At 60.0% G+C, this 115,343-nt stretch carries 94 protein-coding genes, 3 rRNA genes and 2 pseudogenes (2 of these 99 running past the window's edge); 62 read left to right on the top strand and 37 right to left on the bottom strand.

Annotated elements, in window-relative coordinates:
- The 5 genes from AK829_RS10060 to AK829_RS10080 all read right to left on the bottom strand — a co-directional run.
- Positions 1-896 carry the 5' portion of a carbohydrate ABC transporter permease gene (locus AK829_RS10060; RefSeq protein WP_052205711.1) on the bottom strand. 19 nt of this gene lie to the left of the window's left edge, so only the first 896 of its 915 coding nucleotides appear in the window; the start codon lies at positions 894-896; its stop codon lies beyond the left edge, outside the window.
- A gap of 3 nt (positions 897-899) precedes the next feature.
- Positions 900-1,745, bottom strand: coding sequence for a carbohydrate ABC transporter permease (locus AK829_RS10065; RefSeq protein WP_052205712.1), 846 nt, complete (start codon positions 1,743-1,745; stop codon positions 900-902).
- A gap of 105 nt (positions 1,746-1,850) precedes the next feature.
- Complete coding sequence (locus AK829_RS10070) at positions 1,851-3,179, bottom strand: ABC transporter substrate-binding protein (RefSeq protein WP_052205713.1); 1,329 nt, start codon at positions 3,177-3,179, stop codon at positions 1,851-1,853.
- Between the two features lie 53 nt (positions 3,180-3,232).
- Positions 3,233-4,444 carry a DUF4032 domain-containing protein gene (locus AK829_RS10075; RefSeq protein WP_052206506.1) on the bottom strand — a complete coding sequence of 404 codons (1,212 nt, stop codon included), beginning with the start codon at positions 4,442-4,444 and terminating at the stop codon, positions 3,233-3,235.
- Between the two features lie 84 nt (positions 4,445-4,528).
- A complete protein-coding gene (locus AK829_RS10080) occupies positions 4,529-5,665 on the bottom strand; it encodes an ABC transporter ATP-binding protein (RefSeq protein ID WP_052205714.1) in 1,137 nt (378 codons plus the stop codon).
- A gap of 152 nt (positions 5,666-5,817) precedes the next feature.
- On the opposite strand from AK829_RS10080, the gene AK829_RS10085 reads away from it, so the two are divergent.
- Entirely contained in the window at positions 5,818-7,275 is a 1,458-nt protein-coding gene (locus AK829_RS10085) for a DUF5129 domain-containing protein (RefSeq protein WP_083439925.1), read from the top strand.
- Positions 7,276-7,672: 397 nt separating this feature from the next.
- On the opposite strand, the gene AK829_RS10090 is transcribed toward AK829_RS10085, so the two are convergent.
- A complete protein-coding gene (locus AK829_RS10090; RefSeq protein WP_052205715.1) occupies positions 7,673-8,011 on the bottom strand; it encodes a hypothetical protein in 339 nt (112 codons plus the stop codon).
- Positions 8,012-8,241: 230 nt separating this feature from the next.
- On the opposite strand from AK829_RS10090, the gene AK829_RS10095 reads away from it, so the two are divergent.
- The 4 genes from AK829_RS10095 (at position 8,242) to AK829_RS10110 (ending at position 16,734) form a co-directional block, all read left to right on the top strand.
- Complete coding sequence (locus tag AK829_RS10095) at positions 8,242-11,103, top strand: DEAD/DEAH box helicase (RefSeq protein ID WP_052205716.1); 2,862 nt, start codon at positions 8,242-8,244, stop codon at positions 11,101-11,103.
- Positions 11,104-11,108: 5 nt separating this feature from the next.
- On the top strand, positions 11,109-15,698 hold the full coding sequence (locus AK829_RS10100) for a DNA methyltransferase (protein ID WP_052205717.1): 4,590 nt from the start codon (positions 11,109-11,111) through the stop codon (positions 15,696-15,698).
- A 269-nt stretch (positions 15,699-15,967) separates the two neighbouring features.
- A complete protein-coding gene (locus AK829_RS12810) occupies positions 15,968-16,531 on the top strand; it encodes a GTP pyrophosphokinase (protein ID WP_269745063.1) in 564 nt (187 codons plus the stop codon).
- Positions 16,532-16,533: 2 nt separating this feature from the next.
- Entirely contained in the window at positions 16,534-16,734 is a 201-nt protein-coding gene (locus AK829_RS10110) for a hypothetical protein (protein WP_052205719.1), read from the top strand.
- 74 nt (positions 16,735-16,808) lie between these two features.
- Here the strand turns inward: AK829_RS10110 and AK829_RS10115 are convergent, their stop codons facing one another.
- The 3 genes and pseudogenes from AK829_RS10115 to AK829_RS12820 all read right to left on the bottom strand — a co-directional run.
- Entirely contained in the window at positions 16,809-17,756 is a 948-nt protein-coding gene (locus AK829_RS10115; RefSeq protein WP_052205720.1) for a restriction endonuclease, read from the bottom strand.
- A 235-nt stretch (positions 17,757-17,991) separates the two neighbouring features.
- On the bottom strand, positions 17,992-18,201 hold the full coding sequence (locus tag AK829_RS12815; protein WP_232305727.1) for an ATP-binding protein: 210 nt from the start codon (positions 18,199-18,201) through the stop codon (positions 17,992-17,994).
- A gap of 44 nt (positions 18,202-18,245) precedes the next feature.
- Positions 18,246-18,371: pseudogene (locus tag AK829_RS12820) on the bottom strand (ATP-binding protein); the annotation flags it as partial.
- A 63-nt stretch (positions 18,372-18,434) separates the two neighbouring features.
- Here AK829_RS12820 and AK829_RS12565 point away from each other — a divergent pair.
- The 9 genes and pseudogenes from AK829_RS12565 to AK829_RS12575 form a co-directional block, all read left to right on the top strand.
- Entirely contained in the window at positions 18,435-18,572 is a 138-nt protein-coding gene (locus tag AK829_RS12565) for a hypothetical protein (RefSeq protein WP_157045350.1), read from the top strand.
- Positions 18,573-18,808: 236 nt separating this feature from the next.
- Entirely contained in the window at positions 18,809-19,489 is a 681-nt protein-coding gene (locus AK829_RS10125) for a metal-dependent transcriptional regulator (RefSeq protein WP_022862719.1), read from the top strand.
- A 146-nt stretch (positions 19,490-19,635) separates the two neighbouring features.
- A complete protein-coding gene (gene nrdI / locus AK829_RS10130) occupies positions 19,636-20,055 on the top strand; it encodes a class Ib ribonucleoside-diphosphate reductase assembly flavoprotein NrdI (protein WP_033399510.1) in 420 nt (139 codons plus the stop codon).
- 67 nt (positions 20,056-20,122) lie between these two features.
- The gene (nrdE, locus tag AK829_RS10135; RefSeq protein WP_052205721.1) at positions 20,123-22,318 is read left to right on the top strand and encodes a class 1b ribonucleoside-diphosphate reductase subunit alpha; all 2,196 of its coding nucleotides are present in this window, start codon (positions 20,123-20,125) and stop codon (positions 22,316-22,318) included.
- 51 nt (positions 22,319-22,369) lie between these two features.
- Positions 22,370-23,395, top strand: a complete 1,026-nt coding sequence (gene nrdF, locus AK829_RS10140; protein ID WP_034666259.1) for a class 1b ribonucleoside-diphosphate reductase subunit beta — start codon at positions 22,370-22,372, stop codon at positions 23,393-23,395.
- Positions 23,379-23,648, top strand: coding sequence for a hypothetical protein (locus AK829_RS12570; protein WP_034666257.1), 270 nt, complete (start codon positions 23,379-23,381; stop codon positions 23,646-23,648). Before nrdF ends, AK829_RS12570 begins: the two co-directional genes overlap by 17 nt.
- A gap of 40 nt (positions 23,649-23,688) precedes the next feature.
- Complete coding sequence (locus AK829_RS10145; RefSeq protein ID WP_022862715.1) at positions 23,689-24,270, top strand: NADPH-dependent FMN reductase; 582 nt, start codon at positions 23,689-23,691, stop codon at positions 24,268-24,270.
- 337 nt (positions 24,271-24,607) lie between these two features.
- The gene (locus AK829_RS10150) at positions 24,608-24,862 is read left to right on the top strand and encodes a transposase (protein WP_232305817.1); all 255 of its coding nucleotides are present in this window, start codon (positions 24,608-24,610) and stop codon (positions 24,860-24,862) included.
- A pseudogene (locus AK829_RS12575) lies at positions 24,856-25,770 on the top strand (IS3 family transposase); the annotation flags it as partial. The gene AK829_RS10150 and the pseudogene AK829_RS12575, both read left to right, overlap by 7 nt.
- A gap of 877 nt (positions 25,771-26,647) precedes the next feature.
- Here the strand turns inward: AK829_RS12575 and AK829_RS10160 are convergent.
- Positions 26,648-27,874 (bottom strand): IS1249 family transposase, encoded by a 1,227-nt coding sequence (locus AK829_RS10160; RefSeq protein ID WP_083439789.1) that lies wholly within the window; start codon positions 27,872-27,874, stop codon positions 26,648-26,650.
- A gap of 285 nt (positions 27,875-28,159) precedes the next feature.
- Here AK829_RS10160 and AK829_RS10165 point away from each other — a divergent pair, with 285 nt between their 5' ends.
- The 5 genes from AK829_RS10165 to AK829_RS10185 all read left to right on the top strand — a co-directional run bounded on the left by AK829_RS10165 (position 28,160) and on the right by AK829_RS10185 (position 40,222).
- The gene (locus tag AK829_RS10165; RefSeq protein WP_232305818.1) at positions 28,160-29,404 is read left to right on the top strand and encodes an Abi family protein; all 1,245 of its coding nucleotides are present in this window, start codon (positions 28,160-28,162) and stop codon (positions 29,402-29,404) included.
- A gap of 63 nt (positions 29,405-29,467) precedes the next feature.
- Positions 29,468-35,815: a DEAD/DEAH box helicase gene (locus AK829_RS10170; protein ID WP_052205724.1), complete on the top strand. Its 6,348-nt coding sequence runs from the start codon at positions 29,468-29,470 to the stop codon at positions 35,813-35,815.
- Between the two features lie 3 nt (positions 35,816-35,818).
- A complete protein-coding gene (locus AK829_RS10175) occupies positions 35,819-38,212 on the top strand; it encodes a 3'-5' exonuclease (RefSeq protein WP_232305728.1) in 2,394 nt (797 codons plus the stop codon).
- 225 nt (positions 38,213-38,437) lie between these two features.
- Positions 38,438-39,544: an FAD-dependent monooxygenase gene (locus AK829_RS10180; RefSeq protein WP_052205725.1), complete on the top strand. Its 1,107-nt coding sequence runs from the start codon at positions 38,438-38,440 to the stop codon at positions 39,542-39,544.
- Between the two features lie 327 nt (positions 39,545-39,871).
- On the top strand, positions 39,872-40,222 hold the full coding sequence (locus tag AK829_RS10185; RefSeq protein ID WP_052205726.1) for a DUF2200 family protein: 351 nt from the start codon (positions 39,872-39,874) through the stop codon (positions 40,220-40,222).
- 8 nt (positions 40,223-40,230) lie between these two features.
- Here the strand turns inward: AK829_RS10185 and AK829_RS10190 are convergent, their stop codons facing one another.
- The 7 genes from AK829_RS10190 to AK829_RS10220 form a co-directional block, all read right to left on the bottom strand.
- A complete protein-coding gene (locus AK829_RS10190) occupies positions 40,231-41,082 on the bottom strand; it encodes a hypothetical protein (protein ID WP_052205727.1) in 852 nt (283 codons plus the stop codon).
- A gap of 10 nt (positions 41,083-41,092) precedes the next feature.
- A complete protein-coding gene (locus AK829_RS12580; protein ID WP_157045352.1) occupies positions 41,093-41,860 on the bottom strand; it encodes a HipA family kinase in 768 nt (255 codons plus the stop codon).
- Between the two features lie 641 nt (positions 41,861-42,501).
- The gene (locus AK829_RS12585) at positions 42,502-42,639 is read right to left on the bottom strand and encodes a hypothetical protein (RefSeq protein WP_157045353.1); all 138 of its coding nucleotides are present in this window, start codon (positions 42,637-42,639) and stop codon (positions 42,502-42,504) included.
- Between the two features lie 471 nt (positions 42,640-43,110).
- On the bottom strand, positions 43,111-44,271 hold the full coding sequence (locus AK829_RS10205; RefSeq protein WP_052205730.1) for a DUF3322 domain-containing protein: 1,161 nt from the start codon (positions 44,269-44,271) through the stop codon (positions 43,111-43,113).
- 18 nt (positions 44,272-44,289) lie between these two features.
- Positions 44,290-47,586, bottom strand: a complete 3,297-nt coding sequence (locus AK829_RS10210; protein WP_052205731.1) for an ATP-binding protein — start codon at positions 47,584-47,586, stop codon at positions 44,290-44,292.
- A complete protein-coding gene (locus AK829_RS10215; protein ID WP_052205732.1) occupies positions 47,583-48,206 on the bottom strand; it encodes a DUF4194 domain-containing protein in 624 nt (207 codons plus the stop codon). The genes AK829_RS10210 and AK829_RS10215 overlap by 4 nt, the downstream gene beginning before the upstream one ends.
- Positions 48,203-49,669, bottom strand: coding sequence for a DUF3375 domain-containing protein (locus tag AK829_RS10220; protein WP_052205733.1), 1,467 nt, complete (start codon positions 49,667-49,669; stop codon positions 48,203-48,205). Before AK829_RS10220 ends, AK829_RS10215 begins: the two co-directional genes overlap by 4 nt.
- 371 nt (positions 49,670-50,040) lie before the next feature.
- On the opposite strand from AK829_RS10220, the gene gltS reads away from it, so the two are divergent.
- From gltS to AK829_RS10250, 6 genes are all read left to right on the top strand, one after another.
- On the top strand, positions 50,041-51,237 hold the full coding sequence (gene gltS, locus AK829_RS10225; protein WP_052205734.1) for a sodium/glutamate symporter: 1,197 nt from the start codon (positions 50,041-50,043) through the stop codon (positions 51,235-51,237).
- Between the two features lie 470 nt (positions 51,238-51,707).
- The gene (locus AK829_RS10230; RefSeq protein ID WP_232305729.1) at positions 51,708-51,989 is read left to right on the top strand and encodes a helix-turn-helix transcriptional regulator; all 282 of its coding nucleotides are present in this window, start codon (positions 51,708-51,710) and stop codon (positions 51,987-51,989) included.
- Positions 51,990-52,370 carry a HipA N-terminal domain-containing protein gene (locus tag AK829_RS12830; RefSeq protein WP_052205736.1) on the top strand — a complete coding sequence of 127 codons (381 nt, stop codon included), beginning with the start codon at positions 51,990-51,992 and terminating at the stop codon, positions 52,368-52,370.
- A gap of 78 nt (positions 52,371-52,448) precedes the next feature.
- Positions 52,449-53,789, top strand: coding sequence for an AAA family ATPase (locus AK829_RS10240; RefSeq protein WP_052205737.1), 1,341 nt, complete (start codon positions 52,449-52,451; stop codon positions 53,787-53,789).
- The gene (locus AK829_RS10245; RefSeq protein WP_052205738.1) at positions 53,782-54,477 is read left to right on the top strand and encodes an RloB family protein; all 696 of its coding nucleotides are present in this window, start codon (positions 53,782-53,784) and stop codon (positions 54,475-54,477) included. The genes AK829_RS10240 and AK829_RS10245 overlap by 8 nt, the downstream gene beginning before the upstream one ends.
- Positions 54,478-54,773: 296 nt before the next feature.
- The gene (locus tag AK829_RS10250) at positions 54,774-55,295 is read left to right on the top strand and encodes a flavodoxin domain-containing protein (protein ID WP_052205739.1); all 522 of its coding nucleotides are present in this window, start codon (positions 54,774-54,776) and stop codon (positions 55,293-55,295) included.
- Here the strand turns inward: AK829_RS10250 and AK829_RS10255 are convergent.
- Positions 55,292-55,576 carry a hypothetical protein gene (locus AK829_RS10255; protein ID WP_052205740.1) on the bottom strand — a complete coding sequence of 95 codons (285 nt, stop codon included), beginning with the start codon at positions 55,574-55,576 and terminating at the stop codon, positions 55,292-55,294. The genes AK829_RS10250 and AK829_RS10255 overlap by 4 nt on opposite strands.
- 42 nt (positions 55,577-55,618) lie before the next feature.
- Here AK829_RS10255 and AK829_RS10260 point away from each other — a divergent pair, with 42 nt between their 5' ends.
- The 6 genes from AK829_RS10260 (at position 55,619) to AK829_RS10285 (ending at position 62,816) form a co-directional block, all read left to right on the top strand.
- Complete coding sequence (locus tag AK829_RS10260) at positions 55,619-55,969, top strand: CrcB family protein (RefSeq protein WP_052205741.1); 351 nt, start codon at positions 55,619-55,621, stop codon at positions 55,967-55,969.
- Positions 55,962-56,333: a FluC/FEX family fluoride channel gene (locus tag AK829_RS10265; RefSeq protein ID WP_052205742.1), complete on the top strand. Its 372-nt coding sequence runs from the start codon at positions 55,962-55,964 to the stop codon at positions 56,331-56,333. The genes AK829_RS10260 and AK829_RS10265 overlap by 8 nt, the downstream gene beginning before the upstream one ends.
- Before the next feature lie 170 nt (positions 56,334-56,503).
- Complete coding sequence (locus AK829_RS10270) at positions 56,504-58,240, top strand: RNA-binding domain-containing protein (protein ID WP_070494501.1); 1,737 nt, start codon at positions 56,504-56,506, stop codon at positions 58,238-58,240.
- A 300-nt stretch (positions 58,241-58,540) separates the two neighbouring features.
- Positions 58,541-61,381, top strand: coding sequence for a leucine--tRNA ligase (leuS, locus tag AK829_RS10275; protein ID WP_052205744.1), 2,841 nt, complete (start codon positions 58,541-58,543; stop codon positions 61,379-61,381).
- Positions 61,382-61,418: 37 nt separating this feature from the next.
- On the top strand, positions 61,419-62,381 hold the full coding sequence (locus tag AK829_RS10280) for a hypothetical protein (RefSeq protein ID WP_052205745.1): 963 nt from the start codon (positions 61,419-61,421) through the stop codon (positions 62,379-62,381).
- A 3-nt stretch (positions 62,382-62,384) separates the two neighbouring features.
- Positions 62,385-62,816 (top strand): VanZ family protein, encoded by a 432-nt coding sequence (locus AK829_RS10285; RefSeq protein WP_083278918.1) that lies wholly within the window; start codon positions 62,385-62,387, stop codon positions 62,814-62,816.
- 7 nt (positions 62,817-62,823) lie between these two features.
- On the opposite strand, the gene AK829_RS10290 is transcribed toward AK829_RS10285, so the two are convergent.
- Together AK829_RS10290 and AK829_RS10295 are read right to left on the bottom strand one after the other, a co-directional pair.
- Positions 62,824-64,191, bottom strand: a complete 1,368-nt coding sequence (locus tag AK829_RS10290; protein ID WP_052205747.1) for an IS1096 element passenger TnpR family protein — start codon at positions 64,189-64,191, stop codon at positions 62,824-62,826.
- Positions 64,192-64,197: 6 nt separating this feature from the next.
- Positions 64,198-64,827, bottom strand: a complete 630-nt coding sequence (locus tag AK829_RS10295) for a pirin family protein (RefSeq protein WP_157045354.1) — start codon at positions 64,825-64,827, stop codon at positions 64,198-64,200.
- 18 nt (positions 64,828-64,845) lie between these two features.
- On the opposite strand from AK829_RS10295, the gene AK829_RS10300 reads away from it, so the two are divergent.
- A complete protein-coding gene (locus AK829_RS10300) occupies positions 64,846-66,018 on the top strand; it encodes a multidrug effflux MFS transporter (protein WP_232305731.1) in 1,173 nt (390 codons plus the stop codon).
- 16 nt (positions 66,019-66,034) lie between these two features.
- On the opposite strand, the gene AK829_RS10305 is transcribed toward AK829_RS10300, so the two are convergent.
- On the bottom strand, positions 66,035-66,634 hold the full coding sequence (locus tag AK829_RS10305) for a response regulator (protein ID WP_052205750.1): 600 nt from the start codon (positions 66,632-66,634) through the stop codon (positions 66,035-66,037).
- Positions 66,631-67,728, bottom strand: a complete 1,098-nt coding sequence (locus tag AK829_RS10310; RefSeq protein WP_052205751.1) for a sensor histidine kinase — start codon at positions 67,726-67,728, stop codon at positions 66,631-66,633. The genes AK829_RS10305 and AK829_RS10310 overlap by 4 nt, the downstream gene beginning before the upstream one ends.
- Before the next feature lie 90 nt (positions 67,729-67,818).
- Here AK829_RS10310 and AK829_RS10315 point away from each other — a divergent pair, with 90 nt between their 5' ends.
- On the top strand, positions 67,819-68,790 hold the full coding sequence (locus AK829_RS10315; RefSeq protein ID WP_052205752.1) for an ABC transporter permease: 972 nt from the start codon (positions 67,819-67,821) through the stop codon (positions 68,788-68,790).
- A complete protein-coding gene (locus AK829_RS10320; RefSeq protein ID WP_052205753.1) occupies positions 68,791-69,456 on the top strand; it encodes an ABC transporter ATP-binding protein in 666 nt (221 codons plus the stop codon).
- 32 nt (positions 69,457-69,488) lie between these two features.
- On the opposite strand, the gene AK829_RS10325 is transcribed toward AK829_RS10320, so the two are convergent.
- Positions 69,489-70,601 carry an MFS transporter gene (locus tag AK829_RS10325; protein ID WP_083439926.1) on the bottom strand — a complete coding sequence of 371 codons (1,113 nt, stop codon included), beginning with the start codon at positions 70,599-70,601 and terminating at the stop codon, positions 69,489-69,491.
- A 1,126-nt stretch (positions 70,602-71,727) separates the two neighbouring features.
- Here AK829_RS10325 and AK829_RS10335 point away from each other — a divergent pair.
- Positions 71,728-72,834, top strand: coding sequence for a TMEM164-related integral membrane acyltransferase (locus AK829_RS10335; RefSeq protein ID WP_232305732.1), 1,107 nt, complete (start codon positions 71,728-71,730; stop codon positions 72,832-72,834).
- A 9-nt stretch (positions 72,835-72,843) separates the two neighbouring features.
- On the opposite strand, the gene AK829_RS12325 is transcribed toward AK829_RS10335, so the two are convergent.
- From AK829_RS12325 to AK829_RS10355, 4 genes are all read right to left on the bottom strand, one after another.
- Positions 72,844-74,295 (bottom strand): cytochrome b/b6 domain-containing protein, encoded by a 1,452-nt coding sequence (locus tag AK829_RS12325; protein WP_083439836.1) that lies wholly within the window; start codon positions 74,293-74,295, stop codon positions 72,844-72,846.
- Between the two features lie 2 nt (positions 74,296-74,297).
- Complete coding sequence (locus tag AK829_RS10345) at positions 74,298-75,248, bottom strand: electron transfer flavoprotein subunit alpha/FixB family protein (protein ID WP_052205756.1); 951 nt, start codon at positions 75,246-75,248, stop codon at positions 74,298-74,300.
- 12 nt (positions 75,249-75,260) lie between these two features.
- Entirely contained in the window at positions 75,261-76,031 is a 771-nt protein-coding gene (locus AK829_RS10350) for an electron transfer flavoprotein subunit beta/FixA family protein (RefSeq protein ID WP_052205757.1), read from the bottom strand.
- A gap of 286 nt (positions 76,032-76,317) precedes the next feature.
- Positions 76,318-77,979 carry a bifunctional ADP-dependent NAD(P)H-hydrate dehydratase/NAD(P)H-hydrate epimerase gene (locus tag AK829_RS10355; protein ID WP_052205758.1) on the bottom strand — a complete coding sequence of 554 codons (1,662 nt, stop codon included), beginning with the start codon at positions 77,977-77,979 and terminating at the stop codon, positions 76,318-76,320.
- A 37-nt stretch (positions 77,980-78,016) separates the two neighbouring features.
- Between AK829_RS10355 and AK829_RS10360 the strand changes: the two genes are divergently transcribed.
- From AK829_RS10360 to AK829_RS10370, 3 genes are all read left to right on the top strand, one after another.
- Complete coding sequence (locus AK829_RS10360; protein ID WP_052205759.1) at positions 78,017-79,510, top strand: DUF1846 domain-containing protein; 1,494 nt, start codon at positions 78,017-78,019, stop codon at positions 79,508-79,510.
- Positions 79,511-79,558: 48 nt separating this feature from the next.
- Entirely contained in the window at positions 79,559-80,440 is an 882-nt protein-coding gene (trhO, locus tag AK829_RS10365; protein WP_052205760.1) for an oxygen-dependent tRNA uridine(34) hydroxylase TrhO, read from the top strand.
- A 179-nt stretch (positions 80,441-80,619) separates the two neighbouring features.
- Positions 80,620-83,766, top strand: a complete 3,147-nt coding sequence (locus AK829_RS10370; RefSeq protein ID WP_232305733.1) for a choice-of-anchor M domain-containing protein — start codon at positions 80,620-80,622, stop codon at positions 83,764-83,766.
- Positions 83,767-84,011: 245 nt separating this feature from the next.
- Here the strand turns inward: AK829_RS10370 and AK829_RS10375 are convergent, their stop codons facing one another.
- The 3 genes from AK829_RS10375 to AK829_RS10385 are packed head-to-tail and all read right to left on the bottom strand — an operon-like array spanning position 84,012 to position 85,966.
- Positions 84,012-84,512, bottom strand: coding sequence for a hypothetical protein (locus tag AK829_RS10375; protein WP_198147763.1), 501 nt, complete (start codon positions 84,510-84,512; stop codon positions 84,012-84,014).
- Positions 84,513-84,515: 3 nt separating this feature from the next.
- A complete protein-coding gene (locus AK829_RS10380; protein WP_052205762.1) occupies positions 84,516-85,484 on the bottom strand; it encodes a universal stress protein in 969 nt (322 codons plus the stop codon).
- A gap of 11 nt (positions 85,485-85,495) precedes the next feature.
- Entirely contained in the window at positions 85,496-85,966 is a 471-nt protein-coding gene (locus AK829_RS10385; protein WP_052205763.1) for a MarR family winged helix-turn-helix transcriptional regulator, read from the bottom strand.
- Between the two features lie 26 nt (positions 85,967-85,992).
- Here AK829_RS10385 and AK829_RS10390 point away from each other — a divergent pair, with 26 nt between their 5' ends.
- From AK829_RS10390 to AK829_RS12590, 12 genes are all read left to right on the top strand, one after another.
- Entirely contained in the window at positions 85,993-86,385 is a 393-nt protein-coding gene (locus AK829_RS10390; protein WP_052205764.1) for a DUF5318 family protein, read from the top strand.
- An 11-nt stretch (positions 86,386-86,396) separates the two neighbouring features.
- Entirely contained in the window at positions 86,397-88,559 is a 2,163-nt protein-coding gene (locus AK829_RS10395; RefSeq protein WP_232305734.1) for a transglycosylase domain-containing protein, read from the top strand.
- 9 nt (positions 88,560-88,568) lie between these two features.
- Positions 88,569-90,023: a glycosyltransferase family 87 protein gene (locus AK829_RS10400; protein ID WP_052205766.1), complete on the top strand. Its 1,455-nt coding sequence runs from the start codon at positions 88,569-88,571 to the stop codon at positions 90,021-90,023.
- A complete protein-coding gene (locus AK829_RS10405) occupies positions 90,016-90,210 on the top strand; it encodes a hypothetical protein (RefSeq protein WP_052205767.1) in 195 nt (64 codons plus the stop codon). Before AK829_RS10400 ends, AK829_RS10405 begins: the two co-directional genes overlap by 8 nt.
- A gap of 159 nt (positions 90,211-90,369) precedes the next feature.
- Positions 90,370-90,657 carry a 30S ribosomal protein S6 gene (rpsF, locus tag AK829_RS10410; protein ID WP_180950555.1) on the top strand — a complete coding sequence of 96 codons (288 nt, stop codon included), beginning with the start codon at positions 90,370-90,372 and terminating at the stop codon, positions 90,655-90,657.
- A 17-nt stretch (positions 90,658-90,674) separates the two neighbouring features.
- Positions 90,675-91,247 carry a single-stranded DNA-binding protein gene (locus tag AK829_RS10415; protein ID WP_052205769.1) on the top strand — a complete coding sequence of 191 codons (573 nt, stop codon included), beginning with the start codon at positions 90,675-90,677 and terminating at the stop codon, positions 91,245-91,247.
- 62 nt (positions 91,248-91,309) lie between these two features.
- Positions 91,310-91,762, top strand: coding sequence for a 50S ribosomal protein L9 (rplI, locus tag AK829_RS10420; RefSeq protein WP_052205770.1), 453 nt, complete (start codon positions 91,310-91,312; stop codon positions 91,760-91,762).
- Positions 91,763-91,893: 131 nt separating this feature from the next.
- Positions 91,894-92,664, top strand: a complete 771-nt coding sequence (locus tag AK829_RS10425; RefSeq protein WP_052205771.1) for a chymotrypsin family serine protease — start codon at positions 91,894-91,896, stop codon at positions 92,662-92,664.
- Between the two features lie 16 nt (positions 92,665-92,680).
- Positions 92,681-93,370 carry an AAA family ATPase gene (locus tag AK829_RS10430; protein ID WP_052205772.1) on the top strand — a complete coding sequence of 230 codons (690 nt, stop codon included), beginning with the start codon at positions 92,681-92,683 and terminating at the stop codon, positions 93,368-93,370.
- Between the two features lie 20 nt (positions 93,371-93,390).
- Entirely contained in the window at positions 93,391-94,065 is a 675-nt protein-coding gene (locus tag AK829_RS10435; RefSeq protein ID WP_052205773.1) for an AAA family ATPase, read from the top strand.
- A 345-nt stretch (positions 94,066-94,410) separates the two neighbouring features.
- Positions 94,411-95,913, top strand: coding sequence for a replicative DNA helicase (dnaB, locus tag AK829_RS10440; RefSeq protein WP_083278815.1), 1,503 nt, complete (start codon positions 94,411-94,413; stop codon positions 95,911-95,913).
- Positions 95,914-96,069: 156 nt separating this feature from the next.
- Positions 96,070-97,068 carry a hypothetical protein gene (locus AK829_RS12590; RefSeq protein WP_157045355.1) on the top strand — a complete coding sequence of 333 codons (999 nt, stop codon included), beginning with the start codon at positions 96,070-96,072 and terminating at the stop codon, positions 97,066-97,068.
- Between the two features lie 85 nt (positions 97,069-97,153).
- On the opposite strand, the gene AK829_RS10450 is transcribed toward AK829_RS12590, so the two are convergent.
- Genes AK829_RS10450 through AK829_RS10465 form a run of 4 tightly spaced genes read right to left on the bottom strand, consistent with a single transcriptional unit; the run spans position 97,154 to position 101,001 of the window.
- Positions 97,154-98,452 carry an MFS transporter gene (locus AK829_RS10450; RefSeq protein WP_052205775.1) on the bottom strand — a complete coding sequence of 433 codons (1,299 nt, stop codon included), beginning with the start codon at positions 98,450-98,452 and terminating at the stop codon, positions 97,154-97,156.
- Positions 98,449-100,584 (bottom strand): heavy metal translocating P-type ATPase, encoded by a 2,136-nt coding sequence (locus tag AK829_RS10455; protein WP_052205776.1) that lies wholly within the window; start codon positions 100,582-100,584, stop codon positions 98,449-98,451. The genes AK829_RS10450 and AK829_RS10455 overlap by 4 nt, the downstream gene beginning before the upstream one ends.
- 3 nt (positions 100,585-100,587) lie before the next feature.
- Positions 100,588-100,788, bottom strand: a complete 201-nt coding sequence (locus AK829_RS10460) for a heavy-metal-associated domain-containing protein (RefSeq protein WP_052205777.1) — start codon at positions 100,786-100,788, stop codon at positions 100,588-100,590.
- Between the two features lie 9 nt (positions 100,789-100,797).
- On the bottom strand, positions 100,798-101,001 hold the full coding sequence (locus AK829_RS10465) for a heavy-metal-associated domain-containing protein (protein WP_052205778.1): 204 nt from the start codon (positions 100,999-101,001) through the stop codon (positions 100,798-100,800).
- A gap of 102 nt (positions 101,002-101,103) precedes the next feature.
- Here AK829_RS10465 and AK829_RS10470 point away from each other — a divergent pair, with 102 nt between their 5' ends.
- Positions 101,104-101,469: a thioredoxin family protein gene (locus tag AK829_RS10470; protein ID WP_052205779.1), complete on the top strand. Its 366-nt coding sequence runs from the start codon at positions 101,104-101,106 to the stop codon at positions 101,467-101,469.
- 51 nt (positions 101,470-101,520) lie between these two features.
- A complete protein-coding gene (locus tag AK829_RS10475) occupies positions 101,521-102,384 on the top strand; it encodes a PspA/IM30 family protein (RefSeq protein ID WP_052205780.1) in 864 nt (287 codons plus the stop codon).
- A gap of 96 nt (positions 102,385-102,480) precedes the next feature.
- Here AK829_RS10475 and AK829_RS10480 read toward each other — a convergent pair whose 3' ends face one another.
- Positions 102,481-103,749 (bottom strand): NYN domain-containing protein, encoded by a 1,269-nt coding sequence (locus tag AK829_RS10480; protein ID WP_052205781.1) that lies wholly within the window; start codon positions 103,747-103,749, stop codon positions 102,481-102,483.
- 150 nt (positions 103,750-103,899) lie between these two features.
- On the opposite strand from AK829_RS10480, the gene AK829_RS10485 reads away from it, so the two are divergent.
- The 6 genes from AK829_RS10485 (at position 103,900) to rrf (ending at position 111,872) form a co-directional block, all read left to right on the top strand.
- On the top strand, positions 103,900-104,274 hold the full coding sequence (locus tag AK829_RS10485; protein WP_052205782.1) for a GntR family transcriptional regulator: 375 nt from the start codon (positions 103,900-103,902) through the stop codon (positions 104,272-104,274).
- On the top strand, positions 104,271-105,050 hold the full coding sequence (locus AK829_RS10490; RefSeq protein WP_052205783.1) for an ATP-binding cassette domain-containing protein: 780 nt from the start codon (positions 104,271-104,273) through the stop codon (positions 105,048-105,050). Before AK829_RS10485 ends, AK829_RS10490 begins: the two co-directional genes overlap by 4 nt.
- Positions 105,051-106,067: a hypothetical protein gene (locus AK829_RS10495; RefSeq protein ID WP_052205784.1), complete on the top strand. Its 1,017-nt coding sequence runs from the start codon at positions 105,051-105,053 to the stop codon at positions 106,065-106,067.
- 560 nt (positions 106,068-106,627) lie between these two features.
- Positions 106,628-108,139: ribosomal RNA gene (locus AK829_RS10500) — 16S ribosomal RNA — on the top strand.
- A 414-nt stretch (positions 108,140-108,553) separates the two neighbouring features.
- Positions 108,554-111,638: ribosomal RNA gene (locus tag AK829_RS10505) — 23S ribosomal RNA — on the top strand.
- Between the two features lie 116 nt (positions 111,639-111,754).
- Positions 111,755-111,872: ribosomal RNA gene (gene rrf, locus AK829_RS10510) — 5S ribosomal RNA — on the top strand.
- The 16S, 23S and 5S rRNA genes sit together here, the layout of an rRNA operon.
- Before the next feature lie 251 nt (positions 111,873-112,123).
- Here the strand turns inward: rrf and AK829_RS10515 are convergent.
- On the bottom strand, positions 112,124-113,083 hold the full coding sequence (locus tag AK829_RS10515; protein ID WP_052206514.1) for a pseudouridine synthase: 960 nt from the start codon (positions 113,081-113,083) through the stop codon (positions 112,124-112,126).
- 20 nt (positions 113,084-113,103) lie between these two features.
- Here AK829_RS10515 and AK829_RS12700 point away from each other — a divergent pair, with 20 nt between their 5' ends.
- The 4 genes from AK829_RS12700 (at position 113,104) to AK829_RS10530 (ending at position 115,314) form a co-directional block, all read left to right on the top strand.
- On the top strand, positions 113,104-113,250 hold the full coding sequence (locus AK829_RS12700) for a hypothetical protein (RefSeq protein ID WP_168156370.1): 147 nt from the start codon (positions 113,104-113,106) through the stop codon (positions 113,248-113,250).
- Positions 113,251-113,288: 38 nt separating this feature from the next.
- Positions 113,289-114,197 carry a universal stress protein gene (locus tag AK829_RS10520; protein ID WP_052205785.1) on the top strand — a complete coding sequence of 303 codons (909 nt, stop codon included), beginning with the start codon at positions 113,289-113,291 and terminating at the stop codon, positions 114,195-114,197.
- 63 nt (positions 114,198-114,260) lie between these two features.
- Complete coding sequence (locus AK829_RS10525) at positions 114,261-114,530, top strand: GlsB/YeaQ/YmgE family stress response membrane protein (RefSeq protein ID WP_052205786.1); 270 nt, start codon at positions 114,261-114,263, stop codon at positions 114,528-114,530.
- A gap of 151 nt (positions 114,531-114,681) precedes the next feature.
- On the top strand, positions 114,682-115,314 hold the full coding sequence (locus tag AK829_RS10530; protein WP_052205787.1) for a TetR/AcrR family transcriptional regulator: 633 nt from the start codon (positions 114,682-114,684) through the stop codon (positions 115,312-115,314).
- Here the strand turns inward: AK829_RS10530 and yidC are convergent.
- Positions 115,311-115,343: the end of a membrane protein insertase YidC gene (gene yidC, locus AK829_RS10535; protein WP_052205788.1), read on the bottom strand. Its footprint extends 1,116 nt past the window's final position; the window shows 33 of its 1,149 coding nt (coding positions 1,117-1,149); its start codon lies off the right edge, out of view; the stop codon is at positions 115,311-115,313. The two genes, AK829_RS10530 and yidC, sit on opposite strands and share 4 nt — an antisense overlap.

Raw genomic sequence — 115,343 nt, forward strand, 5'->3', positions numbered from 1 at the left:
GCGGCGACACCTTCAACGATGTGCTTCTGTGCAGACATGTAGAACACGATGATCGGGATGATGGCCAGCACCAGCATCGCCATCATTGCGCCCATGTCGCGGTTGCCCTGGGAGCCCACGAACTGCTGGATCACAACCGGGATCGTGCGGTACGGGGTGGACAGGCCAATGACCAGGTAGGGCAGCAGGTAGTCGTTCCACACCCACATGGCGTTCAGGATGGCCACGGTGATCGCGGTCGGCTTCAGCATGGGAAGCACGACGCGGAAGAAGGTGGTGAGGGGCGAGCAGCCGTCGATAACCGCGGCCTCTTCGATCTCCAGCGGGATGGACTTAACAAAGCCCGCGAACATGAACACGGACAGGCCAGCGCCGAAGCCCATGTACAACACCACCATGCCCAGCGGGTTGTCCAGGCCCAGGCGGTCCGCGATGGCCACGGTTGGGAACATCACCATCTGGAACGGGATGACCATGGAGAACACGAACATGTAGTACAGTGCGGACGTCCACCACGTCTTCACACGGGTGATGTAGTAGGCGGTCATGGCGGAGAAGAACACAATCGCGGCCACGGACAGAATCGTGATCACAAACGACCACACGATGGCCATGCCAAAGCCTTCGCCTTGGATGCCGGTGATGTAGTTCTCAAACCCAGCCCACATGTCCCCCAGCGGCAACGCGAAGGGGTTGTTGGAGATGGAGAACTTCTGCTTGAAACTGTTGAGCAGGATGAAGAAGATCGGGCCCAAAAACACCACGGTGAGGAAGAGCAGCACGGCGTAGATCAGGGTCTTCGCCGGGCCGGAGACGCGCGCCTCCGAGGCCTTAACCGGAGCTTTATCCGTTGCCTTCTTGGCCGAAGCTTCAGGTGCTTGAATGCTGGTAGTCATGGGTTATGCCTCCACTTCCCTGCGACGGGTGGTGCTGAGCTGGAACATTGCAATGACAACGACAACAACCACAAAGATCACTGCCTTTGCCTGGCCAACGCCCTCAACGCCGACGCGGTTGAACATGGTGTTCACAATGTTCAGTGCCACCATCTCGGTCTGGCCGCCAGGCGCACCGTTGGTCAGCGCCAGGTTCTGGTCGAACAGCTTGAACGTGTTGGACAGCGTCAGGAACAGGCAGATGGTGATGGACGGCATGATCATTGGGATGGTCACGTGCCGCAGCATCTCCCACTTGCTTACGCCATCCAGCTCGGCGGCCTCGATCAGCTCCGGCGGCACGTTCTGCAGACCGGCGATGTAGATGATCATCATGTAGCCCACCAGCTGCCAGTTCAGCAGGATGACCAGGCCGGCGAAGCCGAACTTCCAGTCAGACACGATCGTGGTGCCGTACTTGGCCAGCACCGCGTTGATCATGGACTGCCAGGTGTAGCCCAGCACGATGCCGCCGATCAGGTTGGGCATGAAGAAGATCGTGCGGAAGAAGTTAGTTCCTTTAAGTTTGCGGGTGAGCACCCACGCGATGGCAAATGCGAACACGTTCACCGTGATGATGGACACGATGGATACCAGCGCCGTGAACCCGAAGGATCGCACGAACCCTTCTCGGGCGTTGAACGCCTGTACGTAGTTGTCCAACCCCACCCACGTTGCGTTGGTGATGGTTGTGAAGTTGGTGAACGAGAGCAGGAAACCCATCACAAACGGAACCAGGAATGCGATGAGGAATGCCAGCAACGTTGGCAAAACGAAAATTGGGAAATACTTTTTCAAAGACTGTTGCATGCGTAGGTGCCTCTTTCGGGAGGGTTGTGGTGAGGGGGTATCCCCTCACCACGGGCTGTCGCTTATCGACGACAACGTGTGATCCGCTTTTACGCTACCCAGCTTTTAGCTGGTGCGCTTCTCGGCCTTCCAGTCCTCGACGAACTTGGCCACAACGTCAGACCACTCCATGTTGCCGGACGCGTACTGTGCCAGGTTGCCACCGAAGAGATCCTTGAACTGCTGCGACGGGAAGTACTGGAAGTCCCACGGGATGGTGGAAACCTCAGTGTTAGCAATCGCAGCCTGAACCTGCTTTGCCAGCGGGTCAGCCGGGGTGTCCTCCGGGCCGTAGTTCTTAAACGGCGCGATGAAGCCGAGATCATTGATCACGTGCTCCTTGCCCGCATCAGAGGTGAACAGCCAGTCCAGGAAGTCCTTGGACGCCTGCTGGTCCTCCTCAGAAGCCTGGGAGTTCACGGCAAAGTAGTTCTCAGTACCAACGTTGATGCCGGTGGTCTCCTCATTCGGCAGACCCATGTACATCGGCATGAACTTGATCTTGTCTTCCTTGACCACGTTGCCGTTGACCTCAGCGATCTGGCTCCATGCCCAGTTGCCGTTCTGCACCATGGCGGCCTTGCCCTGTGCGAACTCAGCCATGGAGTCGCTCACTGCCTTGGACGGTGCCAGGGACGGCTGGACGGTGGAGTTCTGCAGGTACAGGTCGAAGAGGTTCTTGAACTCCTCGTTGTACTCAAAGGTCACGTCGGCGGTGTTCTGGTCGCCCACGTTCTCAAACTCGTAGTGCATCGGGCCGTTGGCCAGGTGGGTCTGCCAGCGCCAGTCCTCACCAGAGGCAAGGGAGGTGGAGGCAAACGCGCCGTCAATCCCCAGCTCGTCCTTCTTGGCCTGCATGTCCTCAGCCAGAGCCTTCAGGGACTCGAAGTTGGTGACCTCATCCACGGACGTGACTGCCGCACCCGGGAGTGCGAAGTACTGGTCCAGGATCTCCTCGTTGTAGAGGATGCCGAAGCCCTCCACAGCGAACGGGACGCCGCGAACGGTGCCGTCCTCGCCCTCGAGCGGGGTCACGTCCTCGTTCAGCTGCTGTGCAACCTGGGTGTCGCCGAGGTCAGCGGTGTAGTCCTTCCAGGTTTCAAAGCCGGTCGGGCCGTTCATCTGGAACAGGGTCGGGGCGTCAGACTTGGACACCTCGGTGCGCAGGGTCTGCTCGTACTTACCGGAGGCGGCGGTAACCACCTTCACCGGAACGCCGGTCTCTTCGGTGTATTCCTTTGCAATCTGCTGGTAAGCCGCATCCTGCTCCGGCTTGAAGTTGAGGAAGTACACGCTTGGGCCGGCTTCGCCGCCGCTGCCACCGCAGGCAACGAGGCTGGTAGCGGTCAGTGCTGCAGTTGCCGTGGTGGCAAGTACGCGACTGATCTTATTCATGAGTCGTCCTTCTACTAAGGGAAACGTCGTACGTTTACCAGTGTAGTGACATGTCAATACCCATCAAAACAGTTGTGTGATGCGTCACTATCCGGTGCAGACTCCCCGCGGTAGACCATCGCTTCATCACGGTGGGTGGGCAGGACGTGGTCGAAGTAGGACTCGGCGGCCTCTGCAAGCGGGACGAAACGCTTGTCGTTTTGGCTCATGAACCAGCGGTGGTCCAGAATCTCGTGGAAGATCTGGGCGGGTTCGAGTTTCTCGCGCAGTTTGGGCGGGATCAGGCTCACCACCGGCTCGTATTCCTTGACCATCCAGCGATGCGCCACCGCCTCCAAGGGGAGTTTGCCGCCGTAGCGCACGGCGCGGTAGACCTCCATCTCCCCCAGCAGCCGTTGCGCCTGGCGGTCCTGGACGTCCAGGCCGGTCAGGGCTTGCAATTTTCTACGGTTAAAGCCCGTGGAGAACACCGCCGGCTGGACATGGACGCGGCGCATGTCTCCCTCGTTGGAGATCTCCATCTCGCCCACGTCAAAACCAAGCGCGTTGATCTTGGCCACGCGCTCACTGATCGCGTCAAACGCCTGGTTGCCCTGGACGTAGAGGTCACCCGTCATCAGGTCCCACAGCTCCAGGTAGTTGCGTTCGATCTCGTTGCCCACGGCGATCACGTCCATGGATTCGTCGATCATGCCGCCGGCCTGAAGGTCCATTAACTCGCCGATGATGTTGACGCGGGCTACGTCAACGTCGTAAAGCCTGCGGCCCTTGGACAGCGGTTCGTGGAACTCGCCGGTCTCCGCGTCGACCAGGTAGGCGAGGAACTCGTCTGCGTCACGGCGGAACAGCGTGTTCGACAGCGACACATCCCCCCAGTAAAAGTTGACCAGGTGCAGGCGCACCAAGAGCACGGCAAGCGCCCTGATCAGCTTGCTCACGGTGTACGGGGCGAGCTCGCGGGAGAACAGATCGCGGTACGGCAAAGAAAACCGCAGGTGTTCGGTGACCAGGCAGGCCGTCAGCGGCTCACCGTCCGCATCCACGCGGTGGGTGATCACCGCCACCGGCACCACGCACGGCACACCTAATTCCTGCAGGCGGCGCAGCATGCGGTACTCGTGGTACGCCACAGACTCACCGATCTCCTTGACCGCAAACACCAACTCATCGGCGGCGATCAGGCGGACCGTGTGGCGGGAAATACCGCGCGGCAGCGCTGCAAGCAGGTCTGAGTCCCATTCCTCCAGCGGCACCGACCACGGCATGGTGAGCAGCGTCGGCGCATACGCTGGAGAAACTACGTTCAGCTTCTCCAGAGACACAGCTAAACCAGCTAAACCAGCAAGAAGCTAGATGCGCTGACCCGTCGCCTTGGAAAAGACGTGCAGGCCGCCCTCCTTGATGCGAGCGTGGATAACGTCGCCCTTCTTCGCGCCGGACAGCGGCGGGGTGCGCACCACAATCTGGTCGCTCGCAGCACCCTCACGGCCTTCCTCCAGGCCGGCTTCGCGCCAGCCGCCGCCAGCCAGGTGGCCGTAGACGTAGGAGTCAGAGCCCAGCTCCTCCACAAAATCCACCTCAACCGGGATCGTGTGCGGCTCATCCGCGCCAACCAGCTCCAGCGATTCCGGACGGAAGCCAAGGATCACCTGGCCGTTGTCTTCCACGGATAGGGCGTTGAGCGTAGCGTCGTCAAGCGGGATGCTCGCCTGACCAATGCGCGCGGTGCGGGTCTGCGGGTCCACGTCGAAAGTAGAAAGGTTCATGGCGGGCGAGCCGATGAAGCCGGCAACGAAGACGTTATCCGGGTGATCGTAGAGCTCACGCGGGGTGCCTACCTGCTGCAATACGCCGAAGTTCAACACGGCGATGCGGTCGCCCATGGTCAGCGCCTCGGTCTGGTCGTGGGTGACGTACAAGGTGGTCACGCCCATGCGGCGCTGCAGGTTAGCAATCTGGGTACGGGTTTGTACGCGGAGTTTGGCGTCCAGGTTGGACAGCGGCTCGTCCATAAGGAACACCTGCGGCTCACGCACAATCGCACGACCCATGGCCACGCGCTGGCGCTGGCCACCGGACAGGGCCTTCGGCTTGCGGTCCAGGTACTGCGTCAGGTCCAGCGTTGCCGCTGCCTCTTCCACACGGCGGTTGATCTCGCCCTTGTCCATACCCGCAATCTTCAGCGCAAAACCGATGTTCTCGCGCACGGTCATGTGCGGGTAGAGGGCGTAGTTCTGGAACACCATGGCAATGTCGCGCTCTTTGGGGCTGGCGTTGGTCACGTCCTTGTCCCCGATGAGAATGCGGCCCTCATTGGTGTCTTCCAGGCCTGCGAGCATGCGCAGTGCGGTGGATTTGCCGGAGCCGGACGGGCCGACGAGCACGAGGAATTCGCCGTCTGCGATTTCCAGGTTCAGGCGGTCAACGCTGGGCTTGTCCGCGCCGGGGTAAATACGGGTGGCCTGGTCATAGGTCACGGTTGCCATAGTGTTCTCCTCCATCGGCAGGTACGTGCCGAACGATCCGTTGTGGGGTGTACAGCTCAAACGTTACACGTGCGCAGGGGCTTTTTGCTTGTCGACGCCTAACGCTGCCCTCCCACCCTGCCCAGCCCGCATCCGCGCGTACCATGGCCGCCATGAATCCGGATAACAATAAGGGATACCGCGGATCTCGAAGCACGAAGGGCAAGGACTGGGCTGCCGTCTTAGGCCTGACTGCCTTGCTGGGCGGCATTGGCGGCACGGTGGGCTACGCCCTGCCGGATACGCCTGAGCCTGTGGTAATTGCCACGCAGGCAGAGGCGCCCGCGGTGGAGATCTCGGACCCCTCGGATGTGATGCCGGCGGAAGATGAGGCGCGCCTGCTGCGTGATGTGGAGCGTCTCCAACACCCGGACACGGTGAAGAGGCTCCACTTCATCACGCTGGATGAGGGCCGCGAGAACGTCAACGACGCGGTGGAGATCTTCTTGCGCGATAACTTCCCGGACCAGATCCTGGAGAAGACGTTTGCGGACGGCATGTTGATCGTTGGCACCGACGTCAAAGGCCGCAACAACTTCATCTTTGCCGGTGAGGACGTTGCGGACCAGCTCTACCTGCGTTCCGGCGAGCGCCTGGAGGACGCCCTGGAGGCCATGAAGCCGGGGCTTAGGGATGACAACATCCCCGCCGGCTACTTCGCCGGCGCGGACCTTGCCATGGACATTGATGCCGCGCAGAACTACCCGGTTGACAGCGCCGCCGGCAACAAGGCAGCCGCTGGCATCGGCCTTGGCGCCGCAGCCGGTGGCGTAACGCTTGTGGGTGGGTCGATTGCTGCGAGTGGGCGCAATAGGCGCCGCAAAGCAATCGCTCAAGCCCGCGAGAACCATGCGATCATTGGCCGCGAGTTCACGGGCCTGAGCCAGCGCATTGATGAGCTGGACATTCGCGCCAACTCCGTGTCTAGTGCGTTTGCTAACGCGGAGCTACGCAAGCAGTGGGAGGAGGTGCGCGACCGCTTCCTGGGCATGCATGACGCGATGCAGCTGGAGGTGGGCACGGACCGCCAGGCGTGGGAGAACCACAAGAAGCTGGCCAAGTTCGCCGAGACCGTGCAGGACACGGGTAACGCGGAGGAGAACATCAACCGCCTGTTTGCGGTTGAGCAGGGCGATCCGGCTGAGCGCGCCGTGATTATTAATGAGGTGCGCACGGACGTGATCAAGGCCCGCCGCCAGATCAAGGACCAGGAGCTGAAGCGCGAGCTGGCCAAGTTGGAGCGCGGCCTGGATTACCTGGACCAGAACCCGGATTATCCGAAGTTTGTGGACCAGTTCACCCGCATTCTTTCTGATTACAACCAGCTCATCCCGGAGATCAAGCGCCGCGAGTTCTCGGACGTGAAGGAGTACAACAAGCTCTACGCCCCGCGCCTTACGGATCCTGGCTACATCTACTCCAACTACATCCCGTACGTGGCGTTGACCAGCTGGCATTCTTCGAATGTGGAGGCCCACCAGGCGGCGCAGTCTTCCTCTTCGTCTTCGTTCAGCGCGAACACGGGCTTCAGCTCGGGCTTTTCGGGTGCGGGTGGTTCCAGCTCGTACTAGGTGTTGGGGCTTTTCGCTTGCCGACGCCCCCACGTCCTATAACCCGCCGCCCCAGCCCGCCTCCAAACATCGGATTGGAAACATCGGATAGCGCCGTTTCAGGCCCTAGGCGGTGCCTATCCGACCTTTGTTTTCCGATGTTTAACCCTAACTACCCACGCTTAAAGCTTGAGGGATGCTTTGGGGATGCTGTCTGAGAAACGAAGAGCAGGTCCCCTCGCCACTCGCGCTCTAAAATGGGGGGGGGTGGGTGAGCGCTCATCCGGTCACGGGGGGGTTGGACCGTGGGCGAGAGAACCTGCTAAGAGAAACTATACACACGCCTTACATTTCTTGTCTAGTCCTTAGCCAAACTTTTTTCTTGCAGGCTCTGACCAGCGGAAATAGCGCGCTTTAGCTATGCGTTGGCGAAGCTACCGTTCGGGTTATAAGGGTTGAACCACGCCATGATGGGCAGGAACAGAGCCAGCAAGACAATCACACCAATAGCGGTACCGATGTCAGAGCTGGACTTGTTGTCCTGCTTGTTGTTCTGGGTACCAGCGGTGTTTGTCTTCTTCGGATCGTTCTTCCAGTGAATGCCATCTTTTTCGATGACGTAGCAGTTCGGCTGGCAATCCTCCTTCTTCGTCGTCCGTACCGGCGGCGTAAAGACTTTCGCCTGCGCCTGCGGCGCGACGGTTACAGGGGTGAATACCAGGGAGGCAGCAACAGCAGCGCCCATCAGCTTCTTCATGATTTTTTGTCTTTCAGCAGAGGGGAAACGGAACGCCGTTGACTTTACCGCGACTCCCCCGGGCGGACGCTTCAAACAGACGCCTTAAGCAATTGCGGCAACTATCCCCGGTTTGGCAACATGCTGCCGCAATTCAAAAAAGCTCCCCCAGCACCGAACCAGCACCCAATTAGAACAACCTTGCTGGCAATCACCTGTGCTTGTGCCACCTGCCCAGTACTCTTTCCGGTATGCCTTCTCCCACGAACACCGCCGGTACGAACACCGCGTACGCTCCAGGCCTCATGGTTAAGGTCCGCGATGAGCTGTGGCTGATTACTAGCGTGACCAAGTCCGTTGACGGCTTCCTGCTTAAAGTCCGCGGTCTTTCGGACTACGTGCGCGACACCACGGCGAGCTTCTACACCGCGATCGACCAGGTGGAAGTGTTTGACCCTGCCAAGGTCGAGGTCGTCGCGGACCACTCCCCTGGCTTCCGCACCACGCGCCTGTGGTTGGAGACCACGCTGCGTCAGACGCCGGTGCCGCTGTACCAAGAGGACCTCAGTGTTGCCGAGGACATGTTGATGGATCCGCTGGATTACCAGCTGGCAGCGGTAAAGAAGGCGCTCTCTGATGACAACCTGCGCCCCCGCGTGCTTATCGCGGACGCCGTCGGCTTGGGCAAGACGCTTGAGATCGGCATGATCCTCTCGGAGCTGATCCGTCGTGGCCGTGGGGATCGCATCCTGGTGGTCACGCCGAAGCACATCATGGAGCAGTTCCAGCAGGAGATGTGGTCCCGCTTCGCCATCCCGCTGGTGCGACTGGACTCCGCGGGTATCCAGCGCGTCCGCCGTATTCTGCCGGCCAGCCGTAACCCGTTTACGTACTTCAACCGCGTGATTGTTTCGCTGGACACGTTGAAGTCTGACAAGTACCGCGCCCAGTTGGAGAAGGTGCGTTGGGATGTGGTGGTGATGGATGAGATCCATAACGCCACCAACGTGGGCACGCTGAACAATGAGTTGGCGCGCACGCTTGCGCCCACAACGGAGGCACTCCTGCTGGCTTCGGCAACACCGCACAATGGTGATCCTGAGTCCTTCAAGGAGATCCTGCGTTTGCTGGATCCCACAGCCGTGATGCCGGACGGCACCATTGACGCCCAAGCCGTCAACCGTCTGCTTATCCGCCGCCACCGTCACAGCGATGAGGTGGCCAGCGTGGTTGGTGAGAAGTGGGCGGAGCGCAAGGAGCCGAAGAACATTCTGGTGGAGGCGTCCAACGAGGAAAACGCCGTGACCGGTGAGCTTGAGCGCACCTGGATCCACCCGGAAAACGGCAAGAGTCCGGCACAGGGCACGTTGTTTCCGTGGACGTTGGTCAAGGCGTTCCTCTCTTCGCCTGCCGCTCTCGATGAAACCATTGCTAACCGCCTCAAGCGCGTCCCCAGCAGCGACACCGTTCAGCGTGAGGCCCTTGAGCGCCTGCGCACACTCAACAGCAAAGTCACTCGCCAGGACTCCAACAAGTACGCAGCACTGGTGCGCCAGCTGCAGGAGATCGGCGTGGCCAAGAACAGTGACACGCGCGTGGTGATCTTCTCGGAGCGCGTGGCCACGCTGCATTGGCTGCAGGAGAACCTGGTTAAAGACATGAAGCTGAACAAGGAAGCGGTGCAGGTCATGCACGGCGGCCTGTCGGATGAGGAGCAGATGAGGCTTGTAGATGAGTTCAAGCGCGAAGACTCCAAACTCCGTGTCCTCATCACCGGTGACGTCGCGTCTGAGGGCGTGAACCTCCACACCCTGTGCCACAACCTGATTCACTATGACATCCCGTGGTCGCTGATCCGCATCCAGCAGCGCAACGGCCGCGTAGATCGCTACGGCCAGACCACTCAGCCGCAGATCACCGCGCTCCTCCTGGATACCGCCCAGGGCGGTCACGTCGGCGAACTCCACGTGCTGAAGAAGCTCATTGAGCGCGAGCACGAGGCGCACGCGATTCTGGGCGATGTCGGCTCGCTCATTGGTAAGCACAGCGTTGCGGGTGAGGAGGATGAGATCAGGAAGGTCATCCAGAGCCAGTTGCTTTTCGACGATGTCGTGAAATCCCCCACCCAAATCACCGAGGAACCCGCGTTGTCAGAGTCTGAGCTGATCGACCAGATCCTGGCCGGTTTCGGTGCGGACCTCGGCGAAGACGACAGCAACGAAGCCCAAGACGTCTACGCCCCATCCACCGAAGCGACCACCAACAGCCTCTACACCTCTGAGATTGCGTACCTCGAAGACGCGCTGAGCGAAGCGTTCCACGGCGCCCCGGAAAAGGAGCTTGCCGCCAACGGTGTGGGCTACGTGCGCTACCAAAACCAAGTGGCTGAGCTGACGCCGCCGGAGGATCTGCGCCGCCGCTTGGAGATCCTGCCGCAGGATTACCTGGCAGATCGTAAGGTGCGCGACCGGTTCCAGCTGGCAACCAACATTGACATTGGCAATGAGGTGATGCGCCGCGCCCGCACGGGCCAAGATGGCTCGACGTGGCCGAAGGCCCACTTCCTCGGTCCCCTGCACCCGGTGACGGACTGGGCGACAGACCGCGCGCTTGCCTCCCTTTCCTCGGGCCAGATCACCGCAATCACCGGCGACGTGCCCGCACCAACCGTGCTGCTCATGGCAACCCTGACCAACAAGCGCGGCCAAGTTGTTTCCCGCGCGTTCGTTGCCGTGATGGACGGCATGATCCCGCAGGACGTCCCGGACCCCATCGCATGGCTGCGCAGTATCGGGCTTACAGAGGACGCCATTAACCCCGGCACGCTCACTCTGCCGGACAACGCCCAGGAGCTGATCGCACAGTCAGTCCAAGTGGCCAGTGGCCAGCTGCAACCGATGATGGCTGCCGCACGAACCCATGCAAAGAGTCGCATTGATTACTGGGTGCAGCGCGCCCAGAACTGGGATCAGGCAAAGGCGGACGTGACCAAGACTGCTCGCGTGGGTCGCTCTGCCAACCTCATTGATCAAGAAAAAGCACTCATCACTTCGCTTGAGCCGGACCGTGAACTGATCCGCCCGCTCGTACTTATCCTGCCGCAGGAGGCGTAAACACCATGGCTGCATATGATTCGATTCTCAACGTTGATGAGTGGATCAGTGACCACTACTTCACCACCGATGAGACCAAGGGCGAATCCTTCACCAAACGCGTTAAGGCCCGCACGAAGGAGTGGGCAACGCTTGAAGAGGAAAGCGGCTCACTTTCCCCGGTGAAGCGTTTCCAGCAGGAGCGCGGTGAGCTGCAGCGGGCATTCGCCACCAACGCGGACGCGGATGTCACCGACACGCTCGTGCGCAAAGCCTTCGGTTTCGGCGCTCCCAGCACACAGCACTACACCCGCGCAGGTGAGCAGCTCGCCTACCAGGGTTGGGTTGGCAACGCCGGCACCCTGATAGTGTTCAGCACCGAAGCACAAGAAGCAGAAGGGGCCGAAGAAGCCCAAGACGTCTCCGAAGACACCCTGATCACGCTTCCTGTCCAGGGTGGGGTGACCGTAGAGGGCAAGGACCCGCAGCCACAGATGGTGTCCAAGCTGATCGGTGACCTTTTCTTGTCCCAGGACCCGCCAGAGTTCATCGTGGTCATCGCCGGCACCTGGGTACTGCTCGCAGAGCGCGAGACCTGGCCGCTTGGCCGCTACCTTGCCATCAACCTGCAGCTGGCGGTGGAGCGCAATGACACGAAGAAGGCCGGCGAGCTGGAGCGTGTCGCCGTGATCCTCGCGCGTGAGAACTTAGAGCGCGCCGCAGACGGCACCACCTGGTGGACGCAGACGCGCGAAGAGTCCCAGCAGCACGCCGTGAAGGTCTCTGGTGATCTGCGTGATGCGGTGCGTGAGTCCATCGAGATCATTGGCAATGACGTGCTTGATCGCCGCCGCGAACAGCACCTGCCCATTGACACGATTGATGGCAATGACTTGGCACGCCAGTCGCTGCGCTACCTCTACCGCATCCTGTTCCTCCTGTTCGCGGAGGCGTCCCCGGAGCTTGCGATCCTGCCCACCGGCACGCCTGAGTACGTGGACGGCTACGGGCTGGACCGTCTGCGGGATCAGATCCTGGATCCCCCGGTGACAGACAAGGCCCGCCACGGCACGCACCTTTATGATTCGCTGCAGCTGCTGTTCACCCAGGTCAACCACGGTCATGATCCGTTGGACTCCCCCACCGCTGACCAGGATGCACCGAATGAGGGCCTAACCTTCCGCAACCTTGAGGCAGACCTGTTTAAGAGCGAGAGCACCTGGCTTATAGACGCCACGAAGCTCTCCAACGACGCCCTGACCAAAGTCCTGCAAAACCTTCTTTTGTCCAAGGTTTCTGCCGGCAAGGACCGCGGCTTCATCTCGTATGCCACCCTGGGCGTGACGGAACTTGGTCAGGTCTATGAGGGCCTGATGTCCTACCACGGCTTCATCGCGCAAGAAGACCTGTATGAGGTCGCCCCGAAGGGCGACGCCTCCAAGGGCTCCTGGGTGCTGCCGGTCAAGCGCGCAGACTCAGTCCCGCAGGACAGCTTCGTCATGGAGACGCAGCAGCAGGAAGAAGGCGGCACCGCTAAGGTTCGCCGCCAACACCCGGCCGGCTCGTTCGTGTTCCGCCAGTCCAGCCGTGACCGTGAACGCTCCGCATCTTTCTACACCCCGCAGGTGCTTACCGAGTTTACTGTTGGCCAGGCTATTGAGGTCCTCCAAGAGGAAGGCCGCATCAAAACCTCCGAGGACGTGCTCAGCCTGACTATTTGTGAGCCCGCCATGGGCTCCGGCGCCTTCGCCGTTGAAGCCGTCCGCCAACTCGCAGAGCTCTACCTCAAACTGCGCGAGACAGAACTCGACAAACAGGTCGAGCCGGAGCAGCGCGCCGTCGAATTACAAAAGGTCAAAGCCCACATCGCGCTGCACCAGGTGTACGGCGTGGACCTCAACCCCACCGCCGTGGAACTTGCAGAGATCTCCCTGTGGCTCGACACCATGACCAGCCAGTTAAAGGCCCCGTGGTTCGGCCTGCACCTGCGCCGCGGCAACTCATTTATCGGTGCGCTGCGGTCTACGTACGCCACCGCGCAGTTGAAAAAGCGCGAGTGGCTCAAGGCAGTCCCGCGCCGGGAGTCGGTGCAAAATCTTGCACAAGCTATCGACGCCTCCGAGCGCGACCACAACGCTGCCGGCCGCATCCACCAATTCCTGCTGCCCTCTGCAACCTGGGGTGCTGCCGCAGATGCGAAGGATCTGAAGAAGCTGGCCAAGGACGAACAGACCGCCATGAAGGCATGGCGCAGGTCCGTTACCGGCAAGGCACCAACCAAGGAGCAGACCAAGAAACTCACCGCGCTCGCCGGACGCGTGGAGTCCCTGTGGGCGATCACGCTGTTCAAGATGCGCATCGCGGAGGACCAGATCCGACGCGACATCGACATCTGGGGTCGCGACACCGAGCACACCGCCAAGAACGTGCGCCGTGAGCAGATCGAACGCGAGCTCCTCCACAACGAAGAGGGTGCTTACCTGCGCCTTCGCCTGGTCATGGATGCCTGGAACGCCCTGACGTTCTGGCCACTGACCGCCACCGAGGAACTGCCGGATATCGACGAGTGGATCGCCACCCTTACCGACATCCTCGGCAAGGACACCACCTCCCGCGATAGCCACCAAACCCAGCTGGGCAAGGGGTCAAACTGGGACGAACTGATCGTCATGGAACGCGCCGACATCGAGTTCTCTGGCGCACCGAAGATGGCCACCGTGCTGGAAAACCACCCGTGGCTGAAAACCGTGCAGCAAGTCGCATCCGAGCAGGGCTTCTTCCACTGGGACCTCGACTTCGCCGCCGTCTTCGCCCGTGGCGGGTTCGACCTGCAGGTGGGTAACCCGCCGTGGGTGCGACCGACTGCAGATCTTGACTCACTGTATTCCGAGGCCGACCCGTGGTTCTCTCTTGCACACAAGCCGACGCAGGCACAGAAGAACGAACGCCGCGAGCGATGGAACAACAATGCTGCGGTCAAAGAGGTTATTTACCGCGGCCTATCGGAGTCGTTATGTACATCCGCGGTCTTATCGGACGTCAGCCGTTACCCACACCTCACTGGTCAGCAGCCGGATCTCTACCGCGGGTTCATGGAACTGACGTGGAAGAACGCGTCTAATCAAGGCACGACGTCACTCATCCACCCCGAGTCGCACTTCACTGAGAAGAAGGCCGCTCCTCTACGCCGGGGTGCGTACCTGCGATTGCGGCGACACTGGCAGTTCATTAACTCGTTGTTCCTGTTCGATGTGCATGATCTCGTTCGATACGGAATCCATGTCTATGGTCCTGAACAGTTAAAACCGTGTTTCGAACATGCTGCATCGTTGTACCATCCAACAACAGTGGTTGAATCACTGCGACATGACGGTTCAGGCGACCTCCCCGGATTCAAAGACGACAATGACCAGTGGGATCTCCGTCCGCACAGGGACCGTGTACAGGCGATTGATCTTGACACGCTGAAGGTTTGGCACTCGATCCTGGAAGACGACTCGGTGCCTGCGCTCGAATCGCGGATGGTTTACACCGTGAATACTGAAGCAGCCGCGGTGTTGGAGAAGCTTGCTGCTGCTCCTCGTATTCGCGAGCTCGGTTTACAGTTCTCCGCTGGTTGGCATGAGACTTCAGATAAGAAGGCTGGATACTTCGAAACTGGTTGGGCACACCCGGAATCGTGGGATGACGTCATCCTCCAAGGTCCTCACCTAGGTGTTGCAACACCGATGATCAAACAACCAAATCCGACGCTGAAGCACAACCAAGACTGGTCTGAGATCGACCTTGAGGCAATGCCTGCCGACTTCATTCCCGCGACGGCCTACCAGCCGGATCGAGACACTCGATCAACCTACGATGGGGAGTATCCAAAGTGGAATGGGGATGGGGTCAAAGAGTCTTCAAGTGCCTTCTACCGAGTTGCCTGGCGTCGGATGGCTGCAACTACAGGGTTCAGAACGCTCTACCCGGCTTTGATTCCACCAGGGGCTAAACATGTCCACCCGGTGCATTCCGCGGCGGTTGTAAGTAACACAAGTAAGACATCTGTAGTCGGTGCTGCAATGTCGTCGCTTATCTGTGATTTCTGGGCCCGATCGACCGGAGCAAGTGAGATGTCTTATCCCTTGGTGGAGGGGCTCCCGCTAGGGGTTCATGTGGCTAGGGATGAGCTCCGTGAGAACTACCTCCGCCTGAACTGTCTCACCGAGGCATACGCGCCTCTGTGGGAGGAGATTATGGGTGAGAGGTGGGACGTCGATACGCCTTTGCGCAAGGACGAGGAACGGCGCGCGGCGCAGATTGAGATTGATGCGATTGTGGCGCTGTCGCTGGGTGTGACGGCGGACGCATTGTGCATGATTTACAGGACTCAGTTCCCGGTGATGCGTCGATACGACCAGGAGGATCGATTTGATGCGAATGGTCGGAAAGTGCCCAAGGAGATTGTGAAGGCGGACGCGAAGCTGAAGGACGGCGCACAGTTGTCGGAGACGGAGCGGACGTGGACGCATCCGCAGTCGGGTGTGGAGTACGTGTACGAGTACCCGTTCAGGCAGCTGGACCGCGAGGCGGATATGCGGGAAGCGTACGCGCGGTTTGAGGGGATGGTGTAGACGTGAGTTCGCTAACGGACGGAGAACCACGTCTCACAGGGAACCGACCATACCGAAAGAGCGCAGTTGATAGAGAAGGCAGCCGGTGGAGGGACGGTGAGCCATTTAGCCAAGAGCCGATAGACGAATTTCTCGATTTCAACTCGGTGTTTCTATCGGATCTGCTGCAGATCGCCGAAGAAACTGTGAGTAGTTTTCTTCTCCCATTGCAACTTGGTACAAGCGCTGCGGTTTTGCCAGGGTCGAACACGTATGTTTTATCCGGTCGAGTGAAGTCAACGTCATCCTTATTGCAGAAGCTGCGGCGAATGAAGACTACGCCTCTCTCAAACATCCAGGATATTGCGGGTTTCCGCTTCGATTGTTCCTTGACGTTGACGGAGCAAACAAAGGTCGCGGAAGCGTTCAAGAATGCCTTCTTGCTTGAGGGGGCAAAGAGGGTTGATGTTCGAGATCTCCGAGAGGATTCTCATTCCGGATATCGTGCAGTTCACTTGCATATTCGATCCGACCTAGGAAGAGCAGAAATGCAGATCCGATCAGCGTTGCAGTCTAAGTGGGCGAACCTATATGAAGAGGCTGCTGATATTTATGGCCGAGACATCCGATACCTCCATGAATTAGGTTTTTCGATCCCGGCTGGGGCGGAAGAAATAACTGCGGAGTTACATGAACTATCGGCCTTGGTAAAGAAGGTTGAAGACCTAGTCGATGAAGGGCAACCTGAATTGAAAGCTAAGGTTAATGCGTTAGAAGCTGATGTATATGGCATACTTGATCGCATTCATGAAACCCTGAAGGAATCGCGAATTCGTGCAGGAGGAAGGAGCTGACGGTGACTGCGTATTTGATTAAGTATCAACGTCAAACCGGCATGATGGCGCTGGAAGAATTTGATTCTCTGCGTGAAGCTACTGCTGAGCGACTTCGGTTAGACCGTCTTAACACTGATCCTGACCTCGAGATTGTCGCAGTGGCTAGTGAGAGCGAAGACCACCTGCGGGTGTCTCATTCCCGTTATTTTTCAGGAGTTTAACCCACCAGACACTTAAGTTCTTTGCTGTGTAGTCATGCAGCTTTCCGCGTGATCTGGAATTAGGCGCTTCGAGATCAATCGAATTGGTCGAACCAGTCTTCCTGCACTGTGGGCTGCAAAGTAACGCCTGAGTTTCCGTCTTCTCTGATCAGCTCGGCAAGACGGTCACCGTTGATGAGATCAACCGTCGGTGTGGCAGCTATCGCCGCACGGCGGGCTGGCTCTGTGAAGCGGCTTAGAGTGACCAAGATTGCCCGTTCAGCCCCGGCGGTCTGTGCATCGCGCTGAAAGAGCGCAACAGTTTCACGGCCAATGGGCTTGCCGTCTGGCGCATATCTTTTGACTTGTACCGCAACGCGAGATGAAAGCACGGGGCTCAAAGGTGCAGTCCCGATACCGTCAATTCCTTCATCAGCGGTTCCACCGACATGTGTTAGTTCAAGTCCATATCGTCGGAGCAGATATATGACGAACTTTTCAAAACCATCCGGTGAAAGTCGATGGAGACGTGCCAACAATTGCGTCTTCCATGTTGCAGAAGAATCGGTGTCATCTTCTATCGATTCAGCTAGAACCTCTGGTGAAGGATCCTCACTCTCGATTTCATCATCCGAGATCGCCTGGTTAGGTTGTTTAGCTAAGCGTTGTTCGCGGTTGTAGATCCGGTCGAGCTCCTTAACGCGGAGTAGAGCATCTTCTTCAGTGGCGGCGAGAAGCTCTTCGCCGAGATTAGTCAGGATGTATACGCCTCGGGATGGCTGCTTAAGCGCGCCGATGAGCTTGGCGGTAGAACGACCCCATGAGATGCGATCAGGTAATACCGGCGCTGTTGGTCTGGCGGGGTACGTCATTTCCAGCAGGTGATCCGCATTAGGGATTTCGTCAATCACGTTTTCCGTGATCTCACGGGCCTTCGCAGAGCCGCCCAACTTTTCAACAGCTCGAAGTACAGGAGTTATCAACTCTTGGTGTGTAGGCATTCCTAGCTCACTGAACGATAAAGGCTGCTCACCCAGACTCATGTCTGGAGATTGTACTTAACCTTTAAAAGCAGACAGAGCGTTCGAAACAGGATCTGCTCAGAGAGGTCAGTTTCGCGGTGAAGCAGAACACTTGAAGGCTTGGTGGCAGATTCCGTCGCGTCCGATCGACTGCCCCGTCGGTGTACGTTGTGAATGCGGGAGCTAACCCTCAATCCATTACGATTAGTCGACCTATCCGTATGGGGAGGCGGCTAGTCCTTTTTGTTGGCAGGACTCAGCAGTAAGAGGGGTGTAGGTCTTGAAGAAACTCCATGCGTGCCGTGTCATCCTGGCGCAGGACCATGAGCTTGTTGGCCAGTGTATCGGTGCGGAAGAAACGAGCAGAGTAGTCGTTTCTGCAGGCAGCGGTAAGCAGTGCTTGGGCCAGGTAGGTTTTTCCGACGGATGATTTGCCGAGGATGACAATGTTTTGTGCTTTTGACACCATTGGCAGTGGGCGAGTCTGGTGATTTGCTCTTTATTGAGGTTGCGGCCGGGTGTGTAGGTGATGTCTTCGATACATGCATCGAGATTTGGCGATCGGGATGTGTTGAGTAACTTGTTGACTCGTCGTTCACGCTTGGCCGCGACTTCTTTATCGAGCGCGTAGAGCACGACGGTGTCTACCAACTCAACCTGACGCGGTTAAAGCAGCTCCTCGATCAAGCGGAGGGGGAGGTGAAACTGGCCACCGGCAAGTACGACCAAGAAGCGTTCGAGCAGACGGACCGTGACCTGCCCGCCGCCTTCGACTCCACCCAGCAGGACCTCGCCGAACAGGTAGACCGCATCCTGGTCAACAACCCGGCGATGTAGGGAGGTGATTGTGGGGCGCCGCGAAAGTACAACAGCCTCACATCAATCGCACCTGAGGTCCTCCCCAATCTGGAAACGCGGGAGCCGCCAAGTCTGACGCATATTTTCCTCACGAAGAGGAATAGAATTCCTCAAAACACTCCGCAGGCCTCTTCAAAAGAATTTGGCCTCTGTTCGCTATGAGCGTTGGGGCACAGCGCCTAAGGCGCATACGGAAGCTGGGTTAACATTTACTCATGTCTGTTTCTGAGCTGTCCACCAGTACCCAGAACTATTTGAAAGCTATCTGGGGGCTAAAGGAATGGTCATCCGAGCCCGTTACCGCCACACTTATAGCGAAACAGCTGGGACTCAAGCTCTCCTCGGTCTCCGATGCAGTGCGCAAAATGTCGAAGCAAGGGCTCGTGTCACACACGCCCTATGGCTCTGTGGAGTTAACCGAACTTGGCAGGCAGTACGCATTGGTCATGGTGCGCCGCCACCGATTGCTTGAGTCTTTTTTGGTTCAAGCATTGGATTATACGTGGGACGAGGTCCATGATGAAGCCGAAAATCTTGAACACGCGGTGTCTGACATGCTCATAGAGCGCGTGGATAAGTTCCTCAATTACCCCACTAGGGATCCACACGGCGACCCTATCCCTACGGTTGATGGACAGGTCACTATCCCCAGTGCGCACCGTCTCACCGACAGCGGCGCACAACCGCAGGTGACCGTGGAACGCATTTCTGATTCCGACCCACAACTGCTGGCCTTCCTCAAAGAGCAAGGCATCGTCATTGGGGCTGTTCTTACCACGCGCGAAGGAACGCCCTTTTCAGAATCGCTCGAAGTACAGGTAGCCGACAGTACTCAGTGGGTAGTACTTGGGCGCCCAGCTACGGACGCAGTGTTTGTAGCACACCACAGCCTGTAGTCTTTCCCTTTCTCATTAATCCTGTCCCTACCTGCCCTTTCAAAAACTACGGTGCGGCGTAGTTTGCAACTACGGTAGTACGTAGTTAATCTTTTTGATCATCACCTATCCCACTTATGGCTAAGGCCAGGATGAGCAGGATTGTCATGTCAGACTCACCAGATTTGGTGTACTTTTCTAGCGTTTCTGAAAACACAAAAAGATTCGTCGAACGCTTAGATAGACCCGCAGTGCGCATTCCACTGCGGCCCAAGAAAACCGGAATGATCCAGGTTTCACACCCGTACGTACTCATCGTTCCAACCTACGGCGGTGGCTCGCTCAAACGCGCAGTCCCCAAACAGGTCATCGACTTCCTCAATGACCCAATCAACCGTTCCTTTATCCGGGGCGTGATTACCTCAGGCAATACCAACTTCGGAAGCGCTTACTGCGTCGCCGGCCGCATCATTTCCGCTAAGTGCCACGTTCCAGAGCTGTATCACTTCGAGCTACTCGGCACGCAGAAGGACGTTGCCGCTGTAAAGCAGGGCCTTCACAAGTTTTGGGAGCAGCAAAGCAACTAACAATTACACCCCATTGATTTCCCACAAAATGAAGACCACATCCGCAACACACAGATTGGAAACCACAATGCCGCCACTTAAGGCCACCCCCACACAGCCCATTGGCCCTACGCCCCGCACCGCTTCAGCAGACGATGCCGGCGGTGTCGGTAAGCGCAAGAGCTACCATGCACTCAACGCGCAGCTGAACCTATTCGACGATTCGGGAAGAATCCAGTTCGACAAGGACATTGAGGCAACACAAGACTTTTTAGCGCACCATGTCACTCCCCGCATGCATCAGTTTGAATCCACCAAGCAGCGCTTGGAGTGGTTGGTTGATAACGAATACTACGAGCGGGAATTCCTTGAGCTTTATGATGACGATTTTCTGTGCACTATGTACGACAGAGCCCACCGAGCCAAGCATCAGTTCCGCACTTTCCTCGGCGCATTTAAGTTCTTTACTTCATACGCACTGAAAACCTTTGATGGCTCGCGATTTCTGGAAGGCTACGAAGAACGCGTCGCCACCACAGCTTTGTACCTTGCACAGGGCGATGAAGAGCTTGCGGAGAAGCTGGTGGATGACATCATGACCGGACGCTTCCAGCCCGCCACCCCTACTTTTCTCAACGCAGGAAAAGCCCAGCGTGGCGAAATGGTCTCCTGCTTCCTCCTTCGCATCGAAGACAATTTGGAAAGCATTGGCCGCAGCGTGAACTCTGCACTGCAGCTTTCAAAACGCGGCGGTGGTGTGGCCTTGTTACTGAGCAATCTGCGCGAATCCGGAGCCCCAATCAAAAAGATTGAGAACCAAGCTTCCGGCGTAGTCCCAGTCATGAAAATTCTGGAAGATAGCTTCAGCTATGCCAACCAATTGGGCGCTCGACAGGGCGCTGGAGCCGTCTACCTACATGCGCACCATCCAGATATTCTTCGTTTCCTGGATACCAAGCGGGAAAATGCCGATGAGAAAGTCCGCATTAAGACTCTTTCGCTGGGAGTTGTTATTCCAGATATAACCTTCCAGCTGGCCAAAGAGAACAAGGATATGCATCTTTTTAGCCCGTATGACATCGCTCGCGAGTACGGCGTAGCCATGTCTGACATGTCTATCACCGAGTATTACGACGAGCTGGTTTCCAATCCGCGAATTTCTCATACGACTATCAAGGCCCGCGAGTTTTTCACCACGCTGGCTGAGCTTCAGTTTGAATCTGGATACCCCTACATACTCTTTGAGGATACGGTCAACCGCGCTAATCCCCTCAAAGGACATATCAATATGTCCAATCTGTGTAGTGAGATCCTCCAGGTCAACACGCCATCCACCTACGGCGCCTCAGGTAACTACACCACCGTTGGCCAGGACATTTCCTGCAATCTAGGGTCGCTCAACATCGCTAAAGCTTTTGAATCACCGGACTTTGGGGAAACTGTTGAAACCGCGGTGCGCGCTCTCACGAAGGTCTCAGACCTAACAAATATCGAAGCTGTTCCTTCCATCGCTCACGGTAATGCATCCATGCATGCCATCGGGTTGGGCCAAATGAATCTCCACGGTTTCCTGGCTTCCAAGCGTATTCCTTATGGCTGCGCCGAAGCACTGGACTTTACAAATATCTATTTCCTGACCGTGACCTATCATGCGCTCCGTGCATCCCATGCGCTAGCGGTTGAGAAAGGTCAACGATTCACTGGCTTTGAAGAATCCACCTATGCCACTGGCGTCTACTTCGACAAGTACATCGACCAAGACTGGGCGCCGGCCACTGACCACGTAAAACAGCTATTCCATGAGGCTGGCGTGCAGATTCCTCAACGCGAGGATTGGCTACGGCTCAAGAACCAAGTGATGCAAGACGGCATCTACAACGCCTACTTGCAGGCAGTTCCACCCACTGGATCAATTTCCTACATCAATGACTCCACCGCGTCCATACACCCGATTGCCTCCAAGATTGAAATACGCAAGGAAGGCCGCTTGGGGCGCGTGTACTACCCCGCACCGGAAATGACCAACGACAACTTGGAGTATTTCGATGACTCCTACACCGTGGGGTACAAAAAAATCATCGACACCTACGCTATGGCCACCCAACACGTGGACCAAGGGCTTTCCCTGACTTTGTTCTTCACCGCTGACACCACTACGCGGGACATCAACAAGGCACAAATCTATGCCTGGAAAGCCGGAATCAAGACCTTGTACTACATCCGTTTACGCCAACCTGCACTCCAGGGAACCGAGGTCGAAGGCTGCGTTTCCTGTGCTCTGTAGGAACACGGTCCTTCCTTCATTCACAACCATCCATCAAGAAAGAAAGAAGCTATGTCTTCAACATCAAACACTGCTGAGCTAACCAGCATCTCAGTTACGCCGCCAAGTTACCGGCATGACCCTTCAGCCCGCATCCGCGCCATCAATTGGAATCGGGTGAGCGATGAGAAGGATCTTGAAGTGTGGAACCGCCTCACCGCCAACTTTTGGTTGCCAGAAAAGGTTCCACTTTCAAACGATCTCCCGGCGTGGCAGAGGATGACACCGGAGGAACGCAACCTCACCATGCGGGTGTTCACGGGACTCACCACCCTGGACACCGTCCAGGCCACTGTGGGCGAAATCTGTCAGATCCAAGATGCCCGCACCGAGCACGAGGAGGCCGTGTATACCAACATCGCCTTCATGCAATCAGTCCATGCCCGTTCTTACTCTTCAGTGTTTTCTACTTTGAGCAGTACGAAAGAAATTGATGAGGCATACCGCTGGGCGGTGAATAATGACCTTCTCCAGGCACGCGCCAAAAAAGTGCTCACTCATTATTTTGGACCCGATCCACTCAAGCGCAAAGTGTCATCGACGCTGCTTTCCTCGCTGCTTCTCTACGCGGGTTTCTATCTTCCCCTGCATTTTTCCGTCCACGCCACCCTGACAAATACGGCAGACATGATTCGCCTCATTCTGCGTGACAAGGCAGTGCACGGTTACTACTCAGGCTACAAGTACCAGCGCGGACTGGAAACGTCTGCTCCACAACGGCAACAGGAGATGCATGATTTCACTATTTCCTTGCTCGAAGAGCTTTATGCCCTAGAGCTGGATTATTCCGGCGAGCTATATGAGCCGTTGGGGCTCATGGATGATGTAGCTGTATTCGTTCGCTATAACGCCAATAAGGCGCTCATGAATTTGGGCTACCCGGACTACTTCCCACCTGAAGAAACGGAAGTGAACCCGGAAATCCTCGCTGCCCTAGCACCTGGAGCAGATGAAAACCATGACTTCTTCTCCGGCTCCGGTTCCTCCTATGTCATTGGCACCGCTGAAGAAACGAGTGATGATGACTGGGATTTCTAAACCGTTTCCACGACCAGACCAAGGAAGCTGGCTTGAGACCATCGCGCTGTTTGAAGCCATCCGCGAAGGAAACCAACCAGCAGCCATGCGGCTTTTGGATACGTCCGCCGCACGGGAGGCCGTCCTCGGGGGACTGTTAGGACTCATCGAACTGTACTTCCGCCATGAAGAAGACAAAGTGGATAACTTTCTTACTGCCGCCCACGCCGCCGGGCCACCGCCTGCCTTTGGCTGCAAGCCTTTTCTCCCTTGATCGCACGTACCTACGCCCAACTAAGAAGAAAGGACTTCCTATGACCACCCCACGCATTAGTGTTATCGTCGGCAGCCTTCGCCGCGGCTCATTTGCGCGCAAGATTGCACACGAAGTGCTCACAATGATCCCTGAAAACTACCAGGCAGACATCGTTGAAATCCGTGACTTGCCGCTCTATGACTTCGACTACGATGACCCCTCGGTCACGGACAAGCCCATTCCAGCTGAGTACACCACTTTCCGCGACACCATCAAGAACTCGAGCGGCGTCCTCTTTGTTACCCCGGAAAATAACCGTACTATCCCTGCCTGTCTCAAGAATGCAGTGGACATCGGTTCCAAGCCCAACTCGGATGTGGCTTGGAAGAACCTTCCCGCAGGTATCATCAGTCACTCTGTAGGCCGCATGGGCGGCTACAGTTCACAGAAGAACCTCCGGCTCGCCCTGTCCTACTTCGATATGCCGCTTCCTGGTCAGCCCGAGGTATTCCTTGGCCAATCCCCCACCCTCTTCGAAGACTCCGGCCATCTCAATGAAGGCACCGCAGGCTTTGTCAAAGACTACGTTATACGCTTCCTGCAGTTGGTCGACATGACATTAACAGCCAAGCACAGCTAGCGACGGCGACTAACCCTAGCCACCGCCCTCTACGAAGTACTTGAAGGCGTCTAAAGGGCCTTCTCAAAGACACAAACCCCGGATTCACACTCATCCTTGAGTTACCTGAATCTGAACCCAGGACGCTTCAAAAAACACCGCTCTAATTCTTCGATTTTCGCTGAATTAGAGCGGTTTTAGCGCTGTCGCTGGACACTGACCCTGGCGACATCCTGTTAGGCCGCTACTGGGGTGTCATGATTCCGGTGGACGGTGAAACCCACCGATCTGGAAGGATTAAATCATGCCACGTAAGTATTCGGATCAGTTTCGTCAGCAGTGCATTGATGAGGTGTTGATGTTCGGCAAGACCCGTGGTGCCGTGGCCCAGGAGTACGGGGTGTCGTCCTCGTCGTTGGGACGCTGGGTGGACAAAGCCGAAGGCACCTTGGGTACTGGTTCCGGCAGCCACATGCGCGCTGCTGATGCCGCGTCGCAGGACCCGGCAGAGATGGCAAAGCGGATCAAAGAGCTCGAGCGTGAAAACGAGTTTTTAAAAAAAGCGGCCGCCTTCTTCGCCACGGAGCACACCACGAGGACCTCTTCGCGGTAATTGCCCACTTCCACGAAGAAGGCAACCCCTGCCCCTGCTACCCAGTGTCAATGATGTGCCGTGTGTTGGAAGTATCTAGCTCCGGCTATTACGCTTGGCGCAAGCGTAGAGATACTCCGCCGGCCGGTGGCACACCGCGGGCGAAACGCGCGGCGATTGCCGATCTGGTTATCGATATCTTCAACGAGCACAACGGTTTTGCCGGGGCGCGCACTATCTACCGGCAGCTTCAGGCCCAAAACGTTGCAACCACGCTGTATGCGGTGCGAAAGATCATGGCTGACAACACGCTGCACACCAAGTACCGTCGCGCGTTTAAACGCACCACGATCCAAGACCCGCAGGCGAGCGCACGTGCTGATCTGCTTCGGCGCCGTTTCTACCCAGCGATGCCGACAACCTATCTGTGCGGCGACATCACCTACCTGCGCACCGCGCAGGGGTGGATGTATCTGGCCGTCGTGATCGATCTGAGCACACGGATGGTTGTCGGGTGGCAGATCGCAGACCGGATGAGTGCGCAACTTGTCGTCGACGCGCTGACCATGGCGCACGCGGCCGGTTTCGTCGCGGGCAACGCGGTGTTTCACTCCGACCGCGGCTCGCAGTACACCTCGAAGCAGTTCGCGCAAACAGCCAAGAAACTCGATGTGCGTTTAAGCACCGGCGCGGTCGGTGTGTGCTGGGACAACGCGGTTGCGGAGTCGATGTTTTCCACGTTGAAGCTGCATCTGCTGTACGAAAAGAAGCAGTTCGCGTCGAAGTTCGACGCCCGCTACGAAGTCGGACACTGGATCGAGGCGTACTACAACCGCCGCCGCATCCACTCCACCACCGGGCTGATCCCCGCCGAAGCAATGAGCCAATTCAAAACCCGCTGCGCCGACACACACACCGCCGCAGCCTAACCCCCACAACCAAACACAACGGGTTTACCCGTCCACAAAATTTGACACAGCCCACACCATTTACCTATATGGGTGTGTCGGCAATTGTCGGTGGCGATTAAGGCAGTTGGTACCGCGAGTACGCGTCGTTGGTATCGGTGTTCCGCGTACCTGGTACTGCAAGGGGGGGGTCCCAGAAGTCTTCAACTGCTACCAAATACTCGCTAAGCGCTACCAGATAGTCACGACCCTGCTGCTCTATCTCCGGTCGCAAACAGATCCAGCAGGCATGGAGTTTCTTCAGGACCTGTACCTGGCAGATGTGCGGGCGTTTTGTTGATTGCTTAACAACTCTGATCGCTGCTGCGACACTGCGACAACGTATCAGCTGTGAGTGTGAAACCTAAACTTGTGACACGAACGGTTCGGGTAGCGTCTTTTCGTCTTGCCCGAATCAGTACCAACTAGCTGGATCTGACAATTCCACGCCCCGAGCGGGTCGCCGCCACGTGCGCCAAGGTGTGAAGCAGCAGGTGTACCCAAGGTGGCGAACATCCTGGAACTATCAGCCGAGGCAGTTACTCTTTGTCAGTCTGATGTAGGTGCTAGATGCTTGGGAGGGGTGTCGGACATTGAACAAAGCGACATCCCCCGGGGGTAACGTGATCGTTGTGGCTTGTGCAACGCTGCCTCAGGGAGTAGCCTCGAACTCATTACGACTAGCCGACCTTTCCGTATGGGAAGGCGGCTAGTTTTATATGTGTGGATGAAAAAACGTTAAGAGGATATCGGGGTTAAGCGACAAAATGTGTGCTTTTCTCGGCGTGTCGACTTAAGTGACAAAATGTGTGCTTTTTTGGGGGTTGGAATGGGCCGGGCCCGGGGTGCTGTGCTGGGGTTATGTTCGTCCTGCCCAGCCGTGTCGGATGGCCCAGGAGGGGTTGAAGTCGGTGTCGATGCCGGTGTCGTAGACTTTCGGCCGGCCGTCGGGTGAGTTGGCTTGGTCGCGTTGACGCATGTGTGCCTGGCGGGCGTGTGCGTAGCCTTTGCGGCCGAAGTCTTGCTCGATTGCTAGTGCCAGCGGGTCATCGTGGTGCTGGGTGTGCAGATAGAGCCACCAGTCCATGATGATTCGTTGGTGTTCGTCAAATGTGCCGCGGTGGGCTCGGGCAAGGTGTTTCAGTTGTGCGTTTATGCCGCCTTCCAGGCTGTTTGTGGTGGTCTTTAGCTCGGTTGTGGTGTGTTTTGGTGGGTTGAGCCAGACGAAGAGGTGGCCTTGTTGGTAGAGGCGCTCGAATCGGCGGTAGGCTCTGCGGGCTCTGGGGTGGGTGTACCACCATTGCTGGTTGTCGCGAACGTGTTTTGGGATCTTTTCGGCGGCGACTTGGTTGCGGTAGGTGCGGTCTTTGAGCCAGTCGCCGTAGTGGTCGTGAAAGCGGTTGAGGCGAAGTGCCCAGTCAATTGCCTGGTCACGGGTGGTGATGTGGGTTAGCTGGTTGCCGAGGCGTAGTAGTGCTTTGTGGGCGGTAAGTGTTGGTTGGCGTGTGGTGTCTTTGATGGTGTCGCGGCGTACGTGGACGAGGCAGCGTTGGATAGAGGCGTTTGGCCAGCATTGTTTGATGGCCTTGTTTGCGCCACCGGAGCCGTCTGTGGTCACGACTAGGGGTTCGGCGATCAGGTCGAAGAGTTTGGCGTAGTCGTAGGCGGTTTCTCGTGTGCACCAGTGCCAGGCGACGACGTGGTCGCTGGTTGCAGCGACAAGCAGGCATTTTTTGTGGAAGTAGGTGCCGTCAATAAACAGCTGGTCGTAGACGCGGTACGGGTCTGGTTTGCACGGGACGATGATGAACCAGAAATAGGTAAACCAACGGATAAGTGTGCGCCTGGAGACGTTGTGTGCAGCAGCCACAGCATCGAGGGGGCGCTGGCCGGTGATCCAGTCGATGAAGATGGCAAACCGGTATGCGTTGGTCTTAGCCGAGTTGGGGTTGGTGAAGGTGTACCCGCAGTGTGTGCAGCGCCATCGCTGTTTTCCGCTGGAGGTGGTGCCCATTTTTGTGCTGGAGTGCTGACATGCCGGGCACAGGGGTCTATTGCGTTTTCTCTTTCTGTGTTGAGTTGGCATGCAGGCTGGTTTAACAGCCTGTGTCCCTAGCACATCTCATGGCTGGAGTGGTGGAGCATCAATCCCAGGGCCTTCAATCCCGATTCATCGAGCATTATCCCGCCGTATCCCCAGGCAGTACCGGGAATCCTTAGCCGAAAAAGCACACATTTTGTCACTTAACCCGGATATCGGCTAAGTAGTTACGCGAAACCATATTTTTTCGTTGATGAGCAGCTGGCGAAGTTATACGGTCACGGACTGGACATTGAAGACTACGAGTTAGCAAAAGCAACTTTAAGAAAAATCGGTTACTTTCGCTTCGCGGGGTACGCGTACTTTTTCAAAACCAACGGTGCATTTCGTGAAGGTACAACTTTTGCTCAAGTGGTTGACCTCTATCGGTTCGACGAGCTGATGCGAAACAAGCTGATCGAAGGTCTCGAAATGATCGAAGTCTGGTTGAGATCACAGCTAAGTAACCGGCTTGGTTTCTACCACCCGTTTGCGCACAGAATCCCTGTCCATTTGCGTAAAAACGTATCTATATGGACAGCATCTCAAAAGGTTATTAAGCAGTCCAAACATATTGAATGGATTGCGGATTATTCGCGTGAAGAGCGGCGAAGTCAGGGAGATTTCGTTCAACACTTCCGCAGCAAATATGGGCCACACCTCCCAGTATGGGCGGCTACGGAAATCATGACTTTGGGTACTATCTGCAGGCTCTTTGATCTGCTGCACGAAGAAGACAGGGCGCTTATCGCCGCTCGGGCTGGGATTGTGAACCCAGATGGAAAAGGCGATCAAGCAACCTTTTCAAGCTGGCTGAACCACTTCCGTTATCTCCGTAACGTTTGTGCTCACTATGGGCGGGTTTGGAACAAGGTGTTTGACACGACGCTAGCAGCACCCAAAGGGGCAATTGATGGTCTGTCGGACTTTAAGACTTTGCCGCACAAGCTCTATAAAACGATCGCAGCTATCCGTTTCATATTTACTCGGGTCTATCCGGATTCTCAGTGGTCGGATGAAATGTTGGAGCTTATTGAGGCTTATACGCACCAAAGCAATATTCCAATGCACGCAATGGGCTTTCCGGTGGATTGGAGGGAGCGGCCAATATGGAACGGTGCGGTTCCACCTGATCTAGAAGCCTGCCTTCTTATTGACTGCGTGAACCAGGTTGAATGCGTTACGCAGGCCAGACTGCTTGAGACCGTCTTTCCTGATAGGAACGAGAAGGGGAAGAAGGATTTCCTGAGGTATCTGAGGGACAGGAAGGGAATCTTCCTCCACGAGGTCGGAGGGACGAAATACTATCCGGTTTTCCAATTCAATGAGGATCTCACTGGTATTGATTCCAATGTTGGAAATGTAAACGAAATCCTTATTACCAAGTTCGTTGGAAGCACGCATGGCATACAGCTTGTTCAAGATTGGTGGGCCAACGGGCAAAGTATCCCAGGGCTTGGTGTGGCACCTATGAAGAAAGTGAAGGAATCACCGGAGCTTGTCTTCGAGGCAGCACAAAAGTTGGTTGCCAATTGAGTGTCTTCGGACGGCTGTGTCAGGTTGCTATGTCGGCCGTGAAGCCTGATTAGAGTTGTTCCCGTGTCCACCCTCATTCCCGTCCACGCATCGGAGCACGTCCTTGATGGTGTGTCCGAGTACCTCGCCACCGCGTTTTCGCTGAAGAACCCGGAGACGTCCAACGCCCTCAAAGCGTTTTTGGAAGACACAGAGCGGGGTATGTTTCACGGCCCGTACGTGCGGGTGCGTCTGCCCTACGCGCGTGCCCTGGGGTGGGACGGCATCTTGGACTGGATGCCCACCCGCTTTGCCTTCACGCCGTACCACCACCAGGCAGAAGCGTTCCGGAGGTTGAGGAGTTCGGACGGTGGTGGGGAGAGGCGTCCACAAGCAACGCTCGTGATCACAGGCACCGGCTCCGGTAAGACGGAATCCTTCCTGTACCCCGTGCTGGACCACGCAGCACGCACACGCGCACAAGGCCGCACCGGCGTAAAGGCGCTGCTGCTCTACCCCATGAACGCACTGGCCAATGACCAGGCAGATCGCCTGGCCAAGCTGATCACTAGCGAGCCAGGCCTGGCCGGTGTCACAGCCGGCATCTACACGGGTGAGGCTAAGGGCAACGTAAAGAAGGTAACTGAGCACTCGCTGATCAATAATCCAGATGAGATGCGGCTCAACCCCCCAGACATCCTGTTGACTAACTACAAGATGTTGGACCAGCTGCTGCTTCGCCCGGCAGACCGTGAGATCTGGGAGAAATCCGCAACATCGTTGCAGTACCTGGTGTTGGATGAGTTCCACACGTATGACGGTGCGCAGGGCACAGATGTGGCGCTGTTGCTGCGCAGACTAGGACTCATGCTCAAAACCCACCAGCCGGAAGGGTTTTTGGGCGAGTACGAACAAAACCCGCTTGGCAGGGTCACGCCGGTGGCAACGTCCGCAACCCTGGGCGGTGAGGGCGACCAGGAGAAGGTGCTGAACTTCGCGGCCACCATCTTTGGTGAAACGTTCACGCCAGACGCCGTGGTGGGCGAGCGCACGCTGAGCTACCAGGACTGGGTGGCAGAACTCGCGGAAGCCTACGGTGCGCACCCGGTGCAGCCGTACCCGGACATTGAGCAGCTGCGCACCGTGGTGGAAACCATCCAGCAAGACACCTCGGGTCGCGACCACGCGGATGTGGTGCTGGACGTGTTTCGTACCCAGCTGTGGGGCGCAGGTGAGAGCCTGGAAGAAACCATCGCGGCGTACGCGGTACACCCGCTGACCCAAGCGCTGCTGGAGCAAGCAAACACGGCAAAGCCGCTGATCAACCGTGAAGGCGAGCAGGAAGACACCCTGCCGCTGTTGGTGCTGGGCCCGATTGTAGAGCGCTCTTTAGGCACCGAAGTGGCCCGTGAATTCATTACCCACCTGCTCACCGCGGTGGCGCACCTGCGCGCGAAAGCCGGCGAGAAGTACCGCTTTGAGGGCAAGCGCCTGCCGGGCGTGGAAACGCACCTGTGGCTGCGTGAAGTCTCCCGCATTGAGCGCACCGTAACCCCCAATGACACCGGAGACATCTTCCGCTTCGCCGATGACGGCCACCTGGTCTGGGACGAAGCCGGGGTGTGGCTGCCCGCCATCTACTGCCGTGAGTGCGGACGCGCCGGGTGGATGGCCGCGATGGAACCGGGCACCGATGCAGTGGTGCTCAACGGTGCCGAGATCCGCCATGCGTCATTCAATGCCCGTGAGAGGACCAGGCCGCTTATCGACGCCACGACGGAGCACCGCCGCGCCACCGCCGAAGGCGTGCCGTGGTCTGCCATGAGTGATGACGAAGGCAAGCGCACCATGATGTGGTTCCACACCGAAACCCGGAGCTTAAGCACCGCGGACCCCAGCGAGGAAGACCTGGCGGAAGGTAAATCGGTGCCGGTGCTGACCTACTCCGGTCTTGGCGCGGAGGATTACGCGCGCGACCAGGTCTGCCCGTCCTGTGGTGGTACGGACACGATCCGCTACATCGGTTCACGCGTGGCAACGCTGCTCTCAGTTGGCCTGTCCAACCTCTTCGGCATGCCGGAGCTGGACCAGAACGAGAAGAAGACCCTGGTCTTCGCGGACTCGGTGCAGGATGCAGCACACCGCGCAGGCTTTGTGCAGTCGCGTGCGCGTGCCTTTGGCATTCGTACGTTGATGCGCAGTGTGGTCACACGTGCGGGGTTGGATGAGGGGGGTGAGGTGACCGTAGCAACGCTGCCGCACCGCATCCTCCAGCAGGCGGACGCGGACGCGGACCCGGCGCGCGCCCGCTTCGAGCTGCTGCCGCCGGAGCTTGCAGAGACCCCAACGTTTGCACCGTTTTGGATGAAGGATGCCCCCGATGCGGAGCGCAGGCGCGCAACCACGGCGGTGCTCAACCGCCTGGAGCTTGATGCGGCGCTGGAGTTTGGTCAGCGTGCGCACTTGCCGCGCTCCTTGGTGTCCACGGGTGCGTTGGCATCGTCGGTGCAGGTTGAAGACCAGGTGCTGTTGGATGCTGCGGAGGCGGCGCTGCGCAAGGTTGATGCTGGCCTGTTTGAGCTCAAGGACGCGTCCTCGCCAGAGGTTCGGTTGCGGTGGATGCGTGGGCTTCTAGAGCAGGTGCGTGAGCGCGGCGGCATCACCACGACGCTTTTGCAGAAGTACCTGCAGGATGACGCCAACTCTTGGCGCCTGCACAACCGTTTTGCCAAAGCGGAAGGCGTACCGAGCTTTCCCAAGGGTGGCGCGCCGGAGTTCCCACGCGCAGGCGCCGCGCTAGATGAAAAAGATCGCGGCATCACCCCGCTTGGCAGCCCGCGCGGGCGCTACGCACGCTGGACGTCGAAAATGTTGGGCATTTCCACCCATGACGCCACCACTGCGCTTACCAACGTGTTTAAGGAACTCGCCAACGCCGGTGTCATGGAGGCGATCACCACCGGCACGGGTGGCACCATCTACGCACTCAAACCGAAACAGGTGGTGGTGCGGTTTGAAAACCACGCGCGCTCCCTAAGGTGTGGGGTGTGTCATGGAACGTTGGGCGCAGATAAGCAAACAAGCCCCCTGCTTGCCGGGATGCCGTGCCCAACGCCTGGCTGCCTGGGTGAGCTGGAGCCTACGGACATTGAGCCGAACTACTACTCACGGCTGTACACCTCCACCACCCCGCGAGCGGTGGTCGCGCGCGAGCACACCGGGCTGATACCCAAGGATGAACGCCTGGCGCTGGAGCGCACATTCCGCGGCGCGGAAACCGCACCGAACGCGCCGAATGTGCTGGTGGCAACACCAACGCTGGAGATGGGTATTGATATTGGAGACCTGTCTACCGTCATGCTGGCGTCTCTGCCCAAGTCTGTTGCCAACTACGTGCAGCGTGTGGGGCGCGCCGGGCGTTTGACCGGCAACTCGCTGGTGCTGGCGTTTGTGCAAGGCCGCGGCACGACACTGCCCAAGCTGAACAAACCGCTGTCCATGATCGCGGGATCCGTTGTACCGCCGGCGGCGTTTTTGTCCGCCACCGAGATCCTGCACCGGCAGATCACCGCGTATTTGGTGGACACGTTGGACTTCGCCGCGGAGGGCCTGCAGGTGAAGGACGCAACTAGCGTGTTCAGCACCAAGCGCAGGTCTCTTGTAGAGGTGCTGGCAGAAGACATCGCCGCGGGCGTAGACGAGCGCGTAGATGCGTACCTAGCCACTGTTGATGATGCGGTGGATGAGGTGTCGCTTACCGGTGTTCGCGAGTGGGCCACGGGCCTTGGGCCGGAGTCTTTGGTTGGTGAGCTCAAGCGCACCCAAGAGCTGTGGGACAGCGAAGTGAAGATGATGACCGCGCGCTTCGACGTACTGCAGGACCGGATGATCCAGCTGGAGGCCAAGGCGGACCCGAATGCGGGCACCGAAAACGCCGATGCGGAGCTGGAGCGTGAGAAGCGCAGCACCAAGGCGGCGCTCAAGCGCACACAGCGCGACATCAGCGAGATCCTGCTTAAGGAATACTGGATTTCCTCCATGGAGCGCTACGGCTTGCTGCCAAACTTCACGCTTCTGGATGATTCGGTGGAGCTTGCCGTGGTGGTCTCCCAACTCAACCCGTCCACGCTGCAGATTGATCCGGAAACCTTCGAGCTCTCCCGCGGCGTGTCCTCGGCGCTGATGGAGCTCGCGCCGGGCAACACCTTCTACGCCCGCGGCATCGCAGCCACCGTGGATGCGGTGGAGATGGGCCACAACGGCGGCGACATTGAGCAGTGGCGCCTCTGCCGCGCCTGCTCCTATGGCGAGCGCGTCACCGAAGGCGCAACGCCTGCCGCCTGTCCGGTCTGCGGCGACGCCGGCTTTGCTGACAAGGGCCAAGTGCTGGATTCGGTTCGCATGCGAAGGGTCTCGGCGGAGGTTGATAGGGCTAGATCGCTTATCGACGGCACCCATGAAGAACGCACCCGCCTCAACTACATCACCACCCTGAGCTTCGCCGTACCCGAAGGCGGACACGGCGGCCGATGGTTCACCTCCCTCGGCTTTGGTGCGCAGTACCTGCGCTACGTGAACTTGAGCTGGTTCAACCTGGGCCGCGGCCCCAGTGCAAAGAGGATCTACGCCAACCGGGAAACGGACGCTCCCCTGTTCACGGTGTGCAACTACTGCGGGCACCTAGATTCCCAGAAGGGGTCTAACTCCAAGTGGGACCACAGGCCGTGGTGCCCGAAGCGCAACGCCAGCGAGGAAGAGACCGTGACCGTGGCGCTATCACGCACGCTGCAAACCCAGGGCGTGCTGCTGCACGTTCCGGTGCAGCTGACCGCGGGCGATAACTCCACCATCCCGAGTTTGACCGCGGCGATCAAGCTTGGCTTCAAGGAAGATTTGGGCGGTGAGCCGGAGCACCTCAGCGTGGTCACGGTGCGTGTGCCGGATGACAAGGGCGACACCGTTGATGCGTTGTTGATGCATGACAGCGTGCCTGGCGGTACCGGCTACCTTTCCCAGTTCGCCTCGCCTGAAGATGTACGCCGACTCCTGGAGAAGGCGTTCACCCGCGTGAAGAACTGCTCATGTGCGGGCGATGAGCGCCTAGCCTGCCCGGACTGCCTGTTGCCGTACACGCAGGGAAGCCAGCTGGAGGTCACTTCACGTGCCGCGGCGGAGCGTGTCTTGCGGGCCATCTTGGCCGACCAAGACCACCCGGCCGCAGACCTTGACCCGTTAAGCGTGACCTGGGAGACCCAAACCGAAGCACCGGTGCGCGATAGCGCCTCCAACCTGGAGGTCCGCTTCCGCGAGATCCTGCGCCAGGCGCTGGAAAACCGCCACGCCACCGTCAAGGACATCCCCAACGCTGGCCAGGTGGAATGGCTGATCACCTTCACTGACGGTGAGGAGTGGAAGATGCGTGAGCAGGTGGACAAGGGCTACACCAAGCCAGACTTCTTGTTTACCCACCGCACCAAGGCAAACGTGCGCCCGGTGGCGGTGTTTACGGATGGCGCGGCGTTCCACATCAGCCAAGCGCACTACCGCTTCCCGGATGACATGGCCAAGCGCAACCGTCTGCACTATGAGGAGTCCTGGTTGCCATGGAACGTTACGGATGCAGACATCACCTGGTTTGAAGACGAGCAAAAGCAGGTTGACCAGAAGCCGGCGTGGGCGAAGATAAAGAAATTCCCTAGCTATGAGGGCTTTGGTAACGAGGCCTGGAAGTTTCTCACCTCCTCCCCCGTCTCCCAACTGTTGGAGTACTTGGCCGGGCCGGAGAAGGCCACGTACCGCATGGCTGACCAGGCGCTGATGCGACTGCTTATTGGCAAGTCAAAGGCACGCAGCATCCCGGGCGGTGCGCATGTGACCTTCCGCGACCAGATCCATCTGCGCTGCGCGTTTTTGGAGCAGCAGCTGCACCCCAAGCGCGCCTACGTGGAGGCACCCAACGCCGGTTCCATTACTGATGAGAACTGGCGCGACTTCCTGCGTTTTGCCAACATCTGGTGGCTCTCCGATGCTCCTGTGCTCATTGCCACCACCGCGGAAGATGAGGGCGCGGTTGCTGTGGAGCCGGCCGAGGTTCCTGCAGCGGTATCCCCGGATGCCGACGCTGTGGCCGACGAGGTCCCCGAGGCCTGGGCCGAAGCGATCGAGGAGTTTGAGGACGAATCCAGAGTGCTCGCCGCCCTGCAACTGCTGGCGCGAGCCGGTGCGGAAGCCACCGAAGACATTGGTGAGGAAGTGGGTTCGCTGCCCACCGCCGTATCCTGGCCAGATCGCAAGATTGCACTGCTGATGCAGCATGACGCGTCCTACGCACAAGCCGAGGACACCCTGCGTGATCAGGGTTGGACGTTGATGTATCCAGATACACTCAGCGAGCAAACAATTCCGGCAGCGTTGCTGGGTAAGGGTGATTAACACATGACACAGATGGTGACGTTTAGCTTCTACAGCGGCCTGCGTTTAGACGGGGCGCTGCACAAACCCGTCATGAACTTCCTGCAGAAGCTTGCAGAAGATCCCACCAACCCGTCGCTGCGCATCAAGACGCTTAGCAACGCGGTGGACAAGCGCGTGCGCACCGGCCGCGTCAATGACCAGTTCCGTGCGGTGCTCTTTGAGATTCGCGACGCAGAAACGCACCACTTCGTCCTCGTCGACGTTGACTCCCACGACGAAGGCAACGCCAAAGCCGAACGCCTCGACCCTGCGCGCCTTCGCCTGACTGTCAACCCCGTCAACGGCCTGACCCAGCTCATCCAGGAAGACGCACCCGCCGCTGACACGGCTGCTGCCGAGAGCACCTCCGAGGCCAAGGCGAAAGCCGCAGCCGAAGCCGCCGAGAAGCTGGCCGCAAAGCAGCAAGAGCAGGCGCGACACCTTTCGGAGGCGGATGGGGTGGATGCGGTCGTCGCAGAGAAGCCAAAGGCCCCGCCGCGCACCGAGATGGAGCACAACGGCTACACCCCGGCCAGCCTGTACGAAGAGCTCGGTGTGGACCAGGCGCTGCTGAAGGCTGTGTGGCGCGCCGAGTCTGAGGCAGAGCTTCAGTTGCTTCTGAACGCCCGGCCGACCTGGGAACACGACGCCATCCTCGGCCTTGTAGCCGGCTACACCGTCGACGAAGTGCGCGACTCCCTGGGACTGAAGAAGCTAGAGCCCGGCGCGGTGGAACAATCCGGTGCCGACGAAGACACACTCCTGCTTGCCGGCCTGCGCCAACCCGCAGCCGAACTGGACTTCGCCTACGTGGATGACGTGGATACCGAATCCCTACGCGCCGTGATCAGTCTTGGCGATTTCGACCAGTGGCGTGTGTTCATCCACCCAGAGCAACGCCGCATGGCGGAAGGCGCACGCAACGGCTCCGCGCGTGTCTTCGGTGGCGCCGGCACCGGCAAGACCGTGGTTGCCGTGCACCGCGCGAACAACCTGGCGCGCCGGGAGGTGTCGAACCAGCCCGCCGGTGAGAAGGCGCCGCGCATCCTGCTAACCACTTACACCAAAGGTCTTGCGCAGGGGCTGAAACACCAGCTGGATACGTTGAACCCGCATCACCCTGCGGCGGAGTCACTTGGTCAGCCCGGTATTTGGGTGGACAACGTGGACGCCGCGGTACGCCAGGTGTTGACGTCCGCCGCACCACACGAAGTGGAGGCCGCCACCAAACGCGTCCTGGGCCTGGGTGCGCCGCGCGTGCGCCCCTACCTTGAGCGCGACGCTGAACAGGTCTGGGAGACCGCACTGGAAGCCGCCAGCGATGACCTGCCTCGCTCCATTGCAAACCTCACGTTCCTGCAGCAGGAGTACGAGGGCGTGGTCCTTGCCGGACAGGTGACGTCGCTTGCGGAATACCTCAAGATCGCACGCACCGGCCGCGGCACGCCGCTAAACCGGAAGCAGCGCAAGCTGGTGTGGGCGGTTATGGAATCCGTCATGCAAACCCAAGCGGTGGACGGGCAGTTGTTCTGGCCCACCATGAGCGCCGTTGGCGCCGAAGTGTTGAACGTGCGCGTGGAAAACGGCGGCGGGTACACGTTTGATCACGTGGTGGTTGATGAGGCTCAGGATTTCAACGTCGGCCACTGGCGATTCCTGCGTGCCTGCGTTGCAACCGGCCCCAACGACGTCTTTATTGCGGAGGACTCCCACCAGCGCATCTACGGCCAACCGCTGACCTTGTCACGTTTTGGCATTGCTACGCGAGGCCGCTCTCAACGCCTCACCCTGAACTACCGCACCACCAAGCAGAACTTGGAATATGCGCTGCGCATCCTGCTTGGTGAAGACGGCCTGGCGTACCTGGATGGCGAAGGCGATAACGACTCCGTCCGCGGCTACCGCTCCGCCCGCACAGGACCGGATCCGTACCTTGTGCGTGTGAATTCCGAGGCGCAAGAATTCGACGTTGCCGCCCACTTCATTTCTAAGTGGATGGACTCGGAGCGCGACGTGCATATTGGCGTGATGTGCCGTACGCGCGGTCAGATCTCCCGCGTTGTCTCCGGTCTTGCGGACCACGGCATTGACGCTGTGGCCACCCGCAACGCCGAGCGTGCTACGCCTGAGCAGGTGTCCGTGATGACCATGCACGGCGCCAAAGGCATGGAATTTACCCACGTCTTGCTCATGGGTGTGGGCAAGGAATTGATGCCGTTGCGCTTCCGTCTCAAGGACCTTTCTGAGGAAGACGCCCGCGAGGCCCTCCAACGCGAACGTTCCTTGCTATACGTGGCTGCTTCAAGGGCCCGCGACGAACTGGTCATCACCTCCACCGGTGAACCCTCCGAGTTGCTGCCGCCGAATCTGCCATAGGCGTTGGCCTCGGGCCTCGGGTGGCTCTCGGGACCCTGGCCTCCGGACCTCAGGTAGAGCTTTTGTGAATTGCGGCAGCATGTTGCCAAACCGGGGATATCTGCCACGGCTGGCAGCGGGCTCACAGTTTCGGGCCTATTGCGGCAACTATCCCCGGTTTGGCAGATATTCGCCGCAATTGTTCCGCGGGGAGGGCCTGCGCATCAACGAAAGCGCACGACAATAATGGCAACTATGGAAATTGCGGTTGTTGGCGCAGGCATCGCAGGATTGGCGGTAGCGGGCGGCCTGCTCAAGCGTGGGCACGACGTCACTATTTTTGAGGCGGACTCTAAGATCCGCGCAGGTGGCTCCGGCATCACGCTTGGGCCGAACGCACTGACCGCATTGGACTACCTCGGCTGCGGTGAGGATTTCCGAGCACTACAGCAAGCACAACCCAAGCTTTACGGCGGGCAACGCTCTCAAAACGGCAGGTGGTTGTCCAAGATCGCGCCAGAAATCACTACGCAGTCGCTCGCTTTGGATCGGGCGGAACTCCACGCGATACTGAAAAGGCACGCTGAGGGTGCGGGGTTGAGGGTTGGGGTGGAGGTGGTGGGCGTCGATAAGCAAAAAGGTGCCCTGACCACCAAAGATGGAAAAACCCATACCTTTGACCTGATTGTTGGGGCGGATGGAATCCGCAGTGCTGTGCGCGCGGCGTGGCCGGAGGACCCGGGAATCGAAGACGCAGGCTACGGTACGTGGCGAGGCATCAGCCCAAAGCCTTCGGAAGGCGCGGTCATGGCGTCGGAAAGCCTTGGGGTGAAGAAGCGGTTTGGCATTGTCCCGCTGCATGATGACCGCGTGTATTGGTTCGCTGTCCAGTCTCAAAGCCCCGACGAACAGCCACTTTCGCAGTTTGAGTCCTGGCACTCCCCCATCGCCGAGTTGATTGCTACCGCAGAGGAAGAACCACAGTTTCTGCCAATCCGTGAACTCGCGGGTGATCTGAACACCTACACACGCGGCAAGGTTGTGTTGATTGGAGACGCCGCGCATGCCATGACCCCTAACCTGGGCCAAGGCGCCTGCCAGGCGTTGGAGGATGCGGCGGTGCTTGTGGCGCAGCTGGCCAAACATGCTGATCTCAATAAAGCGTTGGGAGCCTTTGATGCTTCACGACGCCCACGTACCCAAACCTTCGCCCACCAGTCCCGCACCATCGGGAAAGCCCTGCATGCTGGCGGTCCGTTGGTAACGCGGTTCCGTAACACAATGCTGTGGTGCGTGCCTAATGCGCTACTGGCTATGCCGGTGGCAAAACTCGCGAGCTGGCGTGTGGAGTGAGTGTGGGATTCGTTGAGTGACCTTGGGTGTCGTTGGGCACCCGCAGAGGTCGGTTTTTGCCGTAGGGCATGGGAGACCTTCGGACCTCGGACTCTGGCCTAGGTCTCCGGACTCTGGCCTCCGGACCACGGGTAGTGCTTTTTTGAATTGCGGCAGCATGTTGCCAAACCGGGGATATCTGCCACGGCTGGCAGCTGGCCCACAGTTTCGGGCCTATTGCGGCAACTATCCCCGGTTTGGCAGATATTCGCCGCAATCGCTCTGCGGTATAGATGGCACCAACCACGAAAGCGGCCACACCACCGACACCAACAAAGGAGCCCACCCATGGACGAGCAGGCGAAACTTGAGCGCGTATTCAACTACCGCTTCGGCGACATTTACGCCAACTATCTGGCCAAAGTGGAGTGCAAAGGCCACACGCGCGAGGATCTGGATGACATCCTCGGGTGGTTCACCGGCCTCGATTCGGATGCGCTGGAGGCCGCCCATGACTTGTCGCTACGAGACTTCCTCAGCCAGATCTCCCTCCACCCCAACACGGACCTGATCACGGGCACGGTGTGTGGCGTGCGGGTCCAGGAGGTTGAAGATGTGTTGATGCAAAAGATCCGCAGGATGGACTTGCTTATCGACGAAATCGCCCGCGGCAAATCCCCCACCCACATCAAGTGCTAAATCAAGTGCTAAATGCGTTCAGCCAACGCCAACACATGCTCTTTTGCATGAAGGGCAGAGACGGATTCGATCTGAAAATCCGACCAGTTTTGAGTGATCAGGTCAAAGGTTTCGTATTGTTCTCGTGTATTGGGCGGTGCATAGATGACTGAAACGGGAACGTTGTTCGGAAGCGTGATGGACTCGCCCCGGGAGTCGAGTTGGCCACCGTTCTTCCGTAGGTTGAACACTCGCATGGTCCAGGCGTCTACGCCTTGGAGCCGCCTCGGGTCAGGATCGATGTTGAACGGAACGGTTCGGACCAGCTCTTTAACCTCGTTGTCATCAATCAGAGCAAGATCCGTTCGGACGTTCACACCAGCAAACGTTGTGGTCGGTTGGCGACGCAGCAAGGCAGCGACCTGTGGAACGCCTTCGTATGCGCGCCACACTTTTTCTTGGAGTCTTTGCTGCGGAGTCTTGTGGGACGCAGGTGTGCTGCGGATATACATGCTGAACAAGTAGTCAACGACTTCGCCGAGCTCCATATCGACGGCCAAAGTGCGATCACTTTGAACCTCCACAAAGTTATTCCAACGCTGATTTGCGGTGTTCAGGAAAGTGCGGATCTCCGTGCTAGGTCCGAACTGGAGAATTGGCTGATCAGAAACGAGGGGGGTCAATTCTTCGCGAAGCGTATCCAGAACTGTACGTGCTGCCGTTTTGGCTGCGTCTGACATGCCGTTGGTGCGGAGGTCGCCGGTTGAAATGATTCGCGCCGCTGAGGCGCCGTCTTCGCCCTCTGCAACAACGCCGATCCCCTGCCGGTCTAATAACGACGGGTCATGCTGGAGAGTCAGCGTCCAGTAGCGGAATTTCATAGCACCTCCTTCAAACGTGCAGCATCTCTTGCCGAAGCCGCTCGATGGTGTACTCACGGCGGTCTAAGCAGTATTGCACCAAAATTTCTACCTGATGGTGTGGGACCTCCCATTCTTCAGGAATTGCACACAGAACGTCCACTTTGAGATCCGGACTCAACGAGGCAACCGCATCCAATGCTTCACACCAGAAATGTTTGGGGATAGCTTGTTGAGGGTGGCCAATCTCGGTTCGCCCATAGAGCTCTGATGACGGGGCTAATACCCACAAAGACTCGTCGGACCCGAACCACATCCCGTGGTCGACGGAATAAATACGCATGTCATCTGAGGTGTCATGAATAACCTGCAGGTCTTTGGCGTTGCAGAGTATCCACAAGGCAATCAGTCGGGGAATCCTCTCCTCATTGCCGTCTCGACGTGTGAAACGAATTTTTTCGGAAGCATCCCAAATGTCCGCGAAGTGAAATAGCTTCGACCCAAAAACCGGCAAGCTTTGAACTATGTTGGTTACGCCAGCCTGCCCAGGCGGGGTAGGCGTTCCTACAAGTTCGGGCGGAACATCAACGAGTGCCCAAGGCGCGACTGGTGCTCCTAAGGCATCTCCGATGACTGAACAAACAACCTCATTAATTGTGGATTGTGGCCCATGATCGTTCTGCAGTTGCTTGCACCAGTAGTAGTCACCGGAATCTGTAAGTGCAAGGAATGGACGGGTTCCGGTATTCGCAGTCTTTGTAACCGAAACTATCGCTGGTCTCGGTGTATCGTTTTGCAAATAAACTCCCCCTTACAGCCGGTGCCATTCACTTGTCGTGCATTCTCCATAAACGATAGTCGCTAAGTATGGCCGTTATCGGCCATTGTGGAAAGACACTGACACACCTCCCGCAAACCTCAGCAGTTCACCGCACAGGGCGAATGCCTATTTGACACAACCACACTCTGGAAAGCATGGTTCTGATTCCTCGGACCTCGGGTAGAGCTTTTTTGGATTGCGGCAGCATGTTGCCAAACCGGGGATAGCTGCCACGGCTGGCAGCGGGCTCACAGTTTCGGGCCTATTGCGGCAACTATCCCCGGTTTGGCAGATATTCGCCGCAATTGCTTTGAGGAACCACCCGCATCAAGCGCTAACCCTGACACAGCCCACCCGCACCTCCGTTGCCCCGTAGGCCTACCCGATGACAGGGCCTAGCATTAACCGCAAACTGCAAAACCGAAACTGCAAAGCTAGGAAAAGTGCAAAAGTTAGCGCGCAAAGTGCAACTTAAACTTGCAAAATTGCCTATTTGGCAAGTTTAAAAGTGGAAAAGATGCAGGTAGGCAAGGTTGTAAAGTGTAAACACAAAGTGGCAATAAAGTGCTAAAAAGTGTTAAAGCAGCTCACGCATCTGCACTCTAAACAGCTACAAGCAACTACCGTGCAGCGTTCGCCAACGCACCGTTGGGGTTGTACGGGCTGAAGAACCCATACAGTCCGAGGAGGATAGCGCCGATGACAAGAAGTCCGATGACGCTTCCGGCTTCGCTGCTGGCGTCAGTCTTCTTTTTCATGAGTGACATCGTATGACGCTCGGACGCCACCCTCTGCAAAACAGGGAAATAGATTCCAAAGATCTTCGCCCTTTCCGGCAAACCGCCAAACTTACGGCCATAAATTTGGTTGTTTGTGCCTTCTCGTGAGCATCACTCGCGACCTTGAACCTGCCCATGCTCCCAGTTGTCATCTGGCGCACTAGCACACAACGCAAAAATCGCGGTGAGTAGAGACAATCGACCTGTACAAGCGCCGGCCCAAAATCATTGTCTGCTAGTGGCGCACCCAGGGATGCGTCCGAGGCACACACCCAGATCCGCTCCCAGTAGCCCGGCCCGATCCAGGATCTCCCGCTTAGTCCCCGAACCTGACAATCACCTGTCAGCCAATGCAACTATCCCCGGTTTGGCAACATGCTGCCACAATTCCAAAAAGCTCCTCCAGCACCCCGGCCCCCAGCACCACACAGCCCAAAACTCCAGCCGACCTCAACCCCAGATCGCAGTGAATGCTTCCTGCGCGAGCGCCCACTCAAGCGACACTCGCTCCTGCTCAAGCCTCCGGTTGCCGCGTGTGATCAGGAGGCGTCGCGCGTTTTCTTCCTCCTCGGTAAGGAAAGGTAGGTGTCGGGTGGCGTCGCCGGGATCATCAACTGATAGGTGCAGAAACTTCGCAACGGTCACGCTATCCATCGCAACGCTTTCAACACAGCCGAATTCAGCGTCCGCACCGCTGGCGCCATCAGCACCGGCGCTCATGTGGCTGCGCAGTGCGTTCAGAATGGCGTAGCCATCCGCATCCGCATCGCCCCAGTACAGCACCTTGCCGCCGCGGACCCAGTCAAGGGAAGCTAATTGCGCTCCGCTGTAGCCCGCGCCGAACACCAACACGGCGTTAGAACCAACAGGCGCTTGCGGCAGCGCAAGGAACGTCTCTTTGTTCTCCACAATCACAACCGTCAGGCCCAAAGGAAGCGGCAAGGCGTTAAACGGAACTGCGATGTCAAGAAGATTCGGTGTGGGGGCCAAAGAGGGGTCGAGGAAGCGGAGGCGGAGGGTGGCGTCGGTAAGCGAAAGGCCCAAAGTGGCCAGACCGAGCGGCTTGAGCAAACGCAACAGGAGGCTCTGGTGGCTCTCGACCCATTTGGTGTCAACGCCTTCAACGGGCACGGCGCGCGGGCGCAGACCGGAAGCGGGGTGCGTATACATCCAGGTCAGAGTGTTGGTAAGGCGGGTGAAGTCCAAATTGTCCAGCGACAGCCAAGTGGAGTGAGTGCGCGCAACGGTCACACGAAAGCCGGGGAAGCCCGGCGAACACGGGAACAATCCCACAAGTTCAGCAAACCGGGAGCGCGCCAACGCCAACGCTGAAGACTGCCCGGTGAGCTCCGCAACCCGCTCCCAACTGCCAATATGCACACGCGCCGGGACCCGCTGCTGCCCTAGGTGCGCCCAGCGGCGAGTAACCCACTCCACCTCCACCTGGGGCTCATATGCCTGCCAGGCGCGAACGAACTCGGTTGCCACTAAGGGCTCCGCTAGCACTTTCTTCGCGGTTGGCGGGTGCAGCGGGATCGACTCGGGCAGCGCCGAACCCAAAAGCGCACGCTCAATGTCAAGGCGCAACGGAAGCTGGTCGGGTAAACGCATCAGAAACTGACCAACCTGCTAACCACCGTGAGTGTCAATGAATTCGAACGTGGAGCGCGCCTGTGGCGTTTCGGCGTAGTTGACCACAATCGTGCCGTCCACATAGGGCGATAGTGTCTTGATCAGCTTCATCGGAGTCGCCAGAATCATGTGGAAACCGAAGCGGGTGAACACGTCCATAGCGGTGCGGGTAAAGGTGGGGTCGGCGCGATCGAAGGCCTCATCAAGCACAACGGTGGCGTATGTGGGAACGTCCGCATCCACCCCGGCGAGGCGGTAGCGCAGCGCCGCAGCCAGGCAAAAGAATACAAGTTTCTGCGCCTGCCCGCCGGAGAGTGACGCGGAGTCAACGTGGGTGTTGTACACCTCACCGTCGGCATCAATTTCGTTGCCCACAAACTTCACGTGGCGGCGGGTGTCCAGGACGAGGTTGCGCCAGCGGGTATCGGCACGCTCCGAGGAGGCGAGGCGGTCCATGATTTTCGCCAGCCGATGGTAGCGCGCAATCGCTTCGGTTTCGTCGGCTGCGCTCAAACTGCCGGCGGTGGCTTCTCGCAGGTCCTGCTGGAATTCGCGAACTTCAGGACCGCGGTTGTCGCGGACCTCAATCTGCAGATACCGCCCGCCGCCCTCGGGGGTGTATTTCGAGCGCATCAGCGAAGCATTGATCGGGCCCAGGTTGGTTTCAATGTCACCCTTCGCCCGCGCGAGCTGCGTGGAGATGTGGCTGAGGTGCATGACGGATTGGCCGTTGAGCAGCTCCAGGAACCGGCCGCGGAACTCCGGCAGGCGGTCCGCACGGAGCGCTTCCAGGCGGTTGATGGCCTCACCCGCAAACTCCGGCTCGGCACGCAGCTCCGCCGATTCAGAGGGCCACCCGGCCAGGTAGCTGGTCAAAATGTTGCCAATCTTTGTGTTTGCACTGGTGATCACTTGCGCGTTGTGTTTGATGGTGGCGTCGAGTTCGGACTGCACCTCGTCTGCAAGCGAACCGATGTTCTCGCGCGTTAGCCGCCGCTTACGGCTTTTCAGCTTGGCCTCCAGCTCATCAAACAGCGCCTGGTCCACCGCAACGCTGGCGCGCTCAACCTCCGCCAGCCGCGCCTGATCTGCGGCAATGCTGGTCTCCGCGACGGTGATCTGCCGCTGCACCTCACGCAGCTCCTCCTCGGTGGCCTGCAGGCTGTCACACGCGTCCTCGTAGGCACGGCTCAGCTCGCGCACCTCGGGTGAGGAGGTCACAAGCTCCAGCTCAGCTTGCAGTTGAGCCAGTTGCTTCTCGACGCCCACGTAATCCACCTCGACCCACCCCGTCGAAGCAATTAATTTCACCTGATCCAGGCGATGCTGCAAGCTCACGCGCTTTCGTTGCAGCTCTCGCTCCCGGTTGTGGGCAGCAGTTGTTGCCTGGCGCGCTTCTTTCAACGACCCACGCAGCAATTCCACCTTCTTGTTGTTGGAGGAGCCCAAACGGTAATCACGATGCTGCCCAAGCGGGCGGCGATCGTCCTTGATATAGCGGGTGGACCTTGTGCGGTCGCGGACGTTGCGCTCCAAACCGTCGATAGTCGCCGCGCGCTGCGTCTGCTGCTCCAGCTCCTCAACGGTGCGCACCAGCGCGTAATCAAACGTGCTGGTCAGCATCTGTTCCAGCCAGGGGCGCATTGGACTGTCCACCACCGCGACTTTGTGAAACAAGCTGGCTGAGTTCTTTGGCCGTCTCGGCGGGGTCGCACCCGCCGGCACCGTGCGGTACTCCAACCTGCGGCCAAGCCGGCAGCTATTGACCCAACTGTTCACCGCGCGCTCATGCTCCTCCGGCACCAGCAGCGTGATGGCAAAGTTGGACAACAGGCGCTGGATCACCGGCTCCCACTCCTCCTCCTGCTTCAACACGTCAATCAGCTCACCCACAAAGGGCAGCCCCTGCGTTGTCAGGTTGATGTCCGCGCACATCTGCGCGCGCAGATCAATGAATCCCTGGTCGATGTTGCTGGAACGCGCACTTAAGCCCTCAAGCTCCTGCTGGATTGCGCGCTCCTGCTGCTCGCACTGCTGTTTCTGTGCGCGGGCGTCGGACCACGTTGCGTCAAGTAGCTCGCGTTCTGCGGGTGCCTCTTCAATCTCACGGCGAGCTTGCGCTTTGAGTTCCGCAAAGGTTTCCGTGGTTAGCTCGTCCACGCCCAGGATCCGCTGCAGCTCTTTCGCCTTCGCCGTACGCGCAGCAAGCTCTTGCTCCTCCCGTTGGATGCGCTGGCGAAGCGGCGTCACAGCGTCACCGGTCAGCCCCTCCAACTTCGCGTACGCGCGCTGCACCGCCTCCTGTTGTGCTTGTTTGCGCTGGGTAAGTGAGCTTTCTTGCACCTTGACAGCTTCGCGTTGGGCTTGGTGGGTCGTGATGGCGTCGCGAAGCTCGGCAGCCTCAATCGCCCTGCGTACAGACGGCAACGCTGCCGCCAGCGCCTCCGCATGCCCGCGCGTAGCCTGCGCCTCTTCTAACGACGCCTGCAACCCCGGCAATGGCGCCAACGCCTCAATCTGGCGGTTCAGATCTTCCAGACGCTCGTAGGCATAGCGCAGATCACCATGCGTAGCCACCGCCTCCCTGGCCAGGTCGAACGTGATGGGCTGCTCCAGCATGTAATCACGAAACAGCTCATCCATACTGCTCAAAGACTTCGCCGACTGCGTACGGTGCAGCAGCATCTGGGCGTCCTCACTATCAATGCCCAGGCGCGCACGGAAACGGTTGGCAAACACCGAATACTGATCTGTAAACGTGACGCCGTTGCTCGGCGTCTTGAACTTCTGCTCAAGCTTGCGCTTATCCAGCGAGTTCACCAGGTGCGGCATGAACGCATCAACGTCCACCTCGTCCGGGAAGATGCCGTAAAGCGTCCGCACCTGGGCCTCGGAGTTTTGCCCTGCGTTGAGACGAAAAATTGCCACCAACGTATACGTCTCGCTTGGGCTGTGATACGTCATTGCAACCACCGTCGCGGTTGCACCTTCGCGCAGGTACTGACTGCGGATCTCACCAGTAGTGGGGTCCTCGCTCCTGCGCCACGCGCCACGAATGTACGACACCCTGCTACGACCTTTATCGCGCGTGCTGTCCTGCTGCGCCGCCGCGTTGTAACGGATCTTGGACTGGGGAACCAGGATGGTCGAAAACGCATCAATCAGCGTGGACTTACCCGAGCCCGACGCACCCGTGATCAAAAAACCCTTTTGCCCCACCGGAATGTCAAAGTAGCCGTGGAACGTTCCCCAGTTCACAAGCTGAACTCGTGCCAACTTGAATTGTTCGGTCACTGCTCTTCTCCCTCGGGTTCATTGCCAGCGTTGGCTCCAGCTAGCCGTAGGTACTCCTCGCGCAGCGCGTACACCGTATCCGCATCAAAAATGTGGCGAAGAACTGGGGAGACCACGTAGCGCCCTTCCGTTTCTGTCTCCGTGAGCAGGCTGTACTTGTTCTTGATGGCGTTGATCGCCGCATCAAAACGACGCTTAAACCCAGCCTCATCACGGTTATCCACCGCCCGGACATACCCGATCGCCGTGTAGAGCTCATCTTCACCAACCACCACGCGCTCCCCCGGCGTACTCATACCCAGTTCGTGGCGAAGCTGCAGCAAAACCGCCGTCTGCAGGTGCGTCAAGGAATCCGTACGCAACACCGGCGGGACATGCACGTCGTCGTTGTCGGGGCGAACGTGGCGGGTAAACGCAATGCCGGCTTCCTCATCAATCACCAGCTCCAAAAACACGTCATGCAGCCAGCTGCGCAACGCCTCCTTGTCGCTCAAAATGGCGTTCCACGTGTCCTTCTTGCGGTCCGCGCTAATCAGCGGACCCTTCAACAAATCCACCAACGCGCGCCGGGACTCATACGATAACGTCCCCGTATCTCCACTCCACAGTGCTTCCGTCATCGCATTTCCTCCACTGATGTGGTGTCGAAGGTGAACAGAGGCAACGTCGCTAAGCGAACTGCCCCATCGTCCTCCTCAAAACGAACCGATTCCCTGCCATCAAGCTGCACCCCGAACCGCATGGCCAAATAAACCAAACCCACAACCGAGGCCAACCCCTGCGTCGCCGGATGGTGCTCCAATACATCCGCAATAGAAGGTTTGCCTAGCTCAGCAACCGCATCAGCAACAGCGGCGGACAGCTCCTCAAGATCAATTTCAGACTCGCGCACCAGCTCAAGCAACGCCTCCGCATCCCCCTCACTGGCCTCAAAACGCTCCACATCCGACGTAATCACCTCCGCCCCCGGATCCGCCAACTTCATTTGCGCAACAGAACTGACCGCCATACCAATACGCTGCAACGGAGTTTCCATCCGCTTGGTTGGCGACAACTCCTCAGCCTCCGCCGCCTCCGCCGCAAGCCTGCGCGTATCGCGCAACAGCTCAATCATCCGACGATCCTCAGCAAACTGCTCACTGGAAACATAATTACGCAAATTGCGCGCAAGGCGGGTCATCATGCGGTTGACCTCATAACCAGCGTCTTCAAGATTGCGGAACAGATTCCTAAACTGCGAACGCGTCTTGGAATCCATCACCTCCGGACCAACCCGCTGAAGAATCTCCCCAATCCATGACTCCACCCACGCGCCATGCTCCGAATCCACAACCAGCCGATAAAACCCGTTGAAGCTGCGCCCCGCATCCGACTCCGAAATCACGTCCACGCCCGCGAAAATCTCCGCTAGCACATCACCGCGACTGCCCTCCGGGTCCAGCAACTGCCTGCGCAAATCCAGATTCAGCACCTCCAACTGATGCCGCACACGCGCAAAATCACTCGGGATTGCAGAGGCCATGCCCAAAATATCGCCCACCCGCTCCTGCACACTCGCATCCGAAGGCAGCTCAAACACGCCGCGCTCCACATCTGCAATCATTTCGTCCACCCGATCACGCTGCCTCCGCAGGTGCTTCAGGCGCGTTGAAATGTCCGGGTCTGTGTCCCTTGCCAGGTCTTGGAGGGCATTGCTTATCGACGCCACCCTACTCGCCGTCACCGCCGAATACGGACCCCCAACCCGATCCATCATCTGCAGCGCAACCAGGCCGTCCTCGCTCGGCTCCAGCGTCTCACCCGTGACCTGAGTGCCAGATTTTCGAACGAGCCAGCCCGCTTTTACCCAGTCGTTGCAATACGACTGCGGACTCTTCGGCAGATCAAACGTGTCGCGCAGCAGCGCAAAGTCGGCCGCCATCAGCTCGTACACTTCCCCGGCGGGTCTTGGCTCGGCGCCGCGCGGGAAGTACTCCGCGATCATGGCGAGGACTACGGGCGCGTTGTCGGCGTGCAAGAGGCGCACCGCCGCCGACTGTTCTTTCTGACGCTTAAATGTCAGCGCCCGTGCCTGAAGAGCCATACGCCGATCCTATTTGCCGCGCAGTGCTAATGCACCTTGGGTAGATCGCGGATCCCGGACCCGGCCCAGGCCTTCAGGACCTCGGGTAGTGCTTTTTCGGATTGCGGCAGCATGTTGCCAAATCGGGGATATCTGCCACGGCTGGCAGCTGGATCACAGTTTCGGGCCTATTGCGGCAACTATCCCCGGTTTGGCGGATATTCGCCGCAATTCCAAAAAGCTCCCCCCAGCCACACAACTCCCCCAGCGCCACACAACCCGTAAAAGCCTCGGACCAACACGCTGATGTGGCCCACGCCTCGTATGGAACGTAAGGTGAGCCTGTTCAAGGCGAAAGCCGCACAAAAGTACCCAGAGAAAGAAGGTGACGCATGCAGATCGAAGTTGGTCTGGTGAGCTCAGTAGCGTTGACGCTCTTGCTGTTGTTGTTTGGCGCGTGGGCTGCGAGGAGCTGGAGAATCTTCAGCAGGTTCGCAATCCCGGGACCGGTGGTTGGCGGCTTCCTGTTCGCGCTTGTTGTGTTGGCGTTGCGTGAATGGGGCTCGATCGAGCTCACGATTGACACCACCCTGCAATCCCCAGCGATGTTGGCGTTCTTCACCACGATCGGTCTCGGTGCGTCGCTAAGCCTGATCAAAACTGGTGGCCGCGTCCTTGTGGTGTACCTGGTTGCGTGCTGGACTGTGGCAATTTTCCAGAACCTCGTCGGCATTGGTCTAGCGAAAGCGCTGGGGATCAACGAGTTGCTGGGCGTCATGGCTGGCGCGGTCTCGCTTGAAGGTGGTCACGGCGCAGCCGCAGCATTTGGTCCAACGGCCGAAGAGCTCGGCGCCCAGGGCGCGACTGCGGTAGCGATTGCTGCGGCAACGTTTGGCCTGATCGCAGGTTCGCTGATTGGCGGTCCGCTGGCCACGTGGTTGATTAAGCGGAATAAATTGGCCGTTGAAACGCGAGATATTGGTGATGTGCGGGAGCGCGGCGTGGACAACACGTCCGAGGTTAACGAGGGCTCAGTGGTTGCTACCGCGGCTGTGATCGGCGTGGTCGTAGTCATCGGTGTGTACCTGGGCAAGCTTTTCGGTGAGTGGACGGGCTACTCGCTGCCGGGTTACGTCGGTGCGATGTTGATCGCGATCATTCTGCGCAACATCAACGACGCCGCTGGCTGGGTGGAAATCCACGGCAAGACGCTGAAGCTGATTTCAGATGTGTCGCTGGGCTTCTTCCTGACTCAGGCCATGATGAGCCTGAAGATTTGGGATCTTTATGATCTCGCCCTGCCGCTGCTGGTCATCCTGTTGGTCCAGGTAGTTGTGCTTGTGGCGTTTGTGGCGCTGGTTGTGTTCCGCATTCTTGGCAAGAACTACGACGCCGCCGTGATCTGCGGCGGCATGATGGGCCACGGCCTCGGCGGCACCCCCAACGCGGTGGCCAACATGGATGCGGTTGGCCGCAAGCATGGTTTGCAGTCCAAGGTTGCGATGGTGGTGGTTCCACTTTCGGGTGCTGTGCTTATCGACGTCGTCGCGCTCCCCTGGATCGTCTTCTGCCTTAACTGGGTCGCCTAAGCCTCAACCGAGTATCTTCGCCCTTTCTGCCAAACCACCAAACTTAGGGCCATAAGTTTGGTGGTTTGTGTCTTCGTGCCAGCATCGCTGGTGCCTGTAAGTCCAGTTTTCGTCTAGGCGCTAGCACACAACGCAAAAACCGCGATGGGTAAAGACAACTGACCTGCACAAACGCAAGCCCAAAACCATTGTCTGCTAGTGGCGCACGCCGGGCAGCCCGTGTCCAACCTGCAAACCTGGCAATCACCTGTCAACCAATGCAACTATCCCCGGTTTGGCAACATGCTGCCGCAATTCAAAAAAGCTCCTCCATCGGTCACCCAGCTGTAAAACTTGTGACGTTCGGAGCGAACGCACCGATTCCGTTGAATCTGAAGCCCAATGCATCCTAGAGGCCTCAAAATCGGTGCGAGCATTCCGTTTCCGCTTGTTTGGCTGTACCGTTGTGGTCTGAAAGGGGCGGAATCGGTGTGAGCGTTCCGTCGGCAAGCAAGGCAATGCACGGCAAGCAAGGCAATGCAAGGAGGAGACACCGCATGGACGTCGGTGAGCTTGGGGCTTTTGTTCGGACTCAACGCAAGCGCGTCGGCCTGACGCAGGTAGATCTTGCGGACCTTGCGGGAGTGTCGGACCGCTTCCTGCGTGAGCTTGAAAAGGGCAAACCAACTGCTGAAGTGGGCAAGGTGATTACCGTGCTTTCCGCGCTTGGTTACGACTTGGAGCCGAAAGTCCACCGGGGTGATCTGCTGTGATTGTCGCTGGATCAAGCGCCTTATACCAACTTTGGTGGCGCGATTCCTCCGTTCTTTACCAATCTGTTGCCGGAGGGTCGGCGACTTTCAAGTCTCAAACGCACGGTAAAGGCCTCGTTGGACGATGAGTTGACGCTTCTTGCAGTTGGTGCGGACACGGTTGGGGATGTCGCGGTGGTTGCTCTTGGGCAGCGCTCGCGGCCCACCCCTGCAGTTATTGACCTGGATGGTGATCTGGACTTTTCACAGGCGCTTGCTGACGCTGGGATTATTGATCCGATCGCAGTCCCGGGGTGCAGGATAAAGCGTCGGCGCGCGCGGGATTTGCGACGCATCCTCGCCCGCCGCCGCCGACTCTGGTCCGAGGACCCCTTGGGGTAGCCCCCGAATCTGTCAACATGTGAGAACGGAAAGATGCAGAACTATTGCATCTTTCATGAAGCGAATTATGATGGGTGCATGCTTCTAGACTTCACGGTTGCGAACTTCCGCTCCATCTATCAGCCTGCCTCGCTGAACATGGTCGCTACCCGTGAGCAGCACTTACGTGATCGAAATCCAGCATTGGTGCAGCGTTACAAGAAGACAGTCAATCCCATAGCGGGCCTCTTTGGTGCGAATGCTGCGGGGAAGTCTAACTTCCTCAAAGCGATGCAAACGCTGAAGGAATTGATTTCGAATCCGCCGCGCCCGAACGAATCTATGCCGTACGATCCTTTTGCTTTGGATCGCTCCGCCTCTCAGCAGCCAACAACGTTTGAGCTGCTTTTTGAATGGGGCGGAATGATGTACGAGTACATCCTTTGTTATGACTCGAACTCTGTGGTTGAGGAATACCTGACCAAGCTGCTTTCTCGTACAGACCAAGAGATATTCGTCCGGGAGAGGGGCGTGTTTGCGTTCCCATATCTTGATTCGCAAGATGACGCTGCGGAAAAGGCGGCGGAAAAGGTGAGGACGCTGCTTGAAGCGGTACCGACAAAGGTGCCGTTGGCTTCGTATGTGGCGGAGGTGAACTTTGGCGGGGACGTTGATAAGCAAAAGCTCGAACCGCTGCTGGCAGTGAGCGAGTTCCTCAAGACAGTGCTGGTAGTGCCGGCGGGCGCAGTGGATGTAGCGTCGGAGCAATTCGGTGTTGGGGACTGGCAGGAAGCCATCACGCAGATCGACGCTGGCATTGCCGGTGTCCATGCAGAGGAAGTGGAACCCTCCGCAATGGGTGTGAGCGCTGAACTTTTGCGCGAATACCGGCAAGCTCTCGAACAGCACCCGGCCCCAATTGAGGCGGAAAATGAACACGGTCGATTCAGGGTAGCGCTGAATGGTGACAACCTGGTGGTCTACCGGATGACGCTGGAGCACGTTAACGGCACGAACACGCCCGTGCGTTTGAAGTGGGCCGATGAATCCGACGGCACGAAGGCTGCAGCACGCCTGCTGGAACTGGTTTCCGTCCTGGCGGACGGGGGAACGCACGGCGTGCTTATGGTTGATGAACTTGACCGTAGCTTTCACACCGAGCTATCCAGGGCGCTGATCAGAGGCTTCCTCAACACATGCGGGCCGGACAGCCGGGCGCAGCTGATTTTCACCACGCACGACCTGCTGCTTATGGACCCTCAGATGCTGCGTCGTGACGAAATCTGGCTCGTAGAAAAAGACCACCGCGGCCAGACCTCCGCAACCGCGCTTTCCGACTACGACGGTGCACGCAAGGACGCCGACCTCCGAAAAAGCTACCTCCAAGGGCGCTTCGGGGGTGTCCCCGCGCTGGAGCCGCTGGAGTTTGTGCATGGCTAGCCGGAGGAAAGGCGCTTCAGGTGCGCAGCGTCGCCGTGACAAGCTCGGGAGAAAAACCAACTCCGCTGGGACCCGGCAGATCCGTTCCTTGTTCGGCATTGTGGTCGAGGGAGAAACGGAGAAACGATACTTTGGCATGGAGTATTTCCATGAACCTTCAGTGAAAGTCATGGTGAACCCCGGCAAGCCTAATGATCCACCTGCCTTGGCGCGGGCAGCGGATGCCCTCATTGAAGAACTGAAACGGGGTGGGGAGCTGCGCAGCGGAGACCAGATTTGGGTAGTGCTCGATGCTGACGATTGGGCGGATGCCCAGCTTGAAGAAGTATTCCGATGGTCGCAAGAGCGGCGGGAAAAGGGGGACCGGGGGGTTGGCCTGTGTATTCCGCAGTTTGAATATTGGCTCCTTTTGCACTTTGAGGACGGCCGCGGCGTTGGTACGAAAGCCGAGGTGTTGCATCGATTAGAGCGCTATCTACCGGGGTACCGGAAGAATGTGCCTTTATTCTTTACGGAAGAGGACATCAAAGCTGCGGTAGGTCGTGCTCGGGCGCGCGTGCCGGAAGAGTTTTGCACCCTGGCAGATCTCGATGCTGCCATCGGACGAGGGACTGCGTCCACCACGGTGCATTTTCTTGTGGAGCGCATGGTGCAATCGCTTACCGACGCCCGCGCCCTCCCCCAATAACGCCCACGCCAACCCCCAACCCAGCCCGCGCACTGCTTGCCTGCTGCACGACGCATGCTGCTAGACGACAACGCAAAACCCGCCAAATGTATTCACACCTGACCTGGGGGTTTGGGGGCTGGAATTGAAAGTCGTCTAGCAGGATTTGGCCCAGGCCGCCCCAGGCTCGCCCAGCCCCAGGCTCGCCACCAACCTGGCAATCACCTGTCAACCAATGCAACTATCCCCGGTTTGGCAACATGCTGCCGCAATTCCAAAAAGCTCCCCCAGCCCCAAACCCAAGGCACAATGGACCCATGTCCTGCACCATCTTGTACTCCACCTACTACGGCTCAACCAGGCAGTACGCTGAAGCGCTGGCCAAGCAGCTCAACACCACCGCCCAACAGATCCCGGACGCACCCGCGCTCAACGGCCCTACGGTGATCCTTGCGCCGGCGCACGGCCCGCTGCATGACGGCGTGAAACTCATCAAACAGCTTGACCCCAACCAGGTCGAGCAAATCCCAATCGCCCTGGTCACCGTCGGGATGACCATTGATGAAGAAGTAGAAAAAGCCGACGCCACCGGCAAGCTCCTCGGCGGCCTCGCCCCGCACGTGAAGCGCTTCTACCTGCCTGGCCGCCTGAACTACTCGCAGCTCAACGTCCAGCACAAAGGCGTGATGCGCACGCTGATCACGGCGTTAAAGATCAAGCCGCGCAAGAGTGACAATGAGCGCAACATGATCGACACCTATGGCAAGGACGTCGACAGGGTTGACCTTGCACGCTTGGAGCCGATCGTCGATTGGGCCAACAAGCAGCAAGCAACCTAACGCGGCAAGTAGTAGCTGTTTAAGCCCCAAAGCGCGAACGGGAAGAAGATCATCGCGCCAATCAAACGGTGGCCAAAGAACGATGACAGGGCGAACAGACCCATCCGGGATATCTCCTGTTCCATATCCTCCGGCCAGGCGGCGGGGTTGAACCAGTTCAATGTCATAGAGGACAGTTCGGGGGCGCTGAAGCCGGGACGTGATTCGTTAGCAAGCGCAGGCGCCGACGTGGCGGCGACAAGGGAAACCGCAACAGCGGCGGCGATGGTACGGGTACGCATGCCTAGGAGTGTAAACGGTGCCGAGTGCTACAGTCGTTTCACGTGAACGCTGACGCCCTCCGCACTGGCCTGATTGTGGCGTTGGGGTCTGGGCTGGGGGCGCTGGCGCGCTTCCTGCTCCTGTTTTGGCTGAATCCGACCACGCCGGAGATGCTCGCCATGTCGGTCACTTTCGCCGTGAACCTGGCTGCCTGCTTTGCCATGGGCTATTTCAACCCAGGCCCGTTCTGGGGTGTGGGATTCCTCGGCGGCTTCTCCACGCTCTCTGCGGTCGCGCTCGCCAGCGCGCACAGCTCGGCTGCCTGGGCTTTGTTCATAATTGCACTTTGCTTATCCACGGCCACGTTAGCGTTCCTCGCCGGCTCCTCTACCCGAACGCACGCGCATGTTTAGTCAGGCGTCGTTACTCATCAGCGCTCTTGCCGTGTTTGTCGGCGGGCTCCTTGGCGGCTTTGTGCGCTGGTGTTTCATGACGGCCATCGACCATCCGCTGGCAGCTACACTGACGGCGAACCTCACTGCGTCTGCAATCATGGGGTTCACGCTTGCGTTGCCTGGCCAGTGGCAAACGTTTGCCGGCATTGGATTTGCTGGATCGCTGTCCACCTTGGCGATGCTGGCCCGTCAACTGGGTCAGCTCATTGACCAGCACGAATACGCCATCGCCGCCATCTACGGCGTGGGTACTGCGCTGCTTGCCGTGTGCGCCGCCGCAATCGGCATCCACTGGGCGCTCCTGGGCTTCGGCCCCGCCTAACTGCCTGCCGAAAACAATTCAGAAACAATTCCGAACAATTCGCTGACCAGGGAAAACGCCAGAAATTTCCCTTAATTCGACCCGAATTCTTCGCCTAATTGTTTCCGAATTGTTTTCCCGCGCCATTTCCGCCGAAAAAACAATTCCCTGGGGAAATGTATGATGCAATTATGAATACGCAGGCTTCCTTTGCAGCTCTTCCGCCGTTTGTGGCTTCGGCTCTTGAAAACATTTATGAGGGCCAGACTGCTGATTCGCAGGAGTCGCTCACTCTTGAGTTTAAGGAGGACCCGAGTCTGCGGGTTGGGGCGGATAGGGCGCGGGCGGGGCTTATGGAGAAGCTGATTGATGAGGCCGTGTGTATGGCGAATAGTGACGCCGGCACGGGTTATATCGTTGTCGGTGTTGCGGATAAGACACCTGGCCCAGATGCGTTTTTGGGGTGTGAGCTGGGCGAGGAGGATGTTGCCCAGTCAATTTTTGGGCATACGGTTCCGAATATGAACGTGGTGGTCACTGAGCATCATGTGTGGGGTGTTCGTTTGCTGGTGATCTATGTTCCTGAGGCGCGTGCGCTGTATACGCGTAAGAATGGTGCTGCGAAGCGTCGTCAAGCTGATGCGAAGTTTTCTTGCGCTCCTATGACTGAGGAGCAGCGGCGTTCGATTGATGCGGCGCGTCGTAACCCGGATTTCTCCAATGAGCCTTCGGATGTGGCTGTTGAGGACCTGCGTTTGCCGGTGATTGAGGAGGCGCGTCGCATGCTGCGGGCGCACCGCCAACGCTCCGGCAGCGACGCCTTGGTCCCAGCCACCACTGCGGGTTTGCTCAAGGAATTGGGGCTTTTGCGTGACGACGCACGCTTGAAGCGCGCCGGCGAAATCCTCCTCGCCGATCCGGATCCCACAGATATTGTGATCCAGCATTTGTGGCGTGATTTCCCCGGATCGGATCCCAAGGTCACGGAGATTTCGGAGCCGATTCTTCTGGCTTTACCTCGGCTGAGGCGGATCATTGCGGAGAAAGGTAACCAGGAAATTGAGCGTGTGCTTTTTGACGACGGCACCGAAACCGCAATCCCCCGCTTTCCCGCGCAGGCTGTCGATGAGGTCGTGTCCAACGCAGTCATCCACCGCGACTGGCGCATTCCCGGTCCGGTTGTTGTGGAGCAGTCCAACCGCACGCTGAAAGTATCTTCACCTGGCCCTTTGCCGCCGGGGGTGTCGGTGGGCAGGCTGCTATCAACGCCGTCTGTTCCAAGGAATAACCGCTTAATGGCTGCGATGCGCACCCTTGGCCTTGCGGAGGAAAGCTCCCGCGGTTTTGACCGCATGTGGGCGGCGATGATCCGGTCGGGGCGTGATGTGCCTGAGGTGGAGGCCACGCCGGCGCATGTGCAGGTGATTCTTGCCGCGCAGGAGCCCGATACAAATTTTGTGAAGGGCTTGCAGCGTTTGTCCCAAAGGTATGGCGAAGCGCTGATGAACAGCGTCGATGCACTGATTGTTCTTTGGCACCTCAACTCCGCACCGATTATCACTGAGCACACTGCCGCGGAGAAAACGCAAAGCTCTCCCCTGCTGGTTCGGGAACTGATGTCAGAGATGGTGGACCGTGGCGTGCTTCAGGCGGTTCGTGACGCTGACGAGTGGGTGCTCAGCGACGAAGCACGCAACCTACTTGGTCTTGCTAACCGTGAAGGTCTGCCCACGGTAAGTGTGCAGGAGTGGGTGGAGGCGCGTCTTGCAGACGGGGAAGCGCTCCAAGCCTCAGACATTGCCACCTTTGCGGGCATTAGCCCGGTGGAGGCCGGACGAATCTTGCGGCACCTGCGGTCTTTGGGCCGTGCTCGTATAGATCCCACGGGGCCGCAACGTGGACGAGGCACCCGCTGGATCAGCGCTTGAAACCGCACCAAAAACAATTCAAAACAATTCCGAACAATTCGCTGACCAGCAAAAACGTAAGACAATGCCCCTAATTCTCCCCGAATTCTTCGCCTAATTGTTTCCGAATTGTTTCTCCGATCCATTTCCACCAAAAAACAATTCCCTGGGGAAATGCCGCTATTGCGGCAACTATCCCCGGATTGGCAACATGCTGCCGCAATTCAAAAAAGCTCCCCCGGGCCAAGCCCAAGCCAAGCCCAAGCCAAGCTCAAGCACCCCAAACCCCGCCAACCAGCCCAGCTATTACACTGGCTAACCATGACTAACGCGAATCCCACCGCGCACCGCTACACCGCTGATCTGGCGAACACCATTGAGCAGAAGTGGCAGCAGTACTGGCGCGACAACGGCACGTTCAACGCTCCGAACCCCACGGGTGATTTGGCGCCACAGGCCTCCGATGGTGAAACGGCGCAGCTGCCGAAGGAGAAGCTGAACGTCCAGGACATGTTCCCGTACCCCTCTGGTGCGGGTCTGCACGTGGGGCACCCACTGGGCTACATTGCAACGGATGTGTACGCCCGCTACAACCGCATGCTGGGCAAAAACGTCCTGCACACGCTGGGCTACGACGCGTTTGGCCTACCGGCGGAGCAGTACGCAATCCAGACTGGTACGCACCCGCGCACCACTACTGAGGCCAACATTGCCAACATGGAGCGCCAGCTGGGTCAGTTGGGTTTGGGGCACGATAAGCGTCGTGCGGTGGCCACCACGGATCCGGATTTTTACAAGTGGACCCAGTGGATTTTCCTGCAGATTTATAACGCCTGGTTTGATGAGGACCTGCAGAAGGCCCGCCCGATCGAGGACCTGGTCAAGGACCTTCTTTCGGGCGCGCGTACTACGAAGGACGGTCGTGACTTCAAGGACCTGACCACGGAGGAAAAGCACAAGGCTATTGATGAGTTCCGCCTGGTCTACCTTGCGGATTCCATGGTCAACTGGTGCCCGGGCCTGGGCACGGTGCTGGCCAATGAGGAGGTCACGGCGGACGGCAAGTCTGAGCGCGGTAACTTCCCCGTCTACCGCAAGCGTTTGAAGCAGTGGATGATGCGCATTACGGATTACTCGGATCGTCTGCTGGATGATCTGGAGTTGCTGGATTGGCCGGAGAAGGTCAAAGCCATGCAGCGCAACTGGATCGGCCGCTCCCGCGGTGCGGAGGTGACGTTTGACTCCCCTGCTGGCCCGATTGAGGTGTTCACCACCCGTCCGGACACGCTGTTCGGCGCGACCTACGTGGTGCTCGCCCCAGAGCACGAGCTGGTCAATGAACTAACCACCGACGCTTACGCCGACGGTATCGACGCTCGCTGGACCAACGGCAAACCAACCCCGCGTGAGGCAATCAGCGCGTACCTGGACGCCATTGCCGCGAAGAGCGACCTTGAGCGCCAGGAGAATAAGGAAAAGACCGGCGTGTTCACCGGCTCGTATGCCACGAACCCGGTTAACGGTGAGCAGGTGCCAATCTTCATCGCGGACTACGTGCTCACTGGCTACGGCACGGGCGCGATTATGGCCGTGCCGGCTCACGATGAGCGTGACTATGAGTTCGCCACCGTCTTCGGCCTGCCGATCATCCCGGTGCTGGACGCCGACGTTTCCGAGGAAGCTTTTATTGGTGACGCCCCGCATATCAACTCCGCCAACCAAGACGGCCTGGATATCAACGGCCTGGGCAAGCAGGAGGGCGTCGACCGAGCGATTGCGTGGCTCGTGGATAAGCAAAAAGGCTCCGAAAAAATCCAGTACAAGCTGCGTGACTGGCTGTTTGCCCGCCAGCGCTACTGGGGCGAGCCGTTCCCGATTGTGTATGACGAAAACGGCCAGGCGCACGGCATTCCGGAGGACCAGCTGCCGGTAGAGCTGCCGGAGGTTGAGGACTACAAGCCGGTGTCCTTTGACCCGGACGACAAGGATTCGGAGCCTTCTCCCCCGCTGGCCAAGGCCACGGACTGGGTGAACGTGACCATGGATTTGGGCCATGGTGAGCAGCAGTATCGTCGTGACACGAACGTGATGCCGCAGTGGGCCGGTTCTTCCTGGTACCAGCTGCGATACATCGATCCGACGAACTCGGATGAGTTTGTCAACATTGAGAATGAGGAGTACTGGACCGGCCCGCGCGGTGAGAATGACCCGGGTGGCGTGGACCTGTACGTGGGCGGCGTGGAGCATGCCGTGCTGCACTTGCTCTACGCGCGTTTCTGGCACAAGGTGCTCTATGACCTGGGCTTTGTTACCTCCAAGGAGCCGTACCGCCGCCTGTTCAACCAGGGCTACATCCAGGCCTACGCGTTTACGGATTCCCGCGGTATCTACGTCCCGGCCGCCGAGGTTGAGGAAAAAGACGGCCGATTCTTCTTCGACGGCGAGGAAGTCAACCGCGAGTACGGCAAGATGGGCAAGTCCCTGAAGAACGCCGTGGCGCCGGATGACGTGGTGCGTGATTACGGTGCGGACACCCTGCGCGTCTACGAGATGTCGATGGGCCCGCTGGACACGTCTCGCCCGTGGGCGACGAAGGACGTTGTGGGTGCGCACCGCTTCCTGCAGCGCCTGTGGCGCCTGGTGGTGGATGAGGAAACCGGCAACGTCACCGTCACCGACAGCCCCCTGACCGGCGACGATGAGAAGCAACTGCACCGCACCATCGCTGGCGTGCGCGACGATTATGAGCACCTGCGCGACAACACTGTTGCCGCCAAGCTCATCGAGTACGTCAACTACCTGACCAAGGCCTACCCGATTGGCGCCCCACGCGCGGCCGTCACTCCTCTGGTGCAGATGGTCAGCCCGCTCGCGCCGCACATCGCTGAGGAATTGTGGGCACAGCTCGGCCACACAGGCACCATCACCTTTGAGCCATTCCCGACCTTTGATGAGCAGTTGCTTGTCGACGACACCGTGGAACTGCCCATCCAAATCAACGGGAAAGTCAAAGCGAGAATTGATGTTCCTACCGACGCATCCCAAGACGAGATCACCACAATTGCCCTTGCAGACCCGAAGGTTGTGGAACTGACCAACGGCAAGACCGTGGTGAAGACCATTGTGGTGCCGGGCCGCATGGTCAACCTTGTAGTGAAGTAAACAGCCACGAACGAAGGCCACGAACGAAGGAGAATTTTTGACTGTCCCCGACGACTTTGCCCGATTCGAAGTAAACTCCGCCGCTGATCTTGCGGGTGCTAACGCGCAGCGTTTCCATGGCACCCAGCTTGTAGACGGCTACTTTGGCGACACCGATACCCCACACCCGATCAACGACCCCGCGGCGAATGGCTACGGCCACACCAAAGGCACGGGCAAGTTGCGTGTGGGCCAGGCGATTGCCTGGACATTTGGTGTGTACAAGACCAACCCGAAGTTTTGGCTGGTCATCGGCCTGGTCATGGCGGTGTTGGGCGTTGCGGACCAGATCCCGGCGCTTGCGGTGCCTGGCCTGCTGTTTACCATTGCGCTTGTGCTGTTGGACCCGGTGTTTGCCAGCGCGGCGCTGCAGCAGACGTTAACGGCGCAGGTGGACAAGCCGAACTCCCCCGCCTACGGCAAGGCGTTGGGCGTGTCTGTGGTCAACCGCATGCTGGTGGGCCTTGTTGGTATCATCCTGGCCGGCATTGCGTTTGTGATCACGCTGGCTGTGACGGGTTTTGACCCGAACGCCTTTGGTGATGCGACCAACATGAGCCAAGAGCAAATCCAAGAGCAAATGATGAACATGGCTATCGCCGCGGCGCCCGGCGTGGTCGTTGGCGCCTTGGTGTTCGCACTGGTGGCGCCGTTTGCGGTGTACCCGGTGTTCTACGCCGCAGATAACGCGGGCAGCTTCGGCTTCTGCCTAGGCGAAGGCATGAAGGCCGCCAAGCGCAACTACGTCACTACCCTGCTGCTCTTGCTGTTTAGCCTGGTTGTTGGCGTGATTGCCGCGATCCCGGCTGCGGCGGTTGACGTGATGGGCTTCAACGTCTGGGCGGGCGCTGGCCTGAGCTTCCTGCTCACCGTGCTACTTGCGCCGCTGGTCTACCTGGCGCAGGCGCACGCCTACCGACAGGTCTCCGGCGGGCCAGTCCCTCACGAGGCCACCTCCTAGCGCGTGGCTGCCAAACGCTTCAGCGGTGGGCACAGGGTTTCTCCGGTGCTCGCCGTTTTCGTTTTCGCGGTAATCTTCGTGCTCACCCTGGGCAAGGCCTACTTTTCAGTACCCGGCCTGTGGGAGGCCCAAGCGCACGAGGTGCGCCAGCTGCGGTTGATTCCCTTTGAAACGTTCATCCACCCGCGGGTGTGGTGGGGCCCGTGGTTCAACCTGTTTGGCAACATCGCCCTGTTTGTGCCCGTGGGCTGGGTGTTTTTCCGCGACAGCGTGCGCCGCGCCACGCTCTGCGGCCTACTGCTCAGCTTGGGCATCGAAACCGCGCAGTACATCCTGGCGGTGGGCTTTTCGGATCTTGACGACGTCTGGTGCAACACCCTCGGCACCTACCTCGGCGCCCGCGCCGCCGCAGCTTGGTACGCGCGCCCGCGTTAGAAGCGCGCTAGATCCCGTGCTTGTAGTAGTCCAGCATGCGGCCAAACATGCGGCGAGCCTCCGGGGTGATTGCCATGTGCTTGCTGCTGTCATCCAAGGCCGCGAAGCTAATCAGCAGGCTCACAACATCCGAGAAGTTCTCGGGCATGCGGCCTAGCTTGTTTTCAATGCCGTACTCGGTGCCAAGGTTGAACATATTGCCCAGGGTGGTCAAGCTTTCACGCCACAGCGTTTCACCAAAGGCGTGTTCAAAGCCGCGCGCCCACTCCGGGATAAACACGCCGGTCATGTCGATGGAGTTGAGCAGGTCAAAGCCAAGATCTGTAACTTCCAGCGTTTTTTTACTGGTCACCCCGATAAAGCCGGCGCCTTCCAACAGCTTGCGCACTTCGTGGACTCCCGGGATGGATGTCTCGGTTGGGCGGGAGTACCAGGACGTGATATTGAGCACGTCACTGATCTCCTGGACCACAGCGGTAGGCAACTGGCCCTTTTTCGCGGTGAGCTTTACCGGGTCGAGGAAGATCTCCATCAGGTCGCGCACGACGTCATCCATCGTGGCCTCCTCGAATGCGCCGGGGAAGTCAGCCATCAGATCCGGGGACATCTCGTCCAGAAAATCAACCTCGGGCTCACCAAGGTGGGAATCAAAAAAGTCCGCCACCGCGGCAAGCAGGGTAGGGTTGCGGTCCGCCTCCGGGTCCGTCTGGATGATCTCGCGCAGGTCTGGGCGCGAGTCCAAAAAGTTCTCAAACTCTTCCGCCAGGTCCGCCTGGTGGAACGGCGCCTTGGCAAACTCCTCGCCGTAGAACAGTTCCTCCGCCGCCAGGCTGATACGCGTTGCCACGGCAACCTGGTCAGCCACCGTCAGCCGCTGCAGGATCCGCTCCGGGCTCATCACCGGCAGGTAGCTCAGCAGCAGGGGAGTGATCTCCATATTCGGTGCCAGACCTGCGGCGATACGGCGCGCCTCAATGCGGAACTTGGTCATCATCGCCGGACCATGCGCGGCCTCAACAATGTCGGGGCCCGCCGCGTCCACCAACGCCGGCGTCGGCGAATCCAACTGGGTTGGGCCGAGCAACTCAACGGCGATGTTCCAGTTCGCCGCCGGGTCATAGATATAGGTCATCGGGGTGATCTCCCCAACCGTAAGACTCGTCTCGCTCAGCTCCCCGGGACCAGGATGCGCCGTGTATAGCTTGCGGAAACCACCCTCACCCTGGGTGTACAGGTGCGTCGCCGCGCCGGAGAACCCAAACGCCGCATCAATCACCGCGCTGAGGTGACCCAAGTGCATCGCCGAATCCACGTTCACACAACGCGAGATCTCCGGGTCCGCGCCCTCCAAGGACAACAAGACAGTTACGTTCATGTTTTTCTACAACACCTTTCCCCCGAAGATGACCGCTCGGGCCTCTTCATTCCCCAGATTCTTTACGCCCCATGTGGCAGTACCAACGTCAGTGTAGCCAACAACTCCACGCGGAACAGGCGTATTTTGCAACGCAATCTCATCACTTGCCGCAAGCAGGCCATATTCAAAGTCTGGCTCAAGCGTCATTGCCACCTCCGCGCCGGGTGCCAGGCGGATCTCCGCGGCAACCAGTGGGGAAGGGGGAACAACGGGGGAGGTCTGCCCAAACATGGAGCCGACAAACACGCGGGCCTCACCAACCAGCTCCGTGGTCACGCTGCGCAGGGTAAAGACGTCCGGCTGGTAAATCTCCACCGTGCTCTCACCAGCGCCAGCGCCCGCACCATCAGCATCCACAACCGCATCCAGCTGCACGCCGTAGGCGGAAGCCCCAACGTCCACCAACACTTTGTCCCCGGAGGTCACCACGGCGCCCTGGCCAGCAGAGACTGCTTCGGAGAGGTGGTGGCGGTCGGTGAGAGTCAACGTGGCGTCGATAGGCAAAAGCACCGAAAAACGCCCCGGCTTCGGCGCCAAGCGACCAACAGCTACGAAATCCCATGCCCCAATGAGGCTCCCATGAGTGTGGACCATGTGCTGTATGGTACCTGCGTGCACCAACTTTCAGCAGGACTCATGCTAACGCTGGCGATATTCTCATCCGCCGGCCCACTGTCTATTGACATGTACCTGCCCGGCCTGCCGCAGCTGCAGCAGGAACTGGGTACCACCCCGGGCGCGGTACAGCTGACCATCTCCGCGTTCATGATTGGTATGGCGGTGGGCAACCTGCTGTTCGGCGCAATTTCAGACGGCACCGGACGCAAGCGCCCCCTGATCATTGCCAGTGTCATTTTCTTCCTCACGTCGGTGGCCTGTGCGCTCGCGCCGACCATTGCAACGCTGATCGCGGCGCGCTTCCTCCAGGGCCTGGCAGGCGGGTGTGTGATTGTGGTGTCGCGCGCCGTGGTGCCGGATATAGTGCACGGCGTGGCGGCGGCCCGCGCGTTTTCCGCCCTGCAGGCGCTCTCCGGCTTTATGCCGGCGTTTGCACCCGCGATCGGTGGGCTGCTGATTCCGTCGGTGGGGTGGCGCGGCGTGTTCTGGGTGCTGGCGGGTGTGAACCTGTTGCAGCTGGTTGTGGCGCTGCGCATGCCGGAAACACTGCCCGCGGAGAAGCGCTCGCCGGGTGCGCTGAGCGGCCTTGCCTCGCGTATTTGGCGCTGCCTGCAGCACCCCGTGTTCGTCGGCTACATGCTCGCTGGCTCGCTCGGCTTCGGCGCGCTCTTCGCCTACATCTCCGGCTCACCCCTGGTCCTGCAGGTCCAACTCGGCCAATCGCCCACCGCCTACGCGTTCACCTTCGGCGCGATCGCGCTGCTGTTTCCCATCTCCAACGCCTTGAACATGCGCGTGGTTCGCTCGGTTGCCCCCAGGAAGGTGTTGGTTTGGGCTTTGCTTATCGACGCCTGCGTGACCACCATCCTCATCATCCTTTCGCTGACCCGCCCATCGTTGGTCCCCGTGGTGGCCTGTCTTGCGATTTTGGCCATGATGTCCGGGTTCATCTCCGCAAACGCGGCGGCGCTTGCGGTGGAGGAGATCCGCGCGATCGGCGCGGGTGCCGGCAGCGGCGCGATGGGCTTTGCGCAGTTTTTGATCGCGGGCGTGGTCCCAGCACTTGTTGGTCTGGGTTCCAACCACGCGCTGACCATGTCGGTGGTGTCTCTGGTGTGCGCGGGCGCGGCGTTTGCGGGTATGCAGGTGCTCACCCGCGCCAAATAACTAGCGCTGGTCAGCGCTAGATAATCCTGCGGTCCTGGGCCTGCTGCACCGCCGCGGTGCGGTTATCCACCCCGAGCTTTTCGTAGATGTGGATCAGGTGCGTCTTCACCGTGGCCAGCGAGATGAACAGCTGGTCCGCGATCTGCCTGTTGGACGCCCCCGTTTTCAGCGCCTGCAGGATCTCAATCTCGCGCGCAGACAGTGCCTCGTTCGGGTTCATCACGCGATCCGCCAGCACGCCCGCCGCCTGGGGTGAAAGCACGCGCTCGCGCCGGGCGGCTTTGAGCACGGCGTCGTGGAGGTCTTCCTCGGGGGCGTCTTTCAGCAGGTAGCCCAAGGCACCGGCCTCCATGGCGGCCACCACGTCAGACTGCGTGTCATACGTAGTCAGGATCAGCACCGGGGGACCGCCCGCCTTGGTCAACCGCCTGGTCAGGTCGATGCCGCTTGAGCCCGGCATCTGGATGTCCGTGACCACCACGTCCACACCGTCCGGCACCTCGGCGTTGCCATTATCGGCCTCGGCAACCACCTCAACGTCACCAAAAGAATTCAGTACGGCGCGTAAACCCGCGCGGACGACCGGATGATCGTCTATAAGCATGATCCTGATCATTGTTCCTCCACAGGGACGCTGGCGGCGAGCACGGAGCCGTCGATAGTCAACGTGCCACCGACCTCAGCCAAACGAGCACGCAGACCCTTAATGCCAAAGCCTTCCTCGCCGATGATGCCATCACCGTTGTCATACACGTCCACCGTAGCCACACCACCAGAGCCGTCCCCAGAGACATCTACAGTGATCACCGCCAGATCCGCACGCGAGTGGCGCTCAATGTTGCTCACACCCTCGCGCACCACGCGCTCAATCACACTGGCCGCCGGCTCCGGCACGTCCGTATCCGCGTTGACCTGCACGCGAAGGGTACGGCCCAGCGCGCGCTGGCGCTCCTCGGCGCTTGCGGCAAGCTCATGAAGGCGCGTGGGCAGGGGAGCTGCCGGGGGAGCGTTGACCGCAACAAACCGCCGCGCCGCCGCCAGGTTTTCCGAGGCAGTCGCCCGAATCGTATCCAAGGTGGCGCGTGCCTCCTCGTTATCACCCAGCTGCTTATCCAACGCCCGGCCGAGCAACACGATAGAGCTCAAACCCTGCGCCATCGTGTCGTGCACCTCGCGCGACAAACGGGCCCGCTCCTCAGCCACACCCGCGGCATGCTCCAGCTCCTTATACATTTCCGTTTCCTGGCGAAGCGCCTGGTAGGCGTACACAATGAACACCGCCAGCAACGTGCCAATGGTTGGGCCGATAAAGCCCGCCCAACCCGCGTCCGGCACCGTGCGCGCAAGCGTTGCCCCCAACAACGCCGCCGCCACAGAAAGACCCAACCCGCTCGGCAACAGCAGCTGCGCCAAAATCACCAGCGGAAACTCCAACCACACAAACGCACTCGTGCGCACCCCAAGTGCGGCCCACAACGCAACGATCAGCGCCAGCCACGCATACGACGCCGCCCGTGACACCTCACGGCCCTGATGCGCCCACACCGTGCCCGCCAAATACACAGCAGCAAACGCCGCCACCAGAAGCAACGTCACCGAATTCAACGCTTCTCCTTGGCTTGCGCTTAACAAGCCAACACCAAGCAGCACAGCTGTCAGCACATGCAGGCTCACGCTCAACAGGACCAAAATACGGTTGGTGGTCTTCACAACGCACCAACCTATCAACCGAACGGTTGAGTCAGATTTCAACCGCCCGCCCGATGTGTAAACCCCCAGGTCACACGCACAATAGGGGCCATGTTCCTAGCTTTGAGAGAAATCACGAACGCCCGCGGGCGTTTCGGACTGATCGCCGGCACCGTCGCGCTGATCACCCTCCTGGTGGTCATGCTCACCGGACTCACCGCGGGCCTTGGCAAACAAAACACCTCCGCACTAGAAGCGCTCAACCCGCAATCCGTGGTGTTCCAAGACAACGAGGACCCATCATTTACCACCTCGCGTATCGACGCCGAAGCGGGCACGACGCCACTCGGCACCGCACAAACCCTGCTTACGCGAGCCGACGGCACCGAAGACGCCGTCGCCATCCTCGCCCTGCCCAAAGGCACCACGCTTCCCGGCGGCGAAATCCTCGGCGACGGCGCCATCGCGTCGACCTCCCTCGACCTCGCCGCGGGTGAGGTTGTGCGGGTGGGTGGGGAGCAGGTGAGCGTCGATAAGCTAACTAGCCCCCTGGAATTTGCCCACTCACCCGTACTGTGGGTGCCAACCGAAATCTGGCAAACCGCCATGCACACCGACGCCGACGGCACCGTGCTCCTCGCCGCCAACGACAGCGGGCTGAGCCTGCGCGAATCGTTTGCCGGCCTGCCCGCCTACGGCTCCGAACAAGGCTCCCTGCTCATGATCCAAGGGTTCCTCTACGCCATCGCCGCGCTGGTCATCGTCGCATTCCTCACCGTATGGACCATGCAGCGCACCCGCGACCTGGCCATCCTCAAAGCCATCGGCGGCTCCAACGCCTACCTGCGTAAAGACGCCCTCGGCCAGTCCGCAATCCTGCTCGGCTTCGGCGTGATCCTGGGCACCGGCATCGCACTCGCGCTTGGCGCACTCGCATCCGGCACCGTGCCATTCACGCTCAGCACACTGACCACCGTCGGCCCACCACTTGGCATCTTTGCCCTCGGCATGGTCGGCGCCCTGATAGCCACCCGCTCCATCACCAACGTCCAACCCCAGCTTGCACTCGGAGGCATCGCCTAAATGCTCACCATGGAAAACGTCACCGTCACCTTCAAAGACGGCCAAGACACCATCACCGCCCTCAACAACGCCACCTTCACCGCCAGAAGCGGCGAAATCACCTTCATCGTCGGCGAATCCGGCTCCGGCAAATCCACCCTGCTCTCCGCCGCCGCCGGCCTGATCACCCCCGACAGCGGCAGCATTCTTATCGACGCCACCCCCGTCACCAACCACACCCGCCTCACAAGGATCGGCATGATCTTCCAACAGGCGAACCTCATCGGGGCGCTCAACGTACGCGACCAGCTGCTGATCACCGACCACATGCGCGGCATCAAACCACGCAAAGACCGCGCCGACGAACTCCTAGCCAAGGTCGGATTGGACGGGCTCGGCGACCGCAAGATGCAGCAACTCTCCGGCGGGCAGCGCCAACGCGTCGGCATCGCCCGCGCGCTGATGGGGGAGCCCTCGCTCATTCTTGCCGACGAACCAACCGCCGCCCTCGACTCCACCCGCACCGAAGAAATCGTCGACCTACTTCGCACACTGGTTGCCGACACCGGCGTCGCCTGCGGCTTTGTCACCCACAACCGGTCCATGATCACCCCGGATGACGCCGTGTACGAAGTCCGCGACGGCCACGTCCAGCGCCTCAGCGCCCGCGAAACTGTGCTGGTTTAGCTGGCCGTTGGCTGTTGGCTGGGTTAGCTGGGTTAGCGCAGGCGCGGGCGCGAGAACCCGACCAACGTCACCAGTGCCGCCGCACCAAGCACCAGCGTGATCAACAGCGTGCCGCTTAAGTATCCCGCGTCCACCGTTGCCGCACCCAACGCGGAACCGGCGGCGATACCCACCTGGAACGTCACCACGTAAATGGAACTAGCCATGTCCTGGTTGCCCTTGCCGGCGTGCATGAAGATTGTGGTCGCCGCCGTGGGCAGAGTGCCCGAGGACATGCCCAACAACGCAACTGCCACAAACATCAGCACGCCGCTTTGTTGCTGGAGGGCGAGAAGGCCGGTGGACGCGGACGTCATTAAGAAAAGTGCATCAAAGCCGTTAAGCCGGATCATGCGGGCATCCACCCGGCGGCCCGCAACCAACACAAAGATAATGCCCACCACGCCATAGAGCGCCAAGCCCGGCGCGACCCACCGCTCACCAGCCGTATCTTGCAACAACAACGCCAGATACGTAAACGTGGCAAACAGCGCCGTGACCGAAAACGTTAAGTAAAACACCAACGACGGCAACGCCGACTTCGTCTTCTGCACATTTGTGGTCTTGACCGGGGGCTTCGCTGGCATGCTCGGCAGCGTCTTCAACAGCAGCAGAAACGCCACAATCGCGCCAACACCCAGCAACCACGTGGCGTTGCGCCACCCAATCGCGTGGCCAACCGCGGTGGTCAGGGGAGCGCCCAGCACCGTCGACATCGTCGAGCCAAACGACACCGCCGCCACCGCCTTACCCATCTGCCCCGCCGGCGCCAACCTCGCCGCCATCGGGTTCACCAGGGACCAAAACAACCCATGCGTAAACGCCGCCGTCACACGACCAACCACCAACATGGGATAACTCGTAGCGATCGCCTGCAACACAATGCCCGTGAGCAAAAACACCAGCGTGGCAATAAACAACGGCCTGCGGTTCATCCGCCGCGTGTAATGCATCAACGGGATAGTCACCACGGCAACCAAACCCGCGTACACCGTCATAAGCAGGCCGATCTGACCCTCCGTCACGCCCAGGTCAACCGCCATTGGGGAGATCAACCCAATCGCAAACATCTCATACGTGACGTACACAAACGCCGCGAAGCTCATCGCCATCAGCGGCACGATCTGCATCTGGGACTTTGGTGCTTGTTTTGGTGTTACGGGATTTGGTGTGGGTTTTGGTGTGGGTTTTTGCACGCTTGCACCATACGCGCCTTCGCGTGATGCGGCCGAACTGCGTCACTGAACTGCGGGGGCCTGCGTGCCGACGCCAGCCTGTTCCCGCGCCGCCCCGCCCTGGCCCGCCCTGGCCGCGTTTCGGCCGTGCACCGGGTTGCTCTGGCCGTGCTCCGGCTCGCTCCGGACCTCTCCGGACCTAAACCCCGAACGGAAGAGTACGGATAGACCGTGTTTTGGGTATCTATCCGTAGTGTTGTGTACGGGGTTTATCCGAACAGGCGTGCTTCGACCGTGCTCCGGGTTGGTTCTGAGCGTAAACCCCGTTTACAGGACCCCGTTTTCGTGCCGTTTTAGGGGTCTAAACGGGGTGGGGTAGACGGGTTTTGGCTTGGAGGGCGTGCATGGGTTGCCCCGAGGCCTTTTGCCGAGCACGCGGTACCCCGTTCTGACCCGCCATGGCCGTGCACCGGGTTGCTCTGGCCGATGGCGGACCTCTCTGGACCTCTCCGGACCTAAACCCCGAACGGAAGAGTACGGATAGACCGTGTTTTGGGTATCTATCCGTAGTGTTGTGTACGGGGTTTATCCGAACAGGCGTGCTTCGACCGTGCTCCGGGTTGGTTCTGAGCGTAAACCCCGTTTACAGGACCCCGTTTTCGTGCCGTTTTAGGGGTCTAAACGGGGTGAGGTAGACGGGTTTTGGCTTGGAGGGCGTGCATGGGTTGCCCCGAGGCCTTTTGCCGAGCACGCGGTACCCCGTTCTGACCCGCCATGGCCGTGCACCGGGTTGCTCTGGCCGATGGCGGACCTCTCTGGACCTCTCCGGACCTAAACCCCGAACGGAAGAGTACGGATAGACCGTGTTTTGGGTATCTATCCGTAGTGTTGTGCTCGGGGTTTAGCCGACAGGGGCGCGCAGGGCCAAGTTGGACGCGCTCGCAGGCGCGCGCTCGCAAGCATGCGCAGGCACACGCAAACGCAAACGCACACGCAAACATGCAACAAGCGACGTCAGGGCAGGGGAGCGGCGGCGAGTCGGCTACGATCACGCCTTGTGCCAGACGCAACACCAAACCCGGGCCCAAACACCGGCTCAAACCCACCGCCAAACGCAGGGACAAACGCCCAAGCGCACCAAGCGCGACACGCCCAAGCGCACCAAGCGCGACACGCCCAAGCGCACGAGGCGCACAACGCCCAAGCGCAACACGCCCAAGCGCACAACGCCCAAGCGCACAACGCCCAGGCGCACGAAGCGCGACACGCCCAGGCGCACGAAGCGCGACACGCCCAGGTGCACGAGGCGCACAACGCCCAAGCGCAACACGCCCAAGCGCACAACGCCCAGGTGCACGAGGCGCGACACGCCCAGGCGCACAACGCCTGCGAAGCGCGACGCGCGATGCCGCCTCTGCTGCCGCCGTCCATTCCGTATACGCCGCCGGATTGGACGTCCCGGAATGGGGAGACGTATGGGAATATTGGGCAGTTTGATCGTCGTCACGCAGGCGTGCTCGTGTTTGTGATTGTGTTGTGTGGGGTGCTGGTTGTGGCGGCGCGGAGGCTGCCGCGCAACAAACGGGAGGCGGCGCGCAAGGTCGCCGGGGCGGTCCTGGGTATCTGCGTTACCGCGTACTACCTGTGGGTTTTGCACCCGGATCGCATTGTGTGGGATGAGACGGCGCCGTTCCATGTCACTGATGCCCTGCGGGTGGTCACGCCGATCGCTCTGCTTACCGACGCCCCCCTGCCCCAAGCCCTCTCCTTCTACTGGGGATTCCTGCTCAATCCGATGGCGCTGCTCACGCCGGACATGGCATACGTGCAGCGCTACCCGGGGCTGCAGGAGTTTGCGTACTGGTTTTTCCACACGGCGGCGCTGGTGGTGCCAACCGTATTGACGTTCGCGTTTGGCTACCGGCCGTCCTGGAAAGACTGGCGCATCGTTACCGCCATCACGTTTGCGTGGGCGGGGTTTGCGCAGGTGATGAACAAGATCACGGGCGGCAACTACATGTTTGTGGCGCGCCACCCGCGCGGCTGGAGCCTGCTGAACCTGTTCGGCCCGTGGCCGTATTATCTGCTGGTGGTCGCGCCGGGCATCCCGCTGGTGTGGGCGGGGATGACCTGGCTGGCCAACCGCAAAAGCCGCAAAAACTAGCGCACAAAACTAGCGGCTGCTGACCTTGCCGGTCGCCCCCGCGACGGGCGCAACAAACCGCGGCTTTGCCAGGAACCACGCCACGGCAATCACAACAACCGCACCGAGGAACACCCACACGCCGGTCCAGTCGGTGGCGTAGGTGGAGGGGTCGACGTCGCCACGCGCGGCGAACATGCCGGCCATGTTGCGTCGGAACCCGGTGGCCAGCACTAACCCGAGGTGCACCACGATGAACACCAGGAAGTAGATCATCACCGGGAAGTGGATCTTGCGTGCCAGCGGCGCGGTCAGCACCTTGCTGGCGTGCGTCCATTTTTCGGACCAGAAGCTGCTCATGCGCAGACCCGACAGGATGGCTAGCGGTGCCGCGATGAACACGGTGGTGAAGTAGGCCAGCTCCTGCAGGGCGTTGTAGTGTACCCAGCCGTTTTCCAGCGGCCAGTCCAGCGAGAGGTATTGCAGTCCGGCGGACACCGCGTTGGGGAACACGTCCCAGCTGGTGGGCACAATCCGCACCCAATGCCCGGTGGCGAACAGCAGGATGTAAAAGACCAGTCCGTTGATCACCCACAGCACGTCGAGCGCTTGGTGAAGCCACAGCGTCAGGCTGATTTTCTTGCTCGGCGCCCACCTCGGCGCCCAGTATCCCTCGGGTTTGCGTTCGTTGCGCACCTGCAGCCCGGTGCGCACGATCAGCACCATCAGGAACATGTTGAAGAAGTGCGCCCAGCTCAGCCAGGCCGGGAAGCCGACGGGTGCGTCGTCTGGAAGCGGCTGAGTGCCAGGATGCTTATCGACGAACCCCTGCCCCCACCCCGTACCCAACACCATTCGAGCAACGACAACGGCCACCACGCCAAGCACAACAGCGCCAACCAGCCACCACAGCCACCCAAGCTTCTTGGGCGCGGCTGGTGCAGCTGCGGCTGTCGGGGCTGCTGCAGCTGGCGCTGGCTGCGTCTCCGCAACTGGCTCTGCAGCCGGTTCCGCAGCGGCTTCCGGTGCCGGTTCCGCGATTGGTGCAGCGGCGTACACGCGCACGGGGACCTGTGCAGAATCCGCTTCCGGCCACGCGGGTCCACCGGCAACGCGGGGGAGCCCGCGGCGCAGCGCCACGGCCTTAGTCGCGACAGCCGGTTCCGCGGCAGTTTCGGCCAGCGCGGCAGCGGGCGCAAGAGCGTTTTCGCGGTATGCACGCACGGGGACCTGTGCAGAATCCGCTTCCGGCCACGCGGGCCCACCGGCAACGCGCGGGAGCCCGCGGCGCAGCGCCACGTTCATCGTGGCCACGCCAGCTGAAACGCCAGCAGCACCAGCAGCACCAGCAGCACCAACGCCAGCAGCGGCAACCGCAGGCTCAGCGGCAGGTTCGGGGAGCGCCGGCCCGACGGCGTCGGCGGGTGGCCAGGGTTCGCCGCCTGCAACACGGGGTAGGCCGCGTCGTAAAGAAATGCTCACGGCTACGCCTTACGTTCGTTGATTGCGGCGATGAGCTGCGGCACAACTTCAAAGATGTCGCCGACGACGCCGAAGTCCGCGACCTCAAAAATCGGCGAATCCGCATCCGTATTCACAGCCACAATCGTGTCCGCGGTCTGCATGCCCACCAGGTGCTGGATCGCACCGGAAACACCAAGCGCAATGTAGAGCTGCGGCGACACCAGCACACCGGTCTGGCCCACCTGGTGATCGTTGGAGACGTACCCGTTGTCCACGGCCACACGCGTCGCACCAACCGCGGCACCCAGCGCATCCGCCAGCCCGCCGACGAGCTCCTCGAACTGCTCGGCCGAACCCGTCGCCGCACCACCGGTGACCACGCGGTCCGCGGTGCGCAGCGGCGGTCGCGCCGACTCGTCGGTCACCGCGGTGCGCGACACCACCGTCGCCGCACGCCTGCCGGTCAGCTCAACCTCCAGCGTTTCCACCTCGGCTGCCTGGGGCTTTGCTTGCTTTTCGACGCCCCCCTGACGCACCGTCACCACCGGCGCACTATGCGTCGCCGCGCCAACGGTGAGGTAGTTGCCGCCGAAGACGGAGTGGTCGGTGATCACGCCTTGGTCGTCGCGGCGGATAGACGTGACGTCTGAAAGCAGGGCGCGCTTCTCACGCACTGCCACGCGCGCGGCGGCGTCGCGGCCCTCCACGTTGTTGGCAAAGAGGATCGCTGCTGGGTTGGTGGCGGTGATGGCGGCTACGGTGGCGTCGGCAAGCGGGATGCTCAACACGTCCTTCGGCAGGCTCGCGACCAGCACCTTCGCCGCGCCAAGCTCACCCAACTGACTCGCGATCGCCTCGCTGGCGGTCAACGCAACCGGCGTGCCGATCTCACTTGCCGCGCCAAGAAGCTCTGCGGCTGTCTCAAGGGAGTCAATAACAACAAGAACTGGCTGTGTCATAGCGTCTGTCATGGTGCGTCTCCTTTAGATGAACTTCTTCTCGGCCAGGAAATCGGCGATTTGGGTGGCGGCGGTGCCGTCGTCATGAATCAGCGTGCCCGCCTCACGCGGCGGACGCTGGCTCGCCTCAACAACAATCGCGCGCGCCGGGGCGAAATCATTCGCGTCAATCCCCAGATCCGCCAACGTCAGCGTGTCCAGTTCCTTCTTCTTCGCGGCCATCAGGCCCTTGAAGTTGGGGAAGCGCGCGTCCGGAAACGCGTCCGTCACCGAAATCACGGCGGGCAGCTCGGCGGAAAGCTCCATCGTGGCGCCGTCGCTCGCGCGCGTCGCGGTGACCGTGGAGCCGGCGACCTCCACCTTTGTCAGGTTGGTCAGCGCCGGCCAATCCAGCAGCTCCGCCACCATGGTCGGGATCACGCCGCCCGCACCGTCACTGGACACGTTTCCGGCTACCACAAGGTCATATTCTTCACGACGCACCAACGCCGCCAACACCTCCGCCGTCAGCGTAAAGTCCGCGCCGATCAGGGAGTCGTCGCTAACAATGTGGGCGTTTTCGGCGCCCATCGCGATGCCTTTCCTAATGTTCGCGTCTGCCGACGCCGGCGCCACCGACAACAACTCCACCTCACCACCGGTGGCCTCAGCGATAGTCAGCGCGGCCTCCACGGCGCGCTCCACCGCCTCGTCCGCAACGTTGTCACCAGTGCGAACAGCCAAACCCGTCTCTAAATTCAGTTCGCGTTCGCCGTACGTGTCCGGCACCTCTTTAAATAGCACTGCGATGCGCATCGCTTCTGTTACTCCTGGCTTCGGTGTTGTTAGGTGTTGCTCTAGCTTATGCTCCCCTAACCGTAGTGCTTCACCGCCACCTGCAGGAAGTCGGCGCGGATAGGTGCTTCCGCCGAGCCTCTGCAAAAAGTGAATAGATGCTCGGTCACAGCCTTAAGTTTCTAAAACCCGACCCTCTGACCGAGCATCTACTCACAAAAAGTGCGAGCCTTGGCGAAAGCACCTATCCCCAGAACGGCGGTCGGGCTGGGTGTGTCAGGCTGGGTGTTGGGCCAGGTGTGTCGGGCTAGGTGAGGCAGGCGGTGGCGTCGCGCACGAACGTTGCGATGCGGCTCGCCGGGGCCGTCGCGTTCCCATATGGCGTGCGAGCGGCAAGACTTGCGGCAACCGCGTGGACAACCACGGACTGTGCGGCGACCTCGTCGGCGGGAATGTCGAGCGGGGCCTCGGCTGCGGCGAGCGCAAGGCGCGCGCCCATCAGGCCGCTGAGCACGTCGCCGGAGCCAGGCGTGGCCGCCCAGGAGTGGCCGGCGTCAACCGCGTACGCGTAGTCCCAGCCTGTGGTGCCTGCGTTGGTAGCGGCGGTGTCTGTGATGCCAGTCGCAGGGCCGGTGGAGGGGCCGGCGGCGGTGTGGTCCGCGATGATCGTGACGCGGCCCTTGCGCACGACCGTGCAGCGCAGCGCCTTCGCCAGCGCGAGGGTTTCCTCAAGGCGCGAGGCACCCGCGCCGGCGGCACTAGCGGCAGTGCCAGGGCCGGCCGAAGCACCGGCCGCGCCGGCGAAGACCGCGTCGTGGAGGCGGGCGAACTCGCCATCATGCGGCGTGAGCACCGTCGGGGCGGAGCGTGAAACAAGGAGATCGCGCAGGGTGGGGGAGGAGGCGAGGAGGGTGGTGCCGGTGGCGTCGATAAGCAAAGGCTCCGGGCGGGCGAGCAGCCAGCGCAGGTCGGCTTCGGAGGTGCTGCCGGGGCCGAAGACCCAGGCCTGGACGCGGCCGCAGTCTTCGAGGCGCTCGACGGCGACGACCTCCGGCATCGCGCGCACGACCTCGGCCGCCTGCGTGCCCACGTAACGGACCATGCCTGGGGTGGCGTTGACGGCGCCGAGGCAACTCAACACCGCCGCGCCCGGGAACTCCGCGCTGCCTGCAACAATGCCGACAACGCCGCCGGTGTACTTGTCCGAAGACGGGCCGGGCGTGACGGGGGCGACGTCGAAGGGTTCCAACACAGCGAACTCGTCAGGGAACGCTTCCGGCAAGGGCTCACCTGACACGGCGCGGGAGGCAAACAGCATCATGGTGTCGCCGAGCTCGCCGTCGTCGGACATCGCCTCAAGCTCCAGCGCAAGACTGTGCTGGCCAAGGCGAATATCGGCCAGCAGTTGGGTGCCGCAGGCGGGGTGGAGGACGTGGGCGCGCCGCCAACCGCCGAAAGTGATCGTGGCATCCGCGGTGATGTGCAGCTCACCCGCCAAGCCGGTGTCCGCCTCCACTCCAGACGGCAGGTCCACCGCAAGCGTGGGTAGTTCAGCCACGTCTTCCACAAGTGGGCGCAGAGACTCGTCGAGGCTGGGGCGGGCGGAGAGGCCGGTTATTGCGTCGATAAGCAGGCTGTACTCCCAAGGCCTATCCAGCGCAGAGATGACCCGGCCGCCGGCGGCAACAAACGCATCGAGGGCCGACTGGTGCGCGCGACCGGCGGTGAGCAGCGCATCAACCGGGTGGCCGCCGGCGGCAAGCGTCGCGCCGGCATAGAGCCCATCGCCGCCATTGCCGCCGGGACCTGCGAGGATGACCACGGGCTCGCGCGGCGCGAGCATCACCGACGCCGCCTCCGCCACCGCATCAGCTGCCGCCCGCATCATCGCCTCCGGGTCCTCAGTGTGGGTGCGCAGCCGCCGCTCCGCCTCAAGGATTTGCGCAACTGTCCAGGTGAAGTGCTCCATGCGGTGTAAGCGTAGTTGGCGCGGTAGGATTGCGCGCATGCCGTACACAGTGGGTTTTGACCGCGAGAAGTACATCCAGCTGCAGTCGGAGCACATTAGTGCTCGTCGTAAAGAAATCGGCGGCAAGCTCTACCTGGAGATGGGCGGCAAGCTCTTTGATGACCATCATGCGTCGCGCGTGCTGCCTGGGTTTACTCCGGATAACAAGATCGCCATGCTGGACCGCATCAAAGATGAGGTGGAGATTGTCGTCTGCTTCAACGCGGGCGATGTTGTGCGTCAAAAGGTCCGCGCCGACCTCGGCATCACCTATGAGGACGAGGTGCTTCGGCTTATCGACGTTTTCCGGAACCGCGGCTTCCTCGCCGAAAATGTCGTGGTGACGCAGCTGGAGGGCCACAACCAGCATGTGGAGGCGTTCATTTCGCGCCTGGAGCGCCTGGGGTTGAAGGTGTCGCGCCATTTCACTATTAGCGGGTATCCGAACGACACCGCCGTAGTGGTCAGCGAAGCTGGCTTTGGCCGCAACGAGTACGTGGAGACGTCGCGGGATTTGATTGTGATGACCGCGCCGGGCCCGGGTTCCGGCAAGCTGGCCACGTGTTTGAGCCAGGTCTACCACGATCACAAGCGTGGCATTAACGCTGGTTACGCCAAGTTTGAGACGTTCCCGATATGGAACCTGCCGTTGTCGCACCCGGTGAACCTGGCCTACGAGGCAGCCACGGCGGACTTGGATGACGTCAACGTGATTGACCAGTACCACCTGGATGCGTACGGCAAGCAGGCTACGAGCTACAACCGTGACATTGAGGTCTTCCCACTGTTGCGCACGCTGCTTCAAGAGGCGACGGGTACGGAGCCGTACAAGTCGTCCACGGACATGGGTGTGAATATGGCAGGGATGTGCATGAGCGATGACGCCGCGTGCCGCCACGCCTCTGAGCAGGAGATCATTCGGCGTTACTACCATGCGCTTGTTGCTGAACGACGCAACGATGAAGACTCCACCGTCTCCGACCGCGTACTCAACGTGATGCGCAAGGCGAACGTGACCACGGCGGATCGTGTGGTGGTGGGCCCGGCGCTTGAGATTGCTGAGGCGACCGGCAGCCCGGGTGCCGCACTTGAGCTGCCGAGCGGCGAGGTTGTTACCGGTAAGACCTCTGACCTGTTGGGGCCGTCGGCTGCGGTGCTGCTCAACGCGCTGAAGTCCCTGGCGGGGATTCCGGATGACGTCCACCTGCTTGCGCCCGAGGCGATTGAGCCGATCCAGTCCTTGAAGACGCGCCACCTAGGTTCCGTCAACCCGCGCCTGCACACCGATGAGGTGCTGATCGCGCTGTCTGTGTCCGCGTCCACCGACCCGCAGGCGGCTGCCGCCCTGGAACACCTGAAGTACCTGCAGGGTTGCGACGCCCACACCACCACCATCCTCGGCTCCGTCGACGAAGGGATCTTCCGCTCCCTCGGGGTGCTGGTGACCTCGGAGCCGCAGTACTGGAAGAAGGCGCTTTACCACAAGCGTTAGGTACCTGCGTTAGGTACGGGCCTATGCCTCTGGCCTAGACTTTCGGGCATGACCGGAAAGATCCTGCTGTACTACAAGTTCCAGCCGATTGCAGACCCTGAGGCGGTTCGCCTCTGGCAGCGTGACCTGTGCGAAGGCCTCGGGTTGACCGGCAGGATCCTCATTTCCAAGCACGGCATCAACGGCACCGTCGGCGGCGACATTGACGCGTGTAAGGCCTACGCCCGCAAAACCAAGGAATACTTCCGCGGCATTGAGTTCAAATGGTCCGAAGGCTCCGCCGCGGACTTTCCCAAACTCAGCGTGAAGGCTCGCGAGGAGATCGTGGCCTTCGGCGCGCCCGATGAGCTGCAGGTGGATGACAAGGGCGTAGTCGGCGGCGGCACGCACCTGACCCCTGAGCAGGTCAATGAGCTGGTGGCGAACAACCCGGACGTGGTGTTCTTTGACGGCCGCAACGCCCGCGAAGCCGAGATTGGCAAGTTCAAAAACGCGGTCGTGCCCGATGTGGAAACCACCCATGACTTCATCCGTGAGCTGGAAAGCGGCAAGTATGACTGGATGAAGGACAAACCCGTCATCGCCTACTGCACCGGCGGCATCCGCTGCGAAGTGTTGACGCCGTTGATGAAAAACCGCGGGTTTGAAGAGGTCTACCAAATCGACGGCGGCATCGTCCGCTACGGCGAAAAGTACGGCAACCAGGGCCTTTGGGAGGGCTCGCTGTACGTCTTTGACAAGCGCATGCACACCGAGTTCGGCGCGCCGGGCGACCCGAATTTTGTCCAGCTCGGCCACTGCGTGCACTGCGGCGAAGCCACCAATGACTTCTACAACTGCGCCAACGAGCCCGAGTGCCGCCACCAGTACCTCTCATGCGCGGCGTGCCGTGAGGCGAATCCGGTGTGTGGGGAGTGCGCTCAGAAATAGAGTCACCCGGGGCTGCAGTAATTTCCGAATTACTGCATTCCGGCCCCTAAACGCCCAGGTGGTGGCACGTACTCCCGGGATTGCTACGGCAGCGCTGCCGACCCCTGCTATTGCTCTTCCGCAGGCGCCTAGTTAATCTAAATGACATTCATTTTCATTAACTGCGGGAGAGCATCCTGTTGCGCACACGTTTCCCGGCGCTTGTCGCCACTCTGACCCTCTTGTTCATCGGCGCGCCTCTGGCCCTCGCCGAGTCCGCAACCACCGACGGCAAAATAGTGCGCACCCAAACGCACGTGGATTCTCCCCACGCGGTGTGGGAGGACGGCAACTTCCGGCTCATGTCCAACAGCGCCGGGCTCGTCCCAATTGAGAACACCGTGAACTGGGTCAGCCGCGGGCGCGCCGATGGCGGGCTTGGCGCCTACGCTTGGCGAGTCCCCGATGACCCGCGCTTCAACTTCCTCGGCGTCGAACCGGGCCACCTCATGTACTTCGGAGGACCCGCCCACGGCTTCCCCAAAAACACCATGCCCATCTGGGCTGGCTTCGGTGCGGCTGCGGATCTGCCCACGGATCAATTCCGGGCGGAGTCCTTCAACATGGAAATCGTTGGTTTTTCCGGGCCGGGCAAGATGGAGCTGTTCAACTACAGCGATGAGACCTATCCGCTAACGCGCCTGTGGTCCTCCCATGACCCGGGATTCCGCTCAACCTGGGTCAACGCCGGCACCCACACCCACAATTCCACGACGTTCACACGCCCCGGCCTCTACGAGGTCACCTACCGGGCAACCGCGCGGATGAAGGACGGTTCCTTCATCCACTCCGCACCCCAAACGCTGACCTGGCAGGTAGGCGGCACCGATCCTGCCCAGCGCACGATCACGGACATCGTTGCAGCGTATAACGCCGCCCCCAGCATCGGCACTGGCACACCGACATTCAGCATTGCGCCGTCCACCGCGTCGACCAAAGGCGCGGAGCAAGGCGTCCTGAGCACGCTGACCTTTGAAACCGGCAACCCCAACGACGCCGGCCACGTCCAGTTCTTCATCAACGGCTTCTACCTCGCCGAGCGCGAAGTTACCGGCGGCACCGCCACGTGGGATGAGATGCTCGGTGACGACACCTCCGAGCTCCAAGCCGTCTACATCCCCAGCGCATCCTCGCCCACGCCACGCTGGGTGTCTGCACCGCTGCGCTTCCGCACCGGCGACCCCAAAACCGCGACTGGGGACGGTGGGGAGGTTTTGCCGTCGCCAAGCATGGAGCCCATCCCGGCGTTCGACACTGACCCCCTGACGCTCACCAGCCCCGATGTCACCGTGAGCACCTCCGCGGTCTACGGCGAAGACATGCGCAACATCGACATCACCGTCGAACCCGCCGACCCCCGCACAACACTGCGCGTCACCGGCGGTTTCTACAGAATGGATAACGGCCCACTGACCACCATGCCGCGCGACGCCATCGCCGACTGTGAAGTGGACTTCACCTCCGCCCCAGGCAGCAGGAAGAGCAAGCAGCTTATCGACGGCTGCCAACGCCCCAACTACCAACTCCTCCTCCGCCTCATCCCGGAGTCTCGGTCTAACGCTGCGGACGCCGCCCTTGTCAGCGTTCCCCACACCGACGCGTACGCCCCGATCCCGGGAACGACAGTGCGTCTCAGCGGTGGGGGCGGGGAGAGCGAGGTGCCTTCCTCGCAGCCAACGGAGCCGTCCGAGACTGTGCCGTCCGCTCCTACTGCGCCCTCGGAGCCCGCTCCTTCCGAGCCTGCGCCCACGGCCCCCTCCGAACCTGCCCCCTCCGAGGGCCAGGCCCTGAACTTGAGCTCCGGGCACGTTGACATCGCGCCGTACTACGACAACGACGTGCTCCACCTGCGCATCAAGGATGAGACGAACCTCCACCAGCGCGGCGCCGTGTGGCGACGCCCCAACGACGTCTACTTCACCGTCCCCTCCCAGGTGAGCACGACGCTTCCCGAGACCATCGAGGGTTTCGCCGAGAAAGGCGCCACTGCCTACATCCTCCCGGAAACCCAACGGTCAGGCGTGGTTTGGCCCGGGCTGAGCAGTGAGCACGCATACTCGCAAACAAAGCAGGATTACACGTTCACCTTCACTCCACTCAGCGCGCCGGATGGCGGCAAGTGGATCGCGTTCCGCGGCAACCAAACCTCCCCGCAAGACCGCCTAGCCGGTAGCGATTCCACCCGCGCGTACACCACTGAAGGCCCGGAGCACATGCATGTTTCGTGGGCGTTCAGCAAACCGGGCACGTACGAGATCGGCGTGTGGGTTGCGGAGAAGGGTGGCACGCCATCCCAGCAGGAAGTGCTGCGTTTTGTCGTCGCCCCCGATGCCAAGCCGGACACCATCAAGGAGATCACCACAGGTCACATCGATTTTGGGCCCATGCTTATCGACGCCACCCCGCACCTCCTCATCAACACCGACGACCAACACCACGTCCCCGAAACCGTGGTCCTGCGGGTGAAGGACAACCGCAAGGTGACAGCTACCGACGCTATTGCAGATTCGCTTTCCTTTACCGGCATCGTTGAGCGTGGTGCGAGCATTTACCACCTCCCACTCATGCAGGACCGTGACAGTATCTGGCCTGGCTGGGATACGTTCCGAGTCGCCGAGCAGTACCCAGCCGGCGTCAATGTGGAAGTCCGCCCACGCTCCACCCCGAAGGGCGGCGCATGGTGGGCCGGGCACATTCCCTCCCTCGGGGTTCCGGAACGCACACTGGCCAGCTCCACCGGAACGCACACCATTTCCGGCGTGAGCGAGGGCCCCTTCCACATCCATGCCGACTGGGTGTTCACCAAACCCGGCACGTACACGATGGACATGCGGGCGGTTGACCCGCAGGGCAAGCCCGTCACCGAGTGGTCCACAATCACTTACCTGGTCGGCGACGCCACTACTGAGCCTGAGCCCGCGCCGGGCTCTCCAGCGCCCGGTTCTCCCGCGCCGGGTTCCCCAGCGCCTTCGCCTTCCCCGTCGGGCACAACCAAGCCAACCCAGCCAACCCAGCCAACAACATCCTCAACAACCCCCAAGACATCCACCCAGTCCACAACCACCAAGCCCACAACAACCAGGTCAACAACCCAGTCCACGACAACCCAGCGCACAAGTGCACAGTCGGCAACCACCCAGTCCACAACAGCGCAGGCAGCGTCAGTGGGCGGTGGCGGTAGCGGTGGCAGCCTCGCTTCAACCGGTGCGAGCGTCATGCTTCCCGTAGGCGTTGCGATGCTGTGTCTCATGGCCGGCGGAGCGCTCATCACACGGCGTCGTCGATGAAGTAATTTCCGAATTACTGCATTCTGGCCCCTAAATGCCCAAGTGGTGGCACGTGCTCCCGGAATTGCTACGGTAGCGCTGCTGACCTCCCTGACAAATGTGACGAGGCGCCCGGGGCTCCTCAGCAAAGGCCCAGGCCATAGCGCTTCGAACAAATTAGCGAGGTCAGATTTTTCAGCGGGCCCGCGCCCCGGGCGGAGCCACTACCAAAGCCCCCAAAAAACCAACCCCAAACCCCCAAAAACCTACCCGGCGAAATCCCGGGCCAGCATGCCAACGGTGATGATCAGCCAGACCATGGTGAATGGCACCAGCGGGAGCCAGAAGACGCCCATCCACGGCATCCAGCGTTCGTAGCGGTTGAGTTTGCGCACCATGATTACAGCGCAGCCGAGGAGCATCGCAACGGGTGGGATGGAGGTGAGTACTGCCCACCAGGTGCGCCAGCTTTGGCTGCACAGCCAGGTGGCTTCGCCGGCATCGCATAGTGGTCCGCCGGCGACCCGCCCAACCAGACCCAGCAAAAGCGCGAACCCAAGTGTGACGCCCACGGTTGCCAGGGCGTACCAGAGCGCTTGGCGTGTGGAGGCGCTGTTGCGCCGTGCCACCTCCAGCGGGTCCGGCTCGTCGGCTAGCTCATCAAAGTCGCGCGGGGCTGGGCGTACGCGGGAGAAGCGGTCTTGGCCGCCGTGTAGGTCATTTTCCGGGTGATCCCAGCCTTGATCTCTGCCCTTGTCCATATTCATTGGCTACTTCACTCCTCGTGGGTGGATGATCACTGGCACGGGCGCAAACCGGATGAATTCGCCTTCGCGAGAGCCAACAAACACGCGCTTGAGCTGGTCGGAAGGCTGCGAGCCCATGCACAGCAGGTCGCCTTTCTTCCATTTCACGGAGTCGATGGAGCGCTTCCAACCTTTGCCGCTGGCTACAAAAGCGTGGACGTCAAAGTTGTCGGCGCAGGCCGGCCCCATTGCAGACGCCACACCGTACGCCTGGTCGCGCGCCCGATCCAAAAGCCCGAGGGTGGATTCGTTCCACTCGGCGGCCAGGGAGAGGTCGTCGGTTTGCTCCTGGGGTGAAAAGGCGATGATGCGCAGCGGCACACCCAGGACGCAGGCGAGGGTTGCGGCGTAGGGCAGGCCGGAGAAGCGGCCTTCGTCGCGTGGTTGTGCGGATTTTGAGGACTCGATAAGCGCGTACGTAATGCGCGTGATGCCTTTGCGCGACAGCTTCACCCCACGCGGCGCGAGCCCGAGGGGGACGGGGGAGGAGTGCATCAGCTCGTCTGCAGTAGAGGAGGGCCGGAATCTGCTTTTTTGCGTTTTCACGCGCGAGCCCAACACAATCATGTCCGCCGAGAAATCCGCAGCGCATGAATATAGCGACCCAGCAACGTCGGTGCGTTCTGCCAGCTCGGCGAAGTCTTTTGCCCACTGATCGCGCGGAATGTGCGCTTTGAGTACGCGTTTGGCTTGCAGTTCAAACTCTTGGGCGCGGTCGCGGAACCAGCGCTTGTATTTCTTGCCGGACAAGGGTTTTTTCCAGGTGCCTTCAACGGCGGAGAGCACTTTGACCTTGACTGGCAGTGAGCGGCCGAGCCATGCGGCGAATTCGATGGCTTCGGTGTTTTGCGCGTCCCACCCCACGACAACGCGTAGCGGCTTCCCGTCAGCGGGGAGTTCCGCTAGTTCTTTGGTAAATGAGCGAGCAACCATCGGTTACTACTTTAGCTGTGCTCCAGGTCCCTTTTAGAAGATGCCTCGGCGTAGGTTTCCGCAAGCGCGTTGATGGCGTCTGCGGCCTGTTCGATCAGCTTGAGGTGGTTCTCATCCAGCGTGCTGATCATCTCGGCGAGGGACTGGGTACGCTCTTCGCCCACACGCTTGAGCTCTTGCATGCCCAGCTCGGTGAGTTCGACGCTGACGCCGCGGCGGTCTTCCACGGCGCGGGTGCGCTGGACCAGGCCTCGTTTTTCTAGCTGGTTGATGGTGTTGGAGGCGGTTGGCATGCGCACGCCCTCGGCGTCGGCAAGCTGGCTAATGCGGCTCGGTCCGTGCTCGGCGATCCGGGTCATAATGGACAGCTGCGGGCCGGTCAGCTCTGAGTGCTCGGCGGTGCGGAAGTAGCTAACGTAGAGCTTTGTCATGGCTGGGCGCACGCGGCGGGCTAGCTCTAGCGCTTCTTGTTCGTTGGACATGGAGGTTCCCAAGGTTGAAATATCTAATGTTTTCCGACGATGGTACACGCAACAAAATTGTTTACACAAACGAGTTGTCGCACGAATGGCAGCGCCGCACCACACTCAGGGATCTGCATCAGGGGCTTTTGCTTGCCGACGCCTACCTGGACGCCGACCACCTCCTGATCACAGCCGCACGTTTTCATGGATTTGAGGCACAGGTGGCATGCCCCGTCTGTAAGCAAGATGCCCTGCGTTATGTGCGCTGGGTCTACGGGGACAACTTGGGCCGGCGCAGCGGCACCGCAAGAGATGAGGCCGAGATTGCTCGCCTAGTGGAGGAAGTGGGCCCAATTACTGTGCATCTTGTAGAGGTCTGCGAATCTTGTAAGTGGAACTTCCTGCTCAAAGAGGTTACAGCGCAGCTGCCAAGGTAGTGTGTCATTTTGTGGCAGAGAACGTGGAGAAGAAGGCGAAGAAACCCAAGACGCGCTGGGGGCAATGGCTCCTAGCGCTACTGCTGTTTCTTGTGCTGTTGGCTGCAATCCCGGCAACGTGGTTTGGCATCAAATATGCCGAAGCCCGCATTCCGGAGCCGGGCGAGATTGAAACAGCGCAGATCTCCAACATCTATTTCAGTGATGGCGCAACGGAGCTGGCCCGCGTGGTGCCGCCGGACGGCAACCGTGTGCAAATCCCGCTTGAAGACGTGCCGGTGCACGTCCAAAACGCCGTCCTCGCAGCAGAGGACCGTGACTTTTGGGAGAACTCCGGGTTCTCCTTTACCGGCTTCGCCCGTGCCGCGATCGGTCAGATCACCGGCAACGTTGGCGCTGGCGGTGGCTCCACCATCACCCAGCAGTACGTGAAGAACGCGATTGTGGGCAACGAGCACTCCTATGAGCGCAAGGCTCGTGAGCTGGTCTACTCCGTGAAGATGACCAACTCTTGGAGCAAGGAGGAGATCCTCAACGCGTACCTCAACACTGTCTACTTCGGGCGCAACGCCTACGGCATCCAGGCTGCGGCAAACGCGTTCTTTGGCAAGCCGGCCAGCGAGCTGACACTTGAAGAGGGCGCTGTGCTGGCAGCCTCCATCCAGCTGCCTTCCCAGCTGGATCCGTGGACTAATCCGGACGGCGCACAGGCGCGCTGGAACTACGTCATGGACGGCATGGTGGAAACCGGTGCGATCACGCCAGAGGAGCGCGCCGCGGCGCAGTACCCGGAGACGCGTGACCCGGCGTCCTACTCCCCGTACACCGAGGCCACCGGCCCGAACGGCCTGATCAAAAACCAGGTGATCACGGAGCTGGAGTCCCTGGGTATTACGGAGGAGGACCTGACCAACCGCGGTCTCCAGATCACCACCACCATTGACAGCTCCACGCAGGAGATTGTGGAGCGCGTTGCACGCAACAACCTGGCTAACCTGCAGGAAGACGCACGTACCGGCGTGGTTGCTGTTGACCCAGCCACCGGCGCAGTGGTGGGGTACTACGGCGGCGATGAGCCGAACGGTTGGGACTACGCCAACGCCGGTTTGCAGACCGGCTCCACGTTCAAGATCTTCACGCTTGCCTCTGCGCTGCAGCAGGGCATCAAGCTGACGGATACGTTTGACTCCTCCCCGGTGATGCTGCCTGGCGGCATCCAGGTGACCAACTGGGACGGCGGTGGCGGCGGCGTGATCACCGCCAAGGAAGCCACGCGTACCTCCTCCAACACCGCGTACCTGCGTATCCAGGATGACCTGGACAACACCACGCAGGACACCGCTGACATGGCGCACGCCTTGGGCGTTGCCCGTTCCATCCCGGGTATTCCGGTGACCCTGCGTGAAAACGGTGGCCAGCCCTATGAGGGCATTGTGCTGGGTCAGTACCAGTCGCGGGTGTTGGATATGGCGTCGGCAGTAGGCACGCTCCTGGAGCGCGGTGTGTACCACCCGGCCCACTTTGTGCAGAAGATTGTGGACGGCAACGGTGAGGTCCTCTATGAGGTGGATCAGTCTTACGCTGAGCGTCGAGTAGCAGAGCAGGTTGCGGACAACACGATCGACGCAATGCAATCCGTAGTGGGCTACTCCAACGCCACGCTGGCTGGCGGGCGCCCGTCCGCAGCCAAGACCGGCACCGCCCAGCTGGGCAACACCGGCCTGAACAAGGACGCCTGGATGGTCGGCGGCACCCCGCAACTGTCCGTGGCTGTGTGGGTTGGCACCGCGGACAACACAACCGCCATCTTCAACGAGTGGGGCGGCATCATGTTCGGCTCCAACACGCCAAGCAGGATCTGGAAGGGCGTGCTGGATGAGGCCCTGCAGAACGAAGAGTTCGAGGCCTTCCCAACCGCCAGCCCGGTCTACTGGGGTGTCAGACCCTACTCCGGCGGCACCAACCTGGGTGGGCGCGACGCCAGCTACTACTACACGCCAACCACCACGGCACCTGCTGAGGAGGAGCCGACGGAGGACCCGGCAGCACCTGCACCAGGTGAACCGGTACCGGCGCCGGCACCAGTTCCCGCCCCGGCACCGATGCCGCCACCGCCGCCGATTAGCGACGCGATTAGTGACGCATTGGACAACCTCAACAGCATCTTCCAATAAAGGAGCACGATGACCGCGACCCAGACCTGGCCGGATCCTAAGCACCGCGTCCAGCCCGGGCGTACAGAGCCGCTGGCTAAAGGCTGGGTGGACTACCTTGGCGGGCCGATGGGCCGCTACGCGCAAATCGGCCGCGCCCGCTTTTGGACGCCGCTGCGCGCCATCTTCGCCCTGGCCTACGTGTTCCTTACGTTAGGCGGGCTGTCCAAGGCGAACTGCTCTTTAGGCAAGCCGGATGATGACGGCGTGTTGCAACTGAACTGGGACGGCAACCGCCAGTTCACCTCCTTTTGCTACAACGACATCGTCCCGCTCTACGGCGCGCGCGGCCTAGACCAGCCCGGCTTTGTCTATGACTACTCCTGGGTTGAGGACGGCCTGACGCGCTACATGGAATACCCGGTGCTGGCCGGCCTGTTCCAGCAGTTCACCGCATTTATCTCCCGCAACACCTACTTCGTAGCCAGCAAGTTTTTGCCCGAGGTGGGCTGGTATTTCTGGATGACGGTGCTGTTTTTGTCCATCATCTGGATCTGCACCGCCCGCATGGTGGCAGAACTGGCCGGCAACCGCATCTGGGACACCCTGCTTGTGGTCGGCTCGCCGCTTTTGATCATGCACGCGTTTACCAACTGGGACATCCCGTCCATCTTCTTCCTGGTCGCAGCCCTTTTGGCGGCGCGCAACAAGAAGTGGTGGCTGGCCGGAATCCTGATCGGCGCCGGCACCTCGTTCAAACTTTGGCCGCTGTTTGTGCTGGGCGCCTACCTGACCATTACCATTCGCAAGCGCAGCTTCGTGCCGTTTTTCAAGATGCTCGCCGCCACCGTGGTTACCTGGCTTGTGATCAACGTGCCGGTCTACCTGCGCAACGCGGATGCGTGGGGCGAGTTCAACCGCCTCAACACGGACCGCGGCTGGGAGTGGACCACCATCTACGCGGTGATCTCGCGCACCTTCGGCTGGTCGGGTTTCGACACCGGCGAGGGCGCCCCCGTCATCCTCAACACCGTCACATTCGTCCTGTTTGCCGCCGGCTGCCTGGCCGTGCTGATCATGGGACTCAAGGCGCCGAAGGAGCCGCGCGTGGCGGAGCTGCTCTGCCTCATCGTTGGCTTCTTCCTGCTGTTTAACAAGGTGTGGAGCCCCCAGTACTCCATCTGGCTCATCGTCCCGGCGGTGCTCGCGCTGCCGCACTGGAAACTGCTCTTGACGTGGATGACGGTGGACATGATGGTCTGGCCTGTACTGATGTGGCACATGCTTGGCACCGACAACCTGGGACTGCCGGGCGAAGTGCTCGACATCGTGATCATCTGCCGCGACGCGCTGATCATCACCATCATGGTGCTGGTTGTCCAGCAGCTCTTCGGCCGCCGCCCAGACCTGGTTGCCCAGGCCCACAACGGCCACGACCCGCTGCTTACCCGCCCCACCGACTGGCAGGAGCCCGCCCATGCTTAACGCCACAACCATCGCCGGCATCGTGTCCATCGCGGTGGCCTTCATCCTGTTCCTTGGAGCTTTTTACTTCACGACGCAAAAACGCACCACCCTCGCCATCGCCCTCGGCATCGCAGCGTTTCTTTTCATGACCGTCATCCCTGTCTCCCTCGCCGTCTTCGGCGCAGCCCCGAACCCCGGTGGGTGACCGTGGGGGCAGGGAGGCGTCGATAAGCAAAAGCTCCTTTTGGCGGACCCCCGAATCTGGGGTACCCTAGCAAGGTTGCTTGACGCCAAGCGACCCTCCTGCCATCGCCACAAGGGTGATGGCCGAAGAAAACAAAGACCATAGGAGGTGATGAGGTCCGTGCGTCACTACGAAGTAATGATCATCCTCGATCCGCAGCAGGATGAGCGCACCGTCGCCCCGTCCCTGGACAAGTTCCTCGAGAACGTCCGCAAGGATGGCGGCAAGGTGGAAAAGGTTGATGTGTGGGGCAAGCAGCGCCTTGCATACCCGATCAACAAGAAGGAAGAAGGCATCTACGCGGTGCTCAACCTCGAGTGCGAGTCCGACACTGTCGCAGAGCTCGACCGCGTCCTGAGCCTGAACGAGAACGTGCTGCGCACCAAGGTGCTGCGTACAGACAAGTAAGAGCAAAGGAAACGGACATGGCTCAAGGCGATACTCAAATCACCGTTGTAGGCAACCTCGTTGCAGACCCAGAGCTGCGGTTCATCCCCAGCGGAGCTGCCGTAGCAAACTTCCGCATCGCGTCCACCCCGCGTACATACAACCGGGACACGAACCAGTTCGAAGACGGCGATGCACTGTTTCTGACCTGCAACTGCTGGCGCCAAATGGCAGAGAACGTCGCCGAAACCCTGACCAAAGGCATGCGCGTCATTGTGACGGGCCGCCTGAAGCAGCGCTCCTACCAAACCCGCGAGGGTGAAAACCGCACTGTCTTCGAGGTCGAGGTCGATGAGGTTGGACCGTCTTTGAGGTACGCCACCGCCAAGATTGCCCGGACCACGCGTGAGGGCGGGAACGGCAACTTTGGTGGCCAGCGTCAGAACCAGCAAGCCCCGGCGCAAAACCAGGGCGGGTTCGGGCAGTCCCAGCCGCAGCAGTTTTCGCAGCAGCCGCAGCAACAGCAACAGCAGCAGCCTGCGAATGACCCGTGGAACTCCGCACCGTCGTCCGACTCGTTCGGCGGTATGGATGATGAGCCACCGTTCTAAACACGCTTCTTTTTTACGAAAACCACACTCAAACTTTTCAACCAGAAGGAAGGTTAGGATTCATGAAACTGATCCTCACCGCTGCCGTTGAGAACCTTGGTGAGCCCGGCGATATCGTCGAGGTCAAGGACGGATACGGCCGTAACCTCCTGCTGCCGCGCGGCCTGGCCATCCCGGCTACCCGCGGCGCGGAGAAGCAGATTGCAGACATCAAGCGTGCCCAGGCTGACCGCCAGGTGCGCGACCTGGAGCACGCAAAGGAGCTGCGTGACCAGCTGGACCAGCTGACCGGCGTGAAGGTTGCCGTGCGCACCGCTGAGAACGGTAAGCTGTTCGGCTCCGTCACCCCGGCTGACATCGCTGATGCGGTGAAGGCTGCTGGTGGCCCGTCGCTGGACAAGCGTCGCATCACCGTGCCGAAGGGTCTTGTGAAGAAGACCGGCGGTTACCAGGTGAAGGTTGCTCTCCACGACGATGTGGAAGGCAAGATTAACTTCGAGGTCGTTGGAGCATAGTTTGCTTGACGACGATTGCGTCAACCACCCATAACGCAATCCACGACAACAGCATTTTGGCCGCAGGGCCCGCTTGTGAGGAGCGGGCCCTGCGGCTTTTTCGTGCCTGGGCGCTGGTTAGAATGACCGGCATGGTGTTTCGTGCTGCGCGTTCCGTTTCGGGCGCTGTTGTCGCTGTTGTTATGGCTCTTTCCTTGCTAGTGGCTTCCTTGCTAGTGGCGCCGGCGGCGTCTGCCGCGGTGGTGGTGCACCCGGGTGATGTGATCCGCATCCAGTACTCGAACGGTGCGCGCTATGGCTGCACGTTGAATTCGGTGGCGCAGCGTGGTGGGGCGCTGTATGGGGTGACGGCGGGGCATTGTTTGGCGCCGATTGGTGGGGCGCGTCCGGTGGCGGTGTATGCGGCGGATGGGCGCACGTTGCTCTCGGACCTTCGTGACTCTGGCTATACATACGAGGGCGATAACACCCTGGGCGGTGTGTTGACGGACGTGGCGTGGTTCCGCCTGCCGGGGGACGCGGTGAACGCTTCCGTGGTGCGCGGCGGCTATGTTGACTTGCCGTTTTTTGGTGCGAATCACGCGGTGAGCCAGTTCGCGCAGCGCGTGCACCCGAACCGTGCGGTTGTTTCAAGGCAGCCGGTGACCAGCGTCAAGCAGTGGGACGTGGTGTGCAAAGACGGTGGGCGCACCTCCCGCACCTGCGGGCGCGTGCTCAACGTGAACCCGGATACGGGCGAGATCGCGGTGGCGATCTTGGCGTGGCAGGGTGACTCGGGCGCGCCGGTGTACACGGTGAATCCGGATGGCAGCGTGAACATCATCGGCATCGCCTCGGGTACGGCGTACGGGTTCCTGTTGGCGGTCGATGCGGCGGTGCCGCTGCCGGCGGGCCTGCACTAGCGCTGCAACTGACGCTATGTTTGTTACCCGCGTTCGCATTGACGTCCCGGTGGTGGGCTACGCCGCTGGCCTTCCCGTGGTCCGCCAGCTCGCCCAACGGCCGCTGGAGCTGGCGCAGGTGACCATCCTCACGGGCGACAACGGTGCGGGCAAATCCACGTTGATCGAGGCGATCGCTATCGCGGCGGGGGCGAACGCGGCGGGTGGTTCCAGGAACGCACGCTTCGAGGCGGCCGACCACTCGCTTTTGCACGAGGCGCTGACACTGACGCGCCGCCAAAACCCCCGCGACGTCTACTTCCTACGCGGCGAAACCTACCTCACCCTGGCCAACTACCACGCCAGCCTCGGCCCCGACGACGCGCTGGTGGGCCTTCCACTGCGCAGCCACGGCGAGGGCATCATGGACCTCGCGCGCACCCGCCTCGGCCCCGAAACGCTGATCATTCTTGATGAGCCCGAAGATGGCCTCTCCGTCTTCTCCCAACTCGAACTCCTCGGCCGCCTCACGGTGCTTGCCCGCCGCGGCGCCCAAATCCTCATGGCCACCCACTCGCCGGTGCTGCTGGCCATCCCGGAGGCCCGCATCCTTGAGGTTCCCACCTTGGAGCCTTTGCTTTTCGACGCCTGCGAGCCCCTCACCGCCACCCGCGAATTCATCAACGACCCCGCTGGCACCGCCGCCTACCTCACAAGCCCCGAGTGAGGCTTTAGTCTTTGTAGTTGATGTTTATCAACCGCATCTCCGTCGACGCCACGAAGGCTCCCGCGTGGGCCCTGGACACGCCCGCGATTGCGCACGTGGCGGAGTTCGGCTTCGACTTCCGTCGGCCAATCACGGTGTTTACCGGCGGCAACGGGGTGGGCAAATCCACGCTGTTGGAGGGGGTCGCCAGGGCGTGGGGGTTTGCGGTTGAGGGTGGTGCGTGGGGCGTCGATAAGCCTGGGGCTCATGACCCGATGTTTGGGGCGCTGACGCTTGCCACCGGGCCGCGGGCGAAGGTTGCCGGGTACTTTTTGCGCGGTGAGACGCACACGGCGATCACGGAGTTTGGCGGGCGCTCGCACGGGGAGTCCGTGCTGGAGGTGACGTCCCGGATGCAGCCGAACGCGCTCTACCTCCTTGATGAGCCCGAATCGGGCCTCTCCGCCATCTCCCAAATGGCGTTACTCGCGCAGCTGCATGCTTTGGGACGCCCGGATACGCAGGTGGTGATGGTGACGCACTCGCCAATCCTGCTGGGTGTGCCTGGCGCGGAGATTGTGGAGGTGGGCGAGCACGGCATGACCCGCGGCGTGGCCGTGGAGGAGACGATGGCGTTTCGGGCCATGCGCGACTTTCTGGCTGACCCGCACGGCATTGCGGAGTACATGGCCGACTGGGCCGCGCACGAAGAGTGATTCCACCCCCGCGCCACCCCTGTGAACAATTGTGGATAAGTAGCGCATAAGAATGCCAGCGCAGGCGGCGTGTCGCTGTGTTGAGTGCCGAAAATGGGCTTGTCAAACCTCGTGGTCAGGGGAGTTATCCCCCATTTGTTCGCTTCGGTGCGGTTTTGCATGTATATCGCTTGAGCTGCGTTGATGCGATGGGTTGCTGTGCGTTTGTGGCGTGATTCCACAAGAATTCCACAGGGCCGGCGGGGTGGCTGTGGACAACTCGCACGCAATACGCAAAGTTGTCCACAGGGCCTGTGGATAACTCTGCGTGGGGTAGTGTTTTACACACAGTGAAAGGGGATCATCGTGGCCGCCAACAACAGTTTTGAAGACGACTACGTCTTGCCGCCAGAGCCTGCGGATGACGTGCCGCCGGACTTCTCGGACTTCTCGGATGACGCGGGGTCATCGTCGGGCTACCAGCCGCGGAGGGGGTCTTCGCGCTACGAGCGCGGCAGGCAGCATTGGCAGAACTCGCAGAACTCCGAGTACCGCACCCCGCCGCATGATGAGCGCGCGGAACGCTCCGTGCTGGGTGCGATGCTGCTGAATCAGGACGTGGTCATTGACGTGGTGGACAAGCTGCGTTCGGATGACTTCTATTTCCCGGCCAACCAGCTGATCTTCAACGCGATTGTGGATCTGTACTCGGACGCCAGCGAGATCGACGTCCTGATCGTCGCCGGCCGCCTGGACCGCTTCAACCAGCTGGAGCGCGTCGGCGGTGCGCCGTATCTGCACACGTTGATCTCTGAGGTGCCGACGGCGGCCAACGCCCTGTATTACGCCAACATCGTGGAGGAGAAGTCCATCCTCCGCCAGCTAGTCAACGCCGGCACGCACGTGGCCCAGCTTGGGTACGAAGGCGAGGAAGGCATGGAGGTTGAGGCGCTTGTAGACCGCGCGCAGCAGGAAGTCTTCGCCATCACTCGCAACGACGCCGGCCAGGACTACCGCGCGCTATCCGAGCTGCTGAAGCCTACTATCGACGAGCTCACGCAAATCGCCGCCGGCGGCGCCCTCGACCAGGGCGTGCCCACCGGTTTCATCGACCTGGACAACCTAACCAACGGCCTGCACGCCGGCCAGATGGTGATCATCGCGGCGCGCCCGGGCGTGGGTAAGTCCACACTGGCGCTGGATTTCATGCGTTCGTGCTCGATTCACCACAACAAGACCAGCGTGATCTTCTCCCTGGAGATGAGCGCTTCTGAGATCATCATGCGTTTGTTGTCGGCGGAGACGGAGATCAAATTGTCGTCGATGCGTTCGGGCCAGATGGAGGAGCGGGACTGGGAGAAGCTGACCAAGCGTCTCACGGAGATCCAGGACGCCCCGCTGTTTATCGACGACTCCCCAAACCTCACCATGATGGAAATCCGCTCCAAAGCCCGCGCGCTGAAGCGTCAGCACGGCCTGGACCTTGTGGTGCTGGACTACCTACAGCTGATGAGCTCTGGCAAGAAGGTGGAGTCGCGTCAGCAGGAGGTCTCGGAGTTTTCTCGTCACCTGAAGCTGTTGGCGAAGGAGCTGGAGGTGCCTGTGATCGCGATTTCGCAGCTGAACCGTGGCCCGGAGTCCCGTACGGACAAGAAGCCGCAGCTTGCTGATTTGCGTGAGTCGGGTTCGCTTGAGCAGGACGCCGACATGGTGTTCCTGCTGTACCGCCCGGATTCGCAGGATCGTGATGACGAGCGCGCCGGCGAAGCCGACATCATCGTTGCCAAGCACCGCGGCGGCCCGATTGACACGATCCCGGTGGCGCACCAGCTGCACTACTCGCGCTTTGTCAATATGGCGCACGGCTAGCCGCCCCGCAAATTTTGCGGAAAACACCGCGCTAATCCCGAAATTGGTGCATTCCGCGGTGTAAAACCCCTAGTGGCAACACGTGCTCCCGGAATTACTGCATCGCATTTCACGCGGGGAGGGAACCGAGCCCGGCTGCACGCAGTCTAAAGAGGTATGAATGAAAAGCCTCACCGCGGGATGGACATACCTGCCGCGAACGCCCTTGTAGACAATGTTGACCCTTCGCGCCCTGGACTCTTTCAGCTGAGCCCCCATTACTGGGTGTCTAACCATGAGCTGCTGTCGCCGGCTTTGGCCACACACGTAGCCGCTTGCAATCCGCAGCGCATCCAGTATCTGGCGCCTGCGCGGCTACGTGCCGCCGCGCATGCTCTTGCACATCCAAATTTTGTGCTTACCGGCTTTGGCGCTTTGGCTCTTTATGGTCTCCCGTTTTTGGTGGAGGGATGCGATATTACGTTTCTAGCTGATGGTTTTTCACGCGCCCAGCGTGCCTCACTTTTGCAGCCAGGTGTAAGACGCGGCTCCATTCCTGGCCCTGATGTGTGGCTGGCGCGCTGCCGAGGGACCCGTGTCCAGGTGGCGTCTCCCGCGCTTGCCACGATGCAGGCGCTGAAGTTAGTAAGAAGAGGCACATCCAGGTGGCCCGTGGTCAGTGCCCCCGGAAAGGATGATGCGTTCACCAGGGCAGTTCAGCTTATCGACGCCACACGCCGCCACCTCCACGTCGACCCCACCAAAGTCCTCGCAGCTGGACAGCAACACATTGACATGCTGTGGCTCAGTTCAGTGATTGGCGCGTCATCTGGTTTTGCAGATTCTCCCAAAGAATCAGAGATGAGGTTGATCGCCCAGTTCTTGGCGGATAAACATGGGCTTTTGCTGGAAGAACAGGTAACGATCTGGACGGAGGGTCGGATTGTTACCACCTTTGACCTTGTCCTCATTGACATGAAGCGGCGACTGACGGTTGGGCTTATGTATGACGGGGCGCATCACTGGGACAAGACGCAGCGAAACAAAGATGCGTCGATTAACTTGGAGGTGACGCTTCAGGGGTGGACGCCGCTGCGGTATTCAGATGAAACGCTGCCGCAGATGTACGGGCAGCTGGATCGATTGTTCCAGGCGAGCGGTGGGTCAGTGCAGTAATTTCCCGAGCACGTGTCACATCTTGGGGAAATAGATCTCGGAATGCAGTGATTTGGGAATCGCTGCATCGCAAGAGACTGAGAGGCTAGATCAGCGGTTGGCCTTTTTGCTCGGGCAGCGAAAAAGCTGCCGCGCACGCAACCCCGAACGCCACTGCGAAGACCCCGAAGACGGCGATTTGGCCGCCGAAGGCAAGCACCGGCGGCACCATAAGTGGGGCGAGGATGGAGCCGACGCGCCCGAAGGCGGCGCCGGCGCCGGTGCCGGTGGCGCGGATCTCGGTGGGGTAGAGCTCCGGGCCGATGGCGTACAAGGCTCCCCAAGCGCCCAGGTTGAAAAACGACAACAAGCAACCAGCCGCGATGATCTGCCACGGCGCACTTGCCAACCCGTACAGCAGGGCAGACACCGCGGACCCGGCCAAGAACGCGGACAAGGTCACGCGCCGGCCCCACACCTCAATCAACCAGGCGGCCGCTGCGTACCCGGGCAGTTGCGCAAGCGTGATAATCAGCGTGAAGGCAAAGGAACGCACAAGGGTGAAACCCTGCTCCACCAGCAGGGACGGGATCCAGATGAACGCCCCGTAATAGGCAAGGGAGACGCAGAACCAGACGGTCCAGAAGGCGGCGGTGCGGCGTCGTAAAGCAGGGCCCCAAATGCCTCCCTCGATGGGTTCCGGAACTTCTGCAACCACCGGCTCCGCATGGGTGGCTTGGGCCTCGAAGGAGCGCACGATGGCCTCCGCCTCCTCGTGGCGGCCCTTGGACTCCAAGAAGCGCACCGACTCCGGCAGGCCAAGGCGCACGTACAGCGCGTACAGCGCCGGCAGCGCGCCAAGCGCCAGGCCGTAGCGCCACCCGTTGTCGCTGCCAGCCACCACAAATGTGCCAATCAGCGCCGCCATGATCCAACCCAGCGCCCAAAACGCCTCCAGGATCACCACCATGCGCCCGCGCACACGCCTTGGGGAGAACTCACTGACCAGCGTCGACGCCACCGGCAACTCACCGCCAAGGCCAAGGCCCACGATGAAGCGCAGCACCATCAACGCCCCCACGGATGTAACCAACGCCGAAGCGCCCGTGGCCAGCCCATACAGCAGCAGCGTCGCGGCGAACACCTGACGGCGGCCGATCTTGTCGGCCAACAGGCCCGCCAGCGACGCACCCACCGCCATGCCGATGAACCCCACCGACGCTATCCACGACGTAGTGGACTTATCCAAGTCCCAGTGCACGGCAAGCGCGGCGATGATGAAGGACACCAGGCCGATGTCCATGGCGTCAAGCGCCCACCCGATGCCGGAGCCAAACAACAGGCGCTTGTGCTTCGGCGTTACGGGCAGGCGGTCAAGGCGTTGGGTGCGTGTTAGTTCGCTCACCCGCCAAATTGTGCCTTAAAGCCCTTCAAACGTAGTGAATTAGATACAACAAACACTGAAGAAAACGCCATGGCGATGCCAGCCAGCATCGGATCCAGCCAGCCGAGCGCCGCAACGGGGATCAGCAGCACGTTGTAGGCGAACGCCCAAAACAGGTTGCCTTTGATGGTGCGCAGGGTGCGTCGTGCCAGGTGGATGGCGTCTACGGCGGATCCCAGCGAGTCGTGCATGAGCGTGATGTCGGAGGCTTCGATTGCTACGTCGGAACCGGCGCCCATGGCCATGCCCAGGTCGGCGGTGGCGAGGGCTGCGGCGTCGTTGACGCCGTCGCCAACCATGGCCACGCGTTTGCCTGCCGACTGCAAGGAGCGCACCACGTCCACCTTGTCCGCGGGCAGGACGCCGGCGGTGACTTCCTCGATGCCCACCTCGCGCGCCACAGCCTCGGCCGCGCCCGCGTTGTCGCCGGTGACCAGGTGCGGGGTCAGCCCCATGCGTTTGAGTTCAGCCACGGCGGCCGCGGAGTCGGCGCGCACGGTGTCGCGCACCGCGATCACGCCGATCGGCTCGCCGTTACGCTCCACGGCAACGGCGGTTGCGCCCTGGGCTTCCGCGGCGTCGAATGCGGCAGCCAGTTCGCCCAGGTCCCTGGTGGGGCGGCCGACGTGGATGCGGTGGCCGTCGATACGCGCAGAGGCTCCGATGCCGGGCTCCGCCACGAAGTCGGTGGCCTCGGCAGGCTGGGTACCTGCGGCGATGGCTTGGGCGATGGGGTGCTCGCTTTGCTTCTCGACGCCCCCCGCCAAGCCCCACACCTCATCTTCTTCCCACCCACGCGCCGGGTACACCCCGGTGACCTGCATTTCGCCAGAGGTTACGGTGCCGGTCTTGTCCAGCACGATGGTGTCCACATTGCCCGTGGATTCCAGCGCCTCCGGCCCCTTGATCAAAAGGCCGAGCTCCGCGCCGCGGCCGGTGCCCACCAGGATGGCGGTGGGGGTGGCCAGGCCGAGCGCGCACGGGCAGGCGATGATCAGCACGGCAACCGCCGCAGTAAACGCCTGGGTGACGCCCTGGCCGGCGATCAGGTGGCCAACCAGCGCAAGCAGCGCCACCACGATGACCGTAGGCACGAAGACTTGGGAGATCTTGTCCACCAACCGCTGCACGGGTGCTTGGGAGGATTGGGCGTCCTTGACCAGCTGCGCCATCTGCGCAAGCGTGGTGTTTTCGCCCACGCGGGTGGCTTCAACCACCAGGCGGCCGGACGTGTTCAGCGTGGCGCCGGTAACCACGGCGCCCTCGGTGACCTCAACAGGCACGGACTCGCCGGTCAACAGCGACGCATCAATAGCGGAGTTGCCGCTGATCACACGTCCATCCGTGGCCACCTTTTCGCCGGGGCGCACCACGAAGTGATCGCCCACGCGCAGCTCAGCGATGGGAACGCGGACCTCCACGCCGTCACGCAGCACGGCGGCGTCTTTGGCCCCCATGTCCAACAGGTTGCGCAACGCCTCGGAACTTCGCCCCTTTGCGCGGTGCTCAAACCAACGCCCCAGCAGCAGAAACGTGATGACAACGCATACCGTCTCCAAATAAATGTGGTCGCTGCCATCAAAAAATAGCGCCCAAATGGACCACCCGTACGCCGCGGTCGTACCCAGCGTGATCAGGGTGTCCATGGTGAAACTGCCATGGCGCAGATTGGTCAACGTGGCGCGGTGGAACACGCTGCCGGCGCTGAAGTACACCAGCGTCGTCGCAGCAAACGCCGCCCACTGCCAGTTGGCAAACTGCATCGTCGGGATCATGGAGACCAGCATCACCGGCAGCGACACAATCGCAGACCACACGGTGGTGGTGAGGAGGGGGTCGGTGGAGGGGGCGCCGGCTGCGTCGTCAAGCAAAGGCTCTTTGTCTTGGACCACAAACGCGTCATAGCCTGCGCCGCGGACCGTGGAAAGCAGCTGCTCAACATCAACCTTCGACGGGTCATAATCAACCGTGGCGGTCTCGGTGGAGTAATTCACCGCCGCCTCCACGCCGTCGAGTTTGTTCAACTTGCGCTGCACGCGCGACGAGCAGGACGTACACGTCATGCCCGTGACGCCAAGCTCGATGTGCGTCATCGGTTAAACCAGTTTGTAGCCGGCCTCTTTGACCGCGGAGGCAATGGCCGCATCATCGAATCCGTCGCCCTCAACCGTCACGGCACCACTGACGTGGTCCGCCTTTACCGCGGTCACGCCGACGATCTCAGCGATTTCCTCCTGCACGCTCAACTCGCAGTGGCCGCAGGTCATGCCTTCTACCTTGTAATTTTTTGTAGCCATGGCGCCAGCCTACTCATTTGTGAGCGTATAGCCAGCTGTGGCAATTGCCTGCAGAATCTCCTCGCCGGAGAAGTCCTCACCGCTGACGGTCAGGCGGCCGTTTTCCAGGTCAACGTCTACGGTGTGGATGCCGCGTACAAGCTGCACCTCATCAACAAGCGAGTCCACCGCAGCTTCAGTCGACGGGCCGGAAATGCTGTAATTTTTGGTCATTATTTTGTACTTTCCCCAGGTTATGCCCGGGTGGGAATCTCGGGCACGTTGATACGGTTGAAGTAGTTGGCACCTTAACAAACCAATGCGAAGGAGTATGTAATGAGCACGATCGATGTAACCGAGGACACGTTTGAGGCCACTGTTAGCGAAGGCACCGTTTTCGTTGATGCTTGGGCGTCCTGGTGCGGACCGTGCCGCCAGTTTGCGCCGGTGTATGAGAAGGTTTCGGAGGCTCATCCGGATGTGACCTTTGCCAAGCTGGATACGGAGGCGAATCAGGGTCTTGCGGCGGCGCTTGAGATCCAGGCGATCCCGACGTTGATGGCGTTCCGCGACGGTATTTTGGTGTTCCGCAACGCCGGCGCGCTTCCGGAGGCTGCCTTTGCTGACCTGGTTGATCAGGTCAAGGCTTTGGACATGGATGAGGTCCGTCGCCAGATTGAGCAGCAGCAGGCGGGCGAGTAGTTTCCGTACACTCGGTGGGGCATTCTTGCTTATCGACGAAAGGTGTCCCCCATGGCTAACCCATTTACCAAGGGTTGGAAGTACATGATGCAATCGTTTGACTCGAAGATCGACGAAAATGCAGATCCTCGAGTGCAGATTCAGCAGGCGGTTGCACAGGCGAAGAAGAATCATCAGGAGATTTCGCAGCAGGCTGCGTCGATTATAGGCAACCGCAATCAGCTGCAGATGAAGCTGGAGCGTCTGATTAAGTCCCAGGAGGACCTGCAGGCGAAGACGCGCACGGCACTCCAGGCGGCCGATAAGGCCACGGGTGCTGGTGACGCGGAGAAGGCGCAGCAGTTCAATGCGACTGCGGAGGTCTTGGCGTCCCAGCTTGTGTCTGTGGAGCAGGAGCTTGAGCAGACGAAGCAGGCGTACGCCTCTGCTGAGCAGGCGGCGCGTGAGGCGCAGGCGCACCAGAAGCAGTCGGAGGCGCGTCTCCAGGAGCAGCTGGCGCAGGTGTCGCAGCTGGAGAGCCAGCTGAACCAGGCGAAGATGCAGGAGCAGACCGCCAAGACGATGGACTCCATGCAGCAGTTCGGTGCGGACGATAGCGTTCCCATCCTCGACGGCGTGCGCGACAAGATTGAGCGCCGCTACGCCAACGCGCTGGGAGCGCAGGAGTTGGCGAAGGATTCGATGACGGACCGCATGGCGGAGATCGAGTCCGCTGGCACTGATCTGGCGGCGTCGAGCCGTTTGGAGCAGATCCGCGCGTCCATGGCGGGCGAGCTTGAGGCCGGCTCCGGTTCTGAGGGCGCTTCCGGGAACGCAGCGCCGGAGGCTATCGAGGCGCCGGAGGATACCGACGTGGCAGACACCGACGTGTCCGACGCGGAGGCGTATCTCAGCGCCGACCCTGACAAGAACTAGCCGCCAAAACTAACCGCTAAAACTCAAAGCGCCGCGGTGGGCACGAATCCCACCCGCGGCGCTTTTTGCTATGCGCGGCTCTGCGACTAGTCGCTGCTAGTCGCGGCGGATGTTGATGAGGACGCCGCGGATGCCGGAATGGAAACCGTCGCGAAGATTCACGCGCTGGGTTTCACTCAGTGTGTATTCGTGCAGCGTTTCGCACGCGAACTGCAGCAACGGGCGGTCGATCTCGGGCGGCAGGCCACCGCCGGAGAGCATGTGTGCCTTGTCGCGCTGCTCCATGGTGGCGGCGTTTTCGAACCACCACGCCGCGTACTGTTGGCCCACGTCGTAGGGGGTTTGGAAGCCTGCGGAGGACCAGACTTCCTCCGGGAGCGGCACGTAGCGCGAGCGCAGCTTCCGGCGCGGCGCCATCATGGACGGCTTCGGCGTGGGCTTTGGGGCCGGCGTCGGCACGTCGGAGGCCTCTGGGTTGCTCAAAGTCTGGTTGCCAGGCTTGTTGGCCTGGTTGGTGGCTTCGACTTCGGCTTCGGTTGGCTCGTCGTCGCAGTCCGTGGCGCGCTCGGAGTCGTCTGCGCACTCGGCTTGTGCCGGCTCGGCCTGTGCTGGCTCAGTCTGTGCCGGCTCATCCTGCTCGGCCTGCCTGCGGGCTGCCTTGGCGACGATCGCCGGAGAAGGCTCAGGCGCCGCCTCTTCCTCGTCCGGCGCACGCAGCGGGTCGGGGCCCAGGCCGGGCACTGGGGTGGGGCCGTTGTCTTGGTCGACCGGTTCAGCGTCGTTAAGCGGGCGCTCCCTGATGCATGGGGGGAGCGGGCCTTCGAGGACTTGCAGCTGCATGGAGTCGGCGAAGTCCTCGCGGGGGTCGATGATGGTGGTGGTGTCGCAGGCGTGGCGCAGGGCAGAGGACATGGAGTCCCAGCCGAAGCCGTAGAGGTGGACGCGGACGCCCATGTCGCTGGCTTCTTGGACGCCGGGGATCATGTCAGCGTCGCCAGACACGAGCACGAAGTCACTGAACTGTTCGCGCGTGGCGTTGAGTACTAGGTCTGCGACGAGGCGGGTGTCCACGCCTTTTTGGGTGCGGCGTTCGCCCCATTCGATGAGTTGGCCGGTGCGCAGTTGCACGCCGGCGCAGGAGCGCAGGGACCGTTGGTAGCGGTGTGGCCCAGAGTCGGGGATGCCGTCGTACCAGTATTGGCGGTGGACGGGTTGGTTGAGTTGTTGGGTGATCATGGTCCCGAGGGTTGCTACGACCTCGGGGAGGTCGATTTCTAACTGTGCGCGGGCGCCGATTTCCCACGAGTTGTAAAAGCTCGCAAGCAGGTAAGACGTGTCGACGAACACCAGTGTGCGTTCAAGCATGGCTCCTAAATTCCGATTCTTTTCGTTACTAACTATGAATTGCCCCACCAGTCTGCCTGAAAATGTTGTTTCATGCTTGCGTCTTGGGCGAAAAACTGTTAGATAGTTAGTTACTGCAGTAACTAACCAACTACCCCGGCGGAGGGTCGCATGAATTCGGAGAGTGAGCCGCTCTTTGTGCAAGTGGCGCGCTTTGTGGAGGACTTGATTGTGGATGGCTCGTTGCAGCCCGGCGCCCAAGCCCCTTCAACAAACCAGCTCGCCCAGTTCCATGAGATCAACCCCGCTACGGCTCGTAAGGGGCTCTCTTTGCTTGTGGACGCTGACGTGCTCCACAAACGCCGCGGCCTCGGCATGTTTGTCAACGAGGGTGCTCGTGAGCGCATCATCCAGCTGCGCCGCGACGTCTTTGCTGGCGAGTTCATTGCCCCGCTGATTGATGAGGCCGTACGCCTGGGCTACTCCCGCACCGACCTGCACGACCTGATTGACCGTGTTGCAGAAAGTAGAGGCATGTATCAATGACAAGGGTTACCGCACGAAATCTTCAGCGCTCCTTTGGCAAAAAGGTGGTGCTGGGTGGCGTTGATTTTGACTTAGGCCCCGGTATCCATGGCCTGCTCGGCCGCAATGGTGTGGGCAAATCGACCCTACTGAGCGTGATTGCGGGGCAGTTGAGGCCGGGTGGGGGAGACGTGGGCGTCGATAAGCAAAAGCCCTATGACAACCCCGCGGTGATGGACCGGACTGCGCTGACGGGTGTCGATGTGGAATATCCGGTGTCGTGGAAGCTGCGAGATGTGCTGGCGGCGGCTGCGCTGCGGTACCCGGGGTGGGATCAGTGGCTCGCCGATGAGCTGGTGGAAGATTTTGGCCTTGACGGGACATTGCGGGAGCGCTACGGCAACCTTTCGCGTGGTCAGCGCGCGATGACGGGCATTGTGGTGGGGTTGGCCTCGGCGGCGCCGCTGCTGCTTTTAGACGAGCCATACGTCGGCCTAGACACCCACAACACGCAGGTGTTTTACCGGCATTTGCTCGAGCAGGCCGACTCCGGCCGGACCATCATCATGGCAACCCACCATATTGAGGACGCCGCTCGCATTCTTGACTCCGCCCTGATCTTGGGGCGCGACGGGCGCATTGCCGCGCACCTCACCCCCGAGGATGCTGATGCTTACCAGGTGGTCCTCGGGGAAACCCGGACGCTCATCCCTGTCGGCGAGCCTGCGCCGGCCGGGACCCGCACGCGTGTGGCTGGTTTTGATGACCTGATTGCAACCCACTTGGAGGCGAGCTAAATGTTCAGGCTCTTCTGGCATCAGTTCAAGGCTGGCCCATGGTGGCGGTTTTTCGTGATGCTGCCGATTTTTGGCACATTTTTCCTCAACATCACAGACAGTCAACTGGTTGCGCTCACCCAGCCGGTGATCGCCGCGGTGATTTGGTGGTTGGTGTTTTTGCCTGATGGGGATTTCGTGCAGGCATTCGGGCTAACACGCCAGCAGGCACGTCGCACGTTTATGTTCGGCGCGGTTCCGGCGGTGTTGCTAACAGTGGTGACGGCGCTCATCTCGCGTCAGGACGCAATAGGGATCCTCGGTGCCGGCCTCGGGATACTCACTGTTGTCGCCTTTTTTGAAAACGCACTGCCAAACGGCGAGCCGAGGGCGCGAAATCAGCGCGGTGCTGGCCTTCGCGTTTGGGGAAATTCACTCACGCTCAGCCTGTTTTGGGCGCGCCCGCTTCTGTGGGCCGCAGGTGCCGGCGCACTTGTTGGCCTGCTGTATCCGCTGGGCGGGTATATAGGCAACGAGACGGTGCGTGAGCTCATCGCCGCAGTGCCTGTCATTGTGCTTTGGTTTGCGCTCTTTCAGGAAGCCGGCCTCCTGCCCGCGACCGCCCGCAGCTTGGGCTTAACTAGGAAAGCTTGGGCACGCCAGGTGGTCTTGGTGTCGCTGGGTGTGAGTGCCGTTTTTGGCTTGGTTGCCGGGAGCATCTCTTTGCTTATCGACGCCCCGTTAACCCCCATCCTCGCCACCACCGCAATCACCGCCTTCGTGTGCTTGGCGTCGCATGCACTTATGCCAAGTTCTGAGTTCTTCGCGATGGTCGTGCCCTTCATCTTTTTCTTCCCAACTCGACTCATGCTGGATGTTGTAGATCAAGGGGCTATCGCTGAAGAGGGTATGGCGGTGATCGGATTGGGCGGCGTGGTGCTGGTAATCGCGCTGGTGTCCATGGGGTTGTACCTCACGGGCCGCGTATCACTCGCCCCACGCAGCGAGCGATTCTCTGCCGTAGTGGGCGCGAACTAAGAACGTGCAAACTGGGCATTAAACGTGAGGTTATGCGATCAAGAAAGCAGCATCTGACCTGCGGATTTGTGTTGTGTTGTGGGTGTGTGTAACTTAGTTCCAGTCAGCGAGACCGACAACGCCCCGCTGGAGAGCTGAAAGAGTTTCTCTGGTTTGTGTGGCGGGCAGGAAAACGATCGCTGGGACTCCGCTTCTTTTGATGCTCACTGTTGTGGTGGGTTGATGGGTGTGCGTGTGTTGTTTGAGAACTCGATAGTGTGCCAATGCATTTTGTTTGTGGAATGTTGTTGTGTGTGCCACGTGTTGTGGTGTGTGCCGGTTGGTGGTGTCATGAATCTTGGATGGTGGCATTGTCTGTTTCGGTGCGTCACATGGTGATGTTTTGCTGAAAATGTTGTTTCTTGGTGTTTTTCCTCGTCGGATGGCCAAGAAACGGATAGTAATTCAAGGATTTTATTTTTAAGCCAGGCTGACATTGCATGCTTTTTGGTGTGTTGTGTTGGTTGGTTTGTTTTTGGTTAGGTATTGGGCTTTTCACGGCCTGTTTCTGCTGAAACGTTTTTGTGGAGAGTTTGATCCTGGCTCAGGATGAACGCTGGCGGCGTGCTTAACACATGCAAGTCGAACGGAAAGGCCCAAGCTTGCTTGGGTACTCGAGTGGCGAACGGGTGAGTAACACGTGGGTGATCTGCCCTGCACTTCGGGATAAGCCTGGGAAACTGGGTCTAATACCGGATAGGACCACTTCGTAGTTGTTGTGGTGGAAAGTTTTTTCGGTGTGGGATGAGCTCGCGGCCTATCAGCTTGTTGGTGGGGTAATGGCCTACCAAGGCGTCGACGGGTAGCCGGCCTGAGAGGGTGTACGGCCACATTGGGACTGAGATACGGCCCAGACTCCTACGGGAGGCAGCAGTGGGGAATATTGCACAATGGGCGGAAGCCTGATGCAGCGACGCCGCGTGGGGGATGACGGCCTTCGGGTTGTAAACTCCTTTCGCCAAAGACGAATTTTTGACGGTATTTGGAGAAGAAGCACCGGCTAACTACGTGCCAGCAGCCGCGGTAATACGTAGGGTGCGAGCGTTGTCCGGAATTACTGGGCGTAAAGAGCTCGTAGGTGGTTTGTCGCGTCGTTTGTGGAAGTCCACGGCTTAACTGTGGGACTGCAGGCGATACGGGCATAACTTGAGTGCTGTAGGGGAGACTGGAATTCCTGGTGTAGCGGTGAAATGCGCAGATATCAGGAGGAACACCGATGGCGAAGGCAGGTCTCTGGGCAGTAACTGACGCTGAGGAGCGAAAGCATGGGGAGCGAACAGGATTAGATACCCTGGTAGTCCATGCCGTAAACGGTGGGCGCTAGGTGTGAGTCCCTTCCACGGGGTTCGTGCCGTAGCTAACGCATTAAGCGCCCCGCCTGGGGAGTACGGCCGCAAGGCTAAAACTCAAAGGAATTGACGGGGGCCCGCACAAGCGGCGGAGCATGTGGATTAATTCGATGCAACGCGAAGAACCTTACCTGGGCTTGACATACACCGGATCGCTGCAGAGATGTAGTTTCCCTTGTGGCTGGTGTACAGGTGGTGCATGGTTGTCGTCAGCTCGTGTCGTGAGATGTTGGGTTAAGTCCCGCAACGAGCGCAACCCTTGTCTTATGTTGCCAGCACGTGATGGTGGGGACTTATGAGAAACTGCCGGGGTTAACTCGGAGGAAGGTGGGGATGACGTCAAATCATCATGCCCCTTATGTCCAGGGCTTCACACATGCTACAATGGTCGGTACAACGCGCAGCTACCTCGTGAGGGGACGCGAATCGCTGAAAGCCGGCCTTAGTTCGGATTGGGGTCTGCAACTCGACCCCATGAAGTCGGAGTCGCTAGTAATCGCAGATCAGCAACGCTGCGGTGAATACGTTCCCGGGCCTTGTACACACCGCCCGTCACGTCATGAAAGTTGGTAACACCCGAAGCCAGTGGCCTGTCAAAAGGAGCTGTCGAAGGTGGGATCGGCGATTGGGACGAAGTCGTAACAAGGTAGCCGTACCGGAAGGTGCGGCTGGATCACCTCCTTTCTAAGGAGCTTTATGTTTAACCCACAGTTGTGGGTGGTGGTGGTTGATGTCGCCGAGTGTGTGACTGCCACTAGTTGTTTTTTAAAAAGAATCCGGGTGGATGCATACCCCACACCAGAAGGTGGTGTGGAACGCAATATCGGGGTATCGCACAGTAATCATTTTCTACAAGCGTTTGTATGTGTTGGCATGCTGTTGGGTGTCTGGGGCAACACGAATGTGTGTGTTCCTCACTGCCTCATGCTGATGTGTCACCTGGTTTGGGTGGTGTGTTGGTGTGTGGGTGTGGTGTGTGAGAACTGGAGAGTGGACGCGAGCATCATGCATCTGGATGCTGGCCTTGTGGGTTGGTGTTTGGGTGTGTGTTTGTTTTTCTGTTTTTTCTGTTTTTTGTTTGTTCTTAGTATGTGTATTTCGTTTGTGGTCAAGGGCGTACGGTGGATGCCTTGGCATGCTGAGCCGATGAAGGACGTGTGAGGCTGCGTTAAGCCTCGGGGAGTTGCCAACTAAGCGTTGATCCGAGGATGTCCGAATGGGGAAACCTGGCACCAGTTATGTGGTGTTACCTGCAGGTGAATCTATAGCCTGTATGGGGGTGAACGCGGGGAAGTGAAACATCTCAGTACCCGCAGGAGAAGAAAACAATTGTGATTCCGTTAGTAGTGGCGAGCGAACGCGGATGAGGCTAAACCATGTGTGTGTGATACCTGGCAGGGGTTGCGCATGTGGGGTTGTGGGGTGCATCGTAAGTTATCTGTCAGTGACTTGCTTGATGTGGTTGTGTCAGCGGAAGCGCCTGGGATGGTGCACCGGAGAAGGTGATGAGTCCTGTACGCGAAGACATAGCTGCGTTGGGTGTATGTGTTTTCCCCGAGTAGCAGCGGGCCCGTGAAATCTGCTGTGAATCTGCCGGGACCACCCGGTAAGCCTAAATACTCAGTGTGACCGATAGTGGATAGTACCGTGAGGGAATGGTGAAAAGTACCCCGGGAGGGGAGTGAAAGAGTTCCTGAAACCGTGCGCTTACAATCCGTCAGAGCACCTCGATGTGTGTGATGGCGTGCCTTTTGAAGAATGAGCCTGCGAGTCAGCGGCATGTCGCGAGGTTAACCCAGTCTGTGGGGTAGTCGTAGCGAAAGCGAATCCGAAATGGGTGTTGTTAGTGGCATGTCCTGGACCCGAAGCGGGGTGATCTACCCATGGCCAGTGTGAAGCAGCTGTAAGAGGTTGTGGAGGCGCGAACCCACTTAGGTTGAAAACTGAGGGGATGAGCTGTGGGTAGGGGTGAAAGGCCAATCAAACTCCGTGATAGCTGGTTCTCCCCGAAATGCATTTAGGTGCAGCGTTATACAAGCTTGCTGGAGGTAGAGCTACTGGTTGGTTGAGCGGGACTATCATCTTAGCAATGTCAGCCAAACTCCGAATGCCGGTTAAAAGTGGTGTATAGCAGTGAGACTGTGGGGGATAAGCTTCATAGTCGAGAGGGAAACAGCCCAGATCGCCGGTTAAGGCCCCTAAGGGTGTACTAAGTGGAAAAGGATGTAGGATCGCGAAGACAGCCAGGAGGTTGGCTTAGAAGCAGCCACCCTTGAAAGAGTGCGTAATAGCTCACTGGTCGAGTGGTTCCGCGCCGACAATTCAGTGGGGCTCAAGTACACCGCCGAAGCCGCGGCATAGTTTTTACTATGGGTAGGGGAGCGTCGTGTGTGGGGTGAAGCATTACCGTAAGGGGGTGTGGACTGCACGCGAGTGAGAATGCAGGCATGAGTAACGAATGATACGTGAGAATCGTATCCGCCGAATGACGAAGGGTTCCTGGGTCAAGTTCGTCTTCCCAGGGTGAGTCGGGTCCTAAGGCGAGGCCGACAGGCGTAGTCGATGGTCAACGGGTTGATATTCCCGTACCCGCCTACACGCGACCAATGCTGAAGCAATGATACTAACCACCCAAAGCTACTGATATACGCACCCTTGTGGTGTGTGGTTGGTGGTGATGCGTGGGGCCTGATTTGTTGTAGGTAAGTGATGGGGTGACGCAGAGTGGTAGCCACGCCAGTTATTGGATTCTGGTGCAAGCGTGCAGCACGACAACATGGCAAATCCGGTTGTCATATGTGCAAGGCGTGATGCGTAGCCCATATATGGGTGATGGTGGTGATCCTGTGCTGCCGAGAAAAGCCTCTAGCGATGTGTGTAGACGGCCCGTACCCGAAACCGACACAGGTAGTCAGGTAGAGCATACTAAGGCGAGCGGGTGAACTGTGGTTAAGGAACTCGGCAAAATGCCCCCGTAACTTCGGGAGAAGGGGGACCCAAACCGGTAGCTAACACATGCGGTTAGTGTGCTGGTGTGGGTCGCAGAGAAGAGAGGGGAGCGACTGTTTATCAAAAACACAGGTCCGTGCGAAGACGGTTAAGTTGATGTATACGGACTGACGCCTGCCCGGTGCTGGAAGGTTAAGAGGACCTGTTAGACCCTTTTGGGTCGAAGCGGAGAATTTAAGCCCCAGTAAACGGCGGTGGTAACTATAACCATCCTAAGGTAGCGAAATTCCTTGTCGGGTAAGTTCCGACCTGCACGAATGGCGTAACGACTCCCCTGCTGTCTCAACCACAGGCCCGGTGAAATTGCAGTACGAGTAAAGATGCTCGTTTCGCGCGGCAGGACGAAAAGACCCCGGGACCTTCACTACAGCTTGGTATTGGTGTTCGGTGCGGTTTGTGTAGGATAGGTGGGAGACGTTGATACAGCCACGCCAGTGGTTGTGGAGTCGTTGTTGAAATACCACTCTGACCGTAGTGGATACCTGAACCTTGGCCCATGATCTGGGTTGGGGACAGTGCCTGGTGGGTAGTTTAACTGGGGCGGTTGCCTCCCAAAATGTAACGGAGGCGCCCAAAGGTTCCCTCAGCCTGGTTGGCAATCAGGTGTTTAGAGTGTAAGTGCACAAGGGAGCTTGACTGCGAGACTTACAAGTCGAGCAGGGACGAAAGTCGGGACTAGTGATCCGGCACCTACTTGTGGATGTGGTGTCGCTCAACGGATAAAAGGTACCCCGGGGATAACAGGCTGATCTTCCCCAAGAGTCCATATCGACGGGATGGTTTGGCACCTCGATGTCGGCTCGTCGCATCCTGGGGCTGGAGTAGGTCCCAAGGGTTGGGCTGTTCGCCCATTAAAGCGGCACGCGAGCTGGGTTCAGAACGTCGTGAGACAGTTCGGTCTCTATCCGCCGCGCGCGTTGAAACTTGAAGAAGGCTGTCCCTAGTACGAGAGGACCGGGACGGACGTACCTCTAGTGTGCCAGTTGTTCCGCCAGGAGCATCGCTGGTTGGCTACGTACGGAAGGGATAACCGCTGAAAGCATCTAAGCGGGAAGCCTGTTTTAAGATGAGGTTTCATTATAGGTGCCCTATAGACTATGGGGTTGATAGGCCAGAACTGGAAACACAGCAATGTGATGAGGTGACTGGTACTAATCCACCAACACAAACAACAACACAACAGCAAACACTGAATGTAACAGTGACTGTCGCGTCCACTTTCCGGTATCTGACACACCACCCCTTGTACATAACAGGTAGTGGAACGCCATTACATGGCCCCCAAGATGTGTCGGTGGTTGATAGCGGCAGGGAAACGCCCGGTCCCATTCCGAACCCGGAAGCTAAGCCTGCCCGCGCTGATGGTACTGCACTCGGGAGGGTGTGGGAGAGTAGGTTACCGCCGACCCAACAACTTCAAAACATGATCACACAGCCCGCCTGCCACACACACGTGGTAGACGGGCTGCTTTTTGTGTGTTTGTGCCCCCCGAATCCTGCTAGACGATAACGAAAAGACACCCACAAAACCCCAGGTCGAATGTGTACACACACGGCCGGAAACAACGTATCGACTAGCAGATAACGACTAGCAGCGATTCGGTTGCCCGGGGAGGGAGTGTCACCCGAGAGAGTCGGTAGGGAAGCTGGCCCTCAGATCTACACGCTGAAGGAGCGAGGCTCGCCGGTTAGGGGATCGGTGAACGCAAGTCCCGTGCAGCGCAGGCGCATTGGGGTGGAGAAGTCTTCGGCGCCGGCTGGGAGGAGGGTGGGGTAGATGGTGTCGCCAAGAATGGGGGCGGCTTCTGCCATCATCTGCAGTCGGAGCTGGTGCGTACGCCCAGTAATCGGGTGCAGCACGTAGCGGGCAAGCGGCGCATCCACCCCGTACAGCCGCTGCAGCTCCCGCTCCTCAGAAGCTCCAAGCCGGGTCACCGAAGCAACCTCAGTATGTGAGTTCGGCTCTAGGCCCGCCACTATGGAACCAGCTGGCTCGCCGGCAACCTTCACCAGGTGGTGCGACCACTCGGTGGGTGCCGCTACATCCACATAGGGCGCGATCGCCTCATACATTTTGTCTACTTCGCGGCGGGCGAAGAGTTCTTGGTAGGGGCCGCGGGCGTGGCGTCGTTTAGTAAAAAGCAAAAGCCCCGACGTGCCGCGATCCAGCCGGTGAGCTGGGGTGAGCTCCTCGTTTCCCGTGGCGCGGCGAAGGCGCACGGTGGCGGTTTCGGTGATGTGGGAGGCGCGGGGCATCGTCGCTAAGAAGGGCGGCTTGTCCACAACCAGGATGGTGTCGTCCTCAAACACCGTGCGGACCTCGTAGGGCACGGGGGTTTCGGGGGCGGGGCGTCGATAGAAAAAGACGTCCGTGCCAGGGGCCAGCCACTCATCCGGGCTAATTGCAGTTGCGTCACGACGCACCACCAACCCCTCCCGAAAGCGCTCCTCAACAGCAGAAAAGTCATCCTCCGGGTGACGGTGGCGCTGGGTGGAAACCAAATGCCACACAAAATCAATCGCGCGCACCCCCGGGCCCTCGGGGACGCGGGCGCGCGAAGCCCCCAACCCGCCCTGAGGAGGCAACGGGGGTTCAGTTTTCCGTTTCGCGCGCGCCATGTTGTAGTACATTATCGGCCATGGATCTTGCAGCAATACTTGAACCAGTACTGGCATTCTTCCGCGAAGGTGTGGGCAAAGGCATCGCCGATATTCTCGCGGCACTCTATGACCTGTTCTACCCGGCAAACTCGGAACCCGCGCACCCCGTGGAGCTGCCGAAGTAAGCTGGAAGTAACAGCGTAGAGAGGGAAAGGATCGGTTCATGTCCGAGGAAGAAGAAGTACGCGGCACCGACATTGTTGTTGCAGTAGACGGCAGCCCGGCATCAAACAACGCAGTTCGTTGGGCAGCTAACGCGGCGGCCAAGCGCAATGTGGCGCTGCGCCTTGCGTCCAGCTACACCATGCCGCAGTTCCTGTACGCAGAGGGCATGGTCCCGCCGCAGGAGCTTTATGATGACCTGCAGCGTGAAACCATGCAGAAGATCGATGACGCTCGTGCGCTCGCACTTGAGGTTGCGCCTGAGTTGCGCATTGGTCATGCTGTGGCGGAAAGCTCGCCGATTGACATGCTGTTGGAGATGTCTCGTGAAGCCGGCATGATCGCCATGGGCTCGCGTGGCCTCGGCGGCCTGTCTGGCGTGATGCTTGGTTCCGTCTCCGGTGCTGTGGTTTCCCACGCGTACTGCCCAGTTGTGGTGGTGCGTGAAGATAACGCGGTGACCGAGGCGAACAAGTACGGCCCGGTTGTTGTTGGGATTGACGGCTCTGAAGTCTCCCAACGTGCCGCTGAGGTTGCGTTTGAAGAGGCGCAGGCCCGCGGTGCGGAGCTTGTTGCGGTGCACACGTGGATTGATACACACGTGCCGGCCCCGGGTGCTGGCTTCGCCATTACAGAGGACCGTTGGCAGGAGGTTCACGACGAGCAGGCGGAGCTTTTGGACAACTATCTGCGTGAAGTTGGCGAAAAGTTCCCGGACGTTGAAGTCAAGCGCGTGATCACCCGCGACCGCCCGGTGCGTGCTCTGACGGAAGCCGCAGAGAACGCGCAGCTGCTGGTCACGGGCTCGCACGGCCGCGGCGGCTTCAAGGGAATGCTGCTTGGTTCCACCTCGCGTGCGCTGCTGCAGTCGGCGCCGTGCCCGATGATGGTCGTGCGATATAACGCATAGAAGGGCATAATGGGGTCCTGGAAAAGTAAACACAACGTTTATCTGTGAAAGGACCTCAAAACTATGACCCCCACTCTTGGATTTCTTGGCTGGATTATTATCGGCGGCTTGGCCGGCTGGGTAGCCTCGAGGATTCAAAACCGTAATGCCCAGATGGGCATTGGTTTGAACATCCTCGTTGGTATTGTCGGCGGCCTGATCGGCGGCTGGCTGCTTACCCTGGCTGGTATCCAGGTCTCGGACCGAGGCTCTATCTTTAGCTTCCTCACCTGCCTGTTGGGTGCGGTGGTGTTGCTGTGGATTGTGAATAAGGTTTCCGGCCACAAGAAATAGCCACAAGAAATAGCGCTTCACCTATTTGGGAATTCCCCCGGGCTGCTTGAAAAAGTAGCTCGGGGGAATTTATTTGTTGGCGCCCATTGCGCGATTTGCCACCCGGGGTAGTATGAACGTACCGGTTTGTCTATATGAAAGGGAGACGTAGGTGGCATCCTCAGACGCGGCAAAGAAGAAGCCTGCTCCGCGGCGTCGTAATCGGCCGAGCCCGAGGCAGCGCCTTCTAGATGCGGCGACGAAGCTTTTCAACGAGGAGGGCATCCGCGTCATCGGCATCGACCGCGTGCTGCGCGAAGCAGACGTGGCCAAAGCCTCCCTGTACTCCCTGCTCGGCTCCAAGGACAACCTGGTGGTTGCGTACCTTGAGCGCATGGATGAGCAGTACCGCCAGCGCTGGCAGGAACGCGCCGACCAGGCGGCGGACCTGGATGGAAAAATCCTTGTCTTTTTTGACATGGCGATTGATGAGGAGCCGGAGAAGAACTTCCGCGGCTCACCCTTCTTCAACGCGGCAACGGAATACCCGCGCCCGGAGACAGAATCCGAGAAGCGCATTGTGGAAACTAGCCTGGACCACAGGCGTTGGATGCACTCCACGCTCACTCGCTTGCTCACGGAGAAGAACGGCTACGACTCTGCTGCGCAAGCAGATGAACTGCTGATCTACTTAGACGGTGGCTTGGCGGGGGCAAGGTTCACCCAGAGCGTGACCCCATTGGAGAAGGCCCGCGAACTGGCCAAGAACGAACTCGGCGCGCCGCCTGCGGACTATTCGATCTAGTCCTGCTCGCTGGGCGGCTCGCCAGCCTG

Origin of the sequence: Corynebacterium riegelii (assembly GCF_001263755.1) — a bacterium.
Lineage (GTDB): Bacteria > Actinomycetota > Actinomycetes > Mycobacteriales > Mycobacteriaceae > Corynebacterium > Corynebacterium riegelii.

Excerpts from the sequence above, each read along its gene's own strand:
- AK829_RS10065 (WP_052205712.1), bottom strand. The coding sequence starts at position 1,745 with ATGCAACAGTCTTTGAAAAAGTATTTCCCAATTTTCGTTTTGCCAACG.
- AK829_RS10070 (WP_052205713.1), bottom strand. The coding sequence starts at position 3,179 with ATGAATAAGATCAGTCGCGTACTTGCCACCACGGCAACTGCAGCACTG.
- AK829_RS10075 (WP_052206506.1), bottom strand. The coding sequence starts at position 4,444 with ATGCCGTGGTCGGTGCCGCTGGAGGAATGGGACTCAGACCTGCTTGCA.
- AK829_RS10080 (WP_052205714.1), bottom strand. The coding sequence starts at position 5,665 with ATGGCAACCGTGACCTATGACCAGGCCACCCGTATTTACCCCGGCGCG.
- AK829_RS10085 (WP_083439925.1), top strand. The coding sequence starts at position 5,818 with ATGAATCCGGATAACAATAAGGGATACCGCGGATCTCGAAGCACGAAG.
- AK829_RS10090 (WP_052205715.1), bottom strand. The coding sequence starts at position 8,011 with ATGAAGAAGCTGATGGGCGCTGCTGTTGCTGCCTCCCTGGTATTCACC.
- AK829_RS10095 (WP_052205716.1), top strand. The coding sequence starts at position 8,242 with ATGCCTTCTCCCACGAACACCGCCGGTACGAACACCGCGTACGCTCCA.
- AK829_RS10100 (WP_052205717.1), top strand. The coding sequence starts at position 11,109 with ATGGCTGCATATGATTCGATTCTCAACGTTGATGAGTGGATCAGTGAC.
- AK829_RS10115 (WP_052205720.1), bottom strand. The coding sequence starts at position 17,756 with ATGAGTCTGGGTGAGCAGCCTTTATCGTTCAGTGAGCTAGGAATGCCT.
- AK829_RS10125 (WP_022862719.1), top strand. The coding sequence starts at position 18,809 with ATGTCTGTTTCTGAGCTGTCCACCAGTACCCAGAACTATTTGAAAGCT.
- nrdI (WP_033399510.1), top strand. The coding sequence starts at position 19,636 with ATGTCAGACTCACCAGATTTGGTGTACTTTTCTAGCGTTTCTGAAAAC.
- nrdE (WP_052205721.1), top strand. The coding sequence starts at position 20,123 with ATGCCGCCACTTAAGGCCACCCCCACACAGCCCATTGGCCCTACGCCC.
- nrdF (WP_034666259.1), top strand. The coding sequence starts at position 22,370 with ATGTCTTCAACATCAAACACTGCTGAGCTAACCAGCATCTCAGTTACG.
- AK829_RS12570 (WP_034666257.1), top strand. The coding sequence starts at position 23,379 with ATGACTGGGATTTCTAAACCGTTTCCACGACCAGACCAAGGAAGCTGG.
- AK829_RS10145 (WP_022862715.1), top strand. The coding sequence starts at position 23,689 with ATGACCACCCCACGCATTAGTGTTATCGTCGGCAGCCTTCGCCGCGGC.
- AK829_RS10150 (WP_232305817.1), top strand. The coding sequence starts at position 24,608 with ATGTTCGGCAAGACCCGTGGTGCCGTGGCCCAGGAGTACGGGGTGTCG.
- AK829_RS10160 (WP_083439789.1), bottom strand. The coding sequence starts at position 27,874 with ATGCCAACTCAACACAGAAAGAGAAAACGCAATAGACCCCTGTGCCCG.
- AK829_RS10175 (WP_232305728.1), top strand. The coding sequence starts at position 35,819 with ATGACACAGATGGTGACGTTTAGCTTCTACAGCGGCCTGCGTTTAGAC.
- AK829_RS10180 (WP_052205725.1), top strand. The coding sequence starts at position 38,438 with ATGGCAACTATGGAAATTGCGGTTGTTGGCGCAGGCATCGCAGGATTG.
- AK829_RS10185 (WP_052205726.1), top strand. The coding sequence starts at position 39,872 with ATGGACGAGCAGGCGAAACTTGAGCGCGTATTCAACTACCGCTTCGGC.
- AK829_RS10190 (WP_052205727.1), bottom strand. The coding sequence starts at position 41,082 with ATGAAATTCCGCTACTGGACGCTGACTCTCCAGCATGACCCGTCGTTA.
- AK829_RS12585 (WP_157045353.1), bottom strand. The coding sequence starts at position 42,639 with ATGAAAAAGAAGACTGACGCCAGCAGCGAAGCCGGAAGCGTCATCGGA.
- AK829_RS10205 (WP_052205730.1), bottom strand. The coding sequence starts at position 44,271 with ATGCGTTTACCCGACCAGCTTCCGTTGCGCCTTGACATTGAGCGTGCG.
- AK829_RS10215 (WP_052205732.1), bottom strand. The coding sequence starts at position 48,206 with ATGACGGAAGCACTGTGGAGTGGAGATACGGGGACGTTATCGTATGAG.
- AK829_RS10220 (WP_052205733.1), bottom strand. The coding sequence starts at position 49,669 with ATGGCTCTTCAGGCACGGGCGCTGACATTTAAGCGTCAGAAAGAACAG.
- gltS (WP_052205734.1), top strand. The coding sequence starts at position 50,041 with ATGCAGATCGAAGTTGGTCTGGTGAGCTCAGTAGCGTTGACGCTCTTG.
- AK829_RS10240 (WP_052205737.1), top strand. The coding sequence starts at position 52,449 with ATGCTTCTAGACTTCACGGTTGCGAACTTCCGCTCCATCTATCAGCCT.
- AK829_RS10245 (WP_052205738.1), top strand. The coding sequence starts at position 53,782 with ATGGCTAGCCGGAGGAAAGGCGCTTCAGGTGCGCAGCGTCGCCGTGAC.
- AK829_RS10250 (WP_052205739.1), top strand. The coding sequence starts at position 54,774 with ATGTCCTGCACCATCTTGTACTCCACCTACTACGGCTCAACCAGGCAG.
- AK829_RS10255 (WP_052205740.1), bottom strand. The coding sequence starts at position 55,576 with ATGCGTACCCGTACCATCGCCGCCGCTGTTGCGGTTTCCCTTGTCGCC.
- AK829_RS10265 (WP_052205742.1), top strand. The coding sequence starts at position 55,962 with ATGTTTAGTCAGGCGTCGTTACTCATCAGCGCTCTTGCCGTGTTTGTC.
- AK829_RS10270 (WP_070494501.1), top strand. The coding sequence starts at position 56,504 with ATGAATACGCAGGCTTCCTTTGCAGCTCTTCCGCCGTTTGTGGCTTCG.
- leuS (WP_052205744.1), top strand. The coding sequence starts at position 58,541 with ATGACTAACGCGAATCCCACCGCGCACCGCTACACCGCTGATCTGGCG.
- AK829_RS10290 (WP_052205747.1), bottom strand. The coding sequence starts at position 64,191 with ATGAACGTAACTGTCTTGTTGTCCTTGGAGGGCGCGGACCCGGAGATC.
- AK829_RS10295 (WP_157045354.1), bottom strand. The coding sequence starts at position 64,827 with ATGGTCCACACTCATGGGAGCCTCATTGGGGCATGGGATTTCGTAGCT.
- AK829_RS10305 (WP_052205750.1), bottom strand. The coding sequence starts at position 66,634 with ATGATCAGGATCATGCTTATAGACGATCATCCGGTCGTCCGCGCGGGT.
- AK829_RS10315 (WP_052205752.1), top strand. The coding sequence starts at position 67,819 with ATGTTCCTAGCTTTGAGAGAAATCACGAACGCCCGCGGGCGTTTCGGA.
- AK829_RS10320 (WP_052205753.1), top strand. The coding sequence starts at position 68,791 with ATGCTCACCATGGAAAACGTCACCGTCACCTTCAAAGACGGCCAAGAC.
- AK829_RS10325 (WP_083439926.1), bottom strand. The coding sequence starts at position 70,601 with ATGAGCTTCGCGGCGTTTGTGTACGTCACGTATGAGATGTTTGCGATT.
- AK829_RS10345 (WP_052205756.1), bottom strand. The coding sequence starts at position 75,248 with ATGACAGACGCTATGACACAGCCAGTTCTTGTTGTTATTGACTCCCTT.
- AK829_RS10350 (WP_052205757.1), bottom strand. The coding sequence starts at position 76,031 with ATGCGCATCGCAGTGCTATTTAAAGAGGTGCCGGACACGTACGGCGAA.
- AK829_RS10355 (WP_052205758.1), bottom strand. The coding sequence starts at position 77,979 with ATGGAGCACTTCACCTGGACAGTTGCGCAAATCCTTGAGGCGGAGCGG.
- AK829_RS10360 (WP_052205759.1), top strand. The coding sequence starts at position 78,017 with ATGCCGTACACAGTGGGTTTTGACCGCGAGAAGTACATCCAGCTGCAG.
- trhO (WP_052205760.1), top strand. The coding sequence starts at position 79,559 with ATGACCGGAAAGATCCTGCTGTACTACAAGTTCCAGCCGATTGCAGAC.
- AK829_RS10375 (WP_198147763.1), bottom strand. The coding sequence starts at position 84,512 with ATGAATATGGACAAGGGCAGAGATCAAGGCTGGGATCACCCGGAAAAT.
- AK829_RS10380 (WP_052205762.1), bottom strand. The coding sequence starts at position 85,484 with ATGGTTGCTCGCTCATTTACCAAAGAACTAGCGGAACTCCCCGCTGAC.
- AK829_RS10385 (WP_052205763.1), bottom strand. The coding sequence starts at position 85,966 with ATGTCCAACGAACAAGAAGCGCTAGAGCTAGCCCGCCGCGTGCGCCCA.
- AK829_RS10390 (WP_052205764.1), top strand. The coding sequence starts at position 85,993 with ATGTTTTCCGACGATGGTACACGCAACAAAATTGTTTACACAAACGAG.
- AK829_RS10400 (WP_052205766.1), top strand. The coding sequence starts at position 88,569 with ATGACCGCGACCCAGACCTGGCCGGATCCTAAGCACCGCGTCCAGCCC.
- AK829_RS10405 (WP_052205767.1), top strand. The coding sequence starts at position 90,016 with ATGCTTAACGCCACAACCATCGCCGGCATCGTGTCCATCGCGGTGGCC.
- AK829_RS10415 (WP_052205769.1), top strand. The coding sequence starts at position 90,675 with ATGGCTCAAGGCGATACTCAAATCACCGTTGTAGGCAACCTCGTTGCA.
- rplI (WP_052205770.1), top strand. The coding sequence starts at position 91,310 with ATGAAACTGATCCTCACCGCTGCCGTTGAGAACCTTGGTGAGCCCGGC.
- AK829_RS10425 (WP_052205771.1), top strand. The coding sequence starts at position 91,894 with ATGGTGTTTCGTGCTGCGCGTTCCGTTTCGGGCGCTGTTGTCGCTGTT.
- AK829_RS10430 (WP_052205772.1), top strand. The coding sequence starts at position 92,681 with ATGTTTGTTACCCGCGTTCGCATTGACGTCCCGGTGGTGGGCTACGCC.
- AK829_RS10435 (WP_052205773.1), top strand. The coding sequence starts at position 93,391 with ATGTTTATCAACCGCATCTCCGTCGACGCCACGAAGGCTCCCGCGTGG.
- AK829_RS12590 (WP_157045355.1), top strand. The coding sequence starts at position 96,070 with ATGAATGAAAAGCCTCACCGCGGGATGGACATACCTGCCGCGAACGCC.
- AK829_RS10455 (WP_052205776.1), bottom strand. The coding sequence starts at position 100,584 with ATGACGCACATCGAGCTTGGCGTCACGGGCATGACGTGTACGTCCTGC.
- AK829_RS10460 (WP_052205777.1), bottom strand. The coding sequence starts at position 100,788 with ATGGCTACAAAAAATTACAAGGTAGAAGGCATGACCTGCGGCCACTGC.
- AK829_RS10465 (WP_052205778.1), bottom strand. The coding sequence starts at position 101,001 with ATGACCAAAAATTACAGCATTTCCGGCCCGTCGACTGAAGCTGCGGTG.
- AK829_RS10470 (WP_052205779.1), top strand. The coding sequence starts at position 101,104 with ATGAGCACGATCGATGTAACCGAGGACACGTTTGAGGCCACTGTTAGC.
- AK829_RS10475 (WP_052205780.1), top strand. The coding sequence starts at position 101,521 with ATGGCTAACCCATTTACCAAGGGTTGGAAGTACATGATGCAATCGTTT.
- AK829_RS10480 (WP_052205781.1), bottom strand. The coding sequence starts at position 103,749 with ATGCTTGAACGCACACTGGTGTTCGTCGACACGTCTTACCTGCTTGCG.
- AK829_RS10485 (WP_052205782.1), top strand. The coding sequence starts at position 103,900 with ATGAATTCGGAGAGTGAGCCGCTCTTTGTGCAAGTGGCGCGCTTTGTG.
- AK829_RS10490 (WP_052205783.1), top strand. The coding sequence starts at position 104,271 with ATGACAAGGGTTACCGCACGAAATCTTCAGCGCTCCTTTGGCAAAAAG.
- AK829_RS10495 (WP_052205784.1), top strand. The coding sequence starts at position 105,051 with ATGTTCAGGCTCTTCTGGCATCAGTTCAAGGCTGGCCCATGGTGGCGG.
- AK829_RS10515 (WP_052206514.1), bottom strand. The coding sequence starts at position 113,083 with ATGGCGCGCGCGAAACGGAAAACTGAACCCCCGTTGCCTCCTCAGGGC.
- AK829_RS12700 (WP_168156370.1), top strand. The coding sequence starts at position 113,104 with ATGGATCTTGCAGCAATACTTGAACCAGTACTGGCATTCTTCCGCGAA.
- AK829_RS10520 (WP_052205785.1), top strand. The coding sequence starts at position 113,289 with ATGTCCGAGGAAGAAGAAGTACGCGGCACCGACATTGTTGTTGCAGTA.
- AK829_RS10525 (WP_052205786.1), top strand. The coding sequence starts at position 114,261 with ATGACCCCCACTCTTGGATTTCTTGGCTGGATTATTATCGGCGGCTTG.